Origin of the sequence: Bradyrhizobium sp. AUGA SZCCT0182 (assembly GCF_018130185.1) — a bacterium.
Classification (GTDB): domain Bacteria; phylum Pseudomonadota; class Alphaproteobacteria; order Rhizobiales; family Xanthobacteraceae; genus Bradyrhizobium.
In genome coordinates, this window is record NZ_JAFCLY010000034.1 from 1 (window position 1) to 86082 (window position 86082).

Annotated in this window: 88 protein-coding genes and 1 other RNA gene; 36 read left to right on the top strand and 53 right to left on the bottom strand. The window is 62.4% G+C overall.

Annotation, left to right across the window (positions count from 1 at the left end):
* Positions 1-518 precede the first annotated feature (518 nt).
* On the top strand, positions 519-842 hold the full coding sequence (locus JQ611_RS29190; RefSeq protein WP_212265257.1) for a hypothetical protein: 324 nt from the start codon (positions 519-521) through the stop codon (positions 840-842).
* Between the two features lie 81 nt (positions 843-923).
* Here the strand turns inward: JQ611_RS29190 and JQ611_RS29195 are convergent, their stop codons facing one another.
* Both JQ611_RS29195 and JQ611_RS29200 read right to left on the bottom strand, forming a co-directional pair.
* Entirely contained in the window at positions 924-1136 is a 213-nt protein-coding gene (locus tag JQ611_RS29195; RefSeq protein WP_409363329.1) for a hypothetical protein, read from the bottom strand.
* Between the two features lie 610 nt (positions 1137-1746).
* Positions 1747-2391, bottom strand: a complete 645-nt coding sequence (locus JQ611_RS29200; RefSeq protein WP_212265259.1) for a response regulator transcription factor — start codon at positions 2389-2391, stop codon at positions 1747-1749.
* Positions 2392-2498: 107 nt separating this feature from the next.
* Here JQ611_RS29200 and JQ611_RS29205 point away from each other — a divergent pair, with 107 nt between their 5' ends.
* Positions 2499-3794 carry an ATP-binding protein gene (locus tag JQ611_RS29205; protein ID WP_312012247.1) on the top strand — a complete coding sequence of 432 codons (1296 nt, stop codon included), beginning with the start codon at positions 2499-2501 and terminating at the stop codon, positions 3792-3794.
* Between the two features lie 94 nt (positions 3795-3888).
* Here the strand turns inward: JQ611_RS29205 and JQ611_RS41955 are convergent, their stop codons facing one another.
* A complete protein-coding gene (locus JQ611_RS41955; protein WP_249133542.1) occupies positions 3889-4488 on the bottom strand; it encodes a nuclear transport factor 2 family protein in 600 nt (199 codons plus the stop codon).
* A 293-nt stretch (positions 4489-4781) separates the two neighbouring features.
* On the opposite strand from JQ611_RS41955, the gene JQ611_RS29215 reads away from it, so the two are divergent.
* The 4 genes from JQ611_RS29215 to JQ611_RS29230 all read left to right on the top strand — a co-directional run bounded on the left by JQ611_RS29215 (position 4782) and on the right by JQ611_RS29230 (position 9053).
* The gene (locus tag JQ611_RS29215) at positions 4782-5630 is read left to right on the top strand and encodes a carbohydrate ABC transporter permease (RefSeq protein ID WP_249119074.1); all 849 of its coding nucleotides are present in this window, start codon (positions 4782-4784) and stop codon (positions 5628-5630) included.
* Between the two features lie 4 nt (positions 5631-5634).
* Complete coding sequence (locus tag JQ611_RS29220) at positions 5635-6471, top strand: carbohydrate ABC transporter permease (RefSeq protein WP_211997879.1); 837 nt, start codon at positions 5635-5637, stop codon at positions 6469-6471.
* 59 nt (positions 6472-6530) lie between these two features.
* Positions 6531-7817, top strand: coding sequence for an ABC transporter substrate-binding protein (locus JQ611_RS29225; protein ID WP_212390734.1), 1287 nt, complete (start codon positions 6531-6533; stop codon positions 7815-7817).
* A 138-nt stretch (positions 7818-7955) separates the two neighbouring features.
* Positions 7956-9053, top strand: coding sequence for an ABC transporter ATP-binding protein (locus tag JQ611_RS29230; protein ID WP_212467390.1), 1098 nt, complete (start codon positions 7956-7958; stop codon positions 9051-9053).
* Between the two features lie 117 nt (positions 9054-9170).
* Here the strand turns inward: JQ611_RS29230 and JQ611_RS29235 are convergent, their stop codons facing one another.
* From JQ611_RS29235 to coxB, 13 genes are all read right to left on the bottom strand, one after another.
* Positions 9171-10355, bottom strand: a complete 1185-nt coding sequence (locus JQ611_RS29235) for an NADH:flavin oxidoreductase/NADH oxidase (RefSeq protein ID WP_212467391.1) — start codon at positions 10353-10355, stop codon at positions 9171-9173.
* 105 nt (positions 10356-10460) lie between these two features.
* A complete protein-coding gene (locus JQ611_RS29240) occupies positions 10461-11702 on the bottom strand; it encodes a threonine ammonia-lyase (RefSeq protein WP_212390731.1) in 1242 nt (413 codons plus the stop codon).
* Positions 11703-11907: 205 nt separating this feature from the next.
* Complete coding sequence (locus JQ611_RS29245; RefSeq protein WP_212265266.1) at positions 11908-12684, bottom strand: SURF1 family protein; 777 nt, start codon at positions 12682-12684, stop codon at positions 11908-11910.
* Complete coding sequence (locus JQ611_RS29250) at positions 12681-13067, bottom strand: DUF983 domain-containing protein (RefSeq protein WP_249133543.1); 387 nt, start codon at positions 13065-13067, stop codon at positions 12681-12683. Before JQ611_RS29250 ends, JQ611_RS29245 begins: the two co-directional genes overlap by 4 nt.
* A gap of 595 nt (positions 13068-13662) precedes the next feature.
* Positions 13663-14520, bottom strand: a complete 858-nt coding sequence (locus JQ611_RS29255) for an outer membrane protein (RefSeq protein ID WP_212467392.1) — start codon at positions 14518-14520, stop codon at positions 13663-13665.
* A gap of 71 nt (positions 14521-14591) precedes the next feature.
* Positions 14592-14777 (bottom strand): hypothetical protein, encoded by a 186-nt coding sequence (locus JQ611_RS29260; protein ID WP_212467393.1) that lies wholly within the window; start codon positions 14775-14777, stop codon positions 14592-14594.
* Positions 14778-14996: 219 nt separating this feature from the next.
* Positions 14997-16067 carry a hypothetical protein gene (locus tag JQ611_RS29265; protein ID WP_212390728.1) on the bottom strand — a complete coding sequence of 357 codons (1071 nt, stop codon included), beginning with the start codon at positions 16065-16067 and terminating at the stop codon, positions 14997-14999.
* Between the two features lie 355 nt (positions 16068-16422).
* A complete protein-coding gene (locus JQ611_RS29270; protein ID WP_212390727.1) occupies positions 16423-17319 on the bottom strand; it encodes a cytochrome c oxidase subunit 3 in 897 nt (298 codons plus the stop codon).
* Positions 17320-17412: 93 nt separating this feature from the next.
* A complete protein-coding gene (locus JQ611_RS29275) occupies positions 17413-18054 on the bottom strand; it encodes a cytochrome c oxidase assembly protein (protein WP_212467394.1) in 642 nt (213 codons plus the stop codon).
* A gap of 26 nt (positions 18055-18080) precedes the next feature.
* Positions 18081-18245, bottom strand: coding sequence for a CoxF protein (locus JQ611_RS29280; protein WP_192735385.1), 165 nt, complete (start codon positions 18243-18245; stop codon positions 18081-18083).
* An 18-nt stretch (positions 18246-18263) separates the two neighbouring features.
* Positions 18264-19199 carry a heme o synthase gene (locus JQ611_RS29285; protein ID WP_212265271.1) on the bottom strand — a complete coding sequence of 312 codons (936 nt, stop codon included), beginning with the start codon at positions 19197-19199 and terminating at the stop codon, positions 18264-18266.
* A gap of 63 nt (positions 19200-19262) precedes the next feature.
* A complete protein-coding gene (ctaD, locus tag JQ611_RS29290; protein WP_212265272.1) occupies positions 19263-20882 on the bottom strand; it encodes a cytochrome c oxidase subunit I in 1620 nt (539 codons plus the stop codon).
* 95 nt (positions 20883-20977) lie between these two features.
* A complete protein-coding gene (gene coxB, locus JQ611_RS29295) occupies positions 20978-21817 on the bottom strand; it encodes a cytochrome c oxidase subunit II (protein WP_212265273.1) in 840 nt (279 codons plus the stop codon).
* A gap of 483 nt (positions 21818-22300) precedes the next feature.
* On the opposite strand from coxB, the gene JQ611_RS29300 reads away from it, so the two are divergent.
* The gene (locus JQ611_RS29300; RefSeq protein ID WP_249133544.1) at positions 22301-22837 is read left to right on the top strand and encodes an invasion associated locus B family protein; all 537 of its coding nucleotides are present in this window, start codon (positions 22301-22303) and stop codon (positions 22835-22837) included.
* 33 nt (positions 22838-22870) lie between these two features.
* On the opposite strand, the gene JQ611_RS29305 is transcribed toward JQ611_RS29300, so the two are convergent.
* From JQ611_RS29305 to JQ611_RS29315, 3 genes are read right to left on the bottom strand one after another with little or no spacing between them, the layout of a single operon-like run.
* Complete coding sequence (locus tag JQ611_RS29305; protein ID WP_212467395.1) at positions 22871-23482, bottom strand: TlpA disulfide reductase family protein; 612 nt, start codon at positions 23480-23482, stop codon at positions 22871-22873.
* A 49-nt stretch (positions 23483-23531) separates the two neighbouring features.
* Positions 23532-24035, bottom strand: coding sequence for a DsrE family protein (locus tag JQ611_RS29310; protein ID WP_212265275.1), 504 nt, complete (start codon positions 24033-24035; stop codon positions 23532-23534).
* A gap of 24 nt (positions 24036-24059) precedes the next feature.
* The gene (locus JQ611_RS29315) at positions 24060-24452 is read right to left on the bottom strand and encodes a DoxX family protein (RefSeq protein WP_212467396.1); all 393 of its coding nucleotides are present in this window, start codon (positions 24450-24452) and stop codon (positions 24060-24062) included.
* 138 nt (positions 24453-24590) lie between these two features.
* On the opposite strand from JQ611_RS29315, the gene JQ611_RS29320 reads away from it, so the two are divergent.
* Both JQ611_RS29320 and JQ611_RS29325 read left to right on the top strand, forming a co-directional pair.
* Positions 24591-24986, top strand: a complete 396-nt coding sequence (locus tag JQ611_RS29320; protein WP_212390743.1) for a helix-turn-helix domain-containing protein — start codon at positions 24591-24593, stop codon at positions 24984-24986.
* A gap of 129 nt (positions 24987-25115) precedes the next feature.
* Entirely contained in the window at positions 25116-25292 is a 177-nt protein-coding gene (locus JQ611_RS29325; RefSeq protein WP_212467397.1) for a hypothetical protein, read from the top strand.
* A gap of 72 nt (positions 25293-25364) precedes the next feature.
* Here JQ611_RS29325 and JQ611_RS29330 read toward each other — a convergent pair whose 3' ends face one another.
* Positions 25365-25859 (bottom strand): GNAT family N-acetyltransferase, encoded by a 495-nt coding sequence (locus JQ611_RS29330; protein WP_212411730.1) that lies wholly within the window; start codon positions 25857-25859, stop codon positions 25365-25367.
* 89 nt (positions 25860-25948) lie between these two features.
* Between JQ611_RS29330 and tldD the strand changes: the two genes are divergently transcribed.
* The 4 genes from tldD to JQ611_RS29350 are packed head-to-tail and all read left to right on the top strand — an operon-like array spanning position 25949 to position 29148.
* Positions 25949-27376: a metalloprotease TldD gene (gene tldD, locus JQ611_RS29335; RefSeq protein ID WP_212467398.1), complete on the top strand. Its 1428-nt coding sequence runs from the start codon at positions 25949-25951 to the stop codon at positions 27374-27376.
* Positions 27376-28146: a signal peptidase I gene (lepB, locus tag JQ611_RS29340; RefSeq protein ID WP_312012252.1), complete on the top strand. Its 771-nt coding sequence runs from the start codon at positions 27376-27378 to the stop codon at positions 28144-28146. The genes tldD and lepB overlap by 1 nt, the downstream gene beginning before the upstream one ends.
* 6 nt (positions 28147-28152) lie before the next feature.
* Positions 28153-28491 carry an MmcQ/YjbR family DNA-binding protein gene (locus tag JQ611_RS29345; RefSeq protein ID WP_212467399.1) on the top strand — a complete coding sequence of 113 codons (339 nt, stop codon included), beginning with the start codon at positions 28153-28155 and terminating at the stop codon, positions 28489-28491.
* A gap of 51 nt (positions 28492-28542) precedes the next feature.
* The gene (locus tag JQ611_RS29350; RefSeq protein ID WP_212467400.1) at positions 28543-29148 is read left to right on the top strand and encodes a nucleotidyltransferase family protein; all 606 of its coding nucleotides are present in this window, start codon (positions 28543-28545) and stop codon (positions 29146-29148) included.
* Between the two features lie 106 nt (positions 29149-29254).
* On the opposite strand, the gene JQ611_RS29355 is transcribed toward JQ611_RS29350, so the two are convergent.
* The 3 genes from JQ611_RS29355 to JQ611_RS29365 form a co-directional block, all read right to left on the bottom strand.
* Positions 29255-29809: a PAN domain-containing protein gene (locus JQ611_RS29355; RefSeq protein ID WP_212390741.1), complete on the bottom strand. Its 555-nt coding sequence runs from the start codon at positions 29807-29809 to the stop codon at positions 29255-29257.
* A 204-nt stretch (positions 29810-30013) separates the two neighbouring features.
* The gene (locus JQ611_RS29360; RefSeq protein ID WP_212467401.1) at positions 30014-31384 is read right to left on the bottom strand and encodes a glutamate--cysteine ligase; all 1371 of its coding nucleotides are present in this window, start codon (positions 31382-31384) and stop codon (positions 30014-30016) included.
* A gap of 96 nt (positions 31385-31480) precedes the next feature.
* Entirely contained in the window at positions 31481-31969 is a 489-nt protein-coding gene (locus JQ611_RS29365) for a MarR family winged helix-turn-helix transcriptional regulator (protein WP_212265283.1), read from the bottom strand.
* A 163-nt stretch (positions 31970-32132) separates the two neighbouring features.
* On the opposite strand from JQ611_RS29365, the gene gstA reads away from it, so the two are divergent.
* On the top strand, positions 32133-32747 hold the full coding sequence (gstA, locus tag JQ611_RS29370; protein WP_212265284.1) for a glutathione transferase GstA: 615 nt from the start codon (positions 32133-32135) through the stop codon (positions 32745-32747).
* A gap of 127 nt (positions 32748-32874) precedes the next feature.
* Here gstA and JQ611_RS29375 read toward each other — a convergent pair whose 3' ends face one another.
* The 5 genes from JQ611_RS29375 to JQ611_RS29395 form a co-directional block, all read right to left on the bottom strand.
* Entirely contained in the window at positions 32875-34107 is a 1233-nt protein-coding gene (locus tag JQ611_RS29375; protein WP_212467402.1) for an FAD-binding oxidoreductase, read from the bottom strand.
* Positions 34108-34580: 473 nt separating this feature from the next.
* Positions 34581-36797 (bottom strand): 3-hydroxyacyl-CoA dehydrogenase NAD-binding domain-containing protein, encoded by a 2217-nt coding sequence (locus tag JQ611_RS29380; protein ID WP_212467403.1) that lies wholly within the window; start codon positions 36795-36797, stop codon positions 34581-34583.
* A gap of 128 nt (positions 36798-36925) precedes the next feature.
* Positions 36926-38134 carry an acetyl-CoA C-acetyltransferase gene (locus JQ611_RS29385; RefSeq protein ID WP_212467404.1) on the bottom strand — a complete coding sequence of 403 codons (1209 nt, stop codon included), beginning with the start codon at positions 38132-38134 and terminating at the stop codon, positions 36926-36928.
* A gap of 163 nt (positions 38135-38297) precedes the next feature.
* Complete coding sequence (locus JQ611_RS29390) at positions 38298-40088, bottom strand: acyl-CoA dehydrogenase C-terminal domain-containing protein (RefSeq protein WP_212467405.1); 1791 nt, start codon at positions 40086-40088, stop codon at positions 38298-38300.
* A gap of 115 nt (positions 40089-40203) precedes the next feature.
* A complete protein-coding gene (locus JQ611_RS29395) occupies positions 40204-40587 on the bottom strand; it encodes a nuclear transport factor 2 family protein (RefSeq protein ID WP_212390714.1) in 384 nt (127 codons plus the stop codon).
* A 161-nt stretch (positions 40588-40748) separates the two neighbouring features.
* On the opposite strand from JQ611_RS29395, the gene JQ611_RS29400 reads away from it, so the two are divergent.
* From JQ611_RS29400 to JQ611_RS29420, 5 genes are all read left to right on the top strand, one after another.
* Positions 40749-41339, top strand: coding sequence for a PadR family transcriptional regulator (locus tag JQ611_RS29400; RefSeq protein WP_212265290.1), 591 nt, complete (start codon positions 40749-40751; stop codon positions 41337-41339).
* Positions 41340-41539: 200 nt separating this feature from the next.
* The gene (locus JQ611_RS29405) at positions 41540-45106 is read left to right on the top strand and encodes a tetratricopeptide repeat protein (protein WP_212467406.1); all 3567 of its coding nucleotides are present in this window, start codon (positions 41540-41542) and stop codon (positions 45104-45106) included.
* Positions 45107-45176: 70 nt separating this feature from the next.
* The gene (locus JQ611_RS29410; protein WP_212467407.1) at positions 45177-46019 is read left to right on the top strand and encodes a hypothetical protein; all 843 of its coding nucleotides are present in this window, start codon (positions 45177-45179) and stop codon (positions 46017-46019) included.
* Between the two features lie 361 nt (positions 46020-46380).
* Positions 46381-47307, top strand: a complete 927-nt coding sequence (locus JQ611_RS29415) for a sulfite exporter TauE/SafE family protein (RefSeq protein WP_212265293.1) — start codon at positions 46381-46383, stop codon at positions 47305-47307.
* Positions 47304-48089 carry a TIGR02186 family protein gene (locus JQ611_RS29420; protein WP_212467408.1) on the top strand — a complete coding sequence of 262 codons (786 nt, stop codon included), beginning with the start codon at positions 47304-47306 and terminating at the stop codon, positions 48087-48089. The genes JQ611_RS29415 and JQ611_RS29420 overlap by 4 nt, the downstream gene beginning before the upstream one ends.
* A gap of 157 nt (positions 48090-48246) precedes the next feature.
* Here the strand turns inward: JQ611_RS29420 and JQ611_RS29425 are convergent, their stop codons facing one another.
* Positions 48247-49197, bottom strand: a complete 951-nt coding sequence (locus JQ611_RS29425; protein ID WP_212467409.1) for a DMT family transporter — start codon at positions 49195-49197, stop codon at positions 48247-48249.
* A gap of 121 nt (positions 49198-49318) precedes the next feature.
* Here JQ611_RS29425 and JQ611_RS29430 point away from each other — a divergent pair, with 121 nt between their 5' ends.
* Positions 49319-50182, top strand: a complete 864-nt coding sequence (locus tag JQ611_RS29430) for a LysR substrate-binding domain-containing protein (RefSeq protein WP_212467431.1) — start codon at positions 49319-49321, stop codon at positions 50180-50182.
* Positions 50183-50270: 88 nt separating this feature from the next.
* On the opposite strand, the gene JQ611_RS29435 is transcribed toward JQ611_RS29430, so the two are convergent.
* The 6 genes from JQ611_RS29435 to JQ611_RS29460 all read right to left on the bottom strand — a co-directional run bounded on the left by JQ611_RS29435 (position 50271) and on the right by JQ611_RS29460 (position 57659).
* Positions 50271-50660, bottom strand: a complete 390-nt coding sequence (locus tag JQ611_RS29435; RefSeq protein WP_212390709.1) for a hypothetical protein — start codon at positions 50658-50660, stop codon at positions 50271-50273.
* A gap of 383 nt (positions 50661-51043) precedes the next feature.
* Entirely contained in the window at positions 51044-51718 is a 675-nt protein-coding gene (gene pdeM / locus JQ611_RS29440; protein WP_212467410.1) for a ligase-associated DNA damage response endonuclease PdeM, read from the bottom strand.
* Positions 51719-51757: 39 nt separating this feature from the next.
* Positions 51758-54334 (bottom strand): ligase-associated DNA damage response DEXH box helicase, encoded by a 2577-nt coding sequence (locus tag JQ611_RS29445; protein ID WP_312012258.1) that lies wholly within the window; start codon positions 54332-54334, stop codon positions 51758-51760.
* A gap of 184 nt (positions 54335-54518) precedes the next feature.
* Positions 54519-55748, bottom strand: a complete 1230-nt coding sequence (locus JQ611_RS29450) for an ABC transporter substrate-binding protein (RefSeq protein WP_212265298.1) — start codon at positions 55746-55748, stop codon at positions 54519-54521.
* Positions 55749-55876: 128 nt separating this feature from the next.
* The gene (locus JQ611_RS29455) at positions 55877-56626 is read right to left on the bottom strand and encodes a FadR/GntR family transcriptional regulator (RefSeq protein ID WP_212265299.1); all 750 of its coding nucleotides are present in this window, start codon (positions 56624-56626) and stop codon (positions 55877-55879) included.
* Positions 56627-56732: 106 nt separating this feature from the next.
* On the bottom strand, positions 56733-57659 hold the full coding sequence (locus JQ611_RS29460) for a methyltransferase domain-containing protein (RefSeq protein ID WP_212265300.1): 927 nt from the start codon (positions 57657-57659) through the stop codon (positions 56733-56735).
* A 51-nt stretch (positions 57660-57710) separates the two neighbouring features.
* On the opposite strand from JQ611_RS29460, the gene JQ611_RS29465 reads away from it, so the two are divergent.
* The 5 genes from JQ611_RS29465 to JQ611_RS29485 all read left to right on the top strand — a co-directional run bounded on the left by JQ611_RS29465 (position 57711) and on the right by JQ611_RS29485 (position 62960).
* Entirely contained in the window at positions 57711-58748 is a 1038-nt protein-coding gene (locus JQ611_RS29465) for a ligase-associated DNA damage response exonuclease (protein WP_212467411.1), read from the top strand.
* The gene (locus JQ611_RS29470; RefSeq protein ID WP_212390704.1) at positions 58745-60418 is read left to right on the top strand and encodes an ATP-dependent DNA ligase; all 1674 of its coding nucleotides are present in this window, start codon (positions 58745-58747) and stop codon (positions 60416-60418) included. Before JQ611_RS29465 ends, JQ611_RS29470 begins: the two co-directional genes overlap by 4 nt.
* Positions 60419-60568: 150 nt before the next feature.
* Positions 60569-60871, top strand: coding sequence for a DUF6460 domain-containing protein (locus JQ611_RS29475; protein WP_212467412.1), 303 nt, complete (start codon positions 60569-60571; stop codon positions 60869-60871).
* A gap of 26 nt (positions 60872-60897) precedes the next feature.
* On the top strand, positions 60898-61632 hold the full coding sequence (locus JQ611_RS29480) for an MBL fold metallo-hydrolase (RefSeq protein WP_212265304.1): 735 nt from the start codon (positions 60898-60900) through the stop codon (positions 61630-61632).
* A 2-nt stretch (positions 61633-61634) separates the two neighbouring features.
* On the top strand, positions 61635-62960 hold the full coding sequence (locus tag JQ611_RS29485; RefSeq protein ID WP_212467413.1) for an MATE family efflux transporter: 1326 nt from the start codon (positions 61635-61637) through the stop codon (positions 62958-62960).
* A gap of 54 nt (positions 62961-63014) precedes the next feature.
* Here the strand turns inward: JQ611_RS29485 and JQ611_RS29490 are convergent, their stop codons facing one another.
* From JQ611_RS29490 to JQ611_RS29510, 5 genes are all read right to left on the bottom strand, one after another.
* A complete protein-coding gene (locus tag JQ611_RS29490) occupies positions 63015-64112 on the bottom strand; it encodes a quinone-dependent dihydroorotate dehydrogenase (RefSeq protein WP_212390701.1) in 1098 nt (365 codons plus the stop codon).
* Positions 64109-64453, bottom strand: coding sequence for a DUF952 domain-containing protein (locus JQ611_RS29495; protein ID WP_212265307.1), 345 nt, complete (start codon positions 64451-64453; stop codon positions 64109-64111). Before JQ611_RS29495 ends, JQ611_RS29490 begins: the two co-directional genes overlap by 4 nt.
* A 293-nt stretch (positions 64454-64746) precedes the next feature.
* Positions 64747-65451, bottom strand: coding sequence for a hypothetical protein (locus JQ611_RS29500; RefSeq protein WP_212467414.1), 705 nt, complete (start codon positions 65449-65451; stop codon positions 64747-64749).
* A 138-nt stretch (positions 65452-65589) separates the two neighbouring features.
* Positions 65590-66057 (bottom strand): hypothetical protein, encoded by a 468-nt coding sequence (locus tag JQ611_RS29505; RefSeq protein ID WP_212467415.1) that lies wholly within the window; start codon positions 66055-66057, stop codon positions 65590-65592.
* Between the two features lie 213 nt (positions 66058-66270).
* A complete protein-coding gene (locus tag JQ611_RS29510) occupies positions 66271-67212 on the bottom strand; it encodes an IS1595 family transposase (RefSeq protein WP_212467416.1) in 942 nt (313 codons plus the stop codon).
* 95 nt (positions 67213-67307) lie between these two features.
* Between JQ611_RS29510 and JQ611_RS29515 the strand changes: the two genes are divergently transcribed.
* Positions 67308-67958: a helix-turn-helix transcriptional regulator gene (locus JQ611_RS29515; protein ID WP_212390700.1), complete on the top strand. Its 651-nt coding sequence runs from the start codon at positions 67308-67310 to the stop codon at positions 67956-67958.
* Positions 67943-68506: a mismatch-specific DNA-glycosylase gene (locus JQ611_RS29520; RefSeq protein ID WP_212467417.1), complete on the top strand. Its 564-nt coding sequence runs from the start codon at positions 67943-67945 to the stop codon at positions 68504-68506. Before JQ611_RS29515 ends, JQ611_RS29520 begins: the two co-directional genes overlap by 16 nt.
* Positions 68507-68617: 111 nt before the next feature.
* Here JQ611_RS29520 and JQ611_RS29525 read toward each other — a convergent pair whose 3' ends face one another.
* The 6 genes from JQ611_RS29525 to JQ611_RS29550 all read right to left on the bottom strand — a co-directional run bounded on the left by JQ611_RS29525 (position 68618) and on the right by JQ611_RS29550 (position 73878).
* A complete protein-coding gene (locus JQ611_RS29525) occupies positions 68618-69400 on the bottom strand; it encodes a class II aldolase/adducin family protein (RefSeq protein WP_212390698.1) in 783 nt (260 codons plus the stop codon).
* A 344-nt stretch (positions 69401-69744) separates the two neighbouring features.
* Positions 69745-71388 carry a lysine--tRNA ligase gene (locus JQ611_RS29530; RefSeq protein WP_212467418.1) on the bottom strand — a complete coding sequence of 548 codons (1644 nt, stop codon included), beginning with the start codon at positions 71386-71388 and terminating at the stop codon, positions 69745-69747.
* Positions 71389-71459: 71 nt separating this feature from the next.
* Positions 71460-72377, bottom strand: a complete 918-nt coding sequence (locus JQ611_RS29535) for a transporter substrate-binding domain-containing protein (RefSeq protein ID WP_212265312.1) — start codon at positions 72375-72377, stop codon at positions 71460-71462.
* An 85-nt stretch (positions 72378-72462) separates the two neighbouring features.
* Positions 72463-73053 carry an SCO family protein gene (locus JQ611_RS29540; RefSeq protein WP_212036736.1) on the bottom strand — a complete coding sequence of 197 codons (591 nt, stop codon included), beginning with the start codon at positions 73051-73053 and terminating at the stop codon, positions 72463-72465.
* 33 nt (positions 73054-73086) lie between these two features.
* A complete protein-coding gene (locus JQ611_RS29545) occupies positions 73087-73323 on the bottom strand; it encodes a hypothetical protein (RefSeq protein WP_249133552.1) in 237 nt (78 codons plus the stop codon).
* Positions 73324-73407: 84 nt separating this feature from the next.
* Positions 73408-73878 (bottom strand): hypothetical protein, encoded by a 471-nt coding sequence (locus JQ611_RS29550; RefSeq protein ID WP_212265314.1) that lies wholly within the window; start codon positions 73876-73878, stop codon positions 73408-73410.
* Between the two features lie 385 nt (positions 73879-74263).
* On the opposite strand from JQ611_RS29550, the gene JQ611_RS29555 reads away from it, so the two are divergent.
* From JQ611_RS29555 to JQ611_RS29585, 7 genes are all read left to right on the top strand, one after another.
* Entirely contained in the window at positions 74264-75922 is a 1659-nt protein-coding gene (locus JQ611_RS29555; protein ID WP_212390694.1) for an FAD-binding dehydrogenase, read from the top strand.
* 76 nt (positions 75923-75998) lie between these two features.
* On the top strand, positions 75999-77273 hold the full coding sequence (locus tag JQ611_RS29560; protein WP_409411309.1) for a serine hydrolase domain-containing protein: 1275 nt from the start codon (positions 75999-76001) through the stop codon (positions 77271-77273).
* 295 nt (positions 77274-77568) lie between these two features.
* Positions 77569-77919, top strand: coding sequence for a RidA family protein (locus JQ611_RS29565; RefSeq protein ID WP_192735438.1), 351 nt, complete (start codon positions 77569-77571; stop codon positions 77917-77919).
* A gap of 160 nt (positions 77920-78079) precedes the next feature.
* Positions 78080-78445: a nuclear transport factor 2 family protein gene (locus JQ611_RS29570; RefSeq protein ID WP_212467419.1), complete on the top strand. Its 366-nt coding sequence runs from the start codon at positions 78080-78082 to the stop codon at positions 78443-78445.
* Between the two features lie 122 nt (positions 78446-78567).
* On the top strand, positions 78568-79254 hold the full coding sequence (locus JQ611_RS29575; protein WP_212467420.1) for an RNA polymerase sigma factor: 687 nt from the start codon (positions 78568-78570) through the stop codon (positions 79252-79254).
* A 97-nt stretch (positions 79255-79351) separates the two neighbouring features.
* Positions 79352-79873 carry a DUF4142 domain-containing protein gene (locus tag JQ611_RS29580; protein ID WP_212467421.1) on the top strand — a complete coding sequence of 174 codons (522 nt, stop codon included), beginning with the start codon at positions 79352-79354 and terminating at the stop codon, positions 79871-79873.
* Between the two features lie 11 nt (positions 79874-79884).
* Positions 79885-80205, top strand: a complete 321-nt coding sequence (locus tag JQ611_RS29585) for a cupredoxin domain-containing protein (RefSeq protein ID WP_212265321.1) — start codon at positions 79885-79887, stop codon at positions 80203-80205.
* A gap of 19 nt (positions 80206-80224) precedes the next feature.
* Here JQ611_RS29585 and JQ611_RS29590 read toward each other — a convergent pair whose 3' ends face one another.
* Both JQ611_RS29590 and ssrA read right to left on the bottom strand, forming a co-directional pair.
* On the bottom strand, positions 80225-80791 hold the full coding sequence (locus tag JQ611_RS29590) for a hypothetical protein (protein WP_212467422.1): 567 nt from the start codon (positions 80789-80791) through the stop codon (positions 80225-80227).
* Between the two features lie 108 nt (positions 80792-80899).
* Positions 80900-81261: a transfer-messenger RNA gene (ssrA, locus tag JQ611_RS29595) on the bottom strand.
* A gap of 300 nt (positions 81262-81561) precedes the next feature.
* On the opposite strand from ssrA, the gene JQ611_RS29600 reads away from it, so the two are divergent.
* The gene (locus JQ611_RS29600) at positions 81562-82095 is read left to right on the top strand and encodes a hypothetical protein (RefSeq protein ID WP_212467423.1); all 534 of its coding nucleotides are present in this window, start codon (positions 81562-81564) and stop codon (positions 82093-82095) included.
* Here JQ611_RS29600 and JQ611_RS29605 read toward each other — a convergent pair.
* The 4 genes from JQ611_RS29605 to JQ611_RS29620 all read right to left on the bottom strand — a co-directional run bounded on the left by JQ611_RS29605 (position 82076) and on the right by JQ611_RS29620 (position 84332).
* Entirely contained in the window at positions 82076-82309 is a 234-nt protein-coding gene (locus tag JQ611_RS29605) for a hypothetical protein (protein ID WP_212467424.1), read from the bottom strand. The genes JQ611_RS29600 and JQ611_RS29605 overlap by 20 nt on opposite strands.
* Complete coding sequence (locus JQ611_RS29610; protein WP_212467425.1) at positions 82296-82481, bottom strand: hypothetical protein; 186 nt, start codon at positions 82479-82481, stop codon at positions 82296-82298. Before JQ611_RS29610 ends, JQ611_RS29605 begins: the two co-directional genes overlap by 14 nt.
* A gap of 66 nt (positions 82482-82547) precedes the next feature.
* Complete coding sequence (locus JQ611_RS29615) at positions 82548-82712, bottom strand: hypothetical protein (protein WP_212467426.1); 165 nt, start codon at positions 82710-82712, stop codon at positions 82548-82550.
* Between the two features lie 1155 nt (positions 82713-83867).
* The gene (locus tag JQ611_RS29620; protein WP_212467427.1) at positions 83868-84332 is read right to left on the bottom strand and encodes a hypothetical protein; all 465 of its coding nucleotides are present in this window, start codon (positions 84330-84332) and stop codon (positions 83868-83870) included.
* A gap of 261 nt (positions 84333-84593) precedes the next feature.
* Here JQ611_RS29620 and JQ611_RS29625 point away from each other — a divergent pair, with 261 nt between their 5' ends.
* Positions 84594-85175: a recombinase family protein gene (locus tag JQ611_RS29625; protein WP_212467428.1), complete on the top strand. Its 582-nt coding sequence runs from the start codon at positions 84594-84596 to the stop codon at positions 85173-85175.
* A gap of 379 nt (positions 85176-85554) precedes the next feature.
* Here JQ611_RS29625 and JQ611_RS29630 read toward each other — a convergent pair whose 3' ends face one another.
* A complete protein-coding gene (locus JQ611_RS29630; protein WP_212467429.1) occupies positions 85555-85791 on the bottom strand; it encodes a DUF6894 family protein in 237 nt (78 codons plus the stop codon).
* Positions 85792-86082 lie beyond the last annotated feature (291 nt).

Here is an 86082-nt window from a genome sequence, read left to right on the forward strand (position 1 = left end):
TCTCCCCGGAGACGAGTTCTTGGTTGACTCCGTCGCTGCCGTTCCCGCTTGCGCTTCTCCGACAGCTTGACGCCTGCAACGGGCGCCAGGACCACACGGTTTTGCCGTACGCTCGTCCGCGCCGTCGTCTCAGCGCAAACAAGCGTCCACCGCAACCCGCCCAACGTCCGTGACGACGGCCGACGCCCTTCTGAGTAGGACGGGATGGGCAAAGATATGCATCTGATTTTCCTTCTGGTAAACAGAAATATTTTTTATTTTGGGGCTTGACACGATTTCCGTAAATCAGAACTGATTTGCCCGTCGGGTTGTTTTGTCGCAGCCAACCGTCATTGCAAGCGGAACATTCGCCACTCGAATTTCGAGGCCTGCAAGCGCGCTCACATGAAAAAAACACACAAACACATCAGATTAAGAACACACAAACAAATCAGATTGCACTTGCCAACGAAAATGCGGCGGGAACAATCCGGTCCTGTCGGCATTATTGTCAACGCTTCGAATTCCGGGAGACTTCCATGAAAACGGCAAAGATCATGCTGGCTGGACTGGCCGCCCTCACCCTCGTTTCAGCGGCCTCAGCCCAGCAAGCGATGACGGGAACGGTCACGCGAATTGACCGGACCGACGGGACGATCGCAATCCAGTTGCACCGGACTCCAACGCAGAGCGGCACCGTCGGCGCCAACACCGACGGCGCTAAAACAGAGGGTCCTGCCGAAGAGCTCAAGACCAAGATCCAGGGCAATCTGTTGAACGTCCTGCACGCCGGCGACCGGGTCAAGTTTACGCTCACCGACGCGGGGGGGAGCAAAACCATCACCAACGTCGAGCGACCGTAACTGACGGGCACGCACAGCCAAATCGAAACGCAAAAAGGGCCGCGGCAAAACCGCGGCCCTTTCTCCTGGAAGGGTCTGTCGTTACTCCGTGCAGACCTTGGTCGTCTTCATGCCGGTTTCGGCCTCCGTCTTGGTCTTGTAGATGCCGTTGTCGACGACGACGGTGGTCGTGCTGACCGGCTTGGTTTCGACCACGGTGCACTTCTTCGTGGTGCTGTCGCGAACGACGTAATATTCGGCAGCCATCGCGGTCCCGGCTACGCTCGTTGCGGCAAACGCCAGTGCGCCGATCATCAGAAATTTCTTCAAGGTATCCTCCTCCGATTTTAGTGATGCCATCAGCAACCCGCGGAGAAACCGGATGTTCCACTTTTTCCCGAATGGTTTGCACTTCCCGGATTCCATCCTGGCCTATGCGCAGCGAGCCGGCTCGGTAACAGATCGGGAATAGTCAGCAATACCGCCCACTAAAGACCTCGGTCTTTCCGGCGAGCGGAACAAACATATGGCCGGGAACTTATAGACGTAGTCGCAATCATGCGATGGAGGACGACTGCATGAGACGCATTGCATTGATTGGCTGCGCACTGCTGCTGGCAATGACCGCATCCGCTTCCGCCAGGCTGGGAGTTGCGCCGCTTACCGTGCCGGATGACGGAGTGACCCAGGTCAAGCACGGACGTGGGCACGGTCACGGACATCGCATGGGCCGCGGTGGCCGGGGCCATCATCACGGTTGGGGCCGGGGTCGCGGGCACCATTACGGCTGGCGCCATCACCGTCGTCACTACTGAAACGCTCGCCCGGTGCTGCTTTCATCGATCCATTGCCCCGACGAAAGCAGGCACCGGCGGTATGGACGGTCGCGCCGACAGGCGCGGCCCGTTCAGTTTCCTGACGCCGGTCAGCCCAGCTCCATCTCGACGGCGATCCGGATCAAGTCGGAATGGTTCTTGGCGCCGAGTTTCTGCTTCAGCAGCGAGGTGGTGTTGGCCACGGTCTTGTAGGAAATATCGAGCGCGTCGGCGACTTCGACGATTTTGTCGCCGCGGCCCAGCAAGCGCAGGATTTCCAATTCGCGCGCGGTCATTTGCGAGGCCGGATTGGCCTTGATGGAAGCGCCCGAGAACGTCACTGCCTCCGCCAGTTGCGGCGAGATGAAATTTTCTCCCGAAGCCACCTTACGAACGGCCTTTACCAGCGTCCGCGGATCGTCGCCCTTGGCGACGTAACCCTGCGCGCCCATTTCCACCGCGCGAACCACGAAGGCAGGGTCGTCATTCATGCTGAACATGATGATTTTGGCGTCCGGATCCTCCTTGCGGATCCGTCGCATCAGCTCAAACCCCGAGACGTCGGGAAGTTTGATATCGATGATTGTGACATCCGGTCGCCGCGTCATATAGGCCTTGTGACCGGATTTGGCGTCCGCGGCGTCGTCAATTTTCACCGTCGCGTCCGAAGCGAACAGCGAACGGCATCCGGAAACGACCACGGGATGGTCGTCGACGATCAGGATCCTGGTTGCCGATTTGGCGATGTTCTGCATCCTTGCAGCCCCTTTTGGGATAAATAGGCATTTCGCGATAATTGAAAAGAGAAACCTGCGCTACGGGAGTTAGAATAGTCCGAATGTGGCAGAATCTTTCCCTTCGCATGCGGCTAATTCTCCCGCTCGGCACCATGTTCGTGGCCGCGCTGCTGCTCGGGGCGGTCTCGCTGCAGCTTTTCGCGCCGGCCCAACTGGTGGATGAAAGCGAGCCGGCATCGCGATCGGCAAAGGTGGTCGCCGAGGCGCTCAACAGCGCGCTGCTGACGTCCGCCAACCCGCAGCAAACGCTCGACGCATTTGTGCAGGCGCTGGGCACATCCGAGGCCATCCGCTTCCGCCGTACCGGTATCGAGACGGCGACGCCGTTGCCGACGGAGATACGCACCCCGCTTGGACGCGTGCCGCACTGGTTCGTCGATCTTCTCGGCCTGCCGGAGATCGGCGCCTCGTTTCCGGTGAGGATCGATGGAAAGCAGGTCGGCGACATCCTGTCTTCGCCCGATCTTTCAGCCGACATCTACGAGAAATGGGTCGGCTTTCTCGCCCTCGTTTCATCCGTCATCGCCCTGATGCTGGTGACCGGAATTATCGCCTATTTGACCGCAGGAACCGTGGTCGATGCGCTGCGGAATCTGGGTGAAGGCCTGACCCGGATGCGGACGGGGGACTACCAGCACCTGATCGCGGCGACGGGTCCGCCGGAGATTCGCAAGAGTTCCGAATTGGCCAATGAACTCGCGCGCACGCTGAACCAACTGAGCCAGGACAATCGCAGCCTGCTGCGAAAGGTCGTCTCGCTGCAGGACGATGAGCGCTGCGACATCGCGCGCGACCTTCATGACGAACTCGGGCCCTTGCTATTCGGGATCCGGGCCAACGCGGTGGCGCTACAGGACGGCGCGGCACAGCACAAGAAACTCGGCGCTTCGGTCGAGGCGATGCTTGAATCGGTCGAGGCGCTGCAACTTGCGAACCGCCGTATCCTCGACCGGTTGCGGCCGCTTCATATCCAGGAACTGGGGCTCGAGAAGAGTGTCCAGACCCTGCTGCAGTATGCGCGATCACAGGCGCCCGGCCTCAAGCTGAATGTGCGGATCGATCCCGCTCTGAACGACGTCGACGGGCTGCTTTCCCAGACCATCTACCGGGTTATCCAGGAGGGCGTGACCAATGTCCTCAGGCACGCCAATGCCAGCGTGATCAGCGTCGAGGCGATGATCGAAGGAAACCAGGTATTGGTGGAAATTTCCGACGATGGCGTTGGATTTACACCGGACCAGCGCTTTGGCCGTGGATTGACGGGAATGCACGAGCGCGTCCGGGCCCTGAGCGGGACATTCGAATTCAAGCGGCAGAACAGTCGGACCTATGTCCGGTGCCGTTTGCCGGCTGGCGTGTGAGGCGCACCGCTGGCCCAAGGATGCAGCGAAGGATGCAGCGAAGGATGCAGCGCGAAAGATCATCAGGTTGAAAACTGGAGTGGCGACCGCGTCGTCACCAGGCGCGATCCGGCACACCAGCGACATCCGGCGCGGTTGCCGGCGCGAACGGGGCGCAGCGGGTTTGCAGAATCTTCCCGGCCGCGTCGAACGTGAAGACAATGCGAACGGGCCTGCCTTCGGAGTTCAGGTAATCGAGCATGACCCCGTCGGCAGACGGCGTGATCTCTTCCAGTCCGAAGGCATTGGGCGAGAACGCCTCGAGCCGGGGCCGCCAATATGATTCAAGCGCAGCCCGGCCCGCATAGGTGTTTCCGCCGTTGCAGCCACATTCGAGCCTTGCTTCGGACGCGTACAGGTCGAGCAGCGGACCAAGCTCATGTCGCCGGCAGGCATCGAGCCAATCGACGACAACAGCCACCTGATCGATATCGTTCGCGATATCCTTGGCGTTATCCTTGGCAATTTCCTTGGCAGTATTCTTGGGCAGGTTCGACATGTCCATTGGCTGCACCTGGCTCGATGGGTCGAGAAAGGCAACGGAGTTAAGGCGATCGTCGTGAACGGGCACTGAACCACCGGTTACCCGCAATTCAGTTTGAAACCAAAAACAATTTGGGTCCACGGAAGTTCCAGGCGCGATCAGCGGATTCAAGACAACCGTACTTTCGAACCAGCAATCTCTGGTAGCGGCAATCCGTACAAACGGTGAGCACGCGGATTCAAGCGTGGCAGCGCGTTTGCACCTTGCAGCCACACACTGCATGCGTCGCGCGTCTGCCTACGCCACAATGCGGATTGACTAGCCTCCGACGCCGCGCCCATAATCCCGATGCAAGGGGCTTTCTGCACGTACCGACCACAAGAGTCGTGACAGTCTGGTGCAAAGGCGGGGTAACGGGCTTGTCGGCATCGCGGCGTCCAATGTTCGGCGAGCAACAGCGGTTCATGCTGTTTCTCATTGCGCCGGCGGCACTCCTGATGCTGCTGTTTCAGGTGCTGCCGATCGTGATCGGCGCCAATGCCAGCTTCCGCGACTGGGCGCTCTATAACCCGAAGAAGATCTGGGTCGGCTTCAGCCACTATTACGCGGTGCTGTCGGATCCGGCGTTTCTCTACACGGTGCTGCCGAACACCTTCCTGTTCATGATCCTGAGCGTGGCCGGGGCGCTGGTGGCGGGACTGGCGCTGGCGCTGCTGCTCAACCGCCCGTTTCGTGGGCAAAAGCTGGTGCAGACGATCCTGCTGGTGCCGCTGATGGTGGCGCCGGTCGTCGCCGCGATCATGATCCGCTGGATGTTCAACGACCAGTTCGGCATCGTCAACACGGTGCTGGAGGCTATCGGGCTGGAGGGCCAGCCCTGGCTGGTGCAGCGCTGGAGCGCCTTCGGCATCATCCTGCTCACCGACATCTGGCTGTGGACGCCGTGGTTCACGCTGCTGCTGCTCGCGGGATTACAGAGCCTGCCGAAGGAGCCGTTCGAGGCGGCCGCGATCGACGGCACCACGACCTGGCGCGTGTTCAGATTCCTGACCCTGCCGATGCTGCGCCCGGTCATCGTGGTGTGCGTGGTGATCCGCGCCATCGACGCCTTTCGCACCTTCGACATCGTGTGGACGCTGACCGGCGGCGGGCCGGGCCGCTCGACCGAGCTGTTCAGCCTCTATGCCTATGTGCACGCGTTCCTCAACCTCGATCTCGGCCGCGGCTCGGCGGCGGCGATCATCGGCGGGCTCATCATCCTCGTGATCGGCGTGGTGCTGTACCGCCTCGTCGACCGCATCGCAAAGGCATAATCAGATGCCGATCGTAAGCCGCCCCGATTTCCTGCCGGGATTGCCGAAATGGAGCCGCAAGACGCTGTTCGCGCTGGCGCTGTTCGGCATCTGCTTTGCGTTCGCGTTTCCGGTGTTGTGGCTGATCCTGACCTCGCTGCGGCCAGAATCCGGCGTCTATTACGTCCATCGTGGCACCGAATTCACACTGGCCAGCTTTGCCGAGGTGCTGACCGACGACCGCATCGTGTCGGCCTTCCTCAACAGCGCGCTGATCTCGACGCTGGCGACCATCTTCTCGCTGCTGGTCACCGTCTCCAGCGGCTACATGCTGTCGCGCTTCACCGGGCCGGCGTCGCGGATCTGGTTCGGGACCATCTATGTGTTCCGCTGCATCCCCTATATTTCCTGGGTGCTGCCGCTGTATTTCGTGACCCAGAGCTGGGGCCTCTACGACACCTATACCGGGCTGCTGCTGCCGCACGTCGCGGTGCATATCTGCTTCTTCTCGTGGCTGATGAAGGGGTTTTTCGACGGCATCGATCCCAGCATGGAATATGCCGCGATGATCGACGGCTGCACGCGGTGGGGCGCCTTCATCCGCGTCGCCATACCGTCGGCGCTGCCGGCGATCTCGGCGCTCGCGGTGCTGTGCTGGCTGTTCACCTGGAACGAATTCCTGTTCGCGCTGATCCTGACCGGCAACCGCGTGCCGATGATCACGGTTGTCATGGCGCAGTTCGTCACCGAGATGGGGCTGCGCTGGAATTTGATGGCGGCGACCGCCGTGATGGCGCTGGTGCCGGCGTTCCTGGTCGCGCTGTTCGGGCAGAAATATGTGATCCGGGGACTGCGTATCTAGAAACGACGGGGACGCTGAATACGACGAGGAAACAACACCAAAAACGAGGGAGGGAAGCGATGAAGCAACTGACAAAACTGGCTGTCGCAACGACGGTGGCCCTGTGGGCGGCCGCAGGAAGCGCGAGCGCCCAGGTGACCGAACTGCGGATCGGCTACCAGCCGAGCCCGATCCAGGACAATTCGATTGCGATGTTCGAGGCCTGGGGCGCCAAGAATGGCGTCAAGATCGTCAAGGTGCCGAACTCCTACGGCGTCTATGTCGAGAAGATGACGGCGTCGCTGACGTCGAACTCCGATCAGTACGACGTGATCTGGCACAATGACGATTGGGGCCAGACCTGGGCGCATCTGCTCGAGCCGATGGATGACGTCGAAGCCAACAAATTTGCTTCCAAGTGGAGCATGTCACCGATCGTGTTCGGCAACGACAAGGGCCAGAACACCGTCGTGCCGATGGGCCAGACCTTCAGCGTGTTCTTCTACCGCTCCGACCTCGTCAAGCCCGAGGAAGTGCCGAAGACGCTGGATGAACTCGTCACCGTGAGCAAGAAGCTGCAGGCTGACGGCAAGGTGAAGTTCGGCTATGTCGCCGGCGCGTCGATGAACAACTCCTGGTTCACCTGGTTCTGGTCGATGTGGGGCAACAATTGCGACGTGCTGCTGCCGCCCTACGAGCGCGACAACAAGAAGCTCGCCGCGGCAGGATGGAAGTCGGGCATGACCGAGCCCTGCATGCAGAAGAACGTCGAATATTGGTGGGATGCGATCAATACCCACAAGATCGTGCCGCGCGGCATGCCGGCCTATGACCGCAACGAAGCCAACGCCGTGTTCATGGCCGGCGACGCCGCGTTCACGGTGGCGGACTCGCTGTGGTGGGGCACGTTCAACGATCCGGCCAAGTCGAAGATCGTTGGCAAGGTGGCTGCGACGCGTTTCCCGCTCGGTCCCGACCGCGCCAAGCCGTTCGCCTGGGACGACATCTGGGGCTGGGCGATCCCGAAGTCGATCTCGCCGGAGCGTAAGAAGAAGGCCAAGGAAATGCTTAACGCGATGATGCTGGACAAGGAAGGCCAGAAGAAGCTGTTCAAGGCGACCGGCGCGCCGCCGCCCAACACCGAGTTCTGGGCGGAGATCGCGGCGGAAGATGCGTTCATGAAGCTCTTGAAGGAATCGGTGCTGGATTCGCCGGACAAGGTGCGCGGCGCCTATTACTTCCCGCAATGGCCCGCCGTGCACAAGGCGTTCAACGACACCGTCACCAAGGCCGTCACCGGCAAGCGCGAGGACATCGCCAAGGTGCTGGCCGAAGGCGCGCCGCTGGTCAGCAAGGCGGCGCAATAAGTCGAAAGCAATATCCCGCCGCGGGAAGTCGCGGCGGGATTGTTTTGGGTCAACATGATCTTTATCTTGACGCGTTTTCTTCACGCGAACCGGTATCCACTTCGCTCGAAAACGCTCTAGTACAGTAACGGCGGGTAAATGGCAGCGATTTCACTCAGCAAGCTCAACAAGCATTATGGCTCGCTGTTCCACGCCGTAAAGGACGTCGATCTCGAGATCTCCGACAAGGAGTTCGTGGCGCTGGTCGGCCCGTCCGGCTGCGGCAAGTCGACGACGCTACGCATGATCGCGGGGCTGGAGGACATCAGTAGCGGTGACATCCGCATCGGCAACCGGGTCGTCAACGACCTGCCGCCGCGCGACCGCGACATCGCGATGGTGTTCCAGAATTACGCGCTCTATCAGCACATGAGCGTCTACGACAATCTCGCCTTCGGCCTGCGCAACAAGAAGACTTCGGAAGCCGAGATCAAGGCCGCGATCGACCGCGCGGCAAACATGCTCGGACTGCACGAATTGCTGGCGCGCAAACCGAAGCAATTATCCGGCGGCCAGCAGCAGCGCGTCGCGCTCGGCCGCTGCATCGTGCGCAATCCGGAAGTGTTTTTGTTCGACGAGCCGCTGTCGAACCTCGACGCCAAGCTGCGCGCGCAGATGCGGATCGAGATCAAGCGCCTGCACGCCGCCATTCCGACCACGTCTGTTTTCGTGACCCACGACCAGGTCGAGGCCATGACGCTGGGCGACCGGGTCGTGATCATGCGCGACGGCCGGGTGCAGCAGGTCGGCACGCCGCTGCAGGTCTACGGCAAGCCCGCCAACAAGTTCGTCGCCGGTTTCATCGGCGCGCCCGCGATGAATTTTGTCAGCGTCACCGTGCGCAGCGATGGCGGCGCGACGACGGTCGAGGCTGATGGCCTCAAGCTGACGGTCGGCGGCGCGGATGCGCGTGCGCTCGCGCCCTATCATGACAAGCCCGTGATCATGGGGGCGCGGCCCGAACATCTCGCCCTCGGCGAGGGCGCGCCGGGCGCAAGCTTTGACGCCCATGTCGAGGTCGTCGAGCAGCTCGGCTCCGAGATCCTGCTCGAGACCCGCGTGGGGAGCCACGGCATCACGGTGGCCCGGGTGCCAGCGGAAACGGTGATCGCGCGTGGCGATCAGGTCCGCGTCTCGGCCCAGCCCGGCCGGCTGCATTTCTTCGATCCGGAGACGGAATTGCCGATTACGGGTTGATTCCTCCCTCTCCGTCATGGCCGGGCTTGACCCGGCCATCCACGTCTTAACTCGGACGAATGAGAAGAAAGTCGTGGATGCCCGGGACAAGCCCGGGCATGACGAAGAAAGAACCCCTCACCGCTTCACGGCGCCGGTCGGGCTGGCAAACCCTTCCATGGTCCGGATTCGCTTTTCCAACCACCAGCCATATTCGGGCGCCCAGTCTTCGAACTTGCGGTTGATGCCGAGATCATGGGCCCAGTGATGGGCGATGTTGGGATTGTACTGCGACTGCCGCCCGATCGCGATCAAATCGGCCTGGCCTTTTTCCAGCACCGCTTCGGCCTGCCCGGCCTCGAGGATGATGCCGACCGCCATGGTCGCGATGTCGACTTCCTTGCGGACTCTTTCAGCATAAGGCACCTGGAAGCCGAGGCCGCGCGGCACTTGGGCAGCCGTTGCCGAACCGGAAATGCCGCCGGAGGAGCAGTCGACCACGTCGACGCCGCGCGCTTTCAATTCATGCGCCAGCGCCACCGTGTCGTCCATGTTCCAGCCGTTCTGCGCGCCGTCGACCGAGGACACGCGCACGAACAGCGGCATCGTGTCCGGCATTTCGCGCCGTACCGCCTCGACGATGTCGAGCGGCAGCCGCATCCGCCCCCTTCGGTCGCCGCCATATTCGTCGTTGCGGGTGTTTGATATCGGCGACAGGAACGAGGCCAGCAGATAGCCATGGGCCATATGAACCTCGATCACGTCGAAGCCCGCCTTGACCGCGTTCTTGGCGGCGTTGGCCCAGGTCTTCACCATGGCGCGGCAGTCTTCGGCGGTGAGCTGGCGCGGCGTCAGCCATCCCGGCGCCACCGGTTCGCTGGTCGGACCGACCGGCTGCCATAATTTGGCGCCGGCCTTGATCTCTTCCGGCGTCAGCGGGCCCATGCCGTCCATCGCCTTTTGCGAGGACGATTTGCGGCCGCCATGCGCGAGCTGAAGACCGATCGCGGTGTTCTCCCGTCTCATGAATGATATCAGCGGCTTGAAGCTTTCGACCTGGGCGTCGTTCCAGATGCCGAGATCGAACTCGTTGATCAGGCCGATTTCCTCGACGCCGGTAGCTTCGACAAACACCAGACCAAAACCGCCGAGCGCGTAACGACCGAGATGCACCTGATGAAACATGCCGCAGGTCGCCCCGGGATCGGCGCGGTAATGCACCATCGGCGGCACCACCAGGCGGTTCTTCAGCGTCAGACCGCGAATGCTGAACGGCTGGAACAGCAGGGGGCGTGCGGGATCGGCGGGGGGCGCGTCGGACATCGGTGGCCTGTGGCGTGAACTGCGGGTAGCGAATGATCCATCATTTGAAATCCACGGTCCAGCCAGCCCTTGCATGTCATGCATGCAGCGACGCGCTTCGGCCCCCTAGTCGCCACCGACATCGACATCGAGGCTGGCGGCCTTCAGGGAGGCGATGGTCGCCTCAAGATGGGTCCGGTCTCGGGTTTCGATGACAACCTCAAGGACCACCGCCTTGGCTGGCAGGTCGGTGAAGATGCGTTGATGCGACACCTCGACGATATTGGCGCCTGCCTTGGCCAGGACGGCGACAACCGTGCCGAGCTGTCCGGGCCGATCCACGATGTCGAACTTCAGCTTCGAAAGCCGACCTTCCCTCGCGAGTTGACGCGTCAGCACACCGGAAAGGAGCCGCGTGTCGATATTGCCTCCGCTCAGCACCAGGCCGAGCGAACGGCCCTTGAAGCGGGCCTGATCGGCGAGCACGGCCGCCAGGCCCGCCGCCCCCGCACCCTCGGTCACCGACTTCTCGATGGTGATGAAAAGGCTCAACGCGTGCTCAATCTGCTGTTCGGTGACGAGTACGATATCATCGACGAGCGCGCGCACGATCTTCGACGTGATCTGGCCGGGCGCCTTGACGGCAATGCCCTCCGCGAGCGTATCACCGCGCATCGCAAGATGTTCTCCCTTGATGAGGTTGTACATCGAGGGATAAAGCGCGGCCTGGACGCCGACGATCTCGATATCCGGCTTGAGGGTCTTGGCGGCAACGGCCATGCCGGATATCAGGCCGCCGCCCCCGATTGGAACGATCAGGACATCGAGATCGGGCACCGAAGCCAGCATCTCGAGCGCGATGGTACCTTGACCCGCGATGATCAACGGATCGTCATAGGGATGGATATACGTCAAACCCTGTTTTCGACCGTAGTCGGTGGCGAGGGTGGCGGTATCCTCCAGCGTCGCCCCACCCTCGATCACGGTCGCACCGTGCCGGCGCGTGTTCTCGATCTTCACAGTTGGAGTTCCCACCGGCATGAAGATGGTTGCAGGGATCGAGAGGCAGGCCGCGTGATAGGCCACGCCCTGTGCGTGGTTGCCCGCCGAGGCGGCTGTCACACCGCGCCGCCGTTCGTCGGCCGATAACGCAGACAGCCGATTGAGCGCGCCGCGCTCCTTGAACGTCGCCGTAAACTGCAGGTTTTCGAATTTCAGCCATATGTTCGCGCCCGTGATGTCGGACAACGTACGACTAGGCTCGAAGCTCGTCCGCTTCACGAAGCCGGCGAGCACGCCTGCCGCCGCCTCGATATCGCGAAGGGTAACCGGCAGGTGCGCGAGGGAAGCTTTCAACGTCTCGGTCATGGCTATCGAATCTCTGCCGACACGTTCCACGCAGTAAGGGCGAAGACGGAGACGGCGGGTTACGCTACCCAACCCACCCTATGAAGCTATTTCAAGAAAAAATACAGTGGCTTCGTAGGGTGGGTTAGCCGAAGGCGTAACCCACCGAGTAAGGGACGAGGATGGTGGGTTACGCTTCGCTAACCCACCCTACGACACCAAGAAGCTACGAAGCTGCGCTCCGCCTTTGCGCGCGCCACCACACGCCGAAGGCGATCACGACTGCCGCCGCCAGGCTGAACCAGGTGATGGCGTATTGCATGTGGTCGTCCTTGAGATGGACATTGAGCGGCCCCGGTTTCGGAATGCCGCTCTCGGGCACCGGTGATTCCAGATCGATATAAAACGGCGCGACATTCTTGCCGCCCTCGCCCCAGCCGAGCGCGCGCGCCATCGCAAGATGATCGCGGGTGAACCAGAGCCGCTTGGCGATGTTTTCCGACGGCGTCAGCGTGCCGGCGGCTTCCGGAAAGCGGAGATAGCCGGTGAATTTGACCGGCTGGCCGGTGACGAGACGGCCGACCGCGCGATCCTGCTGGGCGCGATCCTGCATCGTGTTCTGCACGAAGCCGGTATTGACCGCGACGATTGCCCCATCGGCGGTTTGCGCCGGCAGGAACGCCCAGGTGCCGGGGCCGGACACGTCGTTACGGACCGAAGAGCCGGAGCTATAGACCATCACATCGGGAAGCCGCGCGTAAGCTCCGGTGAAACTGACGCGGCGGAATTCGTCTTTGGCCGGTGTCAGCGTGCCCCACTGCGCCTGTTCCGGCAGCGCCTTGGGCGCATCGGCCAGCCTTTCGTTCAGGGCGGCGATCAGCGCGTGCTTCTGGTCGCGCCGCTGCAATTGCCAGATCCCAAGGCTCAGGCAGGTCACGATCATCACGAGCGTGAAGATGGCAAAGCCGAGCGTACCACGCCGCCGCGCAACGACGCCGGTCATTTCGGCTCGCGGTCGATCAGGCGGCCGGGTGCGGCCTTGTGATGGTATTGCAGCGCGATCAGCAGCGACTTCATCGAGCGCAGCGGCAACAGCGTGGTCGCCAGAATCAGCGGCAGCCACAGCGCCGCATGCAGCCAGAACGGCGGCTGGTATTTTATCTCCACGATCAAGGCCGATCCGACCACGATCGCACCGGCGATCATGATGATGAAAATCGCCGGCCCGTCGCCGGCATCGATGAAGGCGTAATCGAGCCCGCAGGCCTCGCAGTTCGGCCGCAAATCGATGAAGCCCGCGTAGAGCTTGCCCTTGCCGCAGCGCGGGCAACGGCAGGCGATGCCGCGCAATGCGCTCTCGGTCAGCGTGGGAAGTGTCTCGTCCATTTGCATCCTTCTTCCCCTCTCCCCTTGTGGGAGAGGGTGCACTCGCGAAGCGAGGGCGGGTGAGGGGTCTCTATCCGCGGCGACAGACCCGTCATTCGGTGCCCTGGCCGACGCGAAGCGTCGGCGTTCCAAGAAACGGCGGCCGGAGGCGGCCTACGCCACCTTCATATGTACCGCAAGCTACTTATTGGAGAGCCATTCGCGTACTACTGGGTTGCCTCCACCTCAAGGCTCCCCGAGTGAATAATGGCCGTTTTGTTCCGCTGCCGCCAGTCCCACGACGCGATGATCGATCCGGACCACAGGCCCGCACGGTTCTCTCTCGCAGCGATCTCGTCGGCATCGTAAGCGCGGGAATAGCGGACGAACGACAATGCCCCACCGGATCGCACCATCCGCTTGCGCACTCCTCGCCCTCGATGAAGCAACTCGCGAGCGATCTCCGGATTCCCAAGCCTGTCTGCTGGAATGCCGGAATCAGTTTATGGCGGCCGCGACACCGCAGACCCATTTTTCCCAGCGCCTTCGAGGCGACTGCCCTAAGCGGCGCACAGCGAGGTGTGCGTGGCTTTAATGGGTGGAAAGTTTGGAGAACTCAGTACCTTGCAACGACGGGGCCACCAAACCGGTACGCTATTCCTATCATTCCAATGTGCGTATTGAGTTTCAAATCCGTGGCTACCGTCACAACTGAAACACCGGGGGATACCAGCACCAGCGAATTGCTCCACGTTCCGAAGTCCGAGTAACGATACTCAGCACGAAGCATCCAGTTTGCGAAGATTTTCGTGTCGATGCCGACGCCGGCCGTCCAGCCCGTTCGGGTGGAGCTGTTCGTCGCCGTCGTAAGAAGGGGGATTGGAGTTGGTCCGCAAAGGGGATCAGTAAAGCTGGTTTCGCAGGTTATGGAGTTGGAGAAGTTCTGGAACGCGATACCGCCAGTCCCATAGAGCAGAACATTGGGAGCTACCAGGTATCCGAGCCGCCCCCGCACATTCGCATCCCATCGAGCTTTCACGCTCGATACATTGGCGCCGGGGCCCGGGACACCCAGAATGCAGGTGACCGTGCAGCCGGGCGCGCCCACCGTCGTGACGGTACCATCAAAATACGCGGCATCGAGGACAATGCCGGCAACCCATTGAGGCGCGAACTGGTAGTCGTATCCTGCAAAGCCGCCGTAGCGACCGTTTGAGGGGCGAAAGCCTCTAGGCGAACTACCGTCTACCGTTGGGGGAGGAATTACAAAGCCCGGCGCGACAACGCCAATCGACGTCGTGGTCCAATCGGCGTTGGCCTGCTCGCCGCCGAGCGAGGCTCCAACATAAAAGCCTGTCCAGGTCGAAACCGCTGCTTCAGGCGCGTAGCGAGGGGCTTTCACAGCCATGTCGGCAGCGGATGCGCCCATGGCGCTGGACGCGAGAACGGATATTGCCAAAGCAAGTTTTTTCATAAAAAGCCCCAGCGCTCGTTGAATGGCCCGAACCAAAGCTTAAACGGGTTCATCGTGCCCAGATGTATCGTTCAGGCCACAGTCGCGACATTTCGGACGAACATGCGGAACCCTGTTCCGCTCTTGCCAACCCGTCCGCCGGCCTGGGACCGCCAATCGCTGACGATCGGCATCGTGGTGTAGCCGAGCATGAGCGGCGCCTCGTCAGCGAGCGCATCAACGCCGCGCTTGCAGCCGCCAAGGCCGTGCGGCTGCACCTCTTCCGGTAGATCAAGGCCTGCGCCGACATATCCGGAGGCTACGGATGATGGCGGTTTGCTGCCCGTGGTGGAGTGGCCACAGGACCAAGCATCAGAGCCTTGAGGAGCAAATTTGAAGCAGCCTGGATGAAATTTCCAAGCAGCACGGCGCGACGCAGGGGCAGCGCCTCGCAAGGATCGGCCCCCGACGGTCAAGTCGAGCGTCATCCGATCATATCAACCGGTCGCTTTGCAAAAATCCCTCGCCGTGTAAAAAAACCGCCTTGCCCCGTGATACCACCACCCCACTCTTTGGAAAAGAAATCTGGATTCTCTTTTCGAAAGGTGAAGTATCTTCTCGTTGACAAAAACCTTGTGCGGATTTCTGGGGGCGCCGTCTGTTTCAACAGGAACAATTTCGGCATCATAAATTAGGCCATGCAATTCCGCGAAGATCATGGCTTCGATGACCAATATATCAATGAAGTATTTTTTATGTTTATCATCACCACGAAATTTCGTGCTTTGCGGATGATACTTTCTGGTTGCCATCCACGCATAGATCGCTCCTGAATCAAACAGGAAAGCGGCGGCGGCTTCTATGCCGTCTTTGTCTTTTACCGCAAGCGCGAACGCTTTCTGACGACGGACGCCATTCTCGATGAGTGCCTCTGCAATGCTCAGCGGAGCATAGCTCTGCGCGCCATTACTGGTAAGATTGCTCTGATAAAACTTACAAAAGTCAGACGCTGAGATATCCTCTATTTTAGCTTGTTCCAATGCGGTTCGGTATCTAGTTCTTCCGTCTCTTGAAATGGTTTTCAGTACTTTTTCTCTGGCTTGCGCATACGCGTCACGCTCATAATTTTGTTTGCTGGGTGAACGGACGTATTTGGGTATTTTGATGCATTCAAACCCGGCCTTGATGAACGCATCGCGAATGATGCCGGAATCATCATCCAGGATGAATTGGCAGTAACCAATCGATCCAGGTAGCTGCTTTATAATATCGGCAATCGCACCTCGTTTCTCTTCATCACTGATGTGCTTGTCGAGAAAGACGAATGAGCTGAGCCGTCTCCAGTTATCTAAACTTGTTATCCTTGGAAAAATGCCCAGTACGTTTGTTTGGCAATACGGAAAAGCGCATATCAGCTTGCCGGCTCTGTTGAATGCTTTGGCTACCCGGTGCTCCTTCCTGTACGCGATATCTACGAACCAGGGCTGAGAAAAGATCGATACGTCGTCCGGGTGTGCGCCCGCGATCCAATCGCGCTTGCTACTCTTCGGCACGAGCGTCGCCGCCAAAAGGCGGCTCCTCCAATTTTCGAAATTCGCGATGTTCAATATCTTCCAGCGGTAATCGTTCAGTCTATCGGCACGCGCGGGAGCTCCCCCGACCGCCCGGTAGCCTGTTCAGAGTATTCGGGGGACGACGCAAGAGTGAGTGCGCAGAAGGATTACCCAAACCGGCAAGCCGCTCCGGCTAGCGCTGAACCGGTCTCCATGCTGTCACGATCCGAGACTTCACCCGTCGGTGACCGTGTCAGCATGAGGATGGTTAACGCCCGGCGATACACGCATCTCGATCGTTAGCCCAAAAGGCAAACGAAAGAAAAAGGGCGGCCCTGCGGCCGCCCTCTTGTAACAAAATGATGCCAGATCAATGCGCGGCGTGCCCGACAGCGTCAGCGCCGCGGAACCAGACATAGATGCAGATGAACAGGAACAGCCACACCACGTCGACGAAGTGCCAGTACCAGGCGGCGAATTCGAAGCCGAGATGCTGGGTCGGCGTGAAGTGTCCGGCATAGGCGCGGAACAGGCAGACCAGCAGGAACACGGTGCCGACCAGCACGTGGAAACCGTGGAAGCCGGTCGCCATGAAGAAGGTCGCGCCATACATGTTGCCGGAGAAGTGGAATGTGGCGTGGGCGTATTCATAGGCCTGCACGCAGGTGAACAACGCGCCGAGCACGACGGTGAGGATCAGGCCGTATTTCAGACCCTTGCGATCGCCTTCCAGCAGCGCGTGATGCGCCCAGGTCACCGTGGTGCCCGAGGTCAGCAGCAGCAGCGTATTGAGGAGCGGCAGATGCCAGGGGTCGAAGGTCTCGATGCCCTTCGGCGGCCAGGTGCCCGGCACGCTGCAGGCGCCCGCGGCCGTGCCGGCGCCACAGCCGAACACCGCGTCGCGGGTGGCGTGAATGGCATCGGCCGGGAACAGCGCGGAATTGAAGAAGGCCCAGAACCAGGCGACGAAGAACATCACCTCGGAGGCGATGAACAGGATCATGCCGTAACGGTGGCTGATCTGCACCACGCGGGTGTGGTCGCCCTTGAACTGGGCTTCGCGGATCACGTCGCCCCACCAGCTCGCCATGGTGTAGAGCACGCCGATGGTGCCGGCGCCGAACACGATCGGCGCCGCCGCATACATATGGTGCATCCAGCCGATCGCACCGACGGCCATGATGAAGGCCGAGATCGAGCCGACGACCGGCCACGGGCTCGGATCGACGAGGTGGTAGTCGTGGTGCTTCGCGTGCGCCGTAGCCATTGCGGTCTCTCCGTTAGCGGTGCCGGATCCTTCGGCACATCTTCGTCTCAAAAATTCAAAGTCGGGAATTTCGAAAGGCCGAAATTCCCGGAGTTACAGGCTTCCCTTGCGCTTGTCCGGCTCGCCCGAAGCCACCGGCTTCGGCGCCGGATCGCGCACGGGATAGAAGGTGTAGGACAGCGTGATGGTGTTCAGCCCGTCATTCTCGCTGTCGGCGATCAGCGCCGGATCGACGTAGAACACGACCGGCATCTCGCGCTTCTCGCCCGGCGCCATGGTCTGTTCGGTGAAGCAGAAGCAGTTGATCTTCTGGAAATACGCGCCGACCGTCAGCGGGGTTACATTGTAAGCGGCCTGGCCGACCGTGGGCCGCGCCGCCTGGTTGGTCACATGATAAAATACGGTGACGACCTCGCCGACCCTGACCTCGATCTCGTTCTGCTCCGGCTCGAACTTCCAGGGCAGGCCGGCGCCGACATTGGCATCGAACCGCACCGAGATTTTGCGAGCCAGCGGGCCTTGCGACGGCGCCGAGGTAGCGACCTGGGTGGTGCCGTTGAAGCCGGTGGCGCGGCAGAACCAGTTATAGAAGGGAACGGCGGCATAGGCTGCGCCGACCATGAACACCACGACGAAACCGCAGATCGAGGCCACCATCGCATCGCGCGTCAGGCCGCGGCGCGAAGCCTTGCGGCTTGCCTCCGTTTCCCCTCGCGCGATCGGTTGGTTTGCCATCTCCACCACCTACCTACATTTCCAGTTTACATGGGCCGAACTAGAACGGCCGGCCCCTTGACCATGGTGACGGCGAAAAACAGCACGACGAGCACGAGGAGCGCGAGCGCAATCGCGACCGACCGCTGCCGCCGGCTTCTTTTCTGCGCCTCGGTGAGGACGATTCCATCTGGCATCCGCTTGTCGTCCATTCCGGTCCCATGCGCCCCCTACCCGATCAAAGCCATGACGCCGCGCACGACAACCTCGAGCAGCAGCGTGGCGAACAGCGCGAACAGGTAAAGGATCGAGAAAGCAAACAGCCGTCGGGTCGCGCGCAGCGCCGCGGTACCCTCGCGGCGGCGGTAGACGTTGATCGCCAGCGCCATCATTCCGGCGCCAAGCACCAGCGAGGTGATGCCATAGATCGCGTCGAAATAGCCGAGCGGCCAGGGGGCGACGGCGATCGCGACCAGTACGACCGTATAGAGCAGGATCTGCAGCCGGGTCGCGTCGGGGCCGGCGACGACCGGCAGCATCGGCACGCCGGCGCGGGCGTAATCGTCGCTGCGAAACAGCGCCAGCGCCCAGAAATGCGGCGGGGTCCAGAAGAAGATGATCAGGAACAGCAGCACCGGCTCCATCGACAGCGAGCCGGTCGCCGCGGCCCACGCCACCACAGGCGGCAGTGCGCCGGCGGCGCCGCCGATCACGATGTTCTGCGCGGTCCAGCGCTTCAGGAGCATGGTGTAGATCACGACGTAGAAGAAGATCGTGAACGCCAGGAGGCCGCCCGCGAGCCAGTTGACGAGGATGCCGAGCGTCATCACCGAGAAGAACGCCAGGATCAGCCCGAACGCGGTGGCTTCCTCGCGCGTGATGCGGCCGCGCGGGATCGGCCGGTTCGCGGTGCGCGACATCAACGCGTCGATATCGCCCTCATAGGCCATGTTCAGCGCACCGGAGGCGCCGGCGCCGACCGCGATGCAGAGGATGGAAGTGAACGCCAGGATCGGGTGGATATGCCCGGGCGCGATCACGAGGCCGACCAGCGCGGTGAAGATCACCAGCGACATCACCCGCGGCTTCAGCAGCGCGAGGTAGTCGCCGACCTCAGCCTCGGAAATCCGGGGCAACTCGATGGCGTTGTGATCGACGACCGACAAGATTGATCTCGCTTGGTTCTAAGCCGCGGCGCGCCCGAAAGAGCGCGCCGCGAATTATAAGGTTTATTGCACCCGCGGCAGCACTTCGAACTGGTGGAAGGGCGGCGGCGACGACAGCGTCCATTCCAGCGTGGTGGCGCCGGGGCCCCACGGATTATCCGCCGCCTGCTCCTTCTTGATGAAGGCATCGATCACGCCATAGATGAAGATCAGCACGCCGAAGCCCGAAATGTAGGAGCCGAGCGAGGACACCAGGTTCCAGCCGGCGAACGCATCCGGATAGTCGATGTAGCGGCGCGGCATGCCGGATAGCCCGAGGAAATGCTGCGGGAAGAACACCAGGTTGACGCCGATGAAGGTGACCCAGAAGTGCAGCTTGCCGATGGTTTCCGAGTACATGTAGCCGGACATCTTCGGGAACCAGTAGTACCAGCCGGCGAAGATCGCGAACACGGCGCCGAGCGACAGCACGTAGTGGAAGTGCGCGACGACGTAATAGGTTTCCTGCAGCACGCGGTCGACGCCGGCATTGGCCAGCACGACGCCGGTGACGCCACCGAGCGTGAACAGGAAGATGAAGCCGATCGCCCACAGCATCGGCGTCTTGAACTCGATCGAGCCGCCCCACATCGTGGCGATCCAGGAGAAGATCTTCACCCCGGTCGGCACCGCGATCACCATGGTGGCGGCGACGAAATAGGCCTGCGTCGCGCTGGACATGCCGACCGTGTACATGTGGTGCGCCCACACCACGAAGCCGATGCCGCCGATCGCGACCATGGCGTAGGCCATGCCGAGATAGCCGAACACGGGCTTCTTGGAGAAGGTCGAGACGATCTGGCTGACCATGCCGAAGCCGGGCAGGATCAGGATGTAGACTTCGGGATGGCCGAAGAACCAGAACAGATGCTGGAACAGCAGCGGGTCGCCGCCGCCGTCGGCGGAGAAGAAGGTGGTGCCGAAATTGCGGTCGGTCAGCAGCATGGTGATCGCACCGGCGAGCACCGGCAGCGACAACAGCAGCAGGAACACGGTGACCAGGATCGACCAGACGAACAGCGGCATCTTGTGCAGGGTCATGCCCGGCGCGCGCATGTTGAAGATCGTGGTGATGAAGTTGATGGCGCCGAGGATCGACGAGGCGCCGGCCAGATGCAGCGACAGGATCGCGAAATCGACCGCCGGTCCCGGATGGCCCGAGGTCGACAGCGGCGCGTACATGGTCCAGCCCGCGCCGACGCCGTTGGCGCCCGGCTCACCCTCAACGAAGGTGGACATCAGGAGCAGCGCGAACGAGGCCGGCAGCAGCCAGAACGAGATGTTGTTCATGCGCGGGAACGCCATGTCGGGCGCACCGATCATCAGCGGCACGAACCAGTTGCCGAAGCCGCCGATCATCGCCGGCATCACCATGAAGAAGATCATGATCAGGCCGTGCGAGGTCACGAACACGTTGTAGGTATGGGCTTCGTGGAACAGCTGGACGCCGGGATACATCAGCTCGATGCGGATCGCGATCGACATCGCCGCGCCAATGACGCCGGCGATGACCGCGAACACCAGGTACATCGTTCCGATGTCCTTGTGGTTCGTCGAATAGACGAAGCGCCGCCATCCGGTCGGATGCGCGTGCGCGTGGTCATCATGGGCGTGATCGTGGTGTGTCGCTGCGCCTGTTGCCATGTTCAAATCCTGCCTTGCAGTCCCTTTTCGGACCTTGCGGTCCCGTCGCCCTTGTCCCTTGCGCCTAAGCCTTAAGCTTGCCTGAGCTTTGCGGCTTACTGCGCCACCGCGCCAGCCGAGGCGTACGAATTCGCCGGGTTGGTCGCATATTTCTTCTTCGCGGTTTCCACCCAGGCCGCGAATTCCTGATCGCTCACGACCCGCACCGCGATCGGCATGAAGGCGTGATCCTTGCCGCACAGTTCGGAGCACTGGCCGTAGAACATCCCGGTCTTGGTGGCCTTGAACCAGGTCTCGTTCAGACGGCCGGGGATGGCGTCGATCTTGATGCCGAAGGCCGGCACCGCGAAGGCGTGGATGACGTCAGCACCGGTGGTCAGAACCTTGACCACCTTGTTGACCGGCACCACCATCTCATTGTCGACGCCGAGCAGCCGGGGCTTCTTGTCCGCTGCCATCAGCGAATCGAACTCGAACTTGCCGTGATCGGGATAGGCGTAGCTCCAGTACCACTGCTTGCCGGTCGCCTTGATGGTGAGATCGGCCTTTGGCACGTCGAGCTGCAGAAACAGCAGCCGGAACGACGGCACCGCGATCGCGACCAGAATCAGCACCGGGATCAGGGTCCAGGCCACTTCGATCAGGGTGTTGTGGGTGGTCTTGGAGGGGACCGGGTTGGCCTTGGCGTTGAATTTCACGACGACCATGACCAGCAGCACGAGCACGAACAGCGTGATGACGGTGATGGTGCCGACCAGCCAGTTATGGAACCAGATGATGTAGTCCATCACAGGCGTAGCGGATTCCTGCAGGGTCCATTCCCACGGCGCTGGCTGCCCCAATTCGGCTGACGCCGTACCGCCGGCGACAAGGGCCATGCCCGCCACCGCAAATCCCAGCAACCGCCGGCCAATCTGGCCCTTCGACATCTTCATGCCGCTCGCGCTCCCTTGATAAATCCCCAAAGCATCCCCGCCGGATGGCCGGAAATGCCGCACGATCCGCCCCTACAAACAGCCCGCCGGAGGTGGCTTGGATGCACACCTCAAAAGTACCGGGGCCAAATCGCTAGAACGCTTCGAAATCCAGCCTCTCAAACCATAATTCGCAGGCTCTCGCAATGCAGTAGTGGGGACCAAAGCCATGCGTCACCGGCTAATCTCTGCATGTCAGGTTTTCCCGGTGAAACAGGCAAAACTCGCCTTTTTGTCCAGCTGCGCCGCTTGACAGGCGGATTACTGGATGTACGCAAAGGCAGGGTGCGCCGCGGGGACCTGATTCGCCGCTGAAGCGCCTTTCCGGCTTGGCATCGGGCTTGATATCGGGCTTGGGAATTGCTTCGAGATTTAGCGAAAGACCGCCTTCAAGGCGCCGTCATTACGTATCAGTCCGAGTAATCATTCAGAGGATCGACCCGGATGAGGCGTTCGAAACATCAGGCAGGACGCAAGCCAGGGCCAGGCCGCTGGCTGGGCGGACTGCTCGCCACCGCGCTCCTGCTCGGCCTGACGGAGGCTGCCAGCGCCCAGGGCGCGGTGCGCTCGGTCCATGGCGACTGGCAGATCCGCTGCGACACCCCGCCGGGCGCCCAGGGCGAGCAATGCGCCCTGATCCAGAGCGTGGTAGCCGAAGACCGCTCCAACGCCGGCCTCACCGTGATCGTGCTCAAGACCGCCGACCAGAAGAGCAAGCTGATGCGGGTGGTCGCCCCCTTGGGCGTGCTGCTGCCCTCCGGGCTCGGCCTGAAACTGGACAATCAGGACGTCGGCCGCGCCGGTTTTGTCCGCTGCCTGCCCAATGGCTGCGTTGCCGAGGTCGTGATGGACGAAAAACTGCTCGGCCAGCTTCGCACCGCCAAGACCGCGACCTTCATTATCTTCGAGACCCCGGAAGAGGGCATCGGCTTTCCGCTGAGCCTGAACGGGATCGGCGAGGGGTATGACAAGCTGCCGTGAGGGGCCGGGCGCTCGCCTCAACGTCCGCTTTGCTTAGTCACGCGCGGCGCCGGCGTAGTAGTCGAACAACCGGCGGGCCTCGATCGAGAGCCAGTCCGCTTCACCCGTGATGTAGCCTTCGACTTGCCCGGTGACGCCGAGCAGGAAGCTGATCGGCATGCCGTACAGCGCGAATGGCGTGTCGACACCGTCGCTGGCGCCGGCACGCCCCACCAGTCCACCGGGATCGAAACCGATTCCGAGGTGGCGAAGCTTCAGCTGCCGGACGAACGGCGCGACCACGGATCGATCGCGATCGGTGGTGATGGCGACGACCATAAGGTCTGCGCGGCGGTTTTCCGCGAGTTGATCCAGTATCGGCAGTTCCGTGCGGCAGCCGGGGCACCAGGTTGCCCAGAAATTGACGAGCACCACCTTGCCGCGGAAGGACGTCAGATCGAGCACACCTCCGCCGAGACGCGGGATCGGTACCGGCGGGACCGGCCGTGCGCCGCGAAGAAGCGTGAACTGATGCCGGGCCGTTGCGAATGGCGGCGGCCCGCCGGCCGCGGCGCGACCCGGCAGGGGCGAGATCGCAAGCGAGGCAGCCGCGCCCATTATCCCCGCGACAAAGCTGCGGCGGGTCGGGCCGCGAGGCGACGTCATGTCGGATACTCCGCTGTGCAGTTTTGCATCCAGGTTCTGAATCCAAATATCACGATCGGATGTAGGACCAGCCGGCTTCCTGCAATTCGATGATGCGCCCCGGCCCGCTCGGCACCAGATCGACGCCATCGATCAGGGTGACCGGACGCCCCTCCTGGCGCTCCATACCGAGCTTGGTGGCGTCGCAGACCACGAAGCGGATGTTCGAATTGACCGTCCTTAACACCCGCAGCATGTCCTTCACCGGCGAAGTGTCGGCGCGCAGCATGTGAACGCCGGCATTGTAGGCGACCACTTCGATCGTGAACGCTTCGTTCCGCTCCTGGTAGTATTTTGGAAGGTTGAGCGAGGTCGAGATCAGCGCCCGCATCGTGGTGGGATCATCGGTGTTGATCGGCAGCACCAGCCGATGCACGCCGACCGCAGCGGCCTTCGCCTGCGGCTTTGGGCTCGCCGCCTCCGATCCTGTCAGCAACAAGGTCACGGTCAGCGGCACCATGAAGGCCAGGATGAGCCCCGCGGCAATCGTCAATTCACGGCGAGAAAGGTGCATGGCAGCAGCTTCACAAATGCCTGTTCACAAATTCTTGGCAAGCGATGCGATCTGGTCGCGCTTCGCGTAGGCGACGATGGCGCTCAGTGCCAACAGCACCAGAGCAGGCACAGCCGAGCCGCCGATCACAAAGAGATGAGTGACGGTCGCGCCGATCATGATGCAGATCAGCAGCACGGCACCGAAGGCCGCCAGCGACGGCGCGAGGATCAGGATGGCCCCGAGCACTTCCAGCGCCCCGGTCAAATAGCGGAACCATTGACCAAGTCCGATGTGCTGAAATTCCTCAACCAGCATCGGCACGCCATAGAGCTTGGCTCCGCCTGCGCCTGCAAAGGCAAGGGCCAGTAATCCCCTGACGACCCAGAGACCGGCAGACTTCCAGCGCGGCGGCGCCGATGCGGCGGCAAGTGACATTGGTAGCTCCCGATATGTTCCAGCGGTTCAGACCGCGCGGCGCCGTGGTCCGACGCGCCAAAGGCTTTCGACACACAAAATTCGGGAGTAAGATGAAAAGTACAAGTAGGATGCTTTTTGTGAGGTAGTATGAAAAAGATGACTATTGCAGAAAGCAACGATATTGCCGCCGCGGAACCGTGCCAGCGCGGCGTGGTGGAGCAATTTCATCGTGCGCTGGGGGTCCTGGCCGGAAAATGGAAGGGCGAAATTCTCTGGCAATTGGTCCAGCGCAAGCACCGGTTCGGCGAATTGCGCCAATCGATCCCCGGCGTCACCCAGCACATGCTTACGACGCAGCTGCGCGACCTTGAGGCCAACGGACTCGTGAAGCGCACCGTCTATCCCGAGGTGCCGCCGCGCGTCGAATATGAGATCACGCCATCGGCAAGAGCCCTCAAACCGGTGTTCGATGAACTGTTTCGCTGGTCGCAGGAGCATGGCTTTCCGACCGCGGCGCAGCCCAAGGGTTCTTCCGCCGACAAGAAAGCGTAGCCAAGGTAGATTCCCCCGTCATTGCGAGCCACCGGGTCGCAATGACGCGGAACGACACAGTGACCTCGCTCACAGCCGAGGCAACGGCAATCCTGCCAAGGTTTCCCCATCAACGCGGAGGAGACCGCCATGACTGACGACCGTACGTTCGAGACCCGTGCAGACGCTGCGAAAAGCGAGCTGACCGGGGAGCAACTCAACATCGTATCCGGCGGCAAGTGGTTTGAAATCGTGCGCGTCGAGCAAAGTGTGAAGTCCCCGCGAGACGCGGCGTCAGGATTGGCAACCGGGCGCCGCCAGCACTAACCCTGATCTGATTGGGCGTCGTCAGGTTTTCGCCGTCAGGTTTTTCCCGTCAGATTTTTCTTGGCCCTGCCGCTAGAACAGCAACCCCATCAAAATCAGGTTTTCGTAGCTGCCATCGACCAGGATGGCCTCGCGCTGCACGCCTTCGATCTCGAAGCCGACCTTCTTATAGAGCGCGATCGCGTTCACGTTGTTTTCCCGGACCGTCAGTTCGACCCGCTGCAGCCCGAAGGCCTGTGCGGCGCCCAGCGCCTGCGCGATCAGGCGCTTGCCGATGCCCCGCCCCCGGAATTGCGGCAAAAGGCCCATGCCGAGAACGCCGTTATGGGCATAAATCGGCCTTGGCTTCGGGGTCACGTCGCACCAGCCGATGACTTCACCGCCCGACAGCGCGACAAATTGCGGATAACCCTGTTCGATGATGTCGAGAATGAACGCCCGCGTCGCTTCCAGCGGCGGGGCCTCCAGGAAGGACAGATAGCGCCGCTCCCGCGCCACGATATCGAGGGTCCGGTGAAAGCTGTCGATATGGCCTTGCGTTATCGGAACAATTTCGATCGTAGCCATCGTGCCTGCAACGTGTTGATCCAGCCTCTCGCGAAACTACGAGGAAACAACTATCTTGGTTGCACCCCTCCGACAACGGACTGAATGTAATGACCAACTCCCCCGCTACAACCTCCCTGATCGACCGCGCCAACCTCGACCGCGATTCCGTCCGCCGGGAGATCGCGCGCGGGCTCGAAGGCGCCGATGACGGCGAATTGTTCCTGGAATATGGCCAGACCGAAGCGCTGATGTTCGACAATGGAAGGCTGAAGCAGGCGACCTATGACACTTCGCAGGGTTTTGGCCTGCGTGCGGTCAAGGACGACGCGGTCGGTTACGCGCATTCCTCCGACGTCTCGCTGCCGGCGCTGATCCGCGCCGCCGATGCGGTCGCAGCGGTCCGTGGCGGCTATTCCGGCAGCTTTTCCGCCGCCCCCGCTCACACCAATGTGAGACTCTATGGCGACGACAATCCGCTGGATGCGCCGGGTTTTGAGGCCAAGGTGAAGCTGCTCGCCGAAATCGACGCCTATGTGCGCGACAAGGACCCGCGCGTGCGGCAGGTGACGGCCAGCCTCAGCGCCACCTGGCAGGTGGTGGAAATCCTGCGGCCCGACGGTGAAAGCTACCGCGACATCCGCCCCCTGGTGCGGGTCAATGTTTCCGTGGTTGCCGGCCAGGGCGACCGGCAGGAAAGCGGCAGCAAGGGCTATGGCGGCCGCGAGGGCTATGCGCGCTTCATCGAGACCAAGGCCTGGCGCGATGCCGCCGACGGCGCGATCCGCGAAGCGCTGGTCAATCTGGAATCGGTTCCCGCCCCCGCCGGCGAAATGGACGTGGTGCTGGGGGCCGGCTGGCCCGGCGTCATGCTGCATGAAGCGGTCGGCCACGGGCTCGAGGGTGATTTCAACCGCAAGCAGACCTCGGCCTTCGCAGGCCTGATGGGCAAGCAGGTCGCCGCCAAGGGCGTCACCGTGGTCGACGACGGCACCATGGCCTCGCGGCGCGGCTCACTGTCGATCGACGACGAGGGCACGCCGACCAACCGCACCGTGCTGATCGAGGACGGCATTCTGGTCGGCTACATGCAGGACCGCCAGAACGCCCGCCTGATGAACATGAAGCCGACCGGCAACGGACGGCGCCAGAGCTACGCCCATGTGCCGATGCCGCGCATGACCAACACCTACATGCTGTCGGGCCAGCGCGATCCCGCGGAAATCCTCGCCTCGGTAAAGAACGGCATCTATGCCGCGAATTTCGGCGGCGGCCAGGTCGACATCACCTCGGGCAAATACGTGTTCCAGTGCACCGAGGCCTACAAGATCGAGAACGGCAAGATCGGCGCGCCCCTGAAGGGCGCGATGCTGATCGGCAACGGCCCGACCGACCTGCATCGCATCACCATGGTCGGCAACGACCTCTCGCTCGATACCGGGATCGGCACCTGCGGCAAGAACGGCCAGGGCGTGCCTGTTGGCGTCGGCCAGCCGACGCTGCGGATGGAGCGCATTACGGTCGGAGGAACCGGCTAGTGACCAGCGAAAACGAAACTGCGGGTGCCAAACCTTCGAGCTGGCGCGCGCAGCTAGCCCAGATCGCGGCCATCGTGATGGTTGTGTTCGTCGCCAAGGGCGCCTTGGCCGAACCGTTTTACGTACCGTCCGGTTCGATGGAGCCGACGCTCCTGATCGGCGACGCGCTGCTGGCGTCAAAATTCCCCTATGGCTACGGCGCGGCGTCGCTGCCGATCCAGATCACGCTGCCGGAAACCGGCCGCCTGTTCGGCGAGACGCCCAAGCGCGGCGACGTCGTCGTGTTCCGCTGGCCCGGCGACCGCTCGCAGGCCTGGGTCAAGCGCGTGGTCGGGCTGCCCGGCGACCGCATCCAGATGCGGCAGGGCCAGCTCTTCATCAACGACCATGCTGCGACCTTGAAGCCGGATGGCGTGGGTGAAGCCGAAGACGACCGCGGCGGCAGCGAAAAGGCCTATCGCTATGTCGAGACGCTGCCGAACGGGGTCACGCATGCGATCTTCAAGATGCGCGACAACGGCCGGCTCGACAACACGCCAGAGGTAACGGTGCCGACGGGAAAACTGTTCGTGCTCGGCGACAACAGGGACAATTCCGCCGACAGCCGCGTCGCGGTGCGCGACGGCGGCGTCGGCCTGTTGCCGATCGACAATTTGATCGGCCGCGCCGACGCCGTGGTCGGCTCCTGGGATCTCGGCATCCGCAGCCAGCCGGTATGGACCTGGCTCTCCGGCTTTCGCATGGCGCGGTTTTTCACGTCGGTGCATTGAGAAAGCGTGACCTTCGACGACGTCAGGAAGTTCGCGCTGCTGTGGGACGAGGTCGAGGACGGCACGTCCTACGGCACACCGGCGCTGAAGGTGCGCAAGAAGCTGCTGGCGCGGCTCCGCGAAGACCATGACAGTCTTGTCGTGTTCGGCGTTCCCCATGGCGAGCGCGAGATGCTGGTCGAAAGCCAGCCAAAGCTGTTTTACTTCACCGACCACTATCGCGATTATCCGATCGTGCTGGTCCGCCTGTCGAAGGCCAGGCGCGCCATCGTCGAGCCGCTGCTGCGCCGGCACTGGCGCACACTGGCATCGAAGAAGGCGGTGAAGGAATACGACGAATCATAGATCATTCCCGTCATTGCGAGCGAAGCGAAGCAATGACGGGAAAGAGCATCCATGACCCAAGACGAATTCCTCGACCTTGCGCTGCGCAATCCCGCCAATCAAATCATCGCCGAAAAACTGTTCGAGCTCGCGCTGCCGGATGCCTGGATCGTGTCGGGATGCCTGGTGCAGACGGTGTGGAACATGCTGACCGGGCGTGATGTCGATTACGGCATCAACGATTACGACGTGTTCTATTTCGATCCCGATACATCCTGGACGGCCGAGGACGCCGTGATCCGCCGTCTGCACGGCGCGCTCGGCAAGCTCGACGCCAAGATCGAGGCGCGCAACCAGGCGCGCGTCCATCTCTGGTACGGCGAAAAGCATGGCCTACCCTACCCGCCGCTGCGCTGCTCGACCGAAGGCATCGATCGCTTTCTTACGAGAAATACGCAAATCGGCATCCGCCGCACGCCGGATGGCTACGACGTCTACGCGCCCGATGGTTTCGACGATGCCGCCGGCCTGATCGTGCGACCCAATCCGGGCCCGAATTTTTCGCCCGAGAGTTATGCGGTGAAGGCGGCGCGATGGAAGGCGATGTGGCCGGAGGTGACTGTGCTGGCGGTGGAGGATTCACTCAATCGTCGTCCCTGCGAACGCAGGGACCCATAGCCACAAATGTACGTGGTGAGTGCGGTGGAGCTCCAGCACGTCGCAAAATCAACTGCAGTGGTTATGGGTCCCTGCGTTCGCAGGGACGACAACGGTGAATGTCGCTCTACCGCACCACGCCAGAGGTAAACCCGGCCTTGCGCCGCGGCGGCTTGATGTCTTTTTTCAGGAAGCAATGGCCTTCCGTGCCGGCATAGCCCGGCCGCGCATAGGTCCAGGCCCGGCACTTGTTGTCGGCGGTGCAGGCGGCCTTGCAGGCGTCGTCGCCGTCCTTGCTCTTGACGTCGAAATTCTTGTAGTCGCCGCCGAACCGGTCGATCGAGGTTTCGATCGCGCTGTTCCTCGGCTCGACCACGCCGGCGCCGCGCACGCCGGAGACGCAGCAACTGTCCTGGACGCGCGCCGGGACGTTGCTCTTGAGCCAGCACACCGCGCCGCTGGTCAGGTCGGTCGGATAGTTGAAACTCCACGACCGGCAACGCTTGTCGCGTTCGCACACCAGCGCGCAGTCGGCCGGATCGCCCGAGATCACCGGCGAGTTCAGATAATCGCCGCCGGGGCGGTCGAAATTGGCCTGCGCCGCGGCTGGGCGTGCGGGTGCTGCCGCCGCCAAAAAGGCGAGCGTCACCAAACACGCCCTGAGCAGGCGGCCTATCCCCATGTGATTGCTTTCGAATGCGCGCGTTCCGACGGTTGCCATTGGAGCGGCATCAACCTGTACGGCGGATGAACGGCCCAGAAACGCGGCAACGAGCCGAGCGTGATGATCTCATCACGCTCTATGCTTTTGTTTGCGCATGATCTTTCTCGGAAAACCGGTACCCACCCCGCATCAAGTGCGGGGCATGCTTTACCGGATCATGCGCTAGAAAGCGTATTCCTTGTAGGCCGGTTCCACGGAGCCGCCCCAGGCGCCGTTGAATTTCTCCAGCATCTCTTCGGCCGGCGTGCGGCCGGATTCGAGGATCCGCTCCAGCGGCTCGAGGTGACGGCTTTCGTCACGGCCGAGGTGATCGATGCGGCTGCGCCGCCGCAAGCCGGCATGCGACAGCTTCACACATTCCCGCGCGATTTCGAACAGATAGCGGTCGCGGATCCGGGCCTTGAAGCCGAAGCGCGGCACGTCGTCGCGCAGCGCCTGACGCTCTGCCGCCGTCCAGTGCTTCACGAGATCCCATGCCGCGTCCAGCGTCGTGTCGTCGTACAAGAGGCCGACCCAGAACGCCGGCAGCGCCGGCAAACGGCCCCACGGCACGCCATCGGCGCCGCGCATTTCCAGATAACGTTTCAACCGTACTTCCGGGAAAATCGTCGAGAGGTGATTGGCCCAATCCGACAGCGTCGGCCGCTCGCCGGGCAAGGAACTGTTCCTGCCGTCGAAAAAGGCGCGGAACGACGAGCCTGACACGTCGATATAGCTGTCACCGCGCTTGACGAAATACATGGGAACGTCGAGCGCATAGTCGACCCAGCGCTCGAAACCCATGCCGTCCTCGAACGCCCATGGGATCATGCCGGAACGAGCATCATCCGTATCGCGCCAGATTTCCGAGCGGAATGACAGGAAGCCGTTGGGCTTGCCTTCGGTGAACGGCGAATTGGCGAACAAGGCGGTCGCGATCGGCTGCAGCGCCACCGATACCCGCAGCTTCTTGACCATGTCGGCTTCGGAGGAGAAGTCGAGATTGGTCTGCACGGTGCAGGTCCGGTACATCATGTCGAGGCCGTATTGGCCGACCTTCGGCATGTAATTGGTCATGATCTTGTAGCGGCCCTTGGGCATCAGCGGTACCTGCGACCGCGACCATGACGGCGTCATGCCGAGGCCGAGAAAACCGATCCCCAAAGGGGTCGCGATCTCGCGCACCTGCGCCAGATGCGCCATCAATTCCGCCTGAGTCTGGTGCACGGTCTCGACCGGGGCGCCCGACAATTCGAACTGCCCGCCGGGCTCCAGCGAAATCGCGCCGCCGCCGGTGACGTCGTACAGCCCGATGATGTTGCCGTGCTCCATGATCGGCTCCCAGCCGAGCAGCAGCTGCATGCCCTCCAGCAGCGCGCCGATGCCGCGCGCGCCTTCGTATGGCACGGGGTGATAGCCCTCGAGCGTGAACGGGGTCTTCTCGTGCTCGGTGCCGATGCGGAATTCCGACGGCGGCTTCACGCCGGCCGCCAGCCACGCCACGAGTTCGTCGCGCGATTGCAACGGCGTCATATCGATTTGGTCACGCGCCATAAAAAATCCGGATCTTTGGCGATTCGACCGAACGCGCCGTGTGGCAGGGAGCATTGCGGACAGCGTCGTCCGCAAAAACGATAAGATGAAGGCGTATCATCGGGCGGGAACGCCGTCTCGCGCGGCGACCGCCCTGACTTCGCTGCACGAGCAGCCCAGCCGGTCGAGCAGACCGCAGAGCTTGATGGCGTCGGTGTCGGACAGTTTCGAGCCGACGTGTTTTTCGATCGCGGCGGAATAGGCGCTCCACATTTTCTTCTGCAGCTCGCGTCCCGTCTCCGTGATCTCGACGAACTGGCCGCGCTTGTCGATCTTGCATTCGCGCCGCGCCGCCAGCCCCTCGTCGACCAGACGGTCGATCAGGCGCGAGGTCGAGTATTGCGGGATCAGCATCTGCTTCTCCAGCTCCACCGGGCGCATCTCGCCGGACGGCGCGCGCGACAATTCCAGCAGCGCGTCATACCAGGCGAGCGGCGGGAAGCCCGCCTTCTTCAAATCCTGCTCGACGGCGTCCAGCACCCGGCTCTGCACCCGCATCAGGCGGATCCAGGCGTTGGTCGCCTCGGTCGATGGTTTGCGTTTCATGGTCTGGTCCGTATCCGTCACAGGTCCGTGTCTGTCACAGGTTAGTGTACCGCACTAAATGCAGCTGCATCAATCTTGACTATTACATGCAGATGCATTTAGTCGTTCCTCGGCCCCAAGCCAAGGTTTCCAAAGGCAAGAACTTCCAAAGGGAGAAAATCCAATGAAATTGTACTATTCGCCAGGCGCCTGCTCGCTGTCTCCCCATATCGCGCTCCTGGAGGCCGGTCTCCCCTACGATCTGGTCAAGGTCGATTTGCGCGCCAAGAAGCTGGAAAACGGCGACGACTATCTGACGGTCAATCCGAAGGGCCAGGTGCCCGCACTGGCGCTGGATTCCGGTGAACTGGTCACCGAAGGCCCGGTCATCGTCCAGATGATCGCCGATAAAGCCGCGGACAAGAATCTTGCCCCCACCCGCGACCACGCCGATCGCTACAAGCTGCAGGCCTGGCTCACCTATATCAACAGTGAACTGCACAAGAACATCGGCCCGCAGTTCAGCCCGGTGCTCTCCGATGACGCCAAGGCATTCTTCAAGGACCGGGCGATGGGCAAGTTCAAATATGTCGATGGCGAGCTCGCCGGGAAAGACTACCTGATGGGCAAGCAGTTCAGCGTGGCCGACGGTTACATGTTCACGATGCTGTCATGGGCCGAACGGATGAAATGGGATCTCGCTGATCTCTCCAACCTGATCGCCTACAAGGCCCGCGTCGGCGCCCGCCCGAAGGTGCAGGAAGCGCTGACCAAGGAAGGCCTGCTGAAGGCGGCGTAAGCGATTTTTATATCGGAGATAAGATAAAGGGCCGGATCGATGATCCGGCCTTTTTTGTTTTACCCCGCGTCGTGCCAGCGAAGGCCGGGACGACAACTTTTTTTACGCTGCAACCACAACAAGACGATCAGTATCGCGCCGGACTGAACGCTGATGGGTCGGTGAATGTCGCCTCGCCGCTCATCATCTCGGCGAGCAGGCGGCCTGTGGTGGGGCCAAGGGTGTGGCCGTGATGACCATGCCCGAAATGCATCCACAGGCCTTTGTGCTTCGGTGCAGCTCCCACGACCGGCAGCATGTCGGGCATGCAGGGGCGGACCCCGCTCCAGGGTTCGGCCTCCACCGCGGTGCCGAGATCGACAAGCCGCCGTGCCGCCTGTTCCGCCCGTTCGAGCTGGCGCGACTGCGACGACCTTTCCGGTCCCATCAATTCGGCGCCCGACGTAATCCGCAATCCCTTCGCCATCGGCGCCATGGCGTATGCGAACTCGGGGTCGTGCAGCGGCAGATTGAGGCGGCCGCCGCCGGTGAAATGCCGATGGTAGCCACGCTTGCGCAGCATCGGAAAACGATAGTCAAACTTTTGCAACAGATCGGGAGACCACGGACCCAGCGATACCACGGCCGCCTCGGCGTCGATCGGGCCATCATCCGACTGAACCGTCCAGCCGGCAGGACTCGGCGCCAACGTGGTCGCATCCCCGTTGACGAAGGTGCCGCCTGCGCGTGTGAACAGATCGGCATAGGCGGATACGAGCCCGCCCGGGTCCGAGACCGTCCATGGGTCGCGCCAGTGAACAGCCCCCGCCCCGGTCTCGTTAAGCCCGGGTTCGGCCGCGGCAAGCTGTGCCGGGCTGATAATTTCCGATCGCACACCGAATTCGGCCGCCAGCATCTCGGCGACCAGCGCCACTTCATCCAGCGCAGCCTGGGTGCGGCGCAGGGAATGATAGCCGCTTCGCTGCACCAGATTGTCCGCGCCGGCTTCCCGGATCAGCACATCATGCTCGCTTGTCGCCCGTGCGATGATCCGCGCGTAGGCCTGCGATATGTGCTGGTGCCGATCCGGAGCGGAATGCCACCAGTACCGCAGCAAAGGACCAAGATGCCGCGGCAGCCATTTTACGCGGTAATGGACATCGTTGGCGCGCCCTGTTGCGATCGCCGCCAGCGTCGCAAGATCGCGCGGCATCGGATAGGGCCGCACCGCTTCGGCCTGGATGAAGCCGGCGTTGCCGTAGCTGGTCTCGCGGCCGGGCTGATTGCGATCAAGCAGCACAACCGACCAGCCGCGGCGCTGTAACTGCAGCGCGGTTGCGACCCCAACCATTCCGGCGCCGAGAACGATAACACTTCGCATTGCGACCATCACCCTTGCATGGGTCCGGGACCGGTCAGGACCAGGCTTCCGCTAATCTCTGGGACCAGCTACATCAAATCGCGGCTGGGCAGTAGGCGGAATTGCGGATGGTGGCTCTGCCTTATATTGATTTGTCAGGATTTGATGGCCGAGCATGTTCGCGAAACACTCGACCTCCCTGATTGCGAGGTTGTGCTCTTGATTGGTCTTCCAACAAGCAGCACCGGTTTGCGTCAATGGCGATGGCTCTCTGAGATGGAGAGCTGCTTTGCAGAAGCAAAGCTGAAAACCCTATTCACAAAATAAAGGGCCGGATAAATGATCCGGCCCCTTTTGTTGGATGTCGTCCCGGCGAAGGCCGGGACCCATACCGCGTGATCTCTCAATAAGACATTGCGGCTAACGGCATCTGCAACAATGAACGACGGTGGTTATGGGTCCCGGCTCAAGGCCGGGACGACGATGGATTTGTGTTACGCCGCCGCCTGCTTCTTCGGCGGGAAGCGGCCATAGAACGTCTCGCCCTTGGCCGCCATGTCCTCCAGCAGTTTCGGCGGCGTGAAGCGGGAGCCGTATTTGGCTTCGAGCTTGTGGCAGAGTTCGACGAACTTCCTGGTGCCCATGAAGTCGATATACGACAGCGTGCCGCCGGTGAACGGCGCAAAACCGAAGCCGAGGATCGAGCCGACATCGGCCTCGCGCATGTCGGTGATGACGTGATCCTCCACCGTGCGTGCGGCTTCCACCGCCTGCACGACGAGAAAACGCTGCTTCAGTTCCTCGATGTCGAGCGTGTCGGGGTCGAGCTTCCTCGGCTGCAGATCGGCAAGTCCCGTCCACAGGCTCTTCTGGCCTTTGCCCTTCTCGGGATAGTCGTAAAAGCCCTTGCTGTTCTTGCGGCCGAGACGGCCCTGCTTCTCGACCAGTTCCACCATCAGCTTCTTCTGATCGGGGTTGATCGAGTTCGGCCCGAGATCGGCCTCGGTCGCCTTCATCACCTTGAGCCCGAGGTCGAGCGCCACTTCATCGGAGAGCGACAGCGGGCCGACCGGCATGCCGGCCATCTTGGCGCAGTTCTCGATCATCGCCGGCGGCACGCCTTCGAGGAACATCTCGTTGCCTTCGGCAATGTAACGGCCGACGCAGCGGTTGGCATAGAAGCCTCTGCTGTCGTTGACGACAATGGGCGTCTTGCCGATCATCCGCGTGTAATCGAGCGCAGTGGCAAGCGCCGCATCGCCGGTGTTCTTGCCGACGATGATCTCGACCAGCATCATCTTCTCGACCGGCGAGAAGAAGTGGATGCCGATGAACTTGCCCTGGTCCTTGAATTCCTCGGCCAGCGAGTTGATCGGCAGCGTCGAGGTGTTGGAGGCGAAGATCGCGCCATCCTTCAGGAGCGGCTGCGCCTTGGCGTAGGTTTCGGCCTTTACTTTCCGGTCCTCGAACACGGCCTCGATGACGAGGTCGCAGTCTTTCAGCACGCCATAGTCGGCGGTGGCGCTGATGCGCGACATCACGGCGTCGCGGTCGCTTTCCTTGGCGCGGCCTTTCTTGATGAGGTCGTCGATCACGGTCTGGGCGTGGCCCTTGCCCTTGTCGGCGCTGGCCTGGTCGCGGTCGATCAAGACCACGTCGATGCCGGCCCGCGCGGAGACATAGCCGACGCTGGCGCCCATGAAGCCGGCGCCGATCACGGCGAGCTTTTTCACTTTGGTCGGCGGCACGTTCTGCGGACGGCGCGCGCCCTTGTTCAGTTCCTGCATCGACAGGAACAGGCTGCGAATCATCGCGGCGGCTTCGTTGGAGCGCAGTACTTTCGTGAAGTAGCGCGACTCGACGCGCAGTGCCGCATCGATCGGCAACTGCAGGCCTTCATAGACGCAGCTCATGATGGCGCGCGCCGCCGGGTAATTGTCGTAGGTCTCGCGGCGGTAGATCGCATTGCCCGCCGGGAACATCTGCATGCCCATCTTGGAGAACACCGGTCCGCCGGGAAGCTTAAAGCCCTTCTCGTCCCAGGGCGCGATGGCCTTGCCGCCGCCCTTGATCCAGTCCTTGGCCGCCTTGATCATGTCGGCCGCCGGGACGATCGCGTGAATGAGATTGAGCGCCTTGGCCCTGGCAAGGTTGATCGCCTCGCCCTTCAGCAGCAGCTGCATCGCATCCTGCGGCGAGACGATACGCGGCACGCGCTGGGTGCCGCCGGCGCCGGGGAACAGGCCGACCTTCACTTCGGGCAGACCGAGCCGGGTCTTCGGGTTGTCGGCGGCAACGCGATAGTGACAGGCCAGCGTCAGTTCAAAACCGCCGCCGAGCGCGAGACCATTGATCGCGGCGACCCACGGCTTCCCTGAAATTTCGATGTTGCGATACACCTGCGAGAAGCGGCGGCTCTGGTCGAACAGCATCTGGTTGGCGGCCTCTTCGCCCTTGGCCTTGAGCAGATCGGCATATTGATGGGCCATGCCTTCGAGCATCGACAGATCAGCGCCGGCGCACAGCGCCTCCTTGCCCGAGGTGATGACGACGCCTTTGACGGCGGCGTCGGCGGTGGTCTGCTTGACGATCTCCTCGAGTTCGGTGGCCGAGGTCTCGTCGAGCACGTTCATCGAACGGCCGGGCGTGTCCCAGGTGACGAGCACGATGCCGTCGGCGTCGGTTTCCAGCTTGAAATTCTTGAAGGCCATGTGTTGCTCCCAAATCGATTTTTGATCGTAGGGTGGGCAAAGGCGCGCTTCGCGCCGTGCCCACCATTTTGATCGGGGTGTTGGTCTTGGTGGGCACGCTTCGCTTTGCCCACCCTACGGATTAAGCGTCAGACCCGCTCGATGATGGTCGCGGTGCCCATGCCGCCGCCGATGCACAGCGTCACCAGCGCGGTCGACTTGTTGGTGCGCTCGAGCTCATCGAGCACGGTGCCCAGGATCATCGCACCTGTCGCGCCCAGGGGATGGCCGAGCGCGATTGCGCCGCCATTGACGTTGATCTTGGAGCTGTCGATGTCGAAGGCCTGCATGTAGCGCAGCACCACCGAGGCAAAGGCCTCGTTGAGTTCGAACAGGTCGATGTCCGACTTCTTCATGCCGGAGCGCTCGAACAGCTTTTCGGTGACGTCGACCGGGCCGGTCAGCATCATCGCGGGCTCGGATCCGATATTGGCAAAGGCACGGATTTTCGCGCGCGCCTTCAGGCCGTGCTTGGCGCCGGCTTCCTTGCTGCCGAGCAGCACGGCGCCCGCGCCGTCGACGATGCCGGACGAATTGCCGGCATGGTGCACGTAATTGATGCGCTCGACTTCGGGGTGCGACTGGATCGCGACCGCATCGAAGCCGCCCATCTGGCCCATCGCCACGAACGACGGCTGCAACTGGCCGAGCGACTGCATCGTCGTGGTCGGGCGCATGTGCTCGTCCTTCGCAAGGATGGTGAGGCCGTTGATGTCCTTCACCGGCACCACGGAGTTCTTGAAGCGGCCCTCGTCCCAGGCCTTAGCGGCGCGCTGCTGGCTCTGCACAGCGTAGGCGTCGACGTCGTCGCGCGAGAAGCCGTATTTGGTGGCGATCAGGTCGGCCGAGACGCCCTGCGGCATGAAATAGGCCGGCACCGCCATCGAGGGATCCATCGGCCAGGCGCCGCCGGAGGCGCCGATGCCGACGCGGCTCATGGATTCGGCGCCGCCGCCGATCACGAGCTCATGCTGGCCGGCCATGACCTGGGCGGCGGCAAAATTCACAGCATCGAGGCCGGAAGCACAGAAGCGGCTGATCTGGACGCCGGGGACGGCCTGGCCGAGGCCGGCCTTGAGCGCCGCAAAGCGCGCGATGTCGGAGCCGGCCTCGCCGACTGGATCGACCACGCCGAGCACGACGTCGTCGACGACGTCGACGGCGAGATTGTTGCGCTCCTTCAGCGCCTGCAGCGGCACGGTGGCCAGCGCCAGCGCGGTCACTTCATGCAGCGAGCCGTCGGCCTTGCCGCGGCCGCGCGGGGTGCGAACGTGATCGTAGATATATGCCTCAGGCATGGTTTTCTCCCGGTTCGGTCTCGGCCCTGATCGAGCCAGACGAATTTCAGAACATTCCACCGTCATTGCGAGGAGCGTAGCGACGAAGCAATCCATGCTTCCTTTGTGGGTCTATGGATTGCTTCGCTGCGCTCGCAATGACGATGCGTATTTGCAGGACGCTTCAGAACGCTTCCGCCGCCAATTCCATGGTCGTCGCGCAGCCGGTCTGGATGCGCGCAAGGTGCACCGTCGTTTCCGGCAGCATCCGCTCCATGAAGAAGCGGCCGGTCACCAGCTTGGTGGTCAGATAGGGCGTGGCCCCGCCGGACGCAATCTTGTCCTGCGCCACCTTGGCCATCTTTGCCCACATATAGGCAAAGGTGACGAGGCCGAATAATTGCATGTAGTCGGTGGCGGCGGCACCCGCATTGTCGGGCTTGGTCAGCGCGTTCTGCATCAGCCAGCCGGTGGCCTGTTGCAGATGGCCGAGTGCGGCCGAGAGCGGGGTGACGAACGGCTTCATGGCGTCATCGCCGCCGTGCTCCTTGGCGAAGGCTCCGACCTCGCCGAAGAACGCCATCACGGCGCGGCCGCCGTCGCGCGGCAGTTTGCGCCCGACGAGGTCGAGCGCCTGAATGCCATTGGCGCCTTCATAGAGCATGGCGATGCGCGCATCGCGCACGAACTGCTCCATGCCGTGTTCGGCGATGTAGCCGTGGCCGCCATACATCTGCTGCGCCAGCACCGAATTGGAGAATCCGACATCGGTCATTACGCCCTTCATGACCGGCGTCATCAGGCCCATGTGGTCGTCGGCCTCCTGGCGATCCTTCGGGTCGCTTGAGCGGTGGGCGACGTCGCTCTTCAGCGCGGTCCACACCACCATCGCGCGGGCCGCCTCGTTGAAGGCGCGGATCGTCAGCAGCACGCGGCGCACGTCGGGATGCACGATGATCGGATCGGCCGGCTTGTCCGGATCTTTCGCCCCCGTCAGCGACCGGCCCTGCAGGCGCTCGCGCGCATAATTGACCGCGTTCTGATAGGCGACCTCGGATTGCGCGAGGCCCTGCACCGCGACGCCGAGGCGGGCCTCGTTCATCATCACGAACATGCCCTGCATGCCCTTGTTCTCTTCGCCGATCAGCCAGCCGGTGGCGCCGTCGTAATTCATCACGCAGGTGGAATTGCCGTGAATGCCCATCTTGTGCTCGATCGAGCCGCAGGACACGCCGTTGCGTGCGCCGAGCGAGCCGTCGGCATTGACCAGCACCTTCGGCACCACGAACAGCGAGACGCCCTTGATTCCCGCAGGTGCGCCTTCGATGCGCGCCAGCACCAGATGGATGATGTTGTCGGCGATATCATGCTCGCCGGCCGAGATGAAGATCTTGGTGCCCGTGATCTTGTAGCTGCCGTCGGCCTGCTTGGCGGCCTTGGTGCGGAGCAGACCAAGATCGGTGCCGCATTGCGGCTCGGTGAGGTTCATGGTGCCGGTCCACTCGCCCGCCACCATCTTCGGCACGAACATCTTCTTCTGTTCGGGCTTGCCGTGCACCATCAATGCCGCGGTCGCGCCCATGGTGAGGCCGCCATACATCGAAAACGCCATGTTGGCCGAGCTCTGGAATTCGGTCACGACCTGGCTCAGCGTGACCGGCAGCCCCTGCCCGCCATATTCTGAAGGCGCCGACAGCCCGAGCCAGCCGCCCTCGGCGACCTGCTTGAAGGCTTCCTTGAAACCTTTCGGCGTGGTGACGCGGCCGTCATCGTGGCGGACGCAGCCTTCGAGATCGCCCACCCGGTTCAGCGGCTGCAGCACTTCTTCGGAAAGCTTGGCCGCTTCACCGAGGATCGCTTCGCGGACATCGGCTGACGCGTCGGTGAAGCCAGGGAGATTGTCGTAGCGGTCGATCTGGAACACGTCGTTGAGCAGGAAGGTGACGTCTTCAACAGGGGCTTTGTAAGTCGGCATGGTGTTCTCCCGGCAGGGCAGAATGAAATGGCTGATTACGTTTCAGGTGAAAGTCGGCAGGCCAGCAGGCGCTTTATTTAAAGGTGGACCTTATCCGGTTCCGGACGACACGGCCTCACCCTTTTGCGAGTTGCGCGCCCATCAATTGATGCAGCAGGTTCATCGCCTTGAGCGGCCGCACCATCACCTTGAAATGCGTGATCTTGCCATCCGCGAAGGTGATGATGTCGACGCCGTTGATCACGATGCCGTCGATTTCTTTTTCGAATTCGAGCACGGCGCCATTGTCGCTGCGCCATTCGCCGACATATCTGAATCCCGGGCCGCCCAGGACTTTCTCGGCGCTCGATAGATATTTGAAGGTGATGTCACGCCCGCGCTGCGGGGTATGGACCACGGGACTCTCGAACACCGCGTCGGGATGCAGGAGATCCCACAGCGCCGTCTGGTCGTGCGACTTCATGTAGCCGTACCATTTGTCGAGTGCAGTCACGGTCATGATGCGTCTCCGATCGGCTCAAAACAGGTTCAGCCCAATCTTTATGCACGTTGACGCATATGCAACTTTATGCATAAAGTCAACGCGGCAATTTGATCGTGAGACGGGCCCCTTCTACTTTGCATGGGGTTGTTTTCGCGATTTTTGGAAGGATCGGCGTAGTGGCGCTCGGTGACGCAATCCTTGCTTGTCTGACGGAGCGTCCGATGTCGGGCTATGAGCTCGCCAAGACGTTCGATTCCTCGATCGGGTTCTTCTGGAAGGCCGACCACCAGCAGATCTATCGCGAACTCTCAAAACTCAGGGACCGCGGCCATATCCAGGGCCACGAGGTGGTCCAGTCCGGCAAGCCCAACAAGCTGGTCTATACGCTGACACAAGAGGGCCGGGCCGCGCTGCGGCACTGGGGCGCCCGGCCGAGCAGCCCGCCAATGATGAAGGACGATCTCCTGGTGCGGCTGTGCGCGCTCGACAGCTTCGACATCGAGCCCTTGCGCGCCGACCTGATGGCGCGGCTGGAACATCACCGCGACCGCTACGCCCGCTACGAGCGCATTCTGAACAAGCTGTTTCCGGACGGCAAAGCCACCTCCGTCGCCGATACCGGCAAGCTGCTGGGACTGCGCATCGGCCTGCGCCACGAACAAGCCGTGGCGGAATGGTGCGAAGAGGCGATCGAGACCCTGGCCGCCGTCGCGAAACCTGCTCCCATCCTGCTGCTCGAAGACACCAGCCGCGAAAGCAACGGCTGAGCAGCAGCGGAACCCGGCTGGTCGGGTTCCAAGTTAACTTTCGGGCCGTCCGGCCCCATTCCTTAACCCGTTATTTACCGTAACGCGAAAAAGTCAGGTTCTGAGGCAGACGACCTGCGCGAAATTCGATTGTCTCCTGGTTGGGACGCGCGGGGAGGCTGAAGGCGCAGGAAGCGCCGGAGTCAGAACCGGACGAGAGCATGAATTCGCGCGTATCGTGGAGTGTAGAGGGCATCGATCCATCGGTCCGCGAAAGGGCCGAGGCTGCCGCGCGGCGCGCTGGCATGTCGCTGAGCGACTGGCTCAATTCCACCATCGGTGATTCCGCCCCTCCCAATTTCCGTGCGTCCTATGACGAGCAGCCGGCGATGCCGAGCGCGGAGAGCCGCGAGGTTGCGGACATTCACCAGCGGCTCGATTCGATCACCCGGCAGATCGATCAGATTTCCCGCCCCGCCCCGCGGAGCGACGCGCCCCGAACCGAAGCGCCCCGCGCTGAGCCGACCGTCGCGCGGCAGCTGAACGACGCCATTTCGCGCCTCGATGCGCGGCTGTCGCAGATTTCAAACCACGCTCCCCGCCAGCCAACGATGCAGGACAGGCAGCGCCAGACCGACCTGGTCGAGCGCGCCGCAGCCCAGGTCTATCGTCCCTCGCCGCCGCTGAGCCCGACGTCGTTTGATTCGGCGATCGCCGAAATCGCCGCGCGCCAGAACGAACTGGACGGGGTGCCGTCCCGGCAGATGCCGCCGCGCAGCGCGCCGCCGATGGCGGCAGGGATGCCGCCGATGGCGCCGAGCGCCCCTGCCATGGCTTATGCGCCACCGATCCAGCCGCCTGCACCGGCGCCCGCACCTGCTCCCATGCCCGCCGGTCCGGATTTTTCGTCGCTGGAACGGCATCTGCTCAAGATCACGAGCCAGATCGAGGCGATGCAGCGCCCCGACAATGTCGAGCAGTCGATTGCGGCCTTCCGCACCGAGCTTGCCGATATCCGACGCGCCATTACCGAAGCGATGCCGCGCCAGGCGATCGATTCGATCGAGAACGAAATCCGCTCGCTGTCGCGCCGGATCGACGAAACCCGCCAGAACGGCACCGATGCCAACGTGCTGGCCAACCTCGAGCGCGCGCTCGGCGAAATCTACGACGCGCTGCGCTCGCTGAAGCCGGCCGAGCAACTCGCGGGCTATGACGATGCGATCCGCAATCTCGGCACCAAGCTCGACCTGATCCTGCGTACCAACGACGATCCGTCGACGGTGCGTCAGCTCGAAGACGCGATCTCGGCGATGCGGGCGATCGCCTCCAACGTTGCGTCCAACGATGCGCTGGCAAGGGTTTCCGACGATCTGCATGCGCTGTCGGCCAAGGTCGATCAATTGTCCCGCGCCGGCGACAACAGCGAGTCGCTGGCCAGCCTCGAACAACGCATCGCCGCGCTGACCTCGTCGATCGAAACGCGCGAGCGGCCGGTCGCAAGCGACAATTCCGAATATATCGAAGGCGCGCTGCGCTCGCTGTCCGAACGCCTGGATCGGATCCCGGCCGGCAACGACAATGCTTCGGCATTCACCCATCTCGAACAGCGCGTGACCTATCTGCTGGAACGCCTGGAGACCTCCGGCAGCCAGGGCGGTTCTGGCGGCGGCAATCTCGGGCGCGTCGAGGAAGGGCTGCAGGACATCCTGCGCCATCTCGAACACCAGCACGCGAATTTGGCCAGGCTCGCCGACAACACCAGCAGCTATGCGGCACCGCAGTCGATGGATTCCGGCATCGTCGAAGCCGTCAAGCGTGAGCTGTCGGACATCCGTTTCAACCAGTCGGAAACCGACCGCCGCACCCAGGATTCGCTGGAGACGGTTCACAGCACGCTCGGCCATGTGGTCGATCGGCTGGCGATGATCGAAGGCGATTTGCGCGCGGTTCGCGCCGCACCGCCCGTGGCAGCGCCGGCCCCTGCTGCATACGAAGCCCGCGAAGAAGCGCCGCGCGCGATGATGCCGCCGCCGAGCTTTGCACCGCCGGCCTATGTCCCTCAGGCTCAGCCGCAGGCCTTTGCGCCGCAGCCGAAACCGGAATTGCCGAATCCCGCAGCCTCCCAGGAGCATTTTACCGCCGCGCCGCGCGACTTCCATACCGCGGAGCCGGTAGCGCCGCCGGCCATTCCGCCGATGACGCCGCGCGCCATAAGCGAAATCCTTGAGCCGCACGCAGCCCCGCCGCGCACCGCGATCGCGCCGGAATTGCCGCCGGATCATCCGCTGGAGCCGGGCACACGGCCGACCGCACGGGCGTCGTCGCCATCGGAGCGGATCGCCGCATCCGAAAGCGTGATCAACGAAATTTCCGCGGCCGCCAAGGAGCCGGTCAGTTCGTCGAGCTTCATCGCCGCCGCCCGCCGTGCCGCGCAGGCTGCTGCCGCCGCGCCCGCCAACGAGAAGGCGGCCAAGGCCGCTGCGAAGGCCGCCTCGAAGGCTACTTCGAAGACCTCCGCCAAGGTTACGGCCATCGACAACGGCAAGACCGACGGCAAGGAGCCGTCGAACATCACTTCCAAGATCCGCTCGCTGCTGGTCGGCGCGAGCGTATTCGCGATCGTGCTTAGCACCTTCCAGCTGGCGATGACGCTGCTCGACACCGGCAGCGCGCCGCAAATACCGCAGATGGAATCCACCGATCCGGCGCCGGCCTCAAAGGCGCCGGCCGAGAACAGCGCCAAGCCCGCCATGCCGGCACCGGCTGGGCCCTCCATGATGTCGCCCGCCCCGATCGGACGGCAATCGAACAACTCCTCCGCACCGAACACGCTGGATGGCGCGCAAGTCGCTATTCCCCAATCCACGATTCCTCAGGCCATAATTCCTCAAGCCGCTATTCCGCAGACCGCGATCCCGCCGCAGGCGGCGATGTCCATCCCGCCGCAGGCGGTGATGTCGCCGATCAATGCCGGCGATATCACCGGCGCGCTCCCGGCCCTGCCAGCGAGCGGCAAGCCTGGAATGGTGCAGGTGCCGCCGGGCGAGCAACTGCCCGATGGCATCGGCGGGCCGATGCTGCGCGCCGCTGCGCTGAAGGGCGATCCGACCGCAGCCTATGAAGTCGGCGTGCGCTTTGCCGAGGGCAAGGGCGTGGCAGCCAATCTCGACGAAGCCGCGAAATGGTATGACCGCGCGGCGCAAGCCGGCGTGGTGCCCGCGATCTTCCGGCTCGGCACCTTCTACGAGAAGGGCATGAGCGTCAAAAAGGACGCCGATGTCGCGCGGCGTTACTATCTGCAGGCGGCCGAACGCGGCAACGCCAAGGCGATGCACAATCTGGCCGTTCTCGACGCCGATGGCGGCGGCAAGGGCGCCAACTACAAGGTCGCGTCGCAATGGTTCCGCAAGGCCGCCGATCGCGGCGTCGCCGACAGCCAGTTCAACCTCGGCATCCTCTATGCCCGCGGCATCGGGGTCGAGCAGAACCTCGCCGAATCCTTCAAATGGTTCAGCCTCGCTGCCGCGCAGGGCGATGCGGATTCCGGCCGCAAGCGTGACGATATCGCCAAGCGCCTCGACGCCCAGTCGCTGGCCGCGGCCAAGCTCGCGATCCAGACCTTTACGCCGGAGCCGCAGCCCGACGCCGCCGTTAACGTGGCGACCCCGGCCGGTGGCTGGGACCCGGCGCCTGCGCCCGCAGCTGCGACCAAACCCGCCGCCAAGCAGGCTTCGACCAAGCGCGCCGCAGCCTCGGCGGCGGCGCCGCTGGCATCGACCCGATAATCCCTCCATATAAAGCCGTATGATCTGACGGGGCCGGCGTGGCCTCGCGCGGCTTTGCAGTGAGGATCGATTGTCTGCCGAAGATGGTCAGGACGGGGAAGGCCGTTTCCGAAGGTCGCCGACCGGGCCTTCGGTCGCGCCGCCGCGCAAGCCGGCCGAGCACTCCGCGCCTTCGCCGTGGCGATCTGCTCCGCTGCCGCCTCCTCCTCCGCAGCAACCGCGCACGGTGCGGAGCCAATGGCCGCTCGGCTCCATTCTCATCTTCGTTCTTTTGCTTGCCGGCATCGCCATCCAGGCCTATCGCGACCTCTCGCGGCCCGATGCCTGGGATTACTGGAAGGACCAGTATGTCTCGCCGAGCCTGACGTCCTCCGCGGTCGCCAAACTCGATCTCGATGGCGCCGCGCGTGACCGGCGTGCCCTGTTCATCAAGGGGGAGATCGGACCCGGGGCCGCAAGATGGTTCCGCGAGAAACTGGACGAGGCCCAGCTTGCCGCCGGCGACGTGATCCTGATGTCTTCGCCCGGCGGCGATTTGAATCAGGCCGCGATCATTGGCGAGATCATTCGCTCGCGCGGACTGATCACGGCGGTCGGCACCGCCGATGCCGCGGGCCGCGTCAAACCCTCCTATTGCGCCAGCGCCTGCGTGCTCGTCTATGCCGGCGGCAAGAGCCGCATCGGCGTGTTGGGTTCAGGCTTGGGCGTGCACCGGTTTACCACGACAAAGCAAGTGGATGATCCGCTCGCCGAAGCCCAGAAGATATCAGGCGCGGTGCTGGGCTATATGACCAAAATGGGGGTTTCGTCGTCGGTCGTGCAGGCGATGTCCGAGACCAAGGACATCCGCTGGCTTGCGCCCAAGGAGGCGCTCGCCATGAACCTCGTCACCGATCCCCTCGGAAAGCCCTGATTGCTGTCGTCCCGGCCTTGAGCCGGGACCCATAGCCACCGGCCGCAATTGTCTTGCGCGCTAAACGTTATCTTCCTCGTTCAACAAGGCAGGCCGCGGAGTGGGTCCCGGCTCAAGGCCGGGACGACGAAAATTATTCACCACCCCCGCCGCGCATGTGTGCAGGTGCGGCAAATAATTGCCTTCCGGGGCATTCTTTAGTCCCCCCTGCCACTGATCTGGGTTATGCAAAGATGCGGCAACCGGTCCGCGTGCGCTGACCCTGCGCGCCAATCGGATTCCACTGCCGGCAAATGCTCGAAACCATGCCCTGGGCGGCCGTTAGGCCAGGTCAGCGGCAGACAACGAGAAGCAGACGCGCGTGCAGCTCTACCTTCCGATCGCAGACATTCCCGTCAATGTTTTCCTCATCCTGGCGATGGGCGCGGCGGTTGGTTTCGTCTCCGGCATGTTCGGCATCGGCGGCGGCTTCCTGATGACGCCGCTGTTGATCTTCGTCGGCATCGCGCCCGCGGTCGCCGTCGCCTCGGTCGCGAGCCACATCGCGGCTTCCTCCTTCTCGGGCGCGATATCCTATTGGAGGCGACGATCCATCGATCCCATTCTGGCGTTGGTCTTGTTGACCGGCGGTACCGTCGGGACGGCGCTCGGGGTCTGGACGTTTACGCTGCTGCGCTCGCTCGGCCAGCTCGATCTGTTGATCGCGACGTCCTACGTCATCCTGCTGACGACGGTCGGCGGGCTGATGTTCTGGGAAGGCCTGCGCGCGCTGCTGCGGACCCGCCGCGGCGGCGCGGCGACGATACGCCGCCCCGGCAGCCATGGCTGGATTCACGGCCTGCCGCTGAAGATGCGCTTCAAGCGCTCGAAGATCTACCTGTCCGTGATCCCCGTCGTCGTGATCGGCCTGATCATCGGCTTCATCGGCGCCGTCATGGGAATCGGCGGCGGCTTCATCCTGGTGCCGCTGATGATCTACGTGCTGCGGGTGCCGACTTCGACCGTGGTCGGCACCTCGATGGTGCTGACGCTGGTGACGATGATATTCGCCACCCTGCTGCATGCGGTGACCAATCATCTGGTCGACGCCGTGCTGGCGCTGATCCTGATGATCGGCGGCGTGACCGGCGCCCAGTTCGGCGCGCGCGCCGGCCAGAAGATCCGCGGTGAACATCTGCGGCTGCTGCTCGGGCTTCTGGTGCTCGCCGTCGGTATCCGCTTTGCCGTCGAACTGGTGATCCGGCCGGCCGATCTGTTCACGATCCGCGAAACGGGAGGCGGGGTATGAGCGCGCGCGCCTCGCTCATCGTGGCAAGTCTCGTGCTGGGTGCTGCGCTCGCCATTTCGCCGGCATGCGCCGAGCGGCTGATCGTGTCGGTGTCGAACCACCGCGTCACGGTGACGCCGAATTATTCCGGCGAGGAGCTGGTGCTGTTCGGCTCGGTCGAAAAGGACGCGCAGACGCCGGCCGGCCGCAACAATTACGATCTGGTCGTGACCGTCAGCGGACCCCGCGCCGACATGGTGACACGGCGCAAGGAGCGCAAGTTCGGCATCTGGATCAACACCGACTCCCGGCAATTCCTCAAAGTGCCGACCTATCTCGCGCTGTTTTCCAACCGGCCGTTCGACGCCATCGCCTCACCCGAAGTGCAGCGGCGGCAACAACTCGGGCTCAACAATGTCCTGCTGACCCAGCGCGTCGGTCCTGATTTTGCCGACGTCGTGCCCAACGATCCGTTCCGCAGCGCGTTCGTGCGGCTGCGTACCCAGCACGGGCTTTATCGCGAGGAACAATCGGCGGTGACGTTCCTGACGCCGACGCTGTTCCGCACCGGCATTCCGCTGCCGGGCGAGGTGCCGATCGGCACCTACGACGTCGAAATCAAGCTGTTCGCCGACGGCGCGCTGGTCACGCGCACCGAAACCGCGTTCGAGATCGTCAAGGTCGGTTTCGAACAGTTCATCGCCAACGCCGCCCACAACAATGGTTTCGCCTACGGGCTGGTGACGGCCTTCATGGCGCTGATGACGGGCTGGATGGCGTCGATCGTGTTCCGGAAGGATTGAGCTAACCCCTCATGGTGAGGAGGCGCGCTTGCGCCGTCTCGAACCATGAGGCCCGCGGCCCATCCTTCGAGACGCGCGCAAGAGCGCGCTCCTCAGGATGAGGTCGGTGGATGTGGCTCACTTGCTTTCGACCCGCCGATCAGCGTGATGGAAACCGTCATAACGCACTCCTTTGCGACGAAGAACCCGCCACCGCAGCACCAGCGGCTTTGCCGGGCCGCGTCACCAGATAAATCCCGAGCGCCACCGGAATGATCCCGAGCAGGTCGCGGAATTCGACGTGCTCGCCGAGCACGAGGAAGGCGAACAGCATGCCGAGCGGCGGCATCAGGAAGTGATAGGCGCTGGCAGCGGTGGCGCCGCAGACTTTCAGCAGGTGGAACCACAACAAATAGGCCAGGATCGATCCGCCTAGCACCAGGAAGGCGAATGCGCCGAGCAGCCGCGCGCTCGGCACGATGTCGCTGACGCTGGAAAACGTGAGGGCGAACGGCAGCAGTGCCAGGCCGCCGGAGAGATTCTGCACGCCGTTGCCGACCCACAGGCTGCCCTTCGGCGCCAGGACCTTGAACAGGATGGTGCCGACCACGATCGAGGCGAGCGACGCCAGCGTGTAGACGATGCCGTCCACGCTGTCTGACCCAACCGACATGCGATGCCAGACGATGAAGCCGACGCCTGATATGCCGAGCAAGAGTCCCGTTACCTTGCGCCAGGTCAGCGCCTCGCCGAGAAACACCGCGGCGGCGACAGCGGTGAACACCGGATTGGCGCTGACGATCAGGCCGCCAAGGCCGGCGGATACGGTCTTGAGGCCGGTGTAGCCGAGCCCGAGATAGAGCGCGTTGTTGGCGACGCCGAGTACGGCGAACACGGCCACGTCGCGCCAGCTGAGCTGCCATCCCTCGCCCCGAAGTGCGGATATGCCGAGGATCAGGACGCCCGCGAGCAAGAACCGCGTCGTGAGCAGGATCAGCGGCGGACAATCGGTGACGCCGATCTTGCCGGCGACGAAGGCAAAGCTCCAGAGCAGGCAGAACAGCGTGATCGTGAGCGGCAGCCAGTTGAAACCGGCGCGGGGAACGGTAATCGAGGGCGCGAGCGACATGGAGAGTCTCCTTTGCCCATGATGTAGGCCCGCGCCTTGATATTTAGAAATTAAATGATAGACTGACATCCAGTGGATTTTTGAATACTCTTTTTCTGAAGAGCGGAGGCGAGCCATGGCCATGCTCGATCTGGAACTGCTGCGCAGCTTCGTCTCGGTGGTGGATTCCGGCGGCTTCACCCGCGCCGGCGAGCGCGTCCACCGCACCCAGTCGACCGTCAGCCAGCAGATCAAGCGGCTGGAGGAGGACGTCGGCCAGCCGTTGCTGAACCGGAGCGGCAAGGACGTCACGCCGACCGAGTCCGGCGAACGGCTGCTGTCCTATGCGCGGCGGCTGCTGTCGCTCGCGGAAGAGGCCCGCGATGTGCTGACGCGCCCCGGCAGTGAAGGCGCGATCCGGCTCGGCGTGCCCGAAGATTTTGCCGCCTACCGGCTGGCGAAGTTGCTGGCGGCGTTTTCGCGCTCGCATCCGCAGCTGCGGATGGATGTCCGCTCCGACCAGAGCACTTACCTGAAGCGCGATCTCGAACGCGGCGAGCTCGATCTGGCGCTGTTCAAACGCGCCGCCGGCGAGAAGGTCGGCATCGCGGTGTGGCCCGAGCGCGTGCACTGGGTCACCAGCAAGAGCCGGCCGCGCGACACCAGCACGGGCTCGGTGCCGCTGATCGGTTTTCCCACCGGCTGCCTCTATCGCTCGCGCGCGATCCACGCGCTGGAAAGTGCCGGCCGCGCCTGGCACATGGCCTACACGTCCTCCAGCCTCTCCGGCATCCAGGCCGCGGTTGCCGCCGGCATGGGGCTGAGCATCCTGTCCGAAATGGCGATCCAGGCCGACCATCGCGTGCTGACCGCGAAAGACGGTTTTGCGCCGATCGACCGAACCGAAGTCGCGCTGGTCGCCGCACCGGATGCCAGCCCCGCCACGTTGCGGCTCGCCGATCGGCTGGCGGAGTTTTGCAATGCGGTGCAGGCAAAGGCGGCGTAGCTTGCGGCGAACGCGGCACGCCCCCTCTCCCGCTTGCGAGGGCTGGGGTGCGCACCAAGTAACGCATGCCGAATGGTGCGTCGGGGGATCAGTTTACTTTCATGTTGCCGGCGCCATCGACATCGCTGGCAGGATTGTATCCGGAGTCGTGCAGGTTCTTGAGGTACACCCGCTGCGACGGGGCACCGGCCGGCGCAAAACCCCCGGCCATGGAAGCGTTGGCGTCGTGGGGGTGGCGGCGCTGCGTTCCAGCCACCCTGGCTCCGGCCCGTGCATTGTACGCACCGTTTTCAAAATTCGCGGCGCTCGCACCTGCTGGGCCGCCCGGCTCCGCCATCATCTTGCTGGCGGGGGTCGGCGCGCCTTTGTTCAGGACATCGCGATCCGGATACATTGCGCAGTCCGTGCACTGCGCAAACGCTGCGGACGACAGAGCGACCGACATCAAGGATGCGGCAACGAGTGTTTTGTAGTTCATGGTATTTGCTCCATGGTTAAGCGAGTTACAGCTCGCTTTGTTTTGTAATTGGCCCGTTGTCCCGGAGGGACAACCCGGCTCTCCCGCCGAGGCCTGATGCGTTTTTCGAGGTAGTCGATGAACCCCGTTGACGCATTGGAGTCGCGGCACGCATGGAGGACACCGACTCCCTTTCGGCCGTCGCCGAACTCCATGTGCCGTTGTCGATAGCTTGGCGCGGTGCTGTTGCGCCAATCAACAATGGCTCACCGCATAGTGAAACGGAGTTGACTCACAATTTCGAAATCTACCGATAGATTCGGTCGCAGACGCTGATGCGCGTTCGCTTGGCTTTGGCTCGTATCAGCTTTGGTTCGTATCAACGGTGAGCTGCGGTCGCTCTCTCAGTAACACCGCGACGCTGCGATCGCGTGCAGTCTGTTGTCGCCGAGCACGTGCGCCATCAGGCCCGGTGTCTGGAATATCTTTGCAAACGCCGGATCGCGGATGCTGAGGCCGCCGGTATAGGCGCCGAACGCCGGCATTACCGCGCGTTCGCCGTCGCAGGCGAAGCATCGCCGCTCCATCGAACGGCCGCGAGTGGCGATTCGGGCCTTGGGGTGCAGATGGCCCGCGATCTCGCCTGACGCGCCCGTGGGCTCATGACGGAACGTGATGTTGCCGATCGCGACGTCACTGGCGACGACGCCGCCGAGATCGGACGGCAACGCCGGATCATGATTGCCCGCGATCCAGATCCAGTCGCGCCGCGCCTGCATCGCCGCAAGCGCCTCGCGATCGGGCACCGACAGCCGCTCATGCGCGTCGCGGTCGTGAAAACTGTCGCCGAGCGCGATCACCATGCGCGGGTCGTGCCGCGCGATCACGGCGGCAAGCCGGCTCAGCGTCGCCACCGTGTCGTAAGGCGGCAGCAGCACGCCGCGCGCGGCGAAGCTGGAGCCTTTTTCCAGATGCAGGTCGGAAACGACCAGCAGGCGCTGTTCCTGCCAGAACAGCGCGCCGGAGAGATCGGCGAGGAAAGTGACATCCGCAATCGCAACCTTCGAAACCCGCGCCATTTGATCATCGTCCGAAGATTGCGCCGCTGCCGTCACGTTCTACCCTGTCGCTTCCTTGACGAGTTCCTCGGCGGCTTCCGCCAGCAACTCGTCAGCCGCTTCGCCATAAACTGACTCGCGGCCGATTTCCAGCATCACCGGCACCGCCAGCGGCGAAACACGGTCGAGTTCCCGGTGGATGATTCGGCCCTGAATACGCGACAGCATATCACCGAGCCGCTTGAGATCGAGCAGTCCGGTGGCGGCATCGGCACGCGCGGCGCGCAGCAGCACATGGTCGGCCTGGTGTTTGCGCAGCACGTCGTAGATCAAATCGGTCGAGAACAGCACCTGGCGGCGGGATTTTTCTTCGCCGGTGAAGCGCCGCGCGATCAGGCCTGATATCACCGCGCAGGTGCGGAAAGTGCGCTTCATCAGTGCGGATTCGGCAAGCCACGCCTCGAGATCGTCGCCCAGCATGTCCGGATCGAACAAAGCGTTGAGATCGAGCTTGCCATGGCGGATCATGAACGACATGTCGCCGAGCCCCCACACCGCGACCGCATATTCATTGGCGACAAAGCCGAGCGGCCGCACCCGCGCCCGCTCCATCCGCCGCGTCAGCAACATGCCGAGCGTCTGGTGCGCCAGCCGCCCCTCGAAGGGATAGCAGATCAAATAATGCTTGTTGCCGCGCGGGAAGGTTTCGATGAGCAATTCCCGCACCGCCGGCACGCGCGAAAAATGCCGTTGCAGCGACAGCCAGTCGCGCACCTGATCGGGCAGCGCGTTCCAGGCACGCTTGTCGTCGAGCAATTTACGCACGCGCTCGGCGAGATAGGTCGACAACGGAAACTTGCCGCCCATATAAGACGGCACCTTGGCATCCGCGTCGTTGGCACGGGAGACGTAGACCTGATCTTCGGCGAGCGCCTCATAGCGCACCACCTCGCCGCCGAACACAAAGGTGTCGCCGACCACCAGTCCCTCGATGAAATATTCCTCGATCTCGCCGAGCATCCGCCCGCCGCGTCCAAGTGGGCCTGATGATCCCGAGCCGCCGCCGCGCGAACGCACCAGACGCACTTTCAGCATCGGTTCTTCGACGATGGTGCCGACGTTGAGGCGATAGCTCTGCCGCACGCGGGGATTGGCGACGCGCCAGCGGCCTTGCTTGTCCTGCTTGATGCGCGCGAAGCGCTCATAGGTTTTCAGCGCGTAACCGCCGGTGGCGACGAAATCGACCACGTCGTCGAAATCGGTTCGCGTCAAACCAGAGTAAGGCGCCGATGTCAGTACCTCCGCATAGAGCTCATCGGAAAGAAACGGCTCGCCGCAGGCGCACCCCAACACGTGCTGCGCCAGCACGTCGAGCGCGCCGATCCGTAACGGCGGGGTATCCTGCGCATTCTCCGCGATCGCATCGATCGCAACCGCGCATTCCAGCACCTCGAAGCGGTTGGCCGGCACCAGCACCGCGCGCGAGGGTTCGTCCAGTCGATGGTTGGCGCGGCCGATCCGCTGCATCAGCCGCGAGGACCCCTTCGGCGCGCCGACATTGATCACGAGGTCGATGTCGCCCCAGTCGATACCGAGATCGAGCGAGGAGGTGCAGACCACGCCGCGCAATTTGCCGGCCGCCATCGCGTCCTCGACCTTGCGGCGCTGCGCGACGTCGAGCGAGCCGTGATGCAGCGCAATGGCCAGGCCGTCGTCGTTCATGCGCCAGAAATCCTGGAACAGCATTTCGGCCTGGCTGCGGGTGTTGACGAACACCAGCGTGGTCTTGTTGCGCTTGATCAGCTCGTACATTTCGCCGAGCGCATGGCGGGCGCTATGCCCGGCCCATGGCAGACGTTCTTTGGTGTCGAGCATCTCGACCACGGGCGCCGCGGCGCCGCCGGCGACGACAATGTCGGCGGACTCGATTTTGCGGTCGCGCTGCGGCACCAAAAACCGCGCCAGCGATTCCGGCTCGGCCACCGTCGCCGACAATCCGATGCCGCGCATTTCGGGCGCCAGCCGCCACAGCCGCGCCAGCCCGAGCGACAGCAGGTCGCCGCGCTTGGACGTGACCAGCGCATGCAATTCGTCGAGCACGATGCGCTTCAACGAGCCGAACAAGAACGGCGCATCGTCGGACGACAGCAGCAGCGCCAGTTGCTCGGGCGTGGTGAGCAGAATGTCCGGCGGATAGCGCCGCTGCCGCTGCCGGCGCGACACCGGCGTGTCGCCGGTGCGGGTCTCGACCTTGATCGGGAGGCCCATCTCGGCGATCGGCGTCTCCAGGTTGCGCGCGATATCGACCGCGAGGGCCTTCAGGGGAGAAATGTAAAGCGTGTGTAGACCGCCGGTGCGTTGGACGCCGCGGCCGGTGGAGATGACGTTCTTTGCGCCCTCCCCTGCACCCGGTGGCGGAGTAGATAGTTCCACCAGCGTCGGCAAAAAACCCGCCAGCGTTTTGCCGGCGCCGGTCGGCGCGATCAGCAGCGCCGAGCGATCTTCACGGGCCTTGGCCAGCAGTTCCAGCTGATGTTCACGCGGCGACCAGCTGCGCGACGCGAACCACCGAAGGAAGCGCTCGGGCAGCAGCGCGGCCGGCTCGGCCGATATGGCGGGTGAGGTCAGGGGCGGCACGGCTAAGAGGTAAGCCGTCAGGATCGCTACGTCGAGGGCTACTAACCTCTCCCCGCCTGCGGGGAGAGGTCGTCGCGAAGCGTCGGGTGAGGGGGTACAGGTCTAACGTTTGACATCGATTTCGCGGAGACAGCCCCTCACCCCAACCCTCTCCCCGCAAGAGCGGGGCGAGGGAGAAGGTCCGCTACTCCGTCACGGGCTTGTCGGAAATATCCCAGTCCTTGCCGTTGAACTGCGAGATGAAGAGGGTCTTCATCGGCGTGTAGTCCTCCGGCGTGTAGCTGAAATTGACGCCGTCGAGGAAATACGGCGAGTGGAAGCCGGCCAGCGTCGTCGCTTGTTTCAACACATTGGCGCGGGTGAGATCGTCGCCGCAGCGGCGCAGGATTTCCGCCATCGACGCCACCTGGCCGTAGCCGGCGAACGCGATGGTGTTGTCAGGATCCACATTGGGCAGATATTTCTTGCGCAGCGCCTCGAACGCCATCACGTCGGGATCCTTTTCCCAGCGCGGCACGCCGACTTCCTTGGCGTAGCGGATGGCGACGATGCCGGTAGCGTTTTCGAAACCGGCGGCGCTGAGGATCGAACGTCCGGTCGAGCCTGCCGAGAGCAATTGCAGCGGCTTCCAGCCGAGTTCGACCACCTTGCGGATCGACTGCGACGACGCCTTGCCGGTCGAGATGTTGTAGAAGACGTCCGCGCCCGACTTGGAGAGATTGATCAGCTGCGAGTCGATCGTCGGCTCGGTCAGATCGTAGCTCTGCTCCATGATCACCTTGGCGGTGCCGCCGGCTTCCTCCAGAACCTTCTTGAACGGCGCCAGGAAATCGCGGCCGAAATCGTCGTTCTGGTAGAGAATGCCGATTTTGGCGTTCGGCTTCGTGGCCACGACGTACTTGGCGAGGATGCGCGCTTCGGTCGGGTACAGCGGCAGGCCCGCCATGGTCCATTTGAAATTCTTCGGATCGTTCCATTTCGACGCGCCGGTATTGAGCATCAGCTGCGGCACGCCCTTGGAGTTGAGATATTTATGCACGGCGGTCTGCGGCGCGGTGCCGAGCGAGCCGAACAGCGCCAGCACTTCGTCATTCTCCACCAGCCGCCGCGTCGCTTCCACGCATTTCGGCGCGCTGTAGCCGTCGTCCATGGTCAAGAACTTGACCTTGCGGCCGTTGATGCCGCCCTTTTCGTTCAGCATCTGGAAATAGGCCTCGCCGACCCGGCCGAGCACGCCGTAGAGCGAACCCGGGCCGGAATGCGGCACGGTCTGCCCGAGCTTGATTTCGGTATCGGTCGCGCCCGGATCGTATTTTTTCTCGGCCGCCCACACGAACGGGGCGGGCATGGCGGCGGCAGCGAGACCGGCAAGAGCGGTGGCACCGAATTGGCGCCGGGTCTGTTTGTTTTTCATGCTGTTTACTCCCTTATAGTTGTTCTTCATTGGTTATTGTCTGAAACCTGAATGCAGTGATCTGTCCTTCAGTTCGTGCGGATCGAAATTGGCTTCGACTTGCGCTGCGTGAGCCGGTATTCCCGGCATTACTGGTCCCGGCCTACCCATTGGTTGTGAGATTCCGGCTGCCCGTTTCCTTCCGCCAGTGCCCGAACTTCGTCGAATGCGGAATGGACATGCTTTTGCACCAAGGCCGCCGCCCGGGATTCGTTCCTGTCAGCAATGGCGGCCACGAACTCCTGATGATCACCCAGCGAACGGCGGCGAATGACAGGGGATGAGAAGTACTTCTGCCGCCACTGAAAGCTCATGAGAAACAAAGGCGTGAGCGTTCGAACGATGATGGCATTCTGGCTGGCCGCCGCCATTGCCAGATGAAACTCGACGTCTTCATTGGCGACATTGAGTTCGGCCTGCACCCGACTGTAATAATTGGCGACCAACCCCCGCAACCTGTTGAGATCGGCATCCGTCCTGCGCGCGCATGCGAGGCGGATCGCATGGGTTTCAAATATGACGCGGGCCTCGCTCACATCGCGCATGGTGCGCTCGTCAAACGGCAAATCCAGATTGGCCTGGATGACCAGGGAATCGAGCCCGCTGTCTTCGAGCGCGTTGCGCAGGAAAATACCGGACTTCGGCCGGCGCTCGGTCAGCCGCAGCGCATCAAGAACCGCCAACGCTTCCCGCACCGAACTGCGGGTGACGCCAAAGCGATCTGACAGCTCGCGCTCTGACGGCAGCCGGTCGCCCTTCTGCAATCGGTGATGGCGGATGAACTCGATCGTCCGCTTGACCGCTCTCGATCCTTCGCCTGCCTGCTGCGGCACCGTCATCTGATCCTACCAATCTGGTAGGTCCAGATTGGTATATCCCTATAGGTTTGTCCAGCCCGCCCCGCGGGGGGCTTCGGGTTCATTCCCCTAAGAGCAATTCTGGCGGTCAGCCCTTGGCTGCGACCGCCACCAGGCCCGGTACCGGGATGCTGTCCTCAGTGCGCGCCGACCGATCTTCGAGCACGGATAAATTCAGACCGGCCGCTTCCACCGCTTCATGCACATGGGCTGCCGCGTGGGCATAGCGCAGCCCTGCGCCGAGAATGACGCCTTCGCCGGCATGCGTCTCGGTCGTGAAGGCGAACAGGCCGCCGGCGGCGAGCACGCGGCTTGATTCCGCCAGCACCGGCGCGAGATCGGCGACATAGATCATCACGTCGGAGGCCAGGATGAGATCGGCGCTGCTGTCAGGCCTCGCGCGCAGACCTTGCACGATGTCGCCGACTTCAAGCTCCGCATAAAAGCCGGTCGAGCGGGCCTTCTCGATCATGCGCGGCGACAGATCGATGCCGATGAAATGATCGACCTCTTTGGCGAACGCCGTCGCGACGAGCCCGGTGCCGCAGCCGAGATCGATGGCGCGCTTGAAGAAGGCGGGCTTGCGGGCGGCCGCGCGCACCGACAGCACCGCCCTGAACAGCAGGTCCGGGCCGCGATAACCGAGATCGTCCACCAGCGCGGAGTTGAACCGCCGCGCGTATTGATCGAACAGCACCTGCACATAGCCTTGCGGCATCGCGGCCAATGGTTCGGCGCCGAGCCGCATCAGCCGCAGGCGGGCGCCATGACGATCATCCGGATCGCCGTCCCACGCCTTGCGAAACGCCGTGATCGCCGCATCGCGCTCGCCGAGCGTTTCTCTGATATCGCCGAGCGTGAACCAGGCGGTGACGAAACTCGGCGCCAAATCCGTCGCCTGCAGCAGCAGGTCGGCGGCGCCGGGCAGATCGCCCTTCAATTGCAGGTCGCGCGCAAAATCATAACGGCGATCGGCCATCAGATCGCCGGAGGTCAGAAATATTCGCGTGGGCATGGGCTCTATGGGGCAGGTAAAAATCGGGGCAATACGCCCTATATAACCAAGATGCGTCCACAAGACATCCTGCTGCCAGCTCCCGCCGGTTTGTGCTGCAAGCCGGGCGGCTTCCATATCGACCCGGTTCGATCAGTGGAACGCGCCGTGATCACCCACGGCCATTCCGACCACGCCCGCCCAGGCCATGGCGCGGTTCTGGCGACGCAAGAGACGCTCGACATGATGCGGCTGCGCTATGGCGAGAATTTCGCAGGCGCCACGCAGGCGATCGCCTATGGCGAGGAAATCAGGCTCGGCGACGTCACCGTCAAATTCCATCCCGCCGGTCACGTTCTGGGCTCAGCGCAAATTGCGGTCACCTGCAAGGACACCTGCATCGTCGCCTCGGGTGACTACAAGGACGCCAGCGATCCCACCTGCGCGCCGTTCGAAGTGGTGCCGTGCGACGTCTTCATCACCGAAGCGACGTTCGGCCTACCGGTGTTTCGCCATGGCAACGCGGCGGATGAAGTGAAGAAGCTATTGGCTTCCGCGACGCTGTTCCCGGAGCGCGCGCATCTGGTCGGCGCCTACTCGCTCGGCAAGGCGCAGCGCGTGATCGCGCTGCTCCGCGAGGCCGGCTACGACGCGCCGATCTATCTGCATGGCGCGATGGAAGCGATCACGCAATATTATCAAAGCCGCGGCGTTGCGCTCGGCGAGCTTCGTCCGGCCAAGGGCGTTAAGAAGGCCGACCTCGCCGGCACCATCACGCTGGCGCCGCCGTCGGCGACATCAGACATCTGGACGCGGCGCTTCCCCGATCCGGTCACGGCGTTCGCCTCGGGCTGGATGCGGGTGCGGGCCCGCGCCCGCCAGCGCGGCATCGAATTGCCGCTGGTGATTTCCGATCATGCCGACTGGGACGGGCTGACCGCGACCATCGAAGCCACCGGCGCCGGCGAGATCTGGGTCACCCACGGCCAGGAAGATGCGCTGGTGCATTGGTGCAAGACCAAGGGCCTCGCCGCGCGGCCGCTCGATCTGGTCGGCTACGGCGACGAGGACGAGCACGAGCCGCCGCCCCCTGAAGGGGCCGAGGCATGAACCGCTTCGCCGAACTGCTGGATCGCCTCGCCTATGAGCCCGGCCGCAACAACAAGCTGCGGCTGCTCACGGCGTATTTTCGCGAGACTGATGATCCCGATCGCGGCTATGCGCTGGCGGCACTGACCGGCGCGCTGTCGTTCAAGCACGCCAAGGCCGGCCTGATCCGCGACCTGATCACCGACCGCGCCGACCCCGTGCTGTTCGGCCTGTCCTATGATTATGTCGGCGATCTCTCCGAGACGGTGGCGCTGATGTGGCCGAAGGCGGCGTTGCCTGGCCATAACAACCCGCCCCCGCCAACCCTTTCCGAAGTCGTCACCACGCTGCGCACCCTCGGCAAGACCGAGCTGCCAAAACAGCTCGCGCGCTGGCTCGATGAGCTCGATGAAACCGGGCGCTGGGCGTTGCTAAAGCTCGTGACCGGCGCGATGCGGATCGGCATTTCGGCGCGGCTCGCCAAAACCGCCGCCGGCAATCTCGGGGGCAAGGACGCCCATGACGTCGAGCTGATGTGGCCGGGATTGAGCCCGCCCTATCTCGACCTGTTCGCCTGGCTGGAAGGGCGCAGCGAAAAGCCAGTAAATCGCGATCCGACACCATTCCGACCTGTCATGCTGGCGCATGCGATCGAGGATGCGGATTTTGCCAACCTCGATCCCGCCGACTTCATCGCCGAATGGAAATGGGACGGCATCCGCGTGCAGGCGGTGAGCGGCCGCGACGAGCGCGGCCACGTCCAGGCACGGCTTTATTCGCGCACCGGCGAGGACATCACCAAGAGTTTCCCGGACCTCGTGCCGGCGCTGCATCTGCAAGGATCTTCAAGTTTCGCCATCGACGGCGAATTGCTGGTTCTGCGCGAGGGCCGCGTGCAGACGTTCAACGTGCTGCAGCAGCGCCTCAACCGCAAAGTCGTCTCGCCAAAACTGATCAAGGAGTATCCGATCCATCTGCGCGCCTATGACCTGCTCGGCGACGACGAGAACGATTTGCGCGAGCTGCCGTTCGTCGAGCGCCGCGCGCGGCTGGAGGCGTTCGTCAAAAAGCTTGACGATGCCAGGATCGATCTATCGCCGACGGTGACTTTCGACAGCTGGGACGCGCTGACGGCGGCGCGCGCGGATCCGGCCCAAGCCGGCGCGGGCGAGGATGCCGACGCCGTCGAGGGCGTGATGCTGAAACGCCGTGACGCGGCCTATCTGCCGGGCCGTCCCAAAGGCCAATGGTGGAAGTGGAAGCGCGACCCGCATCTGATCGACGCCGTGCTGATGTATGCGCAGCGCGGCCACGGCAAGCGGTCGTCCTATTATTCGGACTACACGTTCGGCGTCTGGACCTCGGGCGAGGACGGCGAACAGCTGGTGCCGGTCGGCAAGGCCTATTTCGGCTTCACCGACGAAGAATTGCTGGAGATCGACCGCTTCGTCCGCCGCAACACCACCGAAAAATTCGGGCCCGTGCGCCACGTCGTGCACGAGCCAGACCAGGGCCTGGTGCTGGAAGTCGCCTTCGAGGGGCTGGCGCGCTCGCCGCGGCACAAATCCGGCGTCGCGATGCGGTTTCCGCGCATCAGCCGGCTGCGCTGGGACAAGCCGCCGCGCGAGGCCGACCGGCTGGAAACGCTGGAGCGGATGCTGAAGAGTGACGCCAGCATTACCGCAGCGTAATCCCGCAGCCCATTGACGTCTGAAGGCGGGTTCCCCATTTGCTGTCCGCTATAGTAGATACTTGTTTTGACGCGTTTTCTTCATGCGAACCGGTATCCACTTCGCTCGAAAACGCTACAATGCGCGGGCGTGACCCGCAGGAGAGCTGAGATGCCCAACGACGTCAGGGATTTGCCGGCCAGCAATGATGGCCTCAACCGCTTTCTCGGCGGCTCGCCGCTGGCGGTGGCATTCCGGCTGATCCTGCTGTCGGTTCTGGTCGGCGTGGTTCTCGCCGCCGTTGGCTTCGATCCCTGGAATATCCTGCACAGCATCCGCATGCTGTTCCAGCGGCTCTGGGATCTCGGCTTTGACGCCGTCAACTGGTTGTGGCGCTACTTCCTGCTCGGCGCCGTGATCGTGATTCCGATCTGGCTGTTGTCGCGGCTGTTCGGCAGCCCGCGCGGGCGCTAAATCTCCTCGCCAAGGGACCGCAGCCGATGCAACTGCAATTTATCGGCTGCGGCGACGCACTGGGCTCCGGCGGACGCGCCAACACCTGCTTCCATGTCACCGGCGCCAGCGTCAATTTCCTGATCGATTGCGGCGCCTCGTCCCTGCCGGCGTTGAAGCGGCTCGGTGTCATCAGCGACGGCATCGACCTGATCCTGATCACGCATTTCCACGCCGACCATTTTGGCGGATTGCCGTTCTTCCTGCTCGATACGCAGTTCACCCGCCGCACCCGTCCGCTCGTCATCGCCGGTCCGCAGGGAATCGAGACCCGGTTGACGCAATTGATGGAGGCGATGTTCGAGCATTCCTCAAAAACGAAGCAGCGCTTCGAACTCTCCGTCGTCGCGCTCGATCCCGAAGAAAGCCGCAGCTTCGGCGCGGTCAAGGTGACGCCCTATCCTGTCGTGCACGGCGAATCCGGTGGACCATTCCTGGCCTACCGCATCGAGGCCGAGGGCCGTGTCATCGCCTATAGCGCTGACACCGAGTGGACGGAGACGCTGATCCCGGCCGCGCGCGATTCCGACCTGTTCGTTGCCGAGGCGTACTATTACGACAGGGTTGTCAAAAACCACCTCAGCCTGAAAACGCTGGAAGCCCATCTGCCCGAGATCAACGCCAGGCGGCTGATCCTGACGCATATGAGCGACGACATGCTGGGACGGCTGGGTTCGCTTTCCTACTCCACCGCAAGCGACGGTCTGGTGGTCGAGCTGTAAGCATGCATTCGCCGGCCGCTCCCTCGAAAGTCACGACGGCACAAATGTTTGCCATCGCGGGTCCCGCGATGATCGCGAACCTGACGACGCCGCTGATCGGCATCGTCTCGACCACGGCGATCGGGCGGCTCGGCGATGCCACGCTGCTCGGCGGCGTGGCGGTCGCCTCCGTGCTGTTCGACTGCCTGTTCTGGCTGTTCGGATTCCTGCGCATGAGCACGGTCGCGTTTACAGCGCAGTCGCTCGGCGCCGGCGACACCCAGGAATTACGCGCCATCCTGCTGCGCGGCTTCATCGCCGCAGGGCTGGTCGGCGCCGCGCTCATCCTGCTGCAGATCCCGCTCGCCAGCCTCCTGCTGGAGGCGATGGGCGGCAGCGAAGGCGTCACGCGCGCGGCGAAAACCTATTTCACGATCCGGATCTGGTCGGCGCCGCTGGCGCTCGGCAATTATGTCATGCTGGGCTGGCTGATCGGACAGGCCCGCGCCAAACTGGCGCTCGGCACGCAGATCACCATCAACCTGATCAACGCGGCAGCAACCGCGCTCCTGGTGCTGGTGCTCGACCTCGGCATTGCCGGCGCGGCGATCGCGGCCGTGATCGCGGAAGCGGCCGGGCTCCTGCTCGGCATTATGATCGCGCGGCGTCTTTCCCATGGGCAACCGGCCATCTCGCGCGCGACGCTGCTTGACCGCACCAAACTGATGCGGTTGCTGGCGGTCAACCGTGACATCCTGATTCGCACCGCGGCGTTGATCGCGGCCTTCCTGTTCTTCACCGCACAAGGAGCCCGCGCCGGCGACCTGACGCTCGCGGCCAATGCGGTGTTGAACAATTTCCTGATGATCAGCGCCTTCTTCCTCGACGGCCTTGCCAACGCCGCCGAACAGCTCTGCGGCCGCGCCTATGGCGCCCGCGACAGAAGCGGATTCGCCGGCGCGGTCAAACTGGTCGTGATCTGGGGCTTTGGCTTTGCGCTCGCCGTCGCCGCCGTCTTCGCACTGCTCGGCCCCTCCCTGATCGACATCATGACGGCGAGCGCCGACGTGCGGCGCATCGCGCGCGATTACCTGCCGTTCGTGATCTTCGCGCCGCTGCTCGGCGTGTTCGCTTTCGCCTTTGACGGGGTCTATATCGGCGCGACCTGGGCACGCGACATGCGTAACCTGATGCTGTTGTCGCTCCTGATCTTCCTTGGCGCGTGGCTGGCGCTGCGATCGTTCGGCAATGCCGGGCTGTGGGGCGCGCTACTGGTGCATTACGCCGCCCGCGGCGGCCTGGAAGCGCTGCGTTATCCGGCCCTGTTGAAGAGGTCGTTCGAGGAGTGAGGTCTTTCTTCCCCCTCGCCCCGCTCTTGCGGGGAGAGGTAAAGAGAACGCCCGCTATTGCACCGGCCATTCCTCGGCGGTGATCGTGGCGGCATCGGCGCCGACGATTTCCGCCAGCGAGTCGCGGCCGGTGCGCAGCAAGGTCGAGGACAGATCGCTCTTGATGTCCTCGACCAGCCCGAGGCCCTTGTAGATCAGCGACGAGTAGAGCTGGATCAGGCTGGCACCGGCGCGGATCTTGGTCAGCGCGGCACCTCCGCTATCGATGCCGCCGACCCCGATCAGCGGGAAGGCACCTTCGGCGCGCACATAAGTCTCCGCGACCATCCGCGTCGACAGCCGGAACAGCGGCCGCCCCGACAGACCGCCCTGCTCCTTGGCGCGGCCCGTTTCGCGTAAGCTCGAGGGCCGCGCCAGCGTGGTGTTGGCCACAACCATGCCGTCGACCCGGCGCGAGCGCGCGATGTGCACGACGTCGTCGAGCTCAGCCAGACTCAAATCCGGCGCGATCTTGAGCAGCACCGGGGAATCGCCGGCATTCTTGCGCACCCGCTCGCGCGCATCGATCACCCGGGCGAGGAGATCGTCGAGCGCGGCCGATTGCTGCAGATTGCGCAGACCCGGCGTGTTCGGCGAGGAGACGTTGACGGTGAAATAGCTCGCGACCGGCGCAAAGGTCTCGATCAGCTTGACGTAATCGGCGGTACGGTCGGCCGAATCCTTGTTGGCTCCGACATTGACGCCGACGATGCCGGCCAGATGCGCGCGCGAGGCGAGCCGCCGCAGCACAACTTCCGCCCCGTCATTGTTGAAGCCCATCCGGTTGATCACAGCCTCGTCGCGCTCCATCCGGAACAGCCGCGGCCGCGGATTGCCGACTTGCGGTTTGGGCGTCACCGAGCCGATCTCGACGAATCCAAATCCCAGCCGCAGCAGCGCGTCGGGCGCCTCCGCGCTCTTGTCGAAGCCCGCGGCCATCCCGATCGGATTGGGAAAGTTGAGGCCGAAGGCGCGCACCGCCAGTTTCGAATCGTCCGGCTTCGAGCGGATCGGCGGCAGCAGCCGCAGGCCCTGGATGGCCATGCGATGCGCATCCTCAGGATCGAACCAGCGCAGCAGCGGCAGTGAAAAGGCGTCGAAGGCGCGGATCACGGCGCAAGCTCCGGAATGTCATGATGGCCGTCGGACCGCGCCCGCATGTCGAGGATGGCGGTGACGGCGCCGAGATCGAGTTCGCCATAGAGATGCGGGAACAATTCGTCGTTGCGCGAGGGCTCCCAGCGCAATTCATCCCCGAGCGCATCGGCGTCGACCGCGATCAAAAACAGCCCGGTCTGGCCGAAATAATGTTTCCGCGCGGTTTCGGCGACCTGGGAGGCTGTGGAAAAATGGATGTAGCCGTCGCGCAGATCGTCCGCGCTGCCCCGATAGACGCCTTGCCGCTCGGCCTCGCGCCAGGCCGAGGCGGAGCTGATTTTGTAGATCGTGGGCACTCGCCGGCATTCCCTGTTTGTCGTTGAGTCTCTTGGGATTTTTCCCGGGATTCCGGGTCGGGCGCCGACCGTAAAGGCGGCTGGGGCTGAACTCAAGCGCCGCCGCGCCGTCCGACCAGCATGGAATTTGCGGAAACCCCGCGTTTCAGGCAATAATTCGCACTTATATACTTGACAAAAGTGCAATTATTCCTAGGTTACCGTCATTGAGCAAAAACCTCAATTGGCGCGCCCGGATTGCAGTTGGGTTGAGTGTGCAAGTGCACTGTGAGGAACAGTGCAAAAGACAAGTGTTACTTCTTTTCCCCGGCCTTCTTCGCTGCCTGTGCGGCGCGATACGCCTTCTTATCAGGGCGATGAGGCTTATCTGGCTGTGGTGCGGACCCTTCGGGAGTCGGGTCACTTTTGTCATGCGGCCGACTGGGTAGTGCAAGAACTAGCGCAAGACATTCTTCGGGCGGTTTGGCGTGAAGCGCAGAAGTAGTAGGAAGCGCCCAAATCATGTAGCGGCTCAGTTTCTTGAAATTATCGCCAGCGACGCCAAGGTCTCCAATTGTGACGGGAGGTTCGGTGCTGGATAGTGATTTGCCTTGGTTTAACGTGTAGTGAGCATCAATCACGTCTGCTCCATCGTCTAGCGAACCGTCAGTTTGAGCATTCAGCCGCGGCTCGCCGTGGGCTACCGTGTTGCGGAAGGTGCTATAGGTGCGTGCTTTCTTTGCGGCGGCTTTGATGAACGAAATCTGTGCCTGTGTTCTCTTTTTGTCGGTCCCGATGGCCGCTTCGAGCATTTCTGCTCGCGCAATAAACCCCCTGGCGCTGTAAAAAATTGACCGGGACATATCATCTGGCATCCCTGTAAGAAGGGCAAACCAGTGATACATTGACTGCTCTACGCGGGCCCAGCATGCCATCGCAAAACCATAGCGGTGGAGGAACTCGAAAGATGCGCGCTGTTGTATCTCATCTCTAATGTTGAATTTGACCTTCTTTCCCATGGCAAAAAAACCTGATCCGATTGAGCGTACAAAAGAATTGATGGGCGCGCTCGTGCGTATGAAGCCAAAGCCGCACGAGGAAATGAAGGTCGGGAAGAGCGCTAAAAAGTCAGCGAGCAAAAAGAAAAAACGAAAGGATTAACGATGACCGTGCGGTCGATGCTTGCCTCGAAGTCTTCGTTTTTTGCGCTTGGAATCTTGGTGTTTGTGATTGGCGACGCCGCTATCAGTTGGGGCAAGCTCCGCATGGGCGGATATACTCTTGTCAATGGTAATTTGGTTTATGATTGTAGGCCTGTTTTCAATGTGAATGGGCTTGCTGGCACCGCTACTAGGATTGAGCGCCTTAGTCATCTCGACTATGAACCAAAGGAGCAACGCCAGCCCTAATAGCGAGTTGTTCTTTCCGACTAATTTCAGGATCGGAGAAAGGCTTGGAGCAAGGGCCTCGATAGCCTTGATTGCTTCGTCCGCTTCCGTTTTACCGCTTATTGCGTCGGCAGCCAGCCGCCGGATGTGCCCCAATACGGACTCAGAACCCGATGCAGTCGTTATTTGCAGCACGCCATCGCGAACCTGAAATGTCCCGCTCGGGATGGGTGACATGTGCCCGCGCGGGCATTGGGAGGTAGAATTGTGAATATCGATTGTCGCACCGGCCCCAAGTGCTATCCCGCTCGGGTAAACGGTATTGCACTGCGCGCAAAAGATTGGGATTTGAAAGATCATGGTATGGGAGACTGACTTGGCTTCTATTTAGAGTCGAGTCGTTTTCGCCACGCGCGGAACCGTTTTGCGGCCTGTTTCTTGTGAGCAATCTTAATTAGTCGGCCGGTACGTCAGGCGCTTGCCCTCGATACCCTTGAGAGCAATAGCCGTCCGTTCCCCGTCAGTAACGCCAAGGCCGGAACGATTGTTATAGCGGAATTGAAACTCCGTCAGATAGCGCTGCAAATGATGTTCACCGCAGAACGTGTAGGTTCCGCGCATGCCGCGCTTGAAAACACCAAAGAAGTTTTCAACGTTGTTCGTGGTGAAGCCGCCAGCGTTGACGTATTCGCGCCCTGAGTGGTTCATTGTTTGGTGCACGGCGAATTCCTTGCCGAGTACCTTGTAAAGGTTGGACTCGTCGGTAACCAACGTGGCCTTGCGCTCAACGTTAGTGAAAAGGATTTCCGCGATCTTCGCGGCGGTCATCGACTTGTTAATATGAAAGGTGCGGACGGTCCCGGTGTTCTCGTCAACCAGCGCCAAGACGGACGCTTTTTGCGAGAGGCCCTTCTTGTAGCCCTTGGCGCGCTTTGACGTATTAAGGTGATATGTCTCGTCGGCCTGTACAGAGCCGCCAAGCGTTCCCATAGGACCAGGCTTTGCATCAGACATGGCTTCGCGCAAGCGGTGCATCATGAACCATGCGGTTTTGTAGGTGACGCCGATATTGCGATGGATTTCGTGAGCGGAAACACCGTTCTTGCCTGAGTTCATCATGTGCGCGGCCATCCACCATTTGGTGAGGGGCACCTTGGAGCGCTCGAAAACGGTTCCAACCGTTACCGTGAATTGGCCTTTGCAATCGTTGCAATAGTACAAACCGGGACGGTGCGAATGCTTCGTGCCCTCCACCTTCGCCAGCTTGTCAGGATCTGAGGAACCGCAATGAGGGCAGATAGGACCATCGGGCCAGCGCACAGCCTCAAGGGCTTCGCGGGCCTTGCCTTCGTCGTGGAACATGGGGTCTTGGAACGTCGCGGCCTTGGTCATCGTTGTGCTCCGATGATACCGTTCTAGGGATTCATTCCACTTTTGTCAAGTATATAAGTGCGCAATAATTCCTAAACCCGACTTTGAGTGATCCCATGGCCAAACCATCCAAAGCCCGCCTTCTCACCCACGGCCAGGTCTGGACCGCGCTCGACCGGCTCGCCGAGCGCGCCGGGCTGTCGCCCTCGGGCCTCGCCAAGCGCTCCGGCCTCGACCCCACCACCTTCAACAAATCCAAGCGCATCACGGGCGACGGCCGCGAACGCTGGCCCTCGACCGAATCGGTCTCCAAGGCGCTGGCCGCCACCAATTCCTCGATCGACACGTTTGTGCAGCTGATCGGCGACGGCGCGCGCAGCCAGCAATCCGTGCCGATGCTCGGCTTTGCCCAAGCCGGCAGCGGCGGCCATTTCGACGACAGCGGTTTTCCCGCCGGCAAGGGCTGGGACGAGGTGGCGCTGCCCGCCGCGGACGACGAGCACGCCTATGCGCTGGAAATATCCGGCGATTCGATGAAGCCCGCCTACCGCGACGGCGACATCATCGTGGTCTCACCGGGCACACCGATCCGGCGCGGCGACCGCGTGGTGGTGAAGACGAGTGACGGCGAGGTGATGGTGAAGGAATTGAAGCGCCGCACCACCAGGACGCTGGAGCTGCAATCGCTCAACCCGGCGCAGGCCGACCGCGCGCTCGACGCCGACGACGTCGAATGGATCGCGCGGATCGTATGGGCGAGCCAGTAGGGTTGTCCCCGGCTCCGGATGTCCTGCAGGACCTGCTGGAAGATTCGCTCAACGTCGTTTTGTGCGGGATGGCTGCGGGGACGGCATCAGCCAAAGCCAGGGCTTACTACGCGCACAAGCAGAACAAGTTCTGGAAAATTCTCTACGAGACCGGGCTGACGCCGGCGCTGCTGCAGCCGCACCAGTGCCGCGATCTGCTGCAGCATCGGATCGGACTCACTGATCTCGTGAAGACGCATTCCGGAATGGATCACCAGATCCCGCTATCCGAACTGCGACTGGATGCGCGATCTCGCCTGAGCAATTCGGTTGCAGCATTCCGGCCGAAATTCCTGGCGTTCACGAGCAAGGCGGCCGGACAGGGGTTTCTCGGCGGCAAGCGCGAATACGGCGAGCAGGCTGAGCGGATCGCCGATACGCGGATCTGGATTTTGCCATCCACGTCAGGCGCGGCGAATGGAAGCTGGCGGCCGGAGGTGTGGCATGCGTTTGCGGATGCGGTGCGGGCTGCCACCTTCGTCGTCCCGGCCTTGAGCCGGGACCCATAACCACAAGCGTTAGTGGTGATACGAAAATCGTCGAACAATCCTCTCCAAACGGGAAGCCGCGGCGTATGGGTCCCGGCTCAAGGCCGGGACGACAGCGGAGAATGCCGCTAGCTACGTCGCGTAATCCGGCTCCTTGCGATCAAGCATGCGCTTTAGCGCATCGAAGTGCCGCTGTGCCGGGGTCGGTCCCTTGTAGAGACGCTCGTCCTTGTATTCGCGCTGGGTCTTCTCCACCACAGGCGCGGGAAGCTGCTTCAGCTTCTGCCCGGTCCACATCGCGTAGATCTGCACCTGCGCGGCGCGCTCGACGTAATAGAGCATGTCGTAGGCCTCGGCGACGGTCGCACCGACCGTCGAGATGCCGTGATTGGCCATGAACAGCACCTGCTTGTCGCCGATCACCTTCGCAAGGCGGGCGCCCTCGGCGGGATCGACGGCCGGGCCGGTATATTCGTCGTCATAGGCGATGGCGCCTGATAGCCCGACCTCGGTCTGGCCGATCTCCTTGATGCGGGGATCGTCGAGGCGCGTCAGCGCGCTGGCATAGGGCATGTGGGTGTGAAACACCGCTTTGGCCTGCGGCAGCGCCTTGTGGATCGGGGCGTGGATGCAATAGCAGGAGCGCTCGACCTCGCCCTCGCCGCGCTTGACCTCGCCATCATCGATGCCGACTTCCATGAAGGACGAGGCCGTGACCTCGGACCAATGCATGCCGAACGGGATCTGGTAGTAGCGGTCGCTGCGGCCCGGCACCGTGTAGGTCAGATGGTTGAAGATGCCTTCGGAAAAACCCTGGTTGAAGGCGAGACGATGCGCGGCCGCCAGATCGACCCGCGCCTGCCATTCCTCGGCGCTGCTGTCGTTGCGCAAGTCCGGCGAAACCTTGAACTGCATGCGTCTGCTCCCAATGTTGCCCGCCTCTCCACGGAGGCTTGATGGCGGATAGTGTAGCGCAATTCGGTGCAGGCCGCGGTTGAAATTGCGGCGGGCCTGCCATCTGGATTTGCGGCTCCTTCTTCCCTTCTCCCCTTGTGGGAGAAGGTGGCATAGGCGGCCTTCGGCCGCCGTTCTTAGAACGCCGATGCTTCGCATCGGCTATGGCGCCGGATGAGGGGTCTGTATCCGCATCTCGAAATCTTACCGTGAGGAGGGAACCCCTCATTCGTCTCGCCGCCGCTTCGCGTCAGCGATCCACCTTCTCCCACAAGGGGAGAAGGAAGAAAGCGCGCAAGCAGCTGCTACGCCGACCTTGCCAGCGCGCCGTCGATCATCGCCACGGCGTTGGCCAGACCATACACCGCGACGAACGAGCCGAAGCGCGGGCCTTTTTCCTGACCGAGCAGCACCTGATAGAGCATGTTGAACCAGTCGAGCGAGACGCCCGGCCTGCCATCCTTGCCCTTCTTGACGAGATCGAGGAACGGCTCGCGGCGGCCGATCTCGTAGACCACGTTCTGGATCTCTTCCGCCGTCGACGTCGACGGCAATTGCGACAGCGCGTCGCGCAGATCCTGCAACGCGACCCGCTCACCATCGGTCGGCTCACGGAATTTTTTGGTCGGCGCCACGAAGTCGCGATAATAATTGATGGCGTAGCCAACCAACGCGTCGAGCTTCGGATGGGTCTGCGGCGTCACGCCGGGACGATAGCGTCCAATAAAACCCCACAGCGTTTCGGCGTTCTCCGCATTCGACGACGACACCAGCGTCAGCAACAGCTGAAACGTGACCGGCATATCCGCCTTCGGCGGCTGGCCGGCATGGATGTGCCAGACCGGATTTTGCAGCTGCTGCTTGGCGTCCTGCCGCGGCAAGCCGTCGAGGAACTGCTGATAGTCATCGACCATGCGCGGGATCACGTCGAAATGCAGCCGCTTCGCCGCCTTCGGCTCGCGATACATGAACAGCGACAGCGATTCCGGCGACGCATAGCGCAGCCATTCGTCGATCGTGAGCCCGTTGCCCTTCGACTTGGAAATCTTCTGGCCCTGCTCGTCGAGGAAGAGTTCGTAATTGAAGCCTTCGGGCGGCGAGGCGCCGAGCGCCCGAGTGATCTGGCCCGACAGCTTCACCGAGTCGATCAGATCCTTGCCGGCCATCTCGTAATCGACGCCGAGCGCGACCCAGCGCATCGCCCAGTCGGCCTTCCATTGACACTTCACATTGCCGCCGGTGACGGGGGTTTCGACCTCCTCGCCGCTGTCGGGGTCGACATAGGTGATCGTGCCGGCGGCAATGTCGCGGCGGATCATCGGCACCTGCAGCACGACGCCTGATGTCTTGCTGATGGGGAGGAACGGGGAATAGGTGGCGCGCCGGTCCGGCCCCAGCGTCGGCAGGATGATCGCCATGACCTTGTCGTAGGCGGCGAGCATCTTGAGCAGCGTCGCGTCGAAGCGGCCGGACGTGTAGTAGTCGGTCGAGCTGGCAAACTCGTAGTCGAAGCCGAAATGATCGAGGAACGCGCGCAGCCGCGCGTTGTTGGCGGCGCCGAACGAGGGGTGTTCGTTCGAGAACGGATCCGGCACCCGCGTCAGCGGCTTGCCGAGATGAGCCGCCATCATGTCGCGATTGGGCACGTTATCCGGCACCTTGCGCAGGCCGTCCATGTCGTCGGAGAACGCCAGCAGCCTGGTCTTGATCTTGTCCTCGGTCAGCACGCGAAAGGCATGACGCACCATGGTGGTGCGCGCGACCTCGCCGAAGGTGCCGATATGCGGCAGCCCCGACGGGCCGTAGCCGGTCTCGAACAGCACCTCGTCCTTCGGGCTCTTTTTCAGCCGCGCGACAATCGCTTTCGCCTGCTCGAACGGCCAGGCGTTGGATTGTTCGGCGAGCGCGCGCAAATCGCTCGGGTTGGCGGCAAGGTCGATGGTGGACATCAGAGGTCTCCGGGGCCGCGGAAACTAGCGCTTCCGTGGCAAATTGCAAAATGACGGAGTCTGCGACTCCGTCAAAACGGACTGATCGAGAAATATCGCAGCCACAAATCGGTATAGCGGCCTTTTTCCCAGAGCCGGAACAGCGCCCAGTTCAGCGACTGCCGCAGCAGATCGTTGCCCTTGCGGACCGCGATGCCGATGCCCTCGCCGAAATAACGGCTCTCGACGAACGGCCCGCCCGAGAAGGCGCAGCATTCGGCTGAATCGGTGCCGTTGATCCAGAACGCCAGCGCGATCGCATCGCCGAAGATGAAATCGACCTCGCTCCGCCGCAGCGCCAGCCGCAGCGCCTCGTCATTGGGGTACGATTTGATCTCGGCGTCGGTGAACATCGCCTTCAGATAGGCCTCATGCGAAGTGCCGCCGATGGCGCCGATTTTCTTGCCTTCGAGATATTCGGGACGCACCTCCGGCATCACGGCGTCGCGCCGCGACACGAAGCGCGCCGGCGCGCGGTAATAGGGGTCGGTGAAATCGATGCGGGCGCGCAATTGCGGCGTCACCGCCATCGACGCGATGATGGCGTCGCCGCGGTTGCTGGTGATGGCGTCGATCAGGGTCTCGAACCGGCGCATCTGGATGGTGCAGGTGACCTTGATCTCGTCGCACAGCGCGCGCGCCAGATCGACGTTGAAGCCGGCCGGATTGCCGTCGGGGCCGGTGAAGTTGAACGGCGGATAGTCGGTTTCGGTCAGGAACCGGATCACGGTCAGGCGCGACAAATCGGGCCGGTCCGGACGCCGCCTCGGGTCCCAGAAGCCTGGCACCGCCTGCGGCGCCGCCTCGACCGCGGGCCGGGGCGCGGTTTGTGCGGACGCCTCACCGGGCAGCAAAACGGCCAGCGCAGCCGCGATCGTCATCCCGGTCAGCAGGCTGCGGACGGATTTTGGCAATCTGGCGCTTTGTAACAAGGCTGGCTGGTGGGGCATTGCCGGCGTTTTGTTGTGGAATTGGATGGCCTTATAGACCATCCGGCATCCGATGCGAGGCCGTTTTGCGGGGCTTTGGTACGGCTCAGAGGTATTTCTTCAGATCGGTCGCGGCTTCCTGGGGCGTCCGTTTCAGGTTGAACGGCGAGACGAAGCGGCCGTCGCGATCCATCAAATAGATCAGCGCCGTGTGGTCCATGGTGTAATCGCCGTCCTTGAGCGGGACCTTCTTGGAATAAACCCGGTAGGCCGACAGCACCTTGGACACCGCCTCGGGGTTGCCGGTCAGGCCCTTCAGATGCGGGTCGAAGCTGGAGAGATATTCCTTCATCGCGGCCGCGGTGTCGCGCTCCGGATCGACCGAGACGAAAAAGGCGTTGACCCGGTCGGCGTCCTTGCCCATCGCCTTCAGCACTTCGGAAATCTCGAACAGCGCGGTCGGGCACACATCGGGGCAATGGGTGAAGCCGAAGAAGATCAGCGTCGGCCGGCCCTTGAGATCCTTGTCGGTCACGGTCTGGCCGGCCTGGTCGGTCAGTTGAAACGGCCCGCCGATCGCGGCCGGCGCCGTGACGGTGCGCAGGCCGCCGAGCGCCCACAACATGATCAGGAGGCCAACCAGCAGGCTGACGGCAAAGGATGCGACAATCACCAGCGGTCGGATGCTCCGGTCCATGCAAGAATTCCCCAAGAACTTTCTATGTCCGGATCAGAAGCAGGCCGAAATACCGGCGGCGATCATTTCAAAGAACACCGTGGTCCCGTAATGGAACCAGAGCGCCGCGGCGCCGCATACGGCCAGCCCGCCGAGGCTGGCGGCGCCCCAGACGATCGCGGACGCCACCCTGCCCTCGGGCCGGGTCGCCGCGATCATCCCATGCTGGGTGGAAATCGGCTGAACCATGGGGTTCAGATAGGGCCAGTTCCAGGGCCAGGCAAGCGCCATGGCCGCGCAGCCGATCACGTCATGCGGAGGAATATCTGCCGTTTCAGCGCGACGCTAAGGCGATCGCGGTGTGACGCCGGGATCTCAGCGAGACGCGGGCTTGATCGCGGACGCCTGGGCGTCGAGATAGCAGGGCTTGAACATCGCCTGCAATTGCTTGCCGCGCAGGAAGATCATGCGCTGGGTCAAGCCGCCGCGCTGGGCGATCCAGCGCCGGATTGGTGTCGGGTACATCGAATACAGCATCTGGGTGGCTTCGGCGTTGGTGATCGCCCGGCCGTTGGCGCCGAAATCCCAGGCGGCATGGAAACCGAGATTGGCGTGCGAGGTGACGCAGATCTTGTCGTGGGGAACGGCGCCGAGAACGATGGTGCAGGCCGAGGCGCACAGGCCGTCGATGATGACCATCTCGCCGGAACTCCGCAGGCCCTGGTATTTATCGACATAAGTGCCTATCCGGCCGCCGCGATCGTCGGCGATCCGGACCACCGCCTGGCTCGATACAACCCCTGCCAGCAGCAGCACCGCCGCAAGCAACCCCGTCGCCAGCTTCATATCCCAGCCCCAGTCCTGAAACGTCGAACCCGAATCTGATTGTCTAAGTGATGCAAGACTTCGCGAGCGTCGTTCGAGACCGTGATTTTGTCTAGGCGGCTGGAGCCGCTCAAAACAAATTCAAATTAAGTGTTGCAATGGCGCTGCACCCGAAGAACGAAAAGGTCCCAAACTGGAACAAGTTAACGTTTCCACGGTGGCAGCTTCGCCACAGGCAAGCGGCATTTGCCGTTGACCGCGCGCTGGATGGCGTGGCTTGAATCAACATCGGAGCGTTTTCCAGCGAAGTGGGCACCGGTTCGCGCGAAGAAAACGCGTCAAAGCAACAAACAGAGCCCCTTTCCGATTTCAATCGGAAGGGGGCTCTGGGCTGGGGAGGACATGGATGGCAGAGGACGCGGACGTAATCGTGGTCGGCGGCGGGCTGGCCGGCCTGGTCGCGGCATGTGAAATCGCCGACGCCGGCAAGCGCGTCATCGTGATCGACCAGGAGGGCGAACAAAGCCTTGGCGGTCAGGCGTTCTGGTCGTTCGGCGGCCTGTTCCTGGTCGACAGCCCCGAACAGCGCCGGCTCGGCATCAAGGACAGCTACGATCTGGCGCTGCAGGACTGGATCGGCACCGCGGGCTTCGACCGCGACGAGGATTTCTGGCCGAAGAAGTGGGCGGAGGCCTATGTCGCGTTCGCTACGGCTGAGAAGCGCGACTGGCTGCGCGCGATGGGCCACCGTATTTTTCCCGTGGTCGGCTGGGCCGAACGCGGCGGCTATGACGCGATGGGGCACGGCAATTCGGTGCCGCGCTTTCATGTCACCTGGGGCACCGGCCCGGGCATCGTCGAGCCGTTCGAACGGCGGGCGCGCGAGGCGCAGAAGAACGGCCGGCTGACTTTCAAGTTCCGCCACCGCGTCGATGCCCTCAGTATCACCAACGGCACCGTCGACGGCGTCAGCGGGGCGATCCTCGAACCCACCAATGTCGAACGCGGCCAGAGCAGCTCGCGCCAGGTCACCGGCGATTTTAGCTTTCGCGCCCAGGCAGTGATCGTTGCCTCCGGCGGCATCGGCGGCAATCACGATCTGGTCCGGCAGAACTGGCCGAAGCGCCTCGGCGCGCCGCCGAAATTCATGATCTCCGGCGTGCCCGAACATGTCGACGGCAGGATGATCGGGATCACCGAGGCTGCCGGCGCGCGGCTGATCAACCGCGACCGGATGTGGCATTACGTCGAGGGTATCAGGAACTGGTCGCCGATCTGGCCGCGTCACGGCATTCGCATCTTGCCCGGCCCGTCATCGCTGTGGTTCGACGCGACAGGCAAACGGCTGCCCGCGCCGCTGTTTCCCGGCTCCGACACGCTCGGCCAGCTGCACTACATCATGTCGACGGGTTACGATTATTCCTGGTTCATCCTGACCCAGAGCATCATCAAGAAGGAGTTCGCACTCTCCGGCTCGGAACAGAACCCCGACCTCACCGGCAAGAGTTGGCGCATGACCATCAAGCGCGCCACCAACAAGGGCGCACCCGCGCCGGTGGAAGCATTCAAGCAAAAAGGCGCCGACTTCATCGTCCGCGATAATCTCGCCGACCTCGTCAGCGCCATGAACGCGCTCAGTGGCGACAATCTGCTGCAGCTCGATCACATCAAGCGTCAGATCGAGGCGCGCGACCGCGAGATGACGAATCCCTACGTCAAGGATGCGCAGGTGATGAACATCCACAATGCGCGGCGCTATATCGGCGACAAACTGATCCGCACCGCCAAACCGCATCGCATCCTCGACCCCGAGCATGGTCCGCTGATCGCGGTGAAACTCAATATCCTGACCCGCAAGACGCTCGGCGGCTTCGAGACCGATCTCGACTCCCGCGTGTTCGGCACAGGCGGCGAAATCATCAAGGGGCTGTACGCCGTCGGCGAAGCCGCCGGTTTCGGAGGCGGCGGCGTGCACGGCTATCGCTCGCTGGAGGGCACGTTCCTCGGCGGGTGCCTGTTTTCGGGGCGCAATGCGGGACGCGCGGCGGCGAAGGCGGCCGGCTGACAAGGCCGCAGAATACCTGGGCGATCGAAGCAGTTGCTGCGGCCGTTCCGGCCTACTTGCGCGGGGGATACTTGCCATGATGCCGAAGATCATATGGGCTCTGTCCATCGCGGCCGCTGTGATGGCCGGGAGCGACGTCCCCGCCCGCGCCCAGGCCAACGTCGCCGCGCCGGCGCCGTCACCCGCCAAGCTCGAGCGCCTGTCGCAATTTTTCGAAAACGAAGTGACTACCGGGAAGCTTCCCGGCGCGGTCGTGCTGATCCAGCAGCATGGAGTGCCCGTCTATCTCAAGAGTTTCGGCGTTCGGGACGTCGCGACCAAACTGCCGATGACGCCGGACACGATCTTTGCCATCCATTCGATGACCAAGCCGATCACCAGCGTGGCTGCGATGATGCTGATCGACGAAGGAAAATTGGCGCTGGCCGACCCGGTGTCCCGATACATTCCGGCATTTGCCGACACGAAAGTCGGTGTGGAATCCAAACCGAAGGACGGCAACCCGATCCTGGAACTCGTGCCGCCGATCCGGCCGGTGACGATCGAGGACCTGCTCCGGCATACGTCGGGTATTACCTATGAATACATCGGCAGCGAATTGATCATGAAGACGTATACGGACGCCAACATCTTTGAGGGACATTTCAACAACACGGAGTTTGCCGAGCGCATTGCCCGGCTGCCCTTGGCGAGACAGCCCGGCACACTCTGGCGCTACGGCCATTCCACCGACGTTCTCGGGCGCGTCATCGAAATCGTCTCCGGTAAATCGCTGTATCAGTTCCTGAAAGAGCGCATCCTCGATCCGCTTGGCATGACCAGCACGAAGTTCGTGCTGCAGGGCCCGGCTGAAGCGGCACGCATGGCCGAGCCGCTGCCGGGCGATACCGTCCTGCGTATGTCGGGGGAGGAACGGCGCAGGCACGCCGAATGGGAGTCAGCCGGCGGCGGCCTGCTTTCGACCATCACGGATTATGCACGATTTGCGCAAATGCTGCTCAACGGCGGAAAGCTGGACGGCAAGCAGTATCTCAGCCCGGCCGCGTTCAAGCAGATGACGTCAGACCAGATCGGACCGGGCTCCGGTGTCGGACGCGACTACTATTATTTTCCCGGCGATGGTTTTGGCTACGGTTATGGCCTTGCGGTTCGCGTGGAGCCGGGGAACGCAAAGCCGCCGCCCGCGGGCTCGATCGGTGAGCTCAAATGGGACAGCGGCAGCGGAACATATTTCGGCGTCGATCCCAAACTGGACATGGTCTACATCCTCATGGAGCAAACCCAGCTCGAACGCTCACGCATCACTCCCGCCTTCAAGGCGCTGGTGTATGACGCGTTCGAAAATAAGTGACCTCAGCGGCGAAGCAGTGGGCTGGTTGCCGGCAGAACTCAATGCGCATATCCGGCGGCACCGTCCCACAGCAGCTTCAAGGCCGCATGACTTTTTGCGTTGCAATCGGACAATTGTACTCCGTGCAATACCGTCGGCCGGCCGCAGCGTTCCGGCAAAGCCAAACCACCTGGCTTCCTTTAAGTAGATTCCCCGACACGTGACAATTTGAGTGGCCTTCATTGCCAAGAACGCAGTAGCCGATCGCGCCCCGGCGCGCTAAGGAGGCGCGCCACTTTAAAAAACGGAGAACACCATGTCAGTCCAGCGTTTCGAAACCGGCCCGCGCATGAGCCAGGTCGTCGTCCACGGCAACACCGTCTATCTCGCGGGCGTCGTCGCCAACAATGCAGCCGGCGAAAGCGTGACCAAGCAGACGCAGGACGTGCTCAAGACCATCGACGGCCATCTCGCCAAAGCCGGGACCGACAAGTCGAAGCTGCTGTCGGCCACGATCTACATCACCGACATGAAAACCTTCCCGGAAATGAATGCGGTGTGGGACGGCTGGGTGTCGGCGGGCAACACCCCGGCGCGCGCCACGGTCGAGGCCAAGTTGGCGTCCCCGCAATACAACGTCGAGATCATGGTGGTTGCGGCGAAGTGATTTTTCGCGGCGCGAGGGTTTGCCTGCCCTCGCGCCGTACCTTTCTTTGATCCGTATCTCATTGACCGCGTTTCCTTGACCTCCGAGGTAATCGAAACACGCGCGCGAACCTTCGATAACAGGCCAGCCGATCCATTCGGCGCTAACGAAGGAGAGCCCCATGACCGACGCCCGAACGATTGCCGTCCGTTACATCGACCTGTGGAACGAGCGAACCCCGGCCCGCCGCCGCGAGCTTCTCGCCGCGAACTGGGCCAAAGATGCGCGCTATGTCGACCCCTTGATGAGCGGCGACGGCCATGACGGTGTCGATGCGCTGATCGCAGGCGTTCAGCAGCGGTTTCCGGATTTCAAATTCAAGCTGATCGGCGAGCCCAATGGGTACGGCGACCACGTCCGCTTCTGTTGGGGCCTCGGCCCTGACGGCGCCGACAGCCCGATCAAGGGCACCGATTTCGCCGTGCTCAGCGACGGCCGCATCCGCAGCATCACCGGCTTCCTCGATCAGGTGCCGGCAGGGGCGTGAGCGACAGGCTGTGCGGCTGCCTGGGCAATCCCAGGTAGCCGCCGACGCGCCCCAAATTATTTCGGGAACCTCTTGGCCTTTGCCGCATCCAACCCCAATACATTGCTATTGGTGGAACCATCATGCGTCAGGCCCACACGCCTCATATTCCGCGCGTCGACACTGGTGACCTCGACCTGATCCGCCGGGCGTTGGGCCGCGACGGAGCGGCGGTTCGCGCCATCATGCAGGCGAACAACCGCCGGCTCTACCGGCTCGCCCGTGGCATCCTGCGCAATGACGGCGAGGCCGAGGACGTCGTGCAGGAGACGTACGTCCGCGCCTTCACGCATCTGGAGAGTTTTCGCGGCGATTCCAGCCTGGCGACCTGGCTGGCGCGGATCGCCATGAACGAGGCGCTGGGGCGCTTGCGCCGGCAGCGGCCGGGCGTGGAACTGTCGTCATTGCCGCAGGGCACGCTCGAAGCCCAGATCATCCAGTTTCCCCGCGCGGCCGCTGACGACCCGGAAAAATCCATGGCCCAACGTGAAATTCAGCATGTCGTCGAACACGCCATCGACGAATTGCCGGAACCGTTCCGGCTCGTCTTCATCACCCGGGTGATCGAGGGCATGAATGTCGAGGAGACCGCCGAAATTCTCGGGCTCAATCCCGTGACCGTGAAGACGAGGTTGCATCGCGCCCGCGTCATGCTGCGCGACAATGTCGAGAAGAAGATCGGCCCTGTCGTGATGGATGCGTTTCCGTTTGCCGGCAGGCGCTGCGTACGGCTCACCGATGCGGTGCTGAACCGGCTCGGCTTTATCTGATTTTTTCGGGAACCTCCCGCCACCAGCGCCATCCAACTCCTGTGCAATCAACTTGAAAGCCGGCCGCTCGCGGCCGGCGCCACAGGAGTGTCAAACCATGTTCGTTCGATTGAGCGCAGCCATTGCCGCGTTGAGCCTCTTGGGCGGCGCCGCGCTGGCGCAGGGTGCAAAGCCCACCGACCCGCAGATCGCGCATATCGCCTACACCGCAGGCGTCATCGACGTCGCCGCCGCCAAGCAGGCGATCACCAAGGCCAGCAACAAGGACGTCAAGGCGTTCGCGGAAGGCATGGTGCGCGACCATGAAGCCGTGAACAAGCAGGCGCTCGACCTCGTCAAGAAGCTGAAGGTGACGCCCGAGGATAACGACACCAGCAAGACGCTGTCCAAGCAGGCGGCTGACAAGCTGGCCGAACTCGCCAAGCTGAAGGGCGCCGAGTACGACAAGGCCTATGTCGCCAACGAGGTTGCCTACCACAAGGCGGTCAATGGCGCGCTCGAGACACTGTTGATCCCGTCAGCCAGCAATGCCGAGCTGAAGAGCCTGCTGCAGACCGGCCTGAAGCTCTTTCAGGGCCACCAGCAGCACGCCGAACACGTCGCCGCTGGCCTGAAGTAACGGAGACTGCCATGCTGCCGAGACGCACGTTTCTCATCGTGACCGCCCTGATAGCGGGCGCAATTGTCGTCCCGGCGCATGCCGCAACCATCCAGATCGTAATGGACGATCTCGTGGTGTCGCCGGCGCAGGTAACCGCCAAGGTCGGCGACACCATCGAATGGATCAACAAGGACATCTTCGCCCACACCGCCACCGCGCGAAACGGCGATTTCGATGTCGCCATGCCGCCGAAGAAGACTGTGACGTCGGTGCTGAAGAAGGCCGGTACGGTCGAGTATTACTGCCGCTTCCATCCCAACATGAAGGCCGTGCTGACGATCGCGCCGTAAGCCGGTAACCTCGTCAGGTCTACGTCCCTCGCTGCAGCACCATCGCGAGCCGCACCGCGACCGCCGCCTGCCAGACCGGATAGAGCACCGAGGTGAGATCGAGATCGAGCGCGCTGTCGACCGCCATCAGCGTACCGGCCAGCGTGCCCGTCAGCAGCATCCGCATCCATAACGCCGCATCGCGCGGCCCGGCCGGCAGCAGCGCGATCGCCAGCGCCATCAAGCCGGCGCCGACAAAACCGCCGGCGAGGCCCGCCAGGACATTGCGCATGATCTTGGAGGCGCCATAGGCCTGCACATCGATCCAGATCGCAGCGTTCACCGCGCAGACAAAAGCGACCATGGTGACAATGCCGGCAAGCAGCGCCGCCCAAACCGGATTGGCGCTGCAGCGCCGGACCACGAAGAAGACGAGCACCGCAAACGGCACCGCCACCAGCGCCATGCGCAGATTGCCGGAACCGCCGGTGAACTTGTCGATCAGTTGCGGCGTGAGCGGCGTCAACAGGCCCGACAGCAGACCGCCGGCAGCGATCAGCAGCAGGTTGTTGCGGGAGCTATTGTCGGCAGCGATGGCCTCGGTCAACGCGTTCGCCTCCCTCTCTGCGGCGCGGCAATCTAGCACGATAACGGTTGCGATTGTACTCGCGCACAGCTTCACAAATAAAAGCCGCGCCAACCCGAAGGTTGACGCGGCCATGGCCGTTCTGTTGCCAGGTGGACCAACCCCGAACAGGTTACGCCGCGAGGCGCACTTCGTTCAATGCAACGTTATCGTTTGCATTTAGGTTTTTGACCCGATAACGGCGGTATCATGCCGAGCACAATTCAGAACTTCTTTGCGACCATCGATCCTGGTTCGCCCCCGCCATAGCAGCCCTGGGATTTTGCCTTGCGGCGAAATCGATCTCACCGAAATGAGACCTTTAAGCTCAAGCTGCTAAGGTGGAGGCGCCGGGTACTGCCCCCGGGTCTGCCCGCAGTCCATTCTAAGGTTCAGCGCCATCGTCTTGCGACGGGTGGACCCTACGCGGGATTGGCGGGGAAAGATAGGCCGTTGTCGGCAGTTGGAGCGGGGTGAAAGCACTTGGGAAGAATCATTCGATCTCTGAAATCAGAGTACAAAAGAGTACGATTCCGGCCTGAATTGTTCAGACCATTCTGAGTCTTTTCAACGATACCTCATGAGGCGTGTACGGTTCTCGGCAAGGTCGATTATCAGTTGGTTGCTCATGGTCAGCGGTCACGGCAGGCAAGTCACCGTGCCGTGACAGGACTGAGCCTACCGGACCGCCGACCGGAAATAGAACTGCCCGTTAAATTATGTGATGGTTACCCTCAACCAGGGAGGGAGAGATGGCCGACGAAGAAAACTGGATACTTGCGGAAGACCCGCCACTAACTGCGCAACAGTTGCTTTTTGAAGAAACCCACAAGCGCTCAATGGAGCTCGTCAAACGCATCGAACATATGATGCTGACCGTCGTGAAAACCCAGGTAATCATCGAGAGTTTTATGATCGAGCTCTTGGAAGTGCATGGAAGAGACCCGCAGCGCTTTTTCTACACCGGACTGAAAATAGCGGAGTGTAGGGATAAGATTGATCCGCCAGAAGTTGGTCAACCAATTTGGGAGCTCTTGTCGCGATGCTCTAAGGTAAGAAACGAGCTCGTTCACTCCCTCAATACGGAGAAGATTAAAGAAACGAGTCAGCTGGTGCGGGAAGCCTACTTGGCCCTCACTCCAGAAGGACCGCGAAGGGAAAGCATAAAACAAATGGACGACACCCAAGTAGTGACAGATGCACTTCACCACTGCGGCGGCTACATCGTGATCGCAACCGAGGCCAAGGTTGCCGCCGACAAAAAAGCTAAAACGAAGCCGGGATAGGCGTTCGGTGAACCGTCGCCAGCGTCGTCACCTTCCGCTCGTCGGGAAACCGCTCCAGCGCAATCAACGCCAGCTCGACGAGGCGCGGCAGCGGCTCGGTCGATTTCTCCCAGGTGATAATGGTCTGGCGGGATTTGACGCCTAGCGCCATCCGCAGCGTGTCCTGGGTGAACCGGTTACGGCTACGCCATTCGGGGAGTTCAGTGCCGAGCATCGGTCGGCTCCACGGTGGTGACGCTCTCCTCAACGGCGACGTTGCCGCTCCACCAATTCAGCCTGACCTTACGGGTACGGATCACCAGCCGGTGCAGGCCAGTGGCCAAGGCAGCGCGGATGTCCAATTTATGGACGTCAGGTTTTTGGACATTTCTGTTTGCTTCGCTCATGGACGCCTCTGAAACTGCAAGGAAAACGGATTTTGGCACCATCACCATACGGGTAGATGGTTAAATTCAACTTAAACGCCGAGAACTTAATTTCTTGCGAACATCCGGCTTCACCCGCTTACCCGAGACGTAGGCAGCAGCAAGCTCGCCCGCGACCAAAAGGACGAGCGCACCGAAGGTGTAAACGTCGTGGACGGTGTAAATAATTGCAGCCCAGCCAATGGTCTTCATAGGACAATCCCCACGTGCCAAGGCTTCGCCAAGGCGAGTTACGTGTTGGGATCATCCCTGCGCAATCGAGGCCCATTGCGCGTGGTGCACAGCGTGCGCACCAGGAAGATCATTCTAAAGCCGGCGGCGTGCCGGTAGTCATTATTGGGATCGCTAGTCCCTATTCTCCCCGTATTATGATCCGAGGTTCGAGCAACCGTCGCCACCGGGCTGTGGGTCTGACTATGCTCTGATGCGAATTTCTATTTCCGACCGATTCATGGCGGATTCGCGGCGGCTCACGTGACGCCGGCGGCATAATGGACGGCTTCTGCCGCTCCAATCGACGACGGTGTTCGTGAAGGGTTGAGGGGCGAGCGGAGCGAGCTTCTCTTCTGGCGTCCGTTAACGTCCACGGACCCGTCCGATAAGCGGGTTCGCAGGCTTTCGGTCGTCACTGTTCGGAATGTATCGGGAGCACATACAGCGGCGTTTATTGTGCCGGACCTTACAGTGCCCCCGTTCGTGCCGGACTTTCCATTCGTGGTCGGCGCCGGGATGACCGCAGGCGGAGCAGGCGGGCATGCTCAGTTTCGCTTCGCTCTGTCAGACTTCCATTCGGCAAAGATTTACGGGAATCTGTGATCGACAACATTCCGGCCCAGTGGTTGGTTCTGACCATGTAGAGGTAAACATACTCCGGCTGGCGTGGAACGAGACCGGCGATCTCATCGAACTGTTGGGAATATTGTCTTTCTGGTATGCGTCCCAGCTTTTCGACTTGCGAGAGCATCTCGCGGCGGGCAGCAACTTGCCGTGCTCGGTTTATAGCTTAGACATCGAAGAGAGCCTGGCGAGCATTCTGCCATCCGAGGCCGAGAAGTGAGGACAAGATGCCCAACGTATCGCAATATGTTCATCTCGTCCGCACTGAGCTTGAAAAATTGGCGCGCGCCGGACGCATTACAAAGGACCTAGGTGCGGTCATAGGCAAGCCTCCCAGATGGACACTGTGGAAGGCAGTGCTGGACGAAGTAAGTTACACGAAGCCCGATGTAACCATCATCGTCTTGCAGGCAAGCTCTGGATGGCCCGGACAGATTGACTACAGCGCGACGAACGGAAAACCAACCCCGGCTCAAAAGGCGTTTGCGCAAGAAGAGCTTGCTAAGGTTTTCAACGCCTATTGGGACCGGAGAGGCTGCCGAAGGCATAAAGCTCCGTATCCCCTCCATAATAGGCGTTGTGCCCTTTTATGTAGGCGGAGAGCTCGGGGTTGACGCCCTTGAGCCGAGCCTTGGCTTCCCTATCGAAGTCAGCCAAGCTTTTAGCGAATGGGAAATGGAGGCCACTACCATCAACCCTGCCCAGGAAAATGGCTCCATCACATACCGCTTGGTCAAGCGCATGTCTGAGATCATTCAAAATGCTGTAGGCGGTATGTCTAAGCGAGCCAGGTATGCGCTGCTGGAATCTGAGTTTACGAACCTTATCTCCAGAACTAGGCTCTTCGTAGTCAATGACCGTATATTCGCAAGCGCTGACGAAGATTCGACAGCCCGCTTCAAATTTGGAAATGCCTTCTTTGGCGCCGTCGATTAGTATTCTAGGGCTTTCGAACGGTTCAAGGTCATCTACCATTACAGCCACCACTCGCGAAGCTTACCGCTAAGCATTAGCCCAACGTAAACGCGGGCGCGCAATAAAAAAGCTGGCGTGACAGAGCGTGACAGGTTGCTTGGGGCATGCTTCAAGCATCAGCCATACCGAAAACACTTGCGATTTTGGCAATTTGAAAGCCTGCTTTTGTTGGGCTTTTAGACTGCCCGCCACTTATACGTGAATCACTTGTTTTCGGTATGGGCCATGTTAGCTTGGGCCTTCTTACACGGGGGCTTCACCATGAAACGCGTCGCTATCTATCTGCGGGTCAGCACTTCGAAGCAGGACACTGACAACCAGCGGCGTGAGCTGGAAGCCGTTGCCAAGCGCTCTGGCTGGGACGTGGTGCGGGTTTATGAGGATGCCGGCATCAGCGGCGCCAAGGGCAGAGATAAGCGCCCTGGACTCGATGCCATGCTGAAGGCGGTCAATGCCCGCGAGTTCGATATGGTCGCCGCCTGGTCCGTTGACCGGCTGGGCCGATCGCTGACTGATCTGCTCGGCATCCTGCAAGGCCTGCACGACAAGGGCGTGGATCTGTTCCTGCACCAGCAGGGCCTCGATACCTCGACCACGGCGGGTAAGGCCATGTTCCAGATGCTAGGTGTGTTTGCCGAGTTCGAACGGGGCATCATCCGTGAACGCGTGAATGCCGGGCTAGCGAGGGCCAAGGCGAAGGGTACCAAGCTGGGGCGCCGCACTGTGAAGCCGGCCATTGAGGCCCGCATACGTGAGCTGAAGGCAGATGGCATGGGTATCCTGAAGATAGGGCGCACCGTTGGTGTCGGAACTAGCGTGGTGCAGCGCGTGATTTCCGGCTAATTGATGTCGATCGCCTTCAATGGCATCGGCCGGTTTTGAGTTGTCAACGATTTCGCGATGTGAGCTGTTTTGACCAGCATGTCGGCTGCCGGACATGCCACGATGGGCAATCACCGCCCCGCCCTTTGGCTTCTACCGGTGACCGAGAGCATTGCGCTCCCGCCTTGATAAAAGGCGTCCCATCATGTCCCAGGTTCAACCATCCCCGTCGGTCTGTCCGGGGTGCCACAAGCCAATGCGGCTCATGATCGTCAAGGGCATGGGCGGCCGCAAGATGCAATGCATTGATTGTGGTCAACCAGACCCGTTAGAAAACCCCGATACCCAAAGATGGTTGAAGGGCGAACTCGGGTCCAAGATTTAGGCTGCCGCGCGCTGCCTATCTGGCCGGGTTTTCGTATGAGGGCTTGGAATATACTGGCACCGTGCCAATCTCGCGCCCCTCATCGTTGATAATAGCGATGCGGCGCTCAGGATCATCTTCGGGCTTGTCGAGCGAAACGCCTATGGCGAGCACCGTCGCCCTGATGATTGCATCGGTATCGTCGTCGCAAACAAAGCCTGATGCATCAAAAAGCCGGTGGCCGTCCTGAACGTCAAAAAAGTAGTGGGGCATTGCGACCTCCAGATTGTCAAGCTCCTGTAGACAGCATTGTTCCGATATCAGGTCGCCTCAGTTGGCGGCAGCTAAATTTCAAAATTGAACACGCAAAAAATATATTTCGACGCTCAATAACGCCGCTTAATTGCGCTCAACGCCATTCAACGTTCAGCCTGCCGCACAAAGGTTTCCATCGCTTGTCAGTTCGCGCGCGCATGTCATCTTATGCACATGCAACATGCTCGCGATACCCTCGCTACCTCATGCGCTACCAGTCGGAGCAAGGTCTCCAACGGAACGCGCTTG

Coding starts and splice junctions, on each gene's coding strand:
- JQ611_RS29190 (WP_212265257.1), top strand. CDS start 519: ATGAAAACGGCAAAGATCATGCTGGCTGGACTGGCCGCCCTCACCCTC.
- JQ611_RS29195 (WP_409363329.1), bottom strand. CDS start 1,136: ATGATCGGCGCACTGGCGTTTGCCGCAACGAGCGTAGCCGGGACCGCG.
- JQ611_RS29200 (WP_212265259.1), bottom strand. CDS start 2,391: ATGCAGAACATCGCCAAATCGGCAACCAGGATCCTGATCGTCGACGAC.
- JQ611_RS29205 (WP_312012247.1), top strand. CDS start 2,499: ATGCGGCTAATTCTCCCGCTCGGCACCATGTTCGTGGCCGCGCTGCTG.
- JQ611_RS29215 (WP_249119074.1), top strand. CDS start 4,782: ATGCTGTTTCTCATTGCGCCGGCGGCACTCCTGATGCTGCTGTTTCAG.
- JQ611_RS29220 (WP_211997879.1), top strand. CDS start 5,635: ATGCCGATCGTAAGCCGCCCCGATTTCCTGCCGGGATTGCCGAAATGG.
- JQ611_RS29225 (WP_212390734.1), top strand. CDS start 6,531: ATGAAGCAACTGACAAAACTGGCTGTCGCAACGACGGTGGCCCTGTGG.
- JQ611_RS29230 (WP_212467390.1), top strand. CDS start 7,956: ATGGCAGCGATTTCACTCAGCAAGCTCAACAAGCATTATGGCTCGCTG.
- JQ611_RS29235 (WP_212467391.1), bottom strand. CDS start 10,355: ATGTCCGACGCGCCCCCCGCCGATCCCGCACGCCCCCTGCTGTTCCAG.
- JQ611_RS29240 (WP_212390731.1), bottom strand. CDS start 11,702: ATGACCGAGACGTTGAAAGCTTCCCTCGCGCACCTGCCGGTTACCCTT.
- JQ611_RS29245 (WP_212265266.1), bottom strand. CDS start 12,684: ATGACCGGCGTCGTTGCGCGGCGGCGTGGTACGCTCGGCTTTGCCATC.
- JQ611_RS29250 (WP_249133543.1), bottom strand. CDS start 13,067: ATGGACGAGACACTTCCCACGCTGACCGAGAGCGCATTGCGCGGCATC.
- JQ611_RS29255 (WP_212467392.1), bottom strand. CDS start 14,520: ATGAAAAAACTTGCTTTGGCAATATCCGTTCTCGCGTCCAGCGCCATG.
- JQ611_RS29270 (WP_212390727.1), bottom strand. CDS start 17,319: ATGGCTACGGCGCACGCGAAGCACCACGACTACCACCTCGTCGATCCG.
- JQ611_RS29275 (WP_212467394.1), bottom strand. CDS start 18,054: ATGGCAAACCAACCGATCGCGCGAGGGGAAACGGAGGCAAGCCGCAAG.
- JQ611_RS29280 (WP_192735385.1), bottom strand. CDS start 18,245: ATGGACGACAAGCGGATGCCAGATGGAATCGTCCTCACCGAGGCGCAG.
- ctaD (WP_212265272.1), bottom strand. CDS start 20,882: ATGGCAACAGGCGCAGCGACACACCACGATCACGCCCATGATGACCAC.
- coxB (WP_212265273.1), bottom strand. CDS start 21,817: ATGAAGATGTCGAAGGGCCAGATTGGCCGGCGGTTGCTGGGATTTGCG.
- JQ611_RS29300 (WP_249133544.1), top strand. CDS start 22,301: ATGAGGCGTTCGAAACATCAGGCAGGACGCAAGCCAGGGCCAGGCCGC.
- JQ611_RS29305 (WP_212467395.1), bottom strand. CDS start 23,482: ATGACGTCGCCTCGCGGCCCGACCCGCCGCAGCTTTGTCGCGGGGATA.
- JQ611_RS29310 (WP_212265275.1), bottom strand. CDS start 24,035: ATGCACCTTTCTCGCCGTGAATTGACGATTGCCGCGGGGCTCATCCTG.
- JQ611_RS29315 (WP_212467396.1), bottom strand. CDS start 24,452: ATGTCACTTGCCGCCGCATCGGCGCCGCCGCGCTGGAAGTCTGCCGGT.
- JQ611_RS29320 (WP_212390743.1), top strand. CDS start 24,591: ATGACTATTGCAGAAAGCAACGATATTGCCGCCGCGGAACCGTGCCAG.
- JQ611_RS29325 (WP_212467397.1), top strand. CDS start 25,116: ATGACTGACGACCGTACGTTCGAGACCCGTGCAGACGCTGCGAAAAGC.
- JQ611_RS29330 (WP_212411730.1), bottom strand. CDS start 25,859: ATGGCTACGATCGAAATTGTTCCGATAACGCAAGGCCATATCGACAGC.
- tldD (WP_212467398.1), top strand. CDS start 25,949: ATGACCAACTCCCCCGCTACAACCTCCCTGATCGACCGCGCCAACCTC.
- JQ611_RS29350 (WP_212467400.1), top strand. CDS start 28,543: ATGACCCAAGACGAATTCCTCGACCTTGCGCTGCGCAATCCCGCCAAT.
- JQ611_RS29355 (WP_212390741.1), bottom strand. CDS start 29,809: ATGGGGATAGGCCGCCTGCTCAGGGCGTGTTTGGTGACGCTCGCCTTT.
- JQ611_RS29360 (WP_212467401.1), bottom strand. CDS start 31,384: ATGGCGCGTGACCAAATCGATATGACGCCGTTGCAATCGCGCGACGAA.
- JQ611_RS29365 (WP_212265283.1), bottom strand. CDS start 31,969: ATGAAACGCAAACCATCGACCGAGGCGACCAACGCCTGGATCCGCCTG.
- gstA (WP_212265284.1), top strand. CDS start 32,133: ATGAAATTGTACTATTCGCCAGGCGCCTGCTCGCTGTCTCCCCATATC.
- JQ611_RS29375 (WP_212467402.1), bottom strand. CDS start 34,107: ATGCGAAGTGTTATCGTTCTCGGCGCCGGAATGGTTGGGGTCGCAACC.
- JQ611_RS29380 (WP_212467403.1), bottom strand. CDS start 36,797: ATGGCCTTCAAGAATTTCAAGCTGGAAACCGACGCCGACGGCATCGTG.
- JQ611_RS29385 (WP_212467404.1), bottom strand. CDS start 38,134: ATGCCTGAGGCATATATCTACGATCACGTTCGCACCCCGCGCGGCCGC.
- JQ611_RS29390 (WP_212467405.1), bottom strand. CDS start 40,088: ATGCCGACTTACAAAGCCCCTGTTGAAGACGTCACCTTCCTGCTCAAC.
- JQ611_RS29395 (WP_212390714.1), bottom strand. CDS start 40,587: ATGACCGTGACTGCACTCGACAAATGGTACGGCTACATGAAGTCGCAC.
- JQ611_RS29405 (WP_212467406.1), top strand. CDS start 41,540: ATGAATTCGCGCGTATCGTGGAGTGTAGAGGGCATCGATCCATCGGTC.
- JQ611_RS29420 (WP_212467408.1), top strand. CDS start 47,304: ATGAGCGCGCGCGCCTCGCTCATCGTGGCAAGTCTCGTGCTGGGTGCT.
- JQ611_RS29425 (WP_212467409.1), bottom strand. CDS start 49,197: ATGTCGCTCGCGCCCTCGATTACCGTTCCCCGCGCCGGTTTCAACTGG.
- JQ611_RS29430 (WP_212467431.1), top strand. CDS start 49,319: ATGCTCGATCTGGAACTGCTGCGCAGCTTCGTCTCGGTGGTGGATTCC.
- JQ611_RS29435 (WP_212390709.1), bottom strand. CDS start 50,660: ATGAACTACAAAACACTCGTTGCCGCATCCTTGATGTCGGTCGCTCTG.
- pdeM (WP_212467410.1), bottom strand. CDS start 51,718: ATGGCGCGGGTTTCGAAGGTTGCGATTGCGGATGTCACTTTCCTCGCC.
- JQ611_RS29450 (WP_212265298.1), bottom strand. CDS start 55,748: ATGAAAAACAAACAGACCCGGCGCCAATTCGGTGCCACCGCTCTTGCC.
- JQ611_RS29455 (WP_212265299.1), bottom strand. CDS start 56,626: ATGACGGTGCCGCAGCAGGCAGGCGAAGGATCGAGAGCGGTCAAGCGG.
- JQ611_RS29460 (WP_212265300.1), bottom strand. CDS start 57,659: ATGCCCACGCGAATATTTCTGACCTCCGGCGATCTGATGGCCGATCGC.
- JQ611_RS29465 (WP_212467411.1), top strand. CDS start 57,711: ATGCGTCCACAAGACATCCTGCTGCCAGCTCCCGCCGGTTTGTGCTGC.
- JQ611_RS29470 (WP_212390704.1), top strand. CDS start 58,745: ATGAACCGCTTCGCCGAACTGCTGGATCGCCTCGCCTATGAGCCCGGC.
- JQ611_RS29475 (WP_212467412.1), top strand. CDS start 60,569: ATGCCCAACGACGTCAGGGATTTGCCGGCCAGCAATGATGGCCTCAAC.
- JQ611_RS29480 (WP_212265304.1), top strand. CDS start 60,898: ATGCAACTGCAATTTATCGGCTGCGGCGACGCACTGGGCTCCGGCGGA.
- JQ611_RS29485 (WP_212467413.1), top strand. CDS start 61,635: ATGCATTCGCCGGCCGCTCCCTCGAAAGTCACGACGGCACAAATGTTT.
- JQ611_RS29500 (WP_212467414.1), bottom strand. CDS start 65,451: ATGGGAAAGAAGGTCAAATTCAACATTAGAGATGAGATACAACAGCGC.
- JQ611_RS29505 (WP_212467415.1), bottom strand. CDS start 66,057: ATGTCACCCATCCCGAGCGGGACATTTCAGGTTCGCGATGGCGTGCTG.
- JQ611_RS29510 (WP_212467416.1), bottom strand. CDS start 67,212: ATGACCAAGGCCGCGACGTTCCAAGACCCCATGTTCCACGACGAAGGC.
- JQ611_RS29515 (WP_212390700.1), top strand. CDS start 67,308: ATGGCCAAACCATCCAAAGCCCGCCTTCTCACCCACGGCCAGGTCTGG.
- JQ611_RS29520 (WP_212467417.1), top strand. CDS start 67,943: ATGGGCGAGCCAGTAGGGTTGTCCCCGGCTCCGGATGTCCTGCAGGAC.
- JQ611_RS29525 (WP_212390698.1), bottom strand. CDS start 69,400: ATGCAGTTCAAGGTTTCGCCGGACTTGCGCAACGACAGCAGCGCCGAG.
- JQ611_RS29530 (WP_212467418.1), bottom strand. CDS start 71,388: ATGTCCACCATCGACCTTGCCGCCAACCCGAGCGATTTGCGCGCGCTC.
- JQ611_RS29535 (WP_212265312.1), bottom strand. CDS start 72,377: ATGCCCCACCAGCCAGCCTTGTTACAAAGCGCCAGATTGCCAAAATCC.
- JQ611_RS29540 (WP_212036736.1), bottom strand. CDS start 73,053: ATGGACCGGAGCATCCGACCGCTGGTGATTGTCGCATCCTTTGCCGTC.
- JQ611_RS29545 (WP_249133552.1), bottom strand. CDS start 73,323: ATGGCGCTTGCCTGGCCCTGGAACTGGCCCTATCTGAACCCCATGGTT.
- JQ611_RS29550 (WP_212265314.1), bottom strand. CDS start 73,878: ATGAAGCTGGCGACGGGGTTGCTTGCGGCGGTGCTGCTGCTGGCAGGG.
- JQ611_RS29555 (WP_212390694.1), top strand. CDS start 74,264: ATGGCAGAGGACGCGGACGTAATCGTGGTCGGCGGCGGGCTGGCCGGC.
- JQ611_RS29560 (WP_409411309.1), top strand. CDS start 75,999: ATGATGCCGAAGATCATATGGGCTCTGTCCATCGCGGCCGCTGTGATG.
- JQ611_RS29565 (WP_192735438.1), top strand. CDS start 77,569: ATGTCAGTCCAGCGTTTCGAAACCGGCCCGCGCATGAGCCAGGTCGTC.
- JQ611_RS29570 (WP_212467419.1), top strand. CDS start 78,080: ATGACCGACGCCCGAACGATTGCCGTCCGTTACATCGACCTGTGGAAC.
- JQ611_RS29575 (WP_212467420.1), top strand. CDS start 78,568: ATGCGTCAGGCCCACACGCCTCATATTCCGCGCGTCGACACTGGTGAC.
- JQ611_RS29580 (WP_212467421.1), top strand. CDS start 79,352: ATGTTCGTTCGATTGAGCGCAGCCATTGCCGCGTTGAGCCTCTTGGGC.
- JQ611_RS29585 (WP_212265321.1), top strand. CDS start 79,885: ATGCTGCCGAGACGCACGTTTCTCATCGTGACCGCCCTGATAGCGGGC.
- JQ611_RS29600 (WP_212467423.1), top strand. CDS start 81,562: ATGGCCGACGAAGAAAACTGGATACTTGCGGAAGACCCGCCACTAACT.
- JQ611_RS29605 (WP_212467424.1), bottom strand. CDS start 82,309: ATGCTCGGCACTGAACTCCCCGAATGGCGTAGCCGTAACCGGTTCACC.
- JQ611_RS29610 (WP_212467425.1), bottom strand. CDS start 82,481: ATGAGCGAAGCAAACAGAAATGTCCAAAAACCTGACGTCCATAAATTG.
- JQ611_RS29615 (WP_212467426.1), bottom strand. CDS start 82,712: ATGAAGACCATTGGCTGGGCTGCAATTATTTACACCGTCCACGACGTT.
- JQ611_RS29620 (WP_212467427.1), bottom strand. CDS start 84,332: ATGGTAGATGACCTTGAACCGTTCGAAAGCCCTAGAATACTAATCGAC.
- JQ611_RS29625 (WP_212467428.1), top strand. CDS start 84,594: ATGAAACGCGTCGCTATCTATCTGCGGGTCAGCACTTCGAAGCAGGAC.
- JQ611_RS29630 (WP_212467429.1), bottom strand. CDS start 85,791: ATGCCCCACTACTTTTTTGACGTTCAGGACGGCCACCGGCTTTTTGAT.